The following is a 106255-nucleotide window of genomic DNA, read 5'->3' on the forward strand; positions in this document are numbered from 1 at the left end:
TGCGCCAATCCAGACCGGGGTGCCGGGGTTGATGATGATGCGGGCCGGGCAGGCCACCGAACTGGAGCCGGTAGTTTACGAGCCGGTGCTGTGTGTTGTGCTGGAGGGGGCCAAGGAAGTGTGGTCGCACGATATGCCCTATACCTTCCGGGCGGGCGAAAGCTCTGTTGTGACCTTCGATCTGCCGACGCGGGCGCGAGTGCTTGAGGCCCCCTATCTTTCGATGGCGATGCAGATCGACGTGGCCTTGCTGTCCGAGCTGAGCGCCGAGATGGACATGCCCCGCGACGAGAGGGAGGAAGCCGTGAGCCAGTGCGCGGCGGATGCGGCGCTGATGGACGGGCTGACGCGGCTCTACCGGCTGAAGGACACGCCCGCCGCGATTGGCCAGCTTGCCCCGCTGATCCGGCGGGAGCTGCATTTCTGGCTGCTGAATTCATCGCATGGGCCGGCGCTGGCGGCGCTTGCGCGGCGGGGCAGCCACGCCTCCCGAATTGCCCGTGCCACCGCCGAGATTCGCCGCAGCTACAACAGACCGCTGCGCGTGGCCGAGCTGGCGCGGCTTGCGGGGATGTCGGCCTCGACCTTCCATGACCACTTCAAGGCGCTGACCGGCACCACACCGCTGCAATTTCAGAAGCGTCTGAAGCTGATAGAGGCGCGGCGGCTGATGGAGGCGGACGGGAAGGGCGTGAGCGAGGCGGCCTTTGCGGTGGGCTACGAGAGCCCGACGCAATTCAGCCGCGAGTTCAGCCGGATGTTTGGCGCGCCGCCCAGCCGGATGCAGCGTGAAGCTGTTCGCGCCTGAGCCAGCGCAGGTTGCGCCGGGGCTTGACCGAGGGGAAAGGGGCTGCCAGCGTAGATTCCGTTAAAGCAAGTCATTGAAACGGAGTTATTCTCATGAAGCGTATTGCTGCGGCTATTGCCCTGTCTGCATCCCTCGCGCTGCCCGCTGCCGGCAATCTGCCCAGCGGCGGCCTTGGCGGCTTTTCCCTCAGCCCTGACGGCACCACCCTGCTGGCCGGGGGCGACAACCGGGTGATCTATGTGATCGACACCGCGACGATGGAGGTGAAAGACCGGATCTGGAGCCCGACGATGCCGGTGTGGATCGACCATTCTGCCGATGGCAGCCTTGTCTACGTGCTCGACAGCGATGACCTGCTCACTGCCTATGCCGCGGCGGACATGAGCAAGAAATGGGAGATCCAGCGGGTGCGCGACATGACCTTTCGGCCCGAGGCGCAGCGGATCGTGATCTGGAAGGGCGTTTCGGGCGGCAGCGAGATTGCAGTGATCGACGCGGCCACCGGCGGGCAGGTGAAGACGGTGACCACGCCCGAGCCGCTGGCAATCGAGAGCGCCGGGTTGAGCGACGATGGCACCACCCTTCTGGCGATCACCCGGCAGCAGAAGACCGAGGATGAGACCAAGGAAAAGCCCGGCGATGATGTGAAGGGGCTGGAAAAGGAGATCTTTCGCAAGAAGCACGATGGCTATGTGTCGTCGCTGCTGAAGATCGACCTTGAGGCCGGCACCACCGAGGCGCTGCCAAGCTGGTACAGCGCTTCGAACTTCGACGATATCCGGGCGGTGGGCGAGCAGGTTTTCTACCTCAAGCCGGGCAGCGACCCGATGGTGCTGGGGGCCGACGGCGAGGTGACGATGCTCGATTTGCAGCGCACCAATGGCGATTATGTCGAAATCAGCCCGGACGGCTCGGAGATGGTGGCGGGCGATGGCGGCAAGGTGAGCTTCATCCCGGTGGCGGGCGGCGCGCCGCTGACGCTGGGGGTGGAAGACCTGCCCGGCTGGTTCGAGAAGACCCAGGGCTTTGAATACCTTCCCGATGGCAAGGTGCTGGCGGTGACGGATGGCTGGCGGATTGTAGTGATCGACCGGGCGGCGGGCACGGCCACGGCCTATCCGGTGTATTGAGGCTGGCCGGATCGGGCGGTGGGCAGATTGCCCACCCTGCGGCACGCTTTGGGGCTGGCGGCACCGCCGGCCTTGAAATCGCCGCAGGAAGCCCGTAAGTGCCCTCGGAACGAACCCGAGAAAAGAGCACCCCCATGGCCAGCGCCAATCCGCTTCAGTTCATCCAGCAGGTCCGCACCGAGGTGGGCAAGGTCGTTTGGCCGACCCGCCGCGAGGTGGTGCTGACCACGGTGATGGTGTTCATCATGGCGATGCTCACCGGCGCGTTCTTCTTCCTCGTCGACTGGCTGATCCGCACCGGGCTGACCCAGATCCTGGGCATGTTCGGCTGACGCCTCTGGTGGGTTTTACCCACCGCACGGCGCGTGATGGTGGGCAGATTGCCCACCCTACTTGAAATCACCCGCCCATCGGTTTATCCCGCTTTCAATCCCCGAAAACATGGCGCGCCCGAATCGACGGCGCGCCCGTTTTTTATCGGGGAGCAGGATTTAGGCGCCCCGGTCTGGGGCCACAGCAAGCAGGTTTGACATGGCGAAACGGTGGTATTCGGTGGCGGTGCTCTCCAACTTCGAGAAGAAGGTGGCCGAGCAGATCCGGACGGATGCGGAGGCCAATGGGCTGACCGAGGAGATCGAAGAGGTTCTGGTGCCGACCGAAGAGGTCATCGAGGTGCGCCGGGGCAAGAAGGTGACCGCAGAACGGCGGTTCATGCCCGGCTATGTGCTGGTGCGGATGGACATGAGCGATGCGGGCTATCACCTGATCACCTCGATCAACCGGGTCACCGGCTTTCTGGGGCCGCAGGGCCGCCCGATGCCGATGCGCGACTCCGAGGTTGAGGCGATCCTTGGCCGCGTTGAAGAGGGCGAGGCCGCGCCGCGCAGCCTGATCACCTTCGAGGTAGGCGAGAACGTGAACGTGACCGACGGGCCGTTTGAGGGCTTCAGCGGCAACGTGGAGGAGGTCGACGACGAGGGCCAACGCCTGAAGGTGACGGTTTCGATCTTTGGCCGCGCCACGCCGGTGGAGCTGGAGTTTACGCAGGTGACCAAGCAGGTTTGAGTGGATTGGCGGGCCGGGTGCCCGCCAGACGCAGTGAGAGGCCGCTCCGGTTGGGGCGGCCTTTTGCGTTCATGTCAGGTGCGGTGCGGTGCTAGGCGGCCTGATCGTAGGACGGGTGCGACCGCGAGATCGCGGCAAAGCCGCTGTAGCTGGTGTTGGCGAGGGCCTCGCGGATCACGGCTTCGGCGACATCGGCATTGGCCACGGAAAAGCCGATCCAGAGAGCGCCGCTGCTTTCGCCCGCGGGCATTTCGCGCGTGCCGGTTGAGCAGCCAAGCTCGGCCATCGCCAGCGAGGCCTCGATCAGTACCGCGGCCTCTTCGCAGAACTCGCGCGGCGTGGTGCGGCCGGGTGTGGCGTGGCGAATGTCATCGAGCCGGTAGCTGACCGCCAGCCACTGTTCTGGCGCGGCCGCGAAGCTCTGTTGATCCTGCATCATCATCGTGGTTTCTCCACATGCTTCTATCCCCTATTAATCTTTTTCAATGCCACGGGTGGCGAGATCGGGGCGCGATTGCGGCGATTGGCGGGCTGGCGTGGGTGACGTGGCGGAAAAGACAGGCGGGTGGAGGCCTGCGGGCCAGCGACGGGCCAGTGCAGGGCCTGCGACGGCTCTGGCGCGCGCCTGGGCGCTTTGCTCGTTGCGATAAAGGGCGCAAAGGCGACAGCAGGGGTTTGACGCAGGGCGCAAATGCTCCTATGACGCGGCTTCCTTCGTCCCCCGTCCGCATGGCGGGGCCGAATCGCGTGGGAGGGGCGGCGCTCGCGGGTGCCAAGCCAGACCACGTCAACATGAAGGCGGCCCATCGCGTTGTGCCGCCGTTGAGCAAAGGAGGCCCTTATGGCCAAGAAGATTGCCGGCACCATGAAACTTCAGGTGCCCGCCGGACAAGCGAACCCCTCTCCGCCGGTTGGTCCGGCGCTGGGTCAGCGCGGCATCAACATCATGGAATTCTGCAAGGCGTTCAACGCCAAGACGCAGGAGATGGAGCCGGGTGCGCCCTGCCCGACCGTGATCACCTACTACCAGGACAAGTCGTTCTCGATGGATATCAAGACGCCCCCCGCGTCTTACTATCTGAAGAAGGCGGCCAAGGTGAAATCCGGGGCCAACACCCCGTCGCGCCAGACGGTTGGCTCTGTCACCGTGAAGCAGGTGCGCGAGATTGCCGAAGCCAAGATGAAAGATCTGAACGCGACCGATATCGAGGCCGCGATGAAGATCATCGTCGGGTCCGCGAACTCCATGGGCATCGAGGTGAAGTAAGATGGCAAAAATCGGAAAACGTACCCGCGCCGCTCGCGAAGCCTTTGAAGGCAAGCTGAACGTCACCGTGGAAGAGGCCGTGGCCCTCGTGAAGAACAACGCCAATGCGAAGTTCGACGAGACTGTCGAAATCGCGATGAACCTCGGCGTCGATCCGCGCCACGCCGACCAGATGGTGCGCGGCAAGGTTGCCCTGCCCAACGGCACCGGCAAAGAGGTTCGCGTGGCCGTGTTCGCCCGTGGCGAGAAGGCTGATGAGGCCAAGGCCGCTGGCGCCGACGTGGTTGGCGCGGAAGACCTGATGGAAACCGTGCAGGGCGGCAAGATCGACTTCGATCGCTGCATCGCCACGCCCGACATGATGCCGATTGTCGGCCGTCTCGGCAAAGTGCTCGGCCCGCGTAACCTGATGCCGAACCCCAAGGTCGGCACGGTGACGATGGACGTCAAGGAAGCCGTGGAAGCTGCCAAGGGCGGTGAAGTGCAGTTCAAGGCCGAGAAGGCCGGTGTTGTGCATGCCGGGATCGGCAAGGCCTCTTTCGACGAAGCCAAGCTGGTGGAAAACGTGCGCGCTTTTGTGGACGCCGTCTCGAAAGCCAAGCCGACCGGCGCGAAGGGCACCTACATGACGAAGATCGCGATCTCGTCGACCATGGGCCCGGGCGTGACCATCGAAGTGGACAACGCGCTGGGCAACTGAGCCCGGACAGCGACAGAGATTTGAGAGGGGCGGGCCGGGTGGCTCGCCCTTTTTCGTCGGGGCGATGGGTGACGCTCGCCGCAAGCGGCATCGCCCCACCCGCCGTCCCGCAAGCCTGCGGCATTCTTGGCGCTTTTCATCGGCGTCGACTTGCGGCATTCAGCCCGCATGGTTTGTGAGTTGCGCCAGACGCTGATTGCCTTTGCCGCCGCGCTTATTCTGGCGGTGATGGGGGCCGTTTCGGCGCATCACATGGGGCCGCCCTCGGAAGAGGCCGTGGAGGCCGCTGAGCTGCGGGCGCTGGGCTTTTCGGTGGAAGACCTGTGCGGCACGCCCGGCGCGGCCTCTGCCTATCACTGCCCGTTCTGCCACAAGCTGCCCGAGGCGCCGCGCCTTGCCGCGCCCGATGCTGCGGAGCGCCTTGTTCGGGTGATCCCCGAGCAGCGCGGGGCCGATTTGCTGCGCGGGCCGCAGCATATTTCTGACCACGTTTCCACCCGCGGGCCGCCGCTGGCCTGAGATTCCAAACAGATCGGTGGGCCATCAGGGCCTGCCAGCATGTGCGGTGCGGGATGGTCCTGCGCCCGGATTCTCATGGAGACAGATATGTTCAATCACACGATCGGGGCTGCAATTGCCCTGTGCCTTGCGGCGGGTGCCGCTGATGCTCATGCCACGCTGGAGCAGAAGGACGCGGCCATTGGCGCGACCACAAAGATCACTCTGCGGGTGCCGCATGGTTGCGATGGGGAGGCGACCCACACTTTGCGTGTCGAGATCCCCGAGGGGTTTTATGCCGTGAAGCCGATGCCCAAGGCGGGCTGGGAGCTGAGAACCGAAACCGGGGCCTATGAAACGCCCTACAACAACCACGGCAGAGAGATGACCGAGGGCGTTCGGGCGGTGACATGGAGCGGCGGCGCTTTGGCGGATGACCATTATGACGAGTTCACCCTGCGCGGCGCGGTGGGGCCGCAGATGGAGGCCGGCGAGCTGATGTTCTTTCCGGCGGTGCAGACCTGCGCCAATGGCACCGCCGAGTGGACCGATACCAGCGGCTCGCATGATGTAAGCGGGCCTGCGCCCAAGCTGACGCTTGTGGCCGGGGATGGCGGGCATGGCCACGCGCATGGCGCTGCCGAGAAGGTGACCTTGGGCGCGCTGGAGATCACCGCGCCTGCCGCTGCCGCGACCCTGCCGAACCAGCCGGTGGCCGGGGGGTTCATGACCATCACCAACACCGGGGATGTGGACGATGTGCTGACTGGCGCACGTTCCGAGGCTGCCGGGCGCATGGAGGTGCACGAGATGGCCATGGAGGGCGACGTGATGAAGATGCGCCAGCTGGCCGATGGTTTGCCGATTCCGGCAGGGGAGACGGTGGCGCTGAAGCCGGGTGGCTACCACATCATGTTCATGGAGCTTTCCGGGCCGATGGCGGCCGGGGAAGAGGCCGAGGTGGTGTTGGTCTTCGAAAAGGCGGGCGAGGTTGCTGTGACCTTCCCGGTCAAGCCGCGTGACGAGATCGGCGGCGGCGGTGGCCATGGCGGGCACGGTGACCATTCCGGGCATGGTGGTAACTGATGGCACCAGCGCAAAAAGTAGCGCTGACCGTCGCGGGGGGGCTGGCTTTGCTGGCCCTCCTTGCGGTTGGTTGGTTTGCCGTTCTGGCCCCGAGGATGACCGAGGAGGCTGCGATTGATCTTGGGCATGGCGACTATGTGCTGGAGGGCACCAATGGCGCGGCCTTCACCGAAGAGACGCTTCGCGGTGCGCCGACGGCGGTGTTCTTTGGCTTTGCCCATTGCCCCGAGGTTTGCCCGACGACGCTGGGCGATATCGACCTTTGGCAGGCGGAGCTGGCGGAGGAGGGGCGCGATCCGTTGCGCACCTACTTCGTGACGGTCGACCCGGAGCGGGACACGGTGGAGGTGATCGGGGATTACGTGTCGTGGGTGCCCGGAGTTGTGGGTGTTTCGGGCGCGCGTGAGGAGATCGACAAGGCGATTGCGGCTTTCAGGGTTTATGCCTCGAAGATCCCGCTGGAGGGCGGGGGCTATACGATGGATCACTCGGCCTTCGTGCTGCTGTTTGACGACCGGGGAAACTTCTTTGAGCCGATCCGCTACCGGGAGGAGTTGGAGAGCGCGATGGGCAAGATCCGGCGGGTGCAGGACATGTGAGCGCCGCGAGAAGCAGGATATTTTAGGGCTGAGGCGGCCCGGGTGGCGGTGTTTGCCGCCACCTTTCGCCTTAGCTGCACACGTTGCCGGGCATGATGTTGCCTTGGCTGAGGGTCGTTCCGCCGAGCATATCCACGAAGACGGCGCGGGTGTCATTGATCTGGACAAACTGACAGTCCGGCGCTTCGCCGGTGTAGGTGTAGCAGATCGAATCCCCGTTCATCCGCCAGTTTCCGGCGTAAACCTCGGTGTTGCGCCCCACCACCAGCCCGCCGGGATCGTGGAACTCGCAATAAGATGTGCCGTCCGACAGGGCACCGACGATACTGGCACCCGAGAGCGCCTGCTGCACCACGGCACCGGGGGTGTGTGGCACGGTCGGCAGGCTGAGGCAGGCGGACAGGGCGGCGAGTGCGATAATGGGTGTGTAGCGTGAAATGGGCATGGTGCGGGTCTCCTTGAATTCTGCAAGCCTGCACCATGACCTTTGGTAAAGTGCGGGTTTTCTGCTGTAGCGCAGGGCTGGCGGATTGGGATTTGGCGAGCGCCGAGCCGGAGGGGGCGGCGGTGGGCGAGTTGGGCAGGGCTGCCTTTGTGCGCGGCGCGGGGCCGTGGAACTGCGAATATCTGCGGGCTGGTTTCTGTTGGCGGCGGCGGGCGGCGTGGCATCGCCGCCTTGCCAATAAAGCAAAAACTACCGCCCTAAAGACTCGCCTCGGAGCGGCGCGGTGGGCCTTGGGAACATTCCAGTTGACATATCAAGTGAACCCCGTAGATTAACGTGAGTTGAATCATCAACTCCGTGTCCAGGGAGGGATGCGGGACTCTAGGGAGGACATCCATGAAACGCGCCACTCACGCGGCCCTCGCGGCCGTGATCGCTACCGCTTTGCCTGTTGCCGCCTCTGCGGACACCATCAAGGTAGGGGTGATCGCCCCCTTCTCCGGGCCCTTCGCCATTTACGGCAAGCAGTATCAGGAAGCGGTTGAAACCTATGTCGCCCAGCATGGCACCAGCGCTGGCGAGCATGAGATCGAGTTTATCTATAAGGATGTTGGCGGGCCGAACCCGGATCAGTCGCGCAGCCTTGCGCAAGAGCTGCTGATCCGTGATCAGGTGGATTATCTCGCCGGGTTCACCTTTACCCCCAACGCGCTGGCCGTTGCGCCGCTGATCGAGCAGAGCGAGACGCCGACGGTGATCTTCAACGCCGCGACCTCCTCGATCAACCGCGAGAGCGCGTTCTACCTGCGCACCAGCTACACGCTTTGGCAGGTGTCTGCGCCGCTGGCGGAATGGGCCTATGACCAAGGGATGCGCACGGCGGCGACGACCGTGACGGATTATGGCCCCGGGATCGACGCCGAGAACGCCTTCAAGGCGGCCTTCGAGGCCAAGGGAGGCGAGGTTGTGGATGCGATCCGCATGCCGCTTTCCACCACCGATTTCACCCCCTTCATCCAGCGCGTGCGGGACGAGGCACCGGATGCGGTGTTTGCCTTCCTGCCCGGCGGCCCGCCAACCTTTACCTACACCAAGACGTACAACGAGAACGGCCTTGCCGATGCGGGCATCAAGTTTCTCGGGACGGCGGAGACCGAAGAGGTAAACCTGCAGGGGCTGGGTGATGCGGCCATCGGGCTGACCACGGCCTATCACTACTCCGGTGCGCATGACTCGGAGGCCAACCGCGCCTTTCAGGCCAAGCTCAACGAGCTGTTCCCCGATGCCATCGCAAACTGGGCCTCGGTTGGGGCCTATGACGGCACGCATTTGATCTACCAGATGGTGGCCGCCGCTGGCACCGATGGCCCCGCCGCTGTGGAGGCCGCGAAGACCCTTGAATGGGAGAGCCCGCGCGGCCCGGTGAAGATGGACCCGGACGCCCGGACGCTGGTGCAGAACGTCTACATCCGCGAAGTCGCGCGGGACGAGGCAACCGGCAAGCTGGTGAACCGGGAGACCGGCGTGATTGCCACCGTGGGCGACCTCGGCTGGGACAAGTGATCTTCTCCCCGGGCCTGCGTGTGCGGGCCCGGGGGCGATCCTGCGGAAAGATGACATGACCCTGCTTCTCAACATACTCGTAGACGGCGTGGCCTACGGGATGATCCTCTTCATGATCTCGGTTGGCCTGTCGGTCACCATGGGGCTGATGCGGGTGGTCAACCTTGCCCATGGCGGCTTTGCGCTGCTGGGCGGCACCTTTGCCCATTGGTTTGCGGCCGACCTTGGCTTGCCGTTCTGGCCCGCCGCCCTGCTGGGGGTGGCCGCCACGGTGGCGCTTTCGCTGCCGCTTGAGCGGGTGATCTACCGCCGGATCTACGGCTTTACCGATCTGCAACAGGTGCTGGCGACCATCGGGCTGACCTTTTTGATGATCGCGAGCGTCAATCTCTGGCAGGGGTCCAGCCTGCTGTCGATCCCCCTGCCGGAGAGCCTGAAGGCCAGTGTGGACCTCGGCTTTCGCACCTTGCCGGTGCATCGGCTGGTGGTGATCGTTGCCGGGGCTGCGGTTGTGCTGGGGCTGTGGGCGCTGCTGGAGCGCACGCGCTTTGGCATGCGTCTGCGGGCGGCGGTCGACAATCGGGGCACGGCTTCGGCCCATGGCATCAACACCGATCTGATCTTCATGCTGGCCTTTGGCCTTGGCGCGGGGCTTGCGGCGCTGGGCGGTGTGCTGGGGGCCGAGATCCTGCCGATCGACGCCTATTACCCGCTGCGCTATATGGTGCTTTTCCTGATCGTGGTTGCGGTGGGCGGCATGGGCTCGATTGCCGGAAGCTTTGCCGCGGCTATCGGGCTTGGTCTGCTGGAAACTGCGGCGCGCTATCTGGTGCCGGACTTTGCCACCATTGCCTTTTTCGCGCTGGTGATCCTGCTGCTTGCGCTGCGCCCGAACGGGCTGATGGGGAGGGTGGCATGAAAAGCTGGCTCCCCCCTCTGGCGCTGCTGGCGCTCGCCGTCGCGCTCTACTTCGCGCTGCCCTACAACCTCGCCTTCCTCACCCGCATCCTCATCATGGCGGTGCTGGTGCTCTCGCTCGATCTGGTCCTTGGCTTCGCAGGCATCGCCACCCTCGGGCAGGCGGCGTTTTACGGCGCCGGGGCCTATGCCGCCGGGCTGTTTGCCATCCACGCCTGGGCCGATCCGTTGGCCGGGCTGGTGGTGGCCGGGGCTGCGGGTGCGGCGCTGGCCTTTATCTCGGGCCTTGTGGTGCTGCGCACGCATGGGCTGACGCTGATCATGCTGACCATCGCCGTTGCCTCGATTTGCCATGAGATCGCCAACAAGGCCCGTGACGTGACCGGCGGGGCCGATGGGCTGCGCGGCATTCGGATGGAGCCGGTGCTGGGGCTGTTCGAGTTCGACTTCGTGGGGCAGACCGGCTTTTGGTATGCGCTGGCAGTGCTCGCTGCGGTGTTCACCTTCCTGACGTTGCTCACCCGCGCGCCCTTTGGCCTGTCGCTGCGCGGCATCCACGAAAGCCCCGAGCGGATGGCGGCGATTGGCACCTCGGTGTATTGGCGGCGGGTTGCGGCCTATACCATCGGCGGGGCGATTGCGGGGATTGCGGGCGCGCTCTCGGCGCAGGTGACGCAGCTTGTGAGCCTCGAGTCCTTTTCCTTCACCCTCTCCGCCGAGGCGCTGATCATGCTGATCCTCGGTGGCACCGGGCGGCTCTATGGCGCGGTGCTGGGCACGCTCATTTTCATGTGGGTGCATCACTGGGCGGCGGCGAACGACCCGTTCAACTGGCTCTTTGTCATCGGCGCACTGGTGCTGGCGGTCGTCTTCTTCCTGCCGCGCGGAATTATTGCCGTGCCAACGGCGCTGAAGCGTCTGGGAGGTCGAAATGCAGGGTCTTGAGGTGCGCGGGCTGTCGAAACGCTTTGGCGGGCTGACGGTTTCGGAAAACATCGACTTTGATCTCAAGCCGGGCGACCGCAAGGCGCTGATCGGGCCCAACGGGGCGGGCAAGAGCACGTTTTCCAACCTCGTGACCGGCATCCTGCCGCCATCCTCGGGCACGATCCGGTTTGACGGGGTGGATATCGGCAAGCTGAACGAGGCCCAGCGGGTGAAGCGCGGGATCGCCAAGACCTTTCAGATCACCACCTTGTTCCGCGATCTGACCGTGCGCGAAAACCTGCGGCTGCCCATCCTTGAGCGGCAGGGCCGGGGCTATCGGCTGTTTCGCCGGGCGGATGGGGATGGCGACACCGAGGCCGAGGTGGCGGGGCTGATCGACCAGTTTGCGCTGGAGGCCTTGGCCGACCGGCGCGTGGGTGACTTGGCCTATGGGCAGCAACGGCTGGTGGAGCTGGCGCTGACGCTGGCTCTCAAGCCCCGGGTGCTGATCCTCGACGAGCCTGCGGCGGGGGTGCCCTCTTCGGAGAGCCACCTGATCGTGCAGGCCATCGAGGCGCTGCCTGCTGATCTGGCGGTGCTGATCATCGAGCATGACATGGACCTCGTGTTTCGGGTGGCGCGGCAGATCGTGGTGCTGGTGCAGGGGCGCATCCTGACCGAAGGCACGCCGCAAGAGATCGCCGCCAACGCGCAGGTCCGCGAGCTTTATCTGGGAGGCCACGGCCATGACTGATGCGCTGACCCTCAGCGATGTGACCGCCGGCTACGGGCCGACCCATGTGCTCAACAGCATCAGCCTTGCCCTGCCGCGCGGCGAGCGGCTGGCGGTGATCGGGCGCAACGGGGCGGGCAAAACCACGCTGCTGGCCACCATCATGGGCCTCACCCGGATGCATGGCGGCAGGGTGGCGGTGAACGGGCAGGACGTAACCGCGCTCGCGCCCTACCGCCGCAACGCGTTGGGCGTGGGGCTGGTGCCGCAGACGCGGGATATCTTCAAATCGCTCTCGGTGGAGGAAAACCTGCTGGCCGCGCAAAGCGGGGAGGCGACGCTGGACGAGGCCTATACGCTGTTTCCGCGGCTCAAGGAACGGCGGCGCAACGGCGGGGCACAGCTTTCGGGCGGTGAGCAGCAGATGCTGGCGATTGCCCGCACGCTGATGACCGGCCCCGAGATCCTGCTCTTGGATGAGCCGCTGGAGGGCCTTGCCCCGGTGATTTGCGAACAGCTCATGCAGGTGTTCGAGGATATCGCCGCAGATGGCCGCCGCACCGTGGTGCTGGTGGAGCAGCACGCGGAGGCGGCGCTGGGCTTTGCCTCCCGCGCCCTGCTGATGGCGGGCGGCGGCATCGTGCATGACGGCCCCGCCGAGAGCCTCAAGAACTCTGACCTCCTCGAACGCCATATCGGCGTTGCGATGAGCCACTGAAAGGACAGCGCATGACACTGATTGAAGGTCATAAGCCGCTCACCCCGAATGCTGCGATTCCGGTGCTGGATATCGACCCCTATGCCGAGGAAGTGCTGGCCGATCCGTTCCCGTGGTACGAGGCGCTGCGCGAGGCCGGGCCGGTGGCCTATATCCCGCGCTATCAGGTGCTGGCGGTGGGCCGCTACGAGGAGACCAAGGCCACCTTTTCGGACCATGAAAACTTTGTTTCGTCGCGCGGGATCGGGCTGAACGACTTCAAGCTCGAAAAGCCGTGGCGCCCGCCCTCGATCATCCTTGAGGTGGACCCGCCCGATCACACCAAGACCCGGCGGGTGATGTCCAAGGCGCTTTCGCCCAAGGTGGTGCGCGGGCTGATGGACGATTTCAGCGCGCAGGCGGAACGCATCGTCGATGCGATGTTGGAGCGCAGCGAGATCGAAGGGGTGGCGGACCTTGCCGAGGCCTTCCCCACCGCCGTGTTCCCGCGTGCCGTGGGGATGCGCGATGTGAACCCGCGCCATCTGGTGGATTACGGGGCGATCGTTTTCAACGCGGTGGGGCCGGACAATGCGCTGCGCCGCGCCGCCATGGCCCGCGCGCCGGAGGTGGCGGCTTGGATCAACGCCGCCTGCGCGCGCGACCGGCTGACGGAGGACGGGCTGGGCGCGCTGGTGTATGGCGCGGCGGATGCCGGAGAGATCACGCCGGAGGAGGCGGGGATGCTGGTGCGCTCGTTCCTGTCGGCCGGGGTCGACACCACCGTGACCGGTATTGGCAACGCGCTCTGGTGCTTCTCGCAGAACCCGGACCAATGGGAAGCGCTCAGGGCCGACCCGTCGCTCGCACGCCCGGCGTTTGAGGAGGTGCTGCGGATCACCTCGCCGGTGCATACCTTCCTGCGCACCGCCAATCTGGATACCCAGATTGCCGGCCATCCGGTGCCCGAGGGGGCCAAGGTGCTTTGTGTGCTGGGCGCGGCCAATATGGACCCGGAAAAGTGGGGCGACCCAGAGGCCTTTCGGATCGACCGGCGCCCGGTGGGCCATATGGCCTTTGGTGCCGGGATTCACGGCTGCGTCGGGCAGAACATTGCGCGGGGCGAGCTGGAAGCGCTGCTTTCGGTGATGGCCGAAAAGGTGGCCCGGATCGAACCGGCGGGCGAGGCCGTGTGGCGGCCCAACAACGCGATCCGCGCGCTCGACCGGCTGCCGCTGAAACTCATTGCGAACTGACGGAGACAGGAATGGTGAAGGTAACTTACGTGCAGCACGACGGCAGCGAAACCGTGGTGGAGGGCAAGGCGGGCGACTCCGTGATGCAGCTTGCCGTGGGCGCAAATGTGCCCGGGATCGTTGCCGAATGCGGCGGCTCGATGGCTTGCGCGACCTGCCATGTTTACCTCGACGAGGCCTGGGCCGAAAAGGCCGAGCCGCGCTCGGAGAGTGAGGAAGATATGCTGGATTGCGCCATGGCCGAGATGAAGGACACCTCGCGGCTTTCGTGTCAGGTCAAGCTGACCGAGGAGATGGACGGGTTGGTGGTGCATATCCCTGAAGAGCAGTTTTGACGGGCAGGGACGGGCGCGGGTGGCGCGGGGTGTTTGCAAGCCCGCGCGCCCGCCCGTCCGCCGCCGGTCGCCCCCGTGACAAGGCCCGGGATTCTGGCTATCCGTGAGCGATTGAAAGGGCCAGCTGCATGACACGCGCCGACAAGCTCAAGGTTCCGGAGCAACGCCTCCATGATCCGACCCGTCAACGCGACGGGACGGAGATTTTGGATATTGACCACTATGCGCCGTTCTTGCTCAACGCGGTGAGCAGCGCATGGGGCCGCAAGACCTCTGCGATCTACCGGCGCGACTTTGGGCTTGGGCTGACGGACTGGCGGGTTTTGTCGATGCTCAACATCGAGCCGGGGATCACGGCCAGCCGGATTTGCGACGTGATCCGCATGGACAAGGCGGCGGTGAGCCGGTCGCTCAAGACGCTGCTTGAGATGGAGCATCTGCGGTATGAGCAGCCCTCAAGCGATCCGCGAAAGCGGGTGTGGTGGCTGTCTGATCTGGGCCTGAAGGTGCATGCGCAGATCCTTGACGTGGCCCTTGGATGCGAAAACGAGCTGGTGGGCGGGATCGACCCGGATGACTTGGATGTTTTCCTGCGGGTCATGCGCCAGATGCTGACGAACATCGACCCGAAGTGAGGGCAGGGGCCGCTGGCCCGGGCCGGATGAACCGAGGGCATGTGCCAACGGCGGCAAGGGAGCGCTGGGCCGGATGATGTTCTGCCGGTTTGGCGGGTGGGGCCACCCCCGTTCACAGCAAAAATCGCGGCCTCGTGAGGCTTCTGGCCTTGCCCTTCGCGGGCGCAACTACTAAACCGCCCCCTGCAAGCCAGCGTGCGATTCGTCGTGCGCTGTTTTGCGTTTCGTCCAAGACGGTGGGTGGAGTTCGTCCGAACCCCTTAATTTCCTGCCTGAGACGGGTCAGAACATGTTTTCCCGCGGGGTTTCTCTCGGGCGAACTTGGTTTCAGCCCCGTAGCACGGACCTGAGTGTTGGCCCCGGCCAGCAAAAAAGAGCCGGGCGGGAATGATCCTGCCCAAATTGGAGTGAAACTGTGGATAGAGCCCAGAAAGAGAAAGTGGTCGAGGAACTCGGCCAGATTTTCGAAAGCTCTGGCGTCGTTGTGGTCTCCCACTACGAGGGTCTCACGGTTGCCGAGATGCAGGACCTGCGCGCGCAGATGCGCGAAGCTGGTGGGTCCGTACGTGTCGCCAAGAACAGGCTCGCCAAGATCGCCCTGGAAGGGAAGCCTTGCGCCAGCATCGCCGATCTTCTGACGGGTATGACCGTTCTTGCTTACTCTGAAGATCCTGTGGCTGCGGCCAAGGTTGTTCAGGCCTACTCGAAGGATAACGACAAGCTCGAAATCCTCGGTGGTGCCATGGGTGAGAACGCTCTGGACGTCGCTGGTGTGAAAGCCGTCGCCGCCATGCCGTCTCGCGAGGAGCTTATTGCTTCCATCGTGGGCTGCATCGGTGCGCCTGCTTCCAACATCGCCGGCGCCATTGGCGCACCTGCCTCGAATATCGCGTCCATCCTTTCGACCATCGAAGAGAAGGCCGCGTAAGGCAACGAATGAGAGCCGCGTAGGGGTTGATTACCTCGCGTTGGAACACATCTAGACAGACGGAAAGCAAAAAATGGCTGATCTGAAAAAACTTGCTGAAGAGATCGTGGGTCTGACCCTTCTCGAAGCCCAAGAACTGAAAACCATCCTGAAAGACGAGTACGGCATCGAGCCCGCAGCTGGCGGCGCAGTGATGATGGCTGGTCCTGCTGGCGGCGACGCTGGCGGTGCTGCCGAAGAAAAGTCCGAGTTCGACGTGATCCTGAAGGCCGCTGGTGCCCAGAAGATCAACGTGATCAAGGAAGTCCGCGCCATCACCGGCCTGGGCCTGAAAGAGGCCAAAGAGCTGGTCGAAGCTGGCGGCAAAGCCGTCAAAGAAGGCGTCGACAAAGCCGAAGCCGAAGACATCAAGGGCAAGCTGGAAGCAGCTGGCGCCGAGGTGGAGCTCAAGTAATCGGCCGCCGCCCCGCGCGGGTGGCCCGATAGAGAATTGGCTGGATCCGGGCAAAATCCGGGTCCAGCCGAATGCGTCTCGGCAAGCGCCTCTGCGAGAGGTTCTTTCCAAGGCGCGTTCGATTGGATCGGGTGCCTGCCGGTGGGACGGTGGGCTGGTATTGATCCCGGACGCCCTTCATTCGTGAGCCGCACGCTTCCGGTGCCCCGACGGAAGCTCGCGCGGCGACAGACGAAAGGTACTAGACCAGATGGCGACGACCCTCCTCGGCCACAAACGTTTCCGCCGTTACTACGGCAAAATCCGCGAAGTTCTGGAGATGCCGAACCTTATCGAGGTTCAGAAAAGCTCCTACGACCTGTTTCTGAAATCCGGCGACCAGCCCGAGCCCACGGATGGTGATGGCATCATGGGCGTGTTTCAGGGTGTTTTCCCGATCAAGGATTTCAACGAAACCGCCGTGCTTGAATTCGTCAAGTACGAGCTGGAAAAGCCCAAGTACGACACCGAAGAGTGCCAGCAGCGCGACATGACCTACAGCGCCCCGCTGAAGGTGACGCTGCGCCTCATCGTGTTTGATGTGGACGAAGACACTGGCGCCAAGTCGGTGAAGGACATCAAGGAACAAGACGTGTTCATGGGCGACATGCCCCTGATGACGCCCAACGGCACCTTCGTGGTGAACGGCACCGAGCGTGTGATCGTCTCCCAGATGCACCGTTCGCCCGGCGTGTTCTTTGACCACGACAAAGGCAAGACCCACGCCAGCGGCAAGCTGCTCTTCGCCTGCCGGATCATCCCCTATCGCGGCTCCTGGCTGGACTTCGAGTTTGACGCCAAGGACATCGTCTTTGCGCGTATCGACCGTCGCCGCAAACTGCCCGTGACCACCCTGCTCTATGCCCTCGGGCTGGATCAGGAGGCGATCATGGACGCCTACTACGACACGGTCAGCTACAAGCTGAAGAAGAACAAGGGCTGGGTCACCAAGTTCTTCCCTGAGCGCGTGCGCGGCACCCGCCCGGCCTATGACCTTGTTGACGCCAAGACCGGCGAAGTGATTGCCGAAGCTGGCAAGAAGGTGACGCCCCGCGCGGTGAAGAAGATCATCGACGAGGGTGAGATCACCGATCTGCTGATCCCCTTCGAGCACATTGTTGGCAAGTTTGTCGCCAAGGACATCATCAACGAAGAAACCGGCGCGATCTACGTCGAGGCCGGCGATGAGCTGACTTGGGAAACCGACAAGGACGGTGAAGTGACCGGCGGTTCCCTGAAAGAGCTGGTGGACGCGGGCATCACCGATATTCCGGTGCTCGACATCGACGGCGTGAACGTGGGTGCCTACATCCGCAACACCATGGCGAACGACAAGAACATGAACCGCGACACCGCGCTCATGGACATCTACCGCGTCATGCGCCCCGGCGAGCCGCCCACCGTGGAAGCCGCCAGCACCCTGTTTGACAGCCTGTTCTTTGACAGCGAGCGCTACGACCTCAGCGCCGTGGGCCGCGTGAAGATGAACATGCGCCTCGATCTCGATGCCGAAGACACCCAGCGCACGCTGCGCAAGGAAGACATCGTGGCCTGCATCAAGGCCCTTGTCGAGCTGCGTGACGGCAAGGGCGAGGTGGATGACATCGACCACCTCGGCAACCGCCGCGTCCGCTCGGTTGGCGAGCTGATGGAAAACCAGTATCGCGTGGGTCTGCTCCGCATGGAGCGGGCGATCAAGGAGCGCATGAGCTCTGTCGAGATCGACACGGTGATGCCGCAGGATTTGATCAACGCCAAGCCTGCCGCTGCTGCGGTGCGCGAGTTCTTCGGCTCCAGCCAGCTGTCGCAGTTCATGGACCAGACCAACCCGCTTTCGGAAGTCTCCCACAAGCGTCGCCTTTCGGCGCTTGGCCCGGGCGGCCTGACCCGTGAGCGTGCCGGCTTCGAGGTGCGCGACGTGCACCCCACCCACTACGGCCGGATGTGCCCGATTGAAACGCCGGAAGGCCCGAACATCGGCCTGATCAACAACCTCGCCAGCTTTGCGCGGGTCAACAAGTATGGCTTCATCGAAACGCCCTATCGCCGCGTCGAAAACGGCAAGGTGACCGATGAAGTGCATTACATGTCGGCCACCGAAGAGATGCGCCACACGGTGGCTCAGGCCAACGCCTCGCTCGACGAGGACGGCAAGTTTACCAACGACATGGTCAACACCCGCCAGTCGGGCGAATACACGCTGGCGCCCAACGAGAACGTGGACCTGATCGACGTGTCGCCGAAACAGCTGGTTTCGGTTGCCGCCTCGCTCATCCCCTTCCTCGAAAACGACGACGCCAACCGCGCCCTCATGGGCTCGAACATGCAGAAGCAGGCGGTGCCGCTGCTGCAGGCCGAGGCTCCGCTTGTGGGCACCGGGATCGAGCGCAAGGTGGCCATCGACTCCGGCGCCGCCATTCAGGCGTTCCGCAGCGGGATCATCGACCAGGTCGATGCCCAGCGGATCGTTGTGCGCGCCACCGAAGACCTTGAGCCGGGCGATCCGGGCGTGGACATCTACCGCCTGCGCAAGTTCCAGCGCTCCAACCAGAACACCTGCATCAACCAGCGTCCGCTGGTGAAGGTGGGTGACACGGTGGTGAAGGGCGAAGTCATCGCCGACGGTCCCTCGACCGACATGGGCGAACTGGCCCTCGGCAAGAACGTCGTCGTCGCCTTCATGCCGTGGAACGGCTACAACTACGAGGACTCCATCCTCATCTCCGAGCGCATCGCCAAGGATGACGTGTTTACCTCGGTCCACATCGAAGAATTCGAAGTGGCCGCGCGCGACACCAAGCTTGGCCCGGAAGAGATCACCCGCGACATCCCGAACGTCGGCGAGGAAGCCCTGCGCAACCTCGACGAAGCCGGGATCGTGTATATCGGTGCCGAAGTTGGCCCCGGTGACATTCTCGTCGGCAAGATCACCCCGAAGGGCGAAAGCCCGATGACCCCGGAAGAGAAGCTGCTTCGCGCGATCTTCGGCGAAAAGGCCTCTGACGTGCGCGACACCTCGCTGCGTCTGCCCCCGGGCGATTTCGGCACGGTCGTGGAAGTGCGCGTCTTCAACCGCCACGGCGTTGAGAAGGACGAGCGGGCGCTTCAGATTGAGCGTGAAGAGGTGGAACGCCTTGCACGTGACCGGGACGACGAGCTCGCGATCCTCGACCGCAACATCTATGCCCGTCTGAAGGACATGATCCTGGGCAAGATGGCGATCAAGGGGCCGAAAGGCGTGAAGCCCAAGTCCGAGGTCACCGAAGAGCTGCTCGACAGCCTGTCGCGCGGCCAGTGGTGGCAGCTTGCCGTGGGCGAAGAGCATGAGGCGCAGGCCATCGAGGCCCTGAACGCGCAATACGAGGCGCAAAAGCGCGTGCTCGATGCCCGTTTCGAGGACAAGGTGGAGAAGGTGCGCCGCGGCGACGATCTGCCCCCGGGCGTGATGAAGATGGTCAAAGTCTTCATCGCGGTGAAGCGCAAGCTTCAGCCCGGCGACAAGATGGCCGGCCGTCACGGCAACAAGGGTGTTATCTCCCGCGTTGTGCCCGTGGAAGACATGCCCTTCCTCGGTGACGGCACCCCCGTCGACTTCGTGCTCAACCCGCTCGGCGTGCCGTCGCGGATGAACGTTGGTCAGATTCTCGAAACGCACATGGGCTGGGCCTCTCGCGGGCTTGGCATTCAGGTGGACGAGGCGCTTGGCGAATACCGCCGCTCCGGCGACCTGACCCCGGTGCGCGACGCCATGAAAATTGCCTATGGCGAAGAGGCCTATGAGGAGCACATCCAGTCGCTCGACGAGGGTATGATCCTTGAGACCGCTGGCAATGTGACCCGCGGTGTGCCGATTGCCACGCCGGTCTTTGACGGGGCCAAGGAAGCTGACGTGAACGATGCGCTCACCCGCGCGGGCTTTAGCGAAAGCGGCCAGTCGATCCTGTTTGATGGCCGCACCGGCGAGCAGTTTGCCCGCCCGGTGACCGTGGGCATCAAGTATCTGCTGAAGCTGCACCACCTTGTGGACGACAAGATCCACGCACGTTCGACCGGCCCCTACAGCCTCGTCACCCAGCAGCCGCTCGGTGGTAAGGCCCAGTTCGGTGGCCAGCGTTTCGGGGAAATGGAAGTCTGGGCTCTGGAAGCCTATGGCGCCGCCTACACCCTGCAGGAGATGCTGACCGTGAAGTCGGACGACGTGGCTGGCCGGACCAAGGTGTATGAGTCGATCGTCAAGGGCGAGGACAACTTCGAGGCGGGCATTCCCGAGAGCTTCAACGTGCTCGTCAAGGAAGTCCGCGGCCTCGGCCTGAACATGGAACTCCTGGATGCGGAGGGCGAGGAATAAGGGCCTCGGCCCGCGACGGGCGCGCTCTCAAGGCGCGTCCGCCTCTCCCATCTGCACAACTTTGAGGAATTCAAGATGAACCAGGAACTGACGAACAACCCGTTCAACCCGCTCACCCCGCCGAAGGTGTTTGACGAGATCAAGGTCTCGCTCGCTTCGCCGGAGCGGATCCTCTCTTGGTCTTTCGGTGAGATCAAGAAACCCGAGACGATCAACTACCGGACCTTCAAGCCCGAGCGCGACGGCCTGTTCTGCGCCCGTATCTTTGGCCCGATCAAGGACTACGAGTGCCTTTGCGGCAAGTATAAGCGGATGAAGTATCGCGGCGTTGTCTGCGAGAAATGCGGCGTGGAAGTCACGCTGCAAAAGGTCCGCCGTGAGCGCATGGGCCACATCGAGCTGGCCGCGCCGGTTGCGCACATCTGGTTTCTGAAGTCGCTCCCCAGCCGGATCGGCCTCATGCTGGACATGACCCTGCGTGACCTCGAGCGTATTCTCTACTTCGAAAACTACGTGGTGATCGAGCCGGGCCTGACGGACCTCACCTACGGTCAGCTGATGACCGAAGAGGAGTACATGGATGCGCAGGACGCCTACGGGATGGACGCCTTCTCGGCGAACATCGGTGCCGAGGCGATCCGCGAGATGCTCAGCCAGATCGACCTTGAGGGCGAAGCCGAGCAGCTGCGCGCCGACCTGAAAGAGGCCACCGGCGAGCTGAAGCCCAAGAAGATCATCAAGCGTCTGAAGATCGTTGAGAGCTTCCTCGAATCCGGCAACCGCCCCGAGTGGATGGTGCTGACCGTGATCCCGGTGATCCCGCCCGAGCTGCGCCCGCTGGTGCCGCTGGACGGTGGCCGCTTTGCGACCTCCGACCTGAACGATCTGTATCGCCGGGTCATCAACCGGAACAACCGTCTGAAGCGCCTGATCGAGCTGCGCGCGCCCGACATCATCATCCGCAACGAAAAGCGGATGCTGCAGGAGTCGGTTGACGCGCTCTTCGACAACGGCCGCCGTGGCCGCACCATCACCGGTGCGAACAAGCGTCCGCTGAAGTCTCTCTCTGACATGCTCAAGGGCAAACAGGGCCGCTTCCGCCAGAACCTTCTGGGTAAGCGCGTCGACTTCTCGGGTCGTTCGGTGATTGTGACCGGCCCCGAGCTGAAGCTGCACCAGTGTGGCCTGCCCAAGAAGATGGCGCTCGAACTCTTCAAGCCCTTCATCTACTCGCGGCTGGAGGCCAAGGGCCTTTCCAGCACTGTGAAGCAGGCGAAGAAGCTGGTGGAAAAAGAGCGCCCCGAGGTGTGGGATATCCTCGACGAGGTGATCCGCGAGCACCCGGTTCTGCTGAACCGTGCGCCCACGCTCCACCGTCTTGGCATTCAGGCGTTTGAACCCCAGCTGATCGAAGGCAAGGCCATTCAGCTGCACCCGCTCGTCTGCTCGGCCTTCAACGCCGACTTCGACGGTGACCAGATGGCCGTGCACGTGCCGCTCTCGCTGGAAGCCCAGCTTGAAGCCCGCGTCCTGATGATGTCGACCAACAACGTCCTCTCCCCTGCCAACGGCGCACCGATCATCGTGCCCTCGCAGGATATGATCCTTGGCCTCTATTACATCACGATGGAGCGCGAAGGCATGAAGGGCGAAGGCATGGTCTTCGGTTCGGTCGAAGAGGTGGAGCACGCGCTGAACGCTGGCGAGGTGCACATGCACTCCAAGATCCAGGCCCGTGTGAAGCAGATCGACCATGAAGGCCAGGAGGTTTGGCAGCGGTTTGAAACCACGCCGGGCCGCGTGCGCCTCGGCGCGCTGCTGCCGCTCAACGCCAAGGCTCCGTTTGAGCTGGTCAACCGCCTCCTTCGGAAGAAAGAGGTGCAGCAGGTCATCGACACCGTCTACCGCTATTGCGGGCAGAAAGAGTCGGTTATCTTCTGTGACCAGATCATGAGCATGGGCTTCAAGGAGGCCTTCCGCGCCGGTATCTCGTTCGGCAAGGACGACATGGTGATCCCCGACAACAAGTGGACCATCGTGGACGACACCCGCGAGCAGGTGAAGGACTTCGAGCAGCAGTACATGGACGGCCTGATCACTCAGGGCGAAAAGTACAACAAGGTTGTCGATGCATGGTCCAAGTGTAACGACCGCGTCACGGACGCCATGATGGACACGATCTCGGCCAACAAGCGCGATGAGAATGGCGCTGAGGCGGAGCCCAACAGTGTGTACATGATGGCCCACTCCGGTGCCCGTGGCTCGGTTACGCAGATGAAGCAGCTGGGCGGGATGCGCGGCCTGATGGCCAAGCCTTCGGGCGAGATCATCGAGACGCCGATCATCTCGAACTTTAAGGAAGGTCTGACCGTGTTGGAGTACTTCAACTCCACCCACGGCGCCCGGAAGGGTCTGTCGGATACCGCTCTGAAAACGGCGAACTCGGGCTACCTGACCCGCCGTCTGGTGGACGTGGCGCAGGACTGCATCATCCGTCAGCACGACTGCGGCACCGAGCGGGCGATCACCGCAGCTGCCGCCGTCAATGACGGTGAAGTGGTGAGCAGCCTGGCTGAACGCATCCTGGGCCGGGTTGCGGCTGAGGACATCGTGGACCCCGGCACAGACGAAGTGATCGTGGCCCGCAACGAGCTGATCGACGAGCGCAAGGCCGATATGGTCGAGCAGGCCAATGTCGCCACCGTGCGGATGCGCTCGCCGCTGACCTGTGAGGCCGAAGAGGGCGTGTGCGCCATGTGCTACGGGCGCGACCTTGCCCGCGGCACCATGGTCAACACCGGCGAGGCTGTCGGCATCATCGCCGCGCAGTCGATCGGTGAGCCCGGCACCCAGCTGACGATGCGGACCTTCCACATCGGCGGCGTTGCTCAGGGTGGTCAGCAATCGTTCCAGGAGGCCTCGCAAGAGGGCACCGTGGAGCTGCGCAATGCGACCCTCCTCAAGAACGAGGCAGGCGAGCAGATCGTGATGGGCCGCAACATGGTCCTTGCGATCATCGACGCCAACGGCACCGAGCGCGCCAGCCACAAGGTGACTTATGGTTCCAAGGTCTTTGTGACCGACGGCCAGAAGGTTGCCCGCGGCGACAAGCTCTATGAGTGGGATCCCTACACCCTGCCGATCATTGCCGAGAAGTCCGGTACCGCGAAGTTTGTTGACCTCACGACCGGCATTGCCGTGAAAGACGAGACCGACGACGCCACCGGCATGACCCAGAAGATCGTGATCGACTGGCGCACCGCACCCAAGGGCAACGAGCTCAAGCCCGAGATCCTTGTGGTGGGTGAAGACGGCGAGCCCGTGCGCAACGATGCGGGTAACCCGGTGACCTACCCGATGTCGGTTGATGCGGTTCTGTCGGTTGAAGATGGTGACGAGGTCAAACAGGGTGACGTGGTTGCACGTATCCCGCGGGAAGGCGCGAAGACGAAGGACATCACCGGTGGTCTGCCGCGTGTGGCCGAACTCTTCGAAGCCCGCCGTCCCAAGGACCACGCGATCATCGCCGAGGCCGACGGCTACGTGAAGTTCGGGCGCGACTACAAGAACAAGCGCCGGATCTCCATTGTGCCGGGCGACGAGAGCCAAGAGCCGATTGAATACATGGTGCCCAAGGGCAAGCACATCCCGGTGCAGGAAGGCGACTTCGTGCAGAAGGGTGACTACATCATGGACGGCAACCCGGCGCCGCATGACATCCTGTCCATCATGGGTGTCGAAGCGCTGGCCGAATACATGATCGACGAGGTGCAGGACGTTTATCGCCTTCAGGGCGTGAAGATTAACGACAAGCACATCGAGGTTATCGTTCGGCAGATGCTCCAGAAGTGGGAGATCCTCGACAGCGGCGACACCACGCTGCTGAAGGGCGAGCATGTGGACAAGGCCGAGTTTGACGCTGCCAACGAGAAGGCCGTGTCGAAGGGTGGGCGCCAAGCTCAGGGCGAGCCGATCCTGCTCGGGATCACCAAGGCGTCGCTGCAGACCCGCAGCTTCGTTTCGGCGGCCTCGTTCCAGGAAACGACCCGCGTGCTCACCGAGGCTTCGGTGCAGGGCAAGCGCGACAAGCTCGTGGGCCTGAAGGAAAACATCATCGTGGGCCGCCTGATCCCGGCGGGCACCGGTGGTGCGACCCAGAAGGTGCGCCGCATCGCCACCGAGCGCGACCAGAAGGTGATCGACGCGCGTCAGGCCGAGGCGGAAGCCGCGGCGGCGCTGGCAGCCCCGATGGACGACGACATCGTGGGTGGCGACGAGTTCGACACGCTGGTGGAAACGCCCGAGAGCCGGTAAGCGCCGGTTTTCGCAACCAAAACAAAAGGGCCCCGCAGAAATGCGGGGCCCTTTTTGCTATTTGGTATCAGAAGCGGAGATCAGAAGCCGAAGAGGTGGAAGGTGCTGGAATAGGCGGCAAAGAGCGCCGCGTTCATCAGCAGCGTGGCCACCAGCATCAGCGCCCCGGCCCGAAACTGCCGCCCGCGATGCAACATGCCAGCCAGCGCCGAAAGCAGCACCGAAACAAGCAGCGACACCGTCAGCGCCGTGATGGCCTGCTTCTCATGCACCGCCACGTCCCGGCTGCCCGGCTCCATCAGGTAGAGAACCACGCCGGCAAGTGCCGCGATGAAAAAGATCGCCTTCCACTGAAGCGGCATCCGGTAGACTTGCCACCATGGCCGCTTACGTGTTGATCCATCGAGATTGTAATATGCTTCGCTCAAGTGCTTTGTCCCTTAGTTGAAAATGAACCAAGTCACTCGTTATCTTCGTCAGGCTTGCTGCTTTACGTCGGGAAATCCAGAGAAATCCGGCGACGCCGCCGTGAAAAGTGGCAAAAAGTTTACGTTGCGACAAGTTGTGCATAGAAGGTTAGCAAATCGGAGGTTTAGACGTGGCTGGTGGATGGGCCAAAGACGGGGCGGTGAGCGAGCAGATCGAAGCCTCGATCAGCGATGAGTTGCAGCGCATGCGCGCCCGGAGCGGGCCGCAGGGCGAAAGCCTGACCCATTGCGCCGAATGCGAAGAGCCGATTCCCGAAAAGCGCCGCGCGGCCATTCCGGGGGTAAAGCTCTGCATCGACTGCCAGCAGGAGCGCGACGGGCAGTTCAAGGCGCGGGGCGGCATCAACCGGCGCGGCTCCAAGGACAGCCAGCTGAAGTAGGGGGCTTGCAGGCGGGCGACAATACTTGCGCCAGTCACATAATCGGCCTACCGCTTGCGCCATGGCCGAGCTTTCCGAAAACCTGCGTGGCGCGGTGTTGATGACCGCTTCGATGGCGGCTTTCACCATCAACGACACCTTCGTCAAATCGCTGTCTGATGACTTGCCGCTGATGCAGACGGTGTTTTTGCGCGGGCTTGCGGTGACGCCGCTTTTGGCGTTGCTCGCGTGGTGGCGGGGGGCGTTGCGGTTTCGGCTCAGCCGTGGCGACGGGTGGCTGCTGGTGCTGCGCAGCCTGAGCGAAATTTTCGCCGCGCTGTTCTTCCTCACCGCGCTCTACAACATGCCGCTGGCCAACGCGACGGCGATCCTGCAGGCCGCGCCGCTTATGGTGACGCTGGCGGGCGCGCTGTTCTTTGGCGAGGCCATAGGAATTTGGCGGATGTCGGCGATTCTGGTGGGTTTCGTCGGGGTGCTGCTGATCGTGCAGCCGGGCGGCGAGGGCTTTACCAGCTATTCGATCTGGGCCTTGGCGGCGGTGGTTGCCGTGGTGGCGCGTGACGTGCTGACCCGCAAGATGAGCGGTGCGCTGCCCTCCCTAACCGTCGCCACCGTCACCGGCTTTTCCGTGGGCGCGGCGGCGGGAATTGCGGCGCTGTTCGAGCCTTGGGCGCCGGTCTCTGCCAGCAATGCGCTGGCGCTTGGCGGATCGGTGATTTCGATCCTGTTTGCTTACCTCTTCTCGGTCACGGCCGTGCGGGTGGGCGACATGGGCTTCGTTGCGCCTTTCCGCTACACTGGCCTGCTCTGGGCGCTGGTGCTGGGCCTGCTGGCCTTTGGCGACTTCCCCGGCCCGCTCACGCTCGCAGGCTCGGCCATCGTCATCGCCGCCGGGCTCTTTACCTACCTGCGCGAGCGGAGGCTTGCGATTCGGCGGCGTGAAATTTCGCGAGCGCCTCTTCGGTGATCCCGAAGTTCTTCGACAGCGCCCGGGCCACCGCGCCCTCGATGGGCACCATCTCTTCGAAGTCCTTCTTCTTGAAGGGGGTGCCGTTGGTGGAGTTCAGCCCGCGCACGAACATGTCTTCGCCGGTGTAGGTGAGCGTGGTCATCTGCCGCCAGATCGTATCGTGCCGGAAGTGGACAACCGTCTTGTCGATATGCGGGCGAATGTAGACGCCGAGCGCGGGGGTCCAGTATTGCCGCTGCTGGGCGCAGGCACGGATGCCCTCTTTGTCGATGCAGACGGTGTAACCCTGGTTGAAATCCACGGCGAACTTGTGCTCGCGCTTCATCACCTCGTGGCCGTCGTCGAAGGCCTCGCGGAAGCGTTCGACAAAGCGGTAGCTCACCCCGTCATCGTCATCGAGCCGGAACTGCCCGCAAACGCCGCCTTTCGGGTCGATATGCTCCTGCATCGCCTTGAGACAGGCCGCGCGGTGGTTGAGCGGCTCGTATTGCACCAGCCGGGCCTGCGGCAGCGTGGCGAGCATATCCTTGAGGCGCTCGTCATAGGCCTTGGGCAGCTGGTTGCCCGCGAGAACGACGAATTTGAAGTCCTCGTCGGTTTGCAGCCGAAGGCCGGGCAGGGTGAAGGTTTCGAAGTAGCGAAACCGCTCTTCCAGCCGTTCTTCGCCGTAGAGAAAGTCTATCCGGTGCTGGATGGTTTCATGCTCGCGCCGGAACCCCCCGTAACAGGGGTAGGAGAACCGGCAGAGTCCGAGAATCTGTACGATGTTACTGGTCCTTGATCTTATGAGCGCTGCCCCGGCGGCAGGCTAGGGGGCGGGCAGCGGTGTGGCAAGGGTGCGGGTATGGCGCCGCGTATATCCCCAGAGCCGCTCATGCAAGGCGGGCAGGTGTTGACAGGCACCGCGACTCCCCCTATACGCCGCGCACACGGGACACCCGGGGCCTGCCCCAGTTGTGTCTGCGTATCAAAATCGAAGTGGCCACGATCCAGGCAGGAAGTGCCTCGATCCTCTGAGATTCCACCGCGTCGTTTCCGAGTTTGGAAACGGGAGCGGTATTTGCGTTTGGCATTCCGCCACTCGCGCAAGACCTGAACCGGCGCCGGGCGGTGCACAGCCCGCGCCTTAGATGAACGAACGAGCGAGACGGGGAAAACCGGAATGCCGACGATCCAACAGCTGATCCGCAAGCCGCGGCAGCCCAAAGTCAAACGATCCAAGTCGATGCACCTTGAAGGGTGCCCGCAGAAGCGTGGTGTCTGCACCCGCGTCTACACCACCACGCCGAAGAAGCCGAACTCGGCCATGCGGAAGGTTGCCAAGGTGCGCCTGACCAATGGTTTCGAGGTCATCAGCTACATCCCCGGTGAAAGCCACAACCTTCAGGAGCACTCCGTGGTTCTGATCCGTGGCGGCCGTGTGAAAGACCTTCCCGGCGTTCGCTATCACATCCTGCGCGGGGTGCTCGACACCCAGGGCGTCAAAGACCGCAAGCAGCGCCGTTCGAAGTACGGCGCCAAGCGTCCGAAGTAAGAGGAATTTGCAATGTCCCGTCGTCACGCTGCCGAGAAGCGCGAAGTCCTGCCCGACGCCAAATACGGCGATAAGGTTCTGACGAAATTCATGAACAACCTGATGGTTGACGGCAAGAAATCCGTCGCCGAGCGCATCGTCTACAACGCGCTGGACCGGGTTGAGACCAAGCTGAAGCGCGCGCCCATCGAGGTGTTCGAAGAGGCCCTCGACAACATCAAGCCGTCGGTTGAGGTTCGTTCCCGCCGGGTTGGTGGTGCCACCTATCAGGTGCCCGTCGAAGTGCGCCCCGAGCGCCGCGAAGCTCTCGCGATCCGCTGGCTCATCACCGCTTCGCGCGCCCGCAACGAGAACACCATGGAAGAGCGTCTGGCCGGTGAGCTGATCGACGCTGTTCAATCTCGTGGCACCGCCGTGAAGAAGCGTGAAGACACCCACAAGATGGCCGATGCCAACAAGGCATTCAGCCACTACCGCTGGTAACCCAAGACTCACACCTGAGGACACACTCCAATGGCCCGCGACTACCCCCTCGACCGATACCGCAACTTCGGCATCATGGCGCACATCGACGCCGGCAAGACCACTTGCTCCGAGCGGATCCTGTTCTACACCGGCAAAAGCCACAACATCGGTGAGGTGCACGATGGTGCAGCCACGATGGACTGGATGGAGCAGGAGCAGGAACGCGGGATCACCATCACCTCGGCTGCGACCACCACCTTCTGGGAGCGCACCGAGAATGGCACCGAGCCCGACTCCGAAAAGCACCGCCTGAACATCATCGACACCCCCGGCCACGTTGACTTCACCATCGAAGTCGAGCGTTCGCTGGCCGTGCTCGACGGTGCCGTTTGTGTGCTCGACGCCAACGCCGGCGTGGAGCCCCAGACCGAAACCGTGTGGCGTCAGGCTGACCGCTACAAGGTTCCGCGGATGGTGTTCGTCAACAAGATGGACAAGATCGGCGCTGACTTCTTCAACTGCGTGCGCATGATCGAAGACCGCACCGGTGCCCGCGCCGTGCCGGTTGGCATTCCGATCGGGGCCGAGAACGAGCTCGAAGGTCTGGTCGACCTCGTGACCATGGAAGAGTGGCTCTGGCAGGGCGAAGATCTGGGTGCATCCTGGATCAAGGCCCCGATCCGCGACAGCCTCAAGGACATGGCCGACGAGTGGCGCGGCAAGATGATCGAGGCCGCCGTCGAAGAAGACGACGACGCCATGATGGAATACCTCGAAGGCAACGAGCCCGACATCGCAACCCTGCGCGCCCTGCTGCGCAAGGGCACCCTCGCGCTGCACTTCGTGCCGGTTTTGGGCGGCTCCGCCTTCAAGAACAAGGGTGTTCAGCCCCTGCTCAACGCCGTGATCGACTACCTGCCGAGCCCGCTCGACGTGGTCGACTACATGGGTTTTGCGCCGGACGATGAGACCGAAACCCGCGACATCGCGCGCCGCGCGGATGACGACATGCCCTTCGCCGGCCTCGCGTTCAAAATCATGAACGACCCCTTCGTCGGCTCGCTCACCTTTACCCGGATCTACTCGGGCAAGATGAACAAGGGTGACAGCATCCTGAACTCGACCAAGGGCAAGAAAGAGCGCATCGGTCGGATGATGATGATGCACTCGAACAACCGCGAAGAGATCGAAGAGGCATTTGCCGGCGACATCATCGCGCTGGCCGGTCTGAAAGACACCACCACGGGTGACACGCTCTGTGCCGCCAACGCACCGGTGGTTCTGGAAACCATGACCTTCCCCGATCCGGTCATCGAGATCGCCGTTGAGCCCAAGACGAAGGCCGACCAAGAGAAGATGTCTCAGGGTCTTGCCCGTCTGGCCGCTGAAGACCCGTCCTTCCGCGTGGAAACTGACCTCGAGAGCGGTCAGACCATCATGAAGGGCATGGGCGAACTTCACCTCGACATCCTCGTTGACCGCCTCAAGCGCGAATTCAAGGTTGAGGCCAACATCGGTGCCCCCCAGGTGGCCTACCGCGAGACCATCGGTCACGAGGTCGAGCACACCTACACCCACAAGAAACAGTCGGGTGGTTCGGGTCAGTTCGCCGAAGTCAAAATGGTCATCTCGCCAACCGAGCCGGGCGAAGGTTACTCCTTCGAGTCCAAAATCGTTGGCGGTGCGGTGCCGAAGGAATACATCCCCGGCGTCGAAAAGGGCATCAAGTCGGTCATGGACTCCGGTCCGCTGGCAGGCTTCCCGGTGATCGACTTCAAGGTTGCGCTGATCGACGGTAAGTTCCACGACGTTGACTCCAGCGTTCTGGCCTTCGAAATCGCCGCCCGCATGGGCATGCGCGAAGGCATGAAGAAAGCCGGCGCCAAGCTGCTTGAACCGATCATGAAGGTCGAAGTGATCACGCCGGAAGAATACACCGGCAACATCATCGGTGACCTCACCTCCCGTCGCGGTCAGGTGCAGGGTCAGGAAAACCGTGGCAACGCGATCGCCATCGACGCCTTCGTGCCGCTGGCCAACATGTTCGGCTACATCAACAACCTGCGCTCCATGTCCTCGGGCCGGGCGAACTTCACCATGTTGTTCGACCACTACGAGCCGGTGCCGCAGAACATCAGCGAAGAAATCCAGGCGAAATTCGCGTAAGCGACCGCCCCCAGAGACAAGGAGGCCATCATGGCTAAGGAAAAGTTTGAACGTAACAAGCCGCACGTGAACATCGGCACGATTGGTCACGTTGACCACGGCAAGACGACGCTGACGGCTGCGATCACCAAGTATTTCGGTGACTTCCGCGCCTACGACCAGATCGACGGCGCGCCGGAAGAGAAGGCCCGCGGGATCACCATCTCGACGGCGCACGTGGAGTACGAGACCGACGCGCGTCACTACGCCCACGTCGACTGCCCCGGCCACGCCGACTACGTGAAGAACATGATCACCGGTGCCGCCCAGATGGACGGCGCGATCCTGGTGGTGAACGCCGCTGACGGCCCGATGCCCCAGACCCGCGAGCACATCCTGCTCGGCCGTCAGGTTGGCATCCCGGCCATGGTCGTGTTCATGAACAAGGTCGACCAGGTGGACGACGAGGAGCTTCTGGAGCTCGTCGAGATGGAAGTGCGTGAGCTTCTGTCGTCCTACGACTTCCCCGGCGACGATATCCCGATCATCGCGGGTTCGGCTCTGGCGGCGATGGAGGGCAACAAGCCCGAGATCGGTGAAGAGAAGATCAAGGAGCTGATGGCTGCCGTTGACGAGTACATCCCGACGCCCGAGCGCGCCGTGGACCAGCCGTTCCTGATGCCGGTCGAGGACGTGTTCTCGATCTCCGGTCGCGGTACGGTTGTGACCGGTCGTGTCGAGCGCGGCGTGATCAACGTGGGCGACGAAATCGAGATCGTCGGCATCAAGGACACCCAGAAGACGACCTGCACGGGCGTGGAAATGTTCCGCAAGCTGCTGGATCGTGGTGAAGCTGGCGACAACATCGGTGCGCTGCTGCGCGGTATCGACCGTGAAGCCGTTGAGCGGGGCCAGGTGCTCTGCAAGCCGGGTTCGGTGACGCCGCACACGAAGTTCGAAGCCGAGGCCTACATCCTGACCAAGGAAGAGGGCGGCCGTCACACCCCGTTCTTCGCCAACTACCGCCCGCAGTTCTACTTCCGCACGACGGACGTGACCGGGACGGTGACCCTGAAAGAGGGCACCGAGATGGTGATGCCGGGCGACAACGTGTCGTTCACGGTTGAGCTGATCGCCCCGATCGCCATGGAAGACGGCCTGCGCTTCGCCATCCGCGAAGGCGGCCGCACCGTCGGCGCCGGCGTGGTCTCCAAGATCATCGAGTAAGGCGCGCTTGCACGCAAACGCGCCTGGTGGCGGCAGTCGGTTTTCGGTGAAAACCGATGAGAGCCACTCAGTCGAGAAAGAGCGCCGGCGGGTACAACCGCCGGCAACATTGAAACCGGTTCGAAGAGGGGCGGCCTCAATCGCCCCTCCTCTCAATCGTAAAGGAACGCAAAAATGGCCATTCAAAGCCAAAATATCCGGATCCGCCTGAAGGCGTTCGATTACCGCGTGCTGGACGCCAGCACTCAGGAAATCGTTGCGACCGCCAAGCGGACCGGCGCGCAGGTGCGCGGGCCCATCCCGCTGCCGAACAAGATCGAGAAGTTCACCGTTCTGCGCGGCCCGCACATCGACAAGAAGAGCCGTGACCAGTGGGAGATCCGTACCCACAAGCGCCTGCTCGACATCATTGACCCCACCCCCCAGACCGTGGACGCGCTCATGAAGCTCGACCTCGCTGCGGGCGTGGACGTTCAGATCTCGGTCTAAGGGAGGGCATTGGTATGTTGCGCTCTGGAGTGATCGCAAAGAAGGTCGGCATGACCCGGCTTTTCATGGAAGACGGCAAGCAGATTCCGGTGACGGTACTGCAGCTTGACGCATTGCAGGTGGTGGCCAAGCGCACCGCCGAGACCGACGGCTACTCTGCCGTTCAGCTCGGCGCTGGCTCGGCCAAGGCCAAGCGGACCTCCGCGCCGATGCGCGGTGTGTTCACGGCGGCCAAGGTTGCGCCCAAGCGCAAGCTCGCCGAGTTCCGTGTGGACCCCGAGAACCTGATCGAAGTGGGCGAGGAAATCACCGCCGACCACTACTTTGAGGGTCAGTTCGTGGACGTCTCCGGCACCTCGATCGGTAAAGGCTTTGCCGGTGCGATGAAGCGGCACAACTTCGGGGGCCTGCGCGCCACCCACGGTGTGTCGATCTCTCACCGTTCGCACGGCTCCACCGGCCAGTGTCAGGATCCGGGCCGCGTGTTCAAAGGCAAGAAGATGGCCGGTCACATGGGTGCTGCCCGCGTGACCACGCAGAACCTGCAGGTTGTCCGCACCGACAGCGACCGTGGCCTTATCATGGTCAAGGGCGCGGTGCCGGGCTCCAAGGGTGGCTGGGTGACGATCAAGGATGCGGTGAAGAAACCGTTCCCTGAGAACGCCATTCTGCCTGCTGCTCTGAAGTCTGCCGCCGAGGAAGCCGCGAAGGCCGCTGAAGAAGCCGCTGCCGCCGCTGCTGCCGAAGCCGAGGCCGAAGAGAAGCGCCTAGCCGAAGAGGCCGCCGCCGCTGAAGCCGCCGCGCTGCAAGAGGCAGAGGCTTCGATTGACGCCGACAAGGCCGAAGAGGGCGACGCCCCCGCGGCCGAAGAGAAGAAGGATGGCGACGAATGAAACTCGACGTGATCAAACTCGACGGCGGCAAAGCCGGGTCGGTCGATCTGGGCGAAGAGGTCTTTGGCCTCGAGCCCCGCGCCGACATCCTGCACCGCGTCGTCCGTTGGCAGCGCAACAAGGCGCAGGCCGGCACGCACAAGGTGAAGACCCGTTCGGAAACGAGCTACTCCACCAAGAAGATCTACCGCCAGAAGGGCACCGGCGGCGCACGCCACGGTGACCGCAACGCGCCGATCTTCCGCAAGGGTGGTATCTACAAGGGTCCGACCCCGCGCAGCCACGGCCACGATCTTCCCAAGAAGATCCGCGCCCTCGGCCTGAAGCACGCCCTGAGCGCCAAGGCGCAAGAGGGCAAGCTGGTTATCCTGGAAGACGCCAACATGGCCGAAGCCAAGACCGGCCAGCTGGCCAAGCAGTTCAAAGAGCTGGGCTGGAAGAAGGCGCTGGTGATCGACGGAGCCGAGGTGAACGAGAACTTCCTCCGCGCCTCCGCCAACATCGACGGTCTGGACGTGCTGCCCTCCATGGGTGCCAACGTCTATGACATCTTGAAGCGTGATACCCTCGTTCTGACGAAGGCGGGTGTCGAAGCTCTGGAGGCTCGACTGAAATGAGTGCCAAGGCAGAACATTACGACGTGATCGTGAAGCCCGTCATCACCGAGAAGGCCACCATGGCCTCCGAGGCGAACGGCGTGGTTTTCGAGGTCGCCATTGACGCCAACAAGCCGCAGATCAAGGAGGCCGTCGAAAGCCTCTTCGGTGTGAAGGTGAAGGCCGTGAACACGACCATCACCAAGGGCAAGACCAAGCGCTTCCGCGGCCAGCCCGGCAAGCGCAAGGACGTCAAGAAGGCCTATGTGACCCTCGAAGAGGGCAACACGATCGACGTGTCCACCGGGCTCTGATCCGGCTGGTGGGTTAGCCCCCGCCGTATGAATTTGAAAAGGCCCTGCCACGCGCGGGGCCTTTTTTTGTTGCGCGGCGCCCGGCCTGTATTTTCACAAAGTTTACGTAAGGTCGCCCAATTCTGGTGGCAGGTTGAGGCCTGTTACGTAGAGAATTTTGTCTGTGCTGGAGGTTTGAACCATGGAATATTTGCGCAGGGAGCCGATCAAGGGCAAGCCAAGCAAGGTAGCCACGGCGGTGACCAACCAGACGATTGAAGAGTTGCTTGCCGAAGAGGCGGCAGCGCGGGCTGCAGCAGAGGCGGCAGCAGCAGCGGAGCCGGAGGAGGCGCCCGCCGCCCCGATCACGCCAAAGCGCCCGCCGATGCAAGGCCCCAGTGCCAGCCAGCGACCGCCGGCTGAGGAGGCGAACCCCGCGCCTGTCGAGGCCACACCAGCGCCACGCCGGTCGCTTCTCAAGCGGTTGCTCGGCGACTGACCTTGCCGGGCTGCGGCGAGGGTGAGACCGGCGCAGCCCAAGCTATCACGCATCAATGCCTAGCCGTCAGCAGTGCGCTTGCGCTCCTGCGTCGGCCAGAGTCTCCATTGCGGTTTTCAACCTCGCGGGTCGCTCTCTACCGCATATGAAATCATCGGTGGTCGCAGCGCGGAGGTTACCCGCGCACGGCCCCCCGCCTTGCCGCACCCTCAGGCGGCGGAGGGCAGGGGGGCTTCCGCAGATTCCGGCGGGTTGAGCGCGTCGAAGATCCGGTGGTAGAGCGGCGAGGTCATGAAGTCGCCGTAGGCGCGATTGAGCACATCCATCAAACCTTCCACCTGAGCCTCGCCGGTTTTGCCGGGGGCCTGGACGACGCGGATGAAGAGCAGATCTTCGGTTTCCGGGGTGACCCCGTGGCGGCGCACGATCTGGTCGATGGTGTCGCGCTGGCGTTGCTCGCGCGACATCTCCCAGTGGCGCATGAAACGCGCGTAATGGGGCACGAAGCGCGGGTTGGATAGCGCGAGGGTGGAAATGAGCGGCTCGCAGAAATGGCAGGTTTCGCTCTCATACATCCCGTCGAAGAGCGAGAAGGCCATCATCCGTTCCACCTCCAGCAGCCAGGCCTCAAGCCGCGCGTGCAGATCACGCGTGCGGGCGAGGCGCTTCCAGATGGCGAGGCTGTGGGGGCTGGCCCAAGGATCGAAGGCGCTATGCTCTTCGCGCCAGGCCCCGTCTGTGGGATCAAGGGCAAAGTAATAGTGGTTGGCGGCGTCCAATGCGCGATGCAGAACCGGAAGCGCGGCTTCGAGGTCGTCCATCAGGCGGAAGGCCTGCGTGCGCGGCCAAAAGCCGGATTGGCGGATACTCACGACGAACTGATGTTTACCCGCGTCCTCAATGGTCCGGATCGTCATAAAAGCGGCCCCTCTGCCTATGGTTGTTCCCTTCGACCGGAAGATTAGGCGACAGAGACGGGCCAGAATAAGGCGGGTTGCCGGAAAATGATTGGCAAAGCCCCCGCATGGCAGGCGAATATGCCCTTGCGGGCCTTGACCGGCTGAGGCCCCGCCCTTAAAGGGAGGCATCCGCAAGAGCCCCGGATTCGTCCGGGGCTTCGCTTTTGGTCGGTTGCGACCAGTGCGGAGCACATCCCGGGCACCTACGGGGGCCTTAAACATCAGGGCAGCGCAAGCCGCCCGCACAGAAAACGGAAGACAGTTAACATGGCACTCAAGTCGTATAAGCCGACGACGCCGGGCCAGCGTGGGCTGGTGCTGATCGACCGTTCGGAGCTGTGGAAAGGACGTCCGGTCAAATCCCTCACCGAGGGTCTGACCAAGAAGGGCGGCCGGAACAACACCGGACGGATTACCGCGCGTCGTCGTGGTGGTGGCGCGAAGCGTCTCTACCGCATCGTTGATTTCAAGCGTAAGAAAATGGACGTTCCGGCGACCGTTGAGCGCATTGAATACGACCCCAACCGCACCGCCTTCATCGCCCTGATCCGCTATCAGGATGGTGAGCAGGCCTACATCCTCGCCCCCCAGCGCCTCGCCGTTGGTGACACGGTTGTCTCTTCGGCCAAGGCCGACGTGAAGCCGGGCAACGCGATGCAGTTCATCGGCATGCCGATCGGTACGATTATTCACAACATCGAGCTGAAGCCCGGCAAGGGCGGCCAGATCGCACGCGCAGCGGGCACCTATGCCCAGTTTGTTGGCCGTGACGGTGGCTACGCGCAGGTGCGCCTCAGCTCCGGCGAGCTTCGTCTGGTGCGTCAGGAGTGCATGGCCACGGTTGGCGCAGTGAGCAACCCCGACAACAGCAACCAGAACCTCGGCAAGGCTGGCCGCGTCCGTCACATGGGCAAGCGCCCCTCTGTTCGCGGCGTTGCGATGAACCCGATCGACCACCCGCATGGTGGTGGTGAAGGCCGCACCTCCGGTGGCCGGACCCCGGTTACTCCGTGGGGCAAGGACACCAAGGGTCGCCGCACCCGTGACAAGAACAAGGCGTCGCAGAAGCTGATCATCCGCTCGCGTCACGCCAGGAAGAAGGGTCGCTAACACATGTCGCGTTCTGTTTGGAAAGGCCCGTTTGTTGACAGCTATGTCCTCAAGAAGGCCGAAAAATCCCGCGAGTCGGGTCGCAACGAGGTCATCAAGATCTGGTCGCGCCGCTCCACCATCCTGCCCCAGTTCGTGGGGCTCACCTTTGGCGTCTACAACGGCAAGAAGCATATCCCGGTGAACGTTTCCGAGGACATGATTGGCCAGAAGTTCGGTGAATATTCGCCGACTCGCACCTACTACGGCCACGCCGCAGACAAGAAAGCGAAGAGGAAGTAACCATGGGCAAGGACAAGAATCCCCGCCGCGTGGAAGACAACGAGGCACTGGCCAAGGCCCGCATGCTTCGCACCTCGCCGCAAAAGCTGAACCTCGTCGCTGCGATGATCCGTGGCAAGAAGGTCGAGAAGGCTCTGGCCGATCTCACCTTCTCCAAGAAGCGGATCGCCGTGGACGTGAAGAAATGCCTTCAGTCCGCCATCGCCAACGCCGAGAACAACCACAACCTGGACGTCGACGAGCTGATCGTCGCTGAGGCCTGGGTCGGCAAGAACCTGACGATGAAGCGCGGTCGCCCGCGTGCCCGTGGCCGCTTTGGCCGCATCGTCAAGCCGTTTGCCGAGCTGACCATCAAGGTCCGCCAGATCGAGGAGCAAGCCTGATGGGTAACAAGGTCAATCCGATCGGTATGCGGCTTCAGGTGAACCGCACCTGGGACAGCCGCTGGTATGCCGATACCAAGGACTACGGCAACCTTCTGCTCGAAGACATCGCGATCCGCGAGTTCATCGAGGAAGAGTGCAAGCAGGCCGGCGTCAGCCGTGTGATCATCGAGCGCCCGCACCGCAAGTGCCGGGTGACGGTCCACACCGCGCGCCCCGGCGTGATCATCGGCAAGAAAGGCGCTGACATTGAAGGTCTGCGCCGCAAGCTGGCGAACATGACCGACAGCGAGCTGCACCTCAACATCGTTGAAGTGCGCAAGCCCGAGCTGGACGCCGCCCTGGTGGCTGAAAGCATCGCGCAGCAGCTCGAGCGCCGGGTGTCGTTCCGCCGCGCCATGAAGCGCTCGGTGCAGAACGCCATGCGTATGGGTGCCCTTGGCATCCGGGTCAACGTCGCGGGCCGCCTTGGCGGTGCCGAGATCGCCCGGACCGAGTGGTATCGCGAGGGCCGCGTGCCCCTGCACACCCTGCGGGCCGACATCGACTATGCACACGCCGAAGGCTCCACGCCCTACGGCATCATCGGCATCAAGGTTTGGATCTTCAAAGGCGAGATCATGGAGCACGACCCGTCGGCTCGCGATCGTAAAGCCCAAGAGCTCCAGGAAGGCGGAGGCCCGCGCCCCCGCCGTGACCGGTAAGGAGTTGGAATAATGCTGCAACCAAAACGCACTAAATTCCGCAAGATGCACAAGGGCCGCATCAAGGGCCAGGCGAAGGGCGGGTCTGACCTGAACTTCGGCACCTTCGGCCTGAAAGCGGTGGAGCCCGAGCGCATCACCGCCCGTCAGATCGAGGCTGCCCGCCGTGCCATGACGCGCCACATGAAGCGTCAGGGCCGCGTCTGGATCCGGATCTTCCCCGATCTGCCCGTCACCTCCAAGCCGGTCGAAGTCCGGATGGGTAAAGGTAAGGGCTCGGTGGACTTCTGGGCCGCCAAGGTGAAGCCCGGCCGCGTGATGTTCGAGATCGACGGCGTGTCCGAGGAGATCGCCCGCGAGGCGCTCCGCCTGGCCGCGATGAAGCTGCCGATCAAGACCCGCACCGTGGTTCGCGAAGACTGGTGATCGGGTGGTGGGCAGATTGCCCACCCTACGAGATTGAAACCCCCGTTGGAGCGATCCGGCGGGGGTTTTCGTTTTTTGGGAGGGTGAGCGATGAAGACTGTCGATACGGTCAAATGGGTGGCGACGGCCATTCAACTCGTCGGCTACGGCCTGACGGGGCTAAATGTGGTGCCGTGGAACGTTTTTGCCTTCTTCTTCGGAATCCTGCTGTGGTTTGCCGTGGGGGTCATGTGGAAAGACCGGGCGATCATGGTCGTCCACGTCGGCGCGTTCATCTCGCTTCTCGTGGGCTATCTCAACTCGGGGGCGCCGGCTTGATGCCTGGCTCATCGACTCTGGGGCTCGCCGCGACCAGCGGTTGAGACCTACCTATTGGCGGTCCGTATAGATCGGGCGTATTGGCATTCCATGGCCCGAGGATTGCACCGGCCTCGTGCCGATTGTCACAACGTCCGCATCCCGCGCTCCATCAACTCCCGCATGAAACGCTGATACTTCACCCCGCGCTTCTCGGCCTCGGCGCGGATGGCGGCGAGTTGGCTTTCCGGCATCCGCATGGTGACGCGGGCGGATTTGTCTTCGAACTCGTAAGCGGCTGGCTCGGCAACTCCCCAGTCGAACTCCGACAGGTCGGCCTCTTCCACAAAGGCTTCCGCCGCCTCATCACTCGGGAGGCTTGGCCATGGCTTCTTTTGCGTCTTCATAGCGTCGTATCTCCTTGGCGTGCATATAGCGTGCGCTGATCGGGCGCAGCCATAGTGCGCCGTCTTTCTCCCGGTGCATGTAGACCAAGAACACGTAACGGCCCTCCGGCGTTTGCCCGGCGGTGCGAAAGCGTGGCTCCCCGGGAAACGGATCGGGGATGCGGAGGGTCATGGTGCGGAGCACATGCTCGATCTCCGCCTGAGACACACCGTGCTTTCCGCACTTCGGCCAATTCCCGGCATCCCAATCAACCCCGCCGATCTTCATGGGTTAAATATGCACGTTTGTATGTACAAAATCAAGGCCGGCGACCTCCGCCACGTTCGTGGCTCACTCCCTCAACGGGAGCGATTTCCGTGCGGGGGGGCTGGCCCTCACTCCCACCGATAATTGAAGCTCACCGAGACCCGCTCTTCCTCGGCCATGTTCATCGGCACCTCGTGGCGTAGCCAGCTTTCCCAGAGCAGTACGTCGCCTACAGCCGGGGCGACCGAGACGAAGCGTTTCAGCTCCTCGCGGCAGTGCTTGCGGCGCATGGGGGCGGCCATCATGCGGGCCGAGCGGGGGTCTTCCAGCTTCAGGGCCGAGGTGCCTTCGGGCATCGACACGTAGGTGGTGCCCGAGATTACCGCGTGTGGGTGGATGTGGGAGCCGTGGGAGCCGCCTTCGGGCAGGATATTGATCCAGAGGTCCTCGAGCACCAGCGCCCGCCCGTCGAGGTCGAACTGGAGGTCTTCGGTGAAGGCGGCGACGTGGGCGTCGAGGTTCTTGGCCAGCGCCTTGAAGATCGGGAAGCGCCAGGGGAGGTCGGAGAGGGAGGCGTAGGAGGTGTAGCCGGGGTAGCCGTTTTCCTCGCACCATTCCTGCCCGGCTTCATCATCCTCGGCGATGGTGAAGCAGCTGGCTTCCAGCTCCTGCGGGTCGACGGCGGGCTTTTGCTCCGACAGGGCGGCGCGGTAGAGGCGGGTCACGAAGAGAGATGAGATCTGGGCCATGATTTGGACGTAGCGCATGGGCGCCGCCAAGGCCAGAACGCGCGTTGCAGCGGATTGGCGTGCGCGGACAGGATTTCTTCAGACAAGCGGCGCTCTGGGCTTATAATCCGGGCAAACATGCATATGTACGAATATATAAGTTCTATGACCGAGAAGGCGTAAGATCATGTCGAACGACACTACACTGAAGAACCTGAATACCGCGCTCCAGATGGAAATGACGGCTGCGCACCAGTATCAGTTGCACGCCCATCTGCTCGACGACTGGGGGCTCGATCTGCTGGCGGCCCAGATGCGCGAGGAATTTGCGGAAGAGCTTGGCCATTCCGACCGTTTCCTTGCCCGGATCTTCGAACTCGGCGGCGCACCTGAGATGGGCTTTGCCGAAACCCCGAAGGTTGCAAGCTCCCTGCAGGACATGTTCAGCTCCGATCTGAAGGACGAGCGCGATGCCATCGCGTTTTATACAGAGGCCGCCCGCGCCGCATGGGACGCCGGCGATCTGGCCAGCAAGGCGCTCTTCGAAGAGATCGCGATTGACGAGGTGGGTCACCAGAACTGGCTCGATCTGCAACTTGGCCTGATGGAACGACTCGGGCTGCAGGCCTATACCACCAAGTTCGTTTCCGGTGGCCTCGACTCCGGGGCCGAGTGAGCCTATCCGGTGCGCGTGCCCCTGCTGCGGCGCGCGCACCGGGAAAAACCCCTTGCCACACTTCCGATTCCCCCCTATAGGGCGGCCTTCACCATGTGAACTCCATCGGAAACGGGGTCACCCACAAGGGGCCCGCCGGTGACTGTTGAAAAAGGAAGATGGCGATGAACGCCCAAGAACTGCGTGACAAGACGCCGGATCAGCTCCGCGATGCTCTTGTCGACCTCAAGAAAGAAGCCTTCAACCTGCGTTTCCAGCAGGCCGGTGGCTCCATCGAGAACACCGCCCGCATGCGCACCGTCCGTCGTGACGTGGCCCGTGTGAAGACGATCCTCAACGAAAAAGCCAAGGCGGAGGCGTAAGACGATGCCCAAACGTATCCTCACCGGCGTCGTGACCAGCGACCAGAACGAACAGACCGTGACCGTCCTCGTCGAGCGCCGCTTCAAGCACCCGCTGCTGCACAAGACTGTGCGGAAATCCAAAAAGTATCGCGCTCACGATGAAGCCAACAGCTTCAAGGTGGGCGATCAGGTTCGCATTCAGGAATGTGCGCCGAAATCGAAGACGAAACGCTGGGAGGTTCTGACGGCCTGAGGCCAACAGACCTTTCGGTTTGAGCGAAACCCTGGGGGAGCTAACGAGAACAGCCCCCATAGGTCGGGAGAAACCTAAATGATCCAGATGCAGACCAATCTGGATGTAGCTGACAACTCCGGCGCGCGCCGGGTTCAGTGCATCAAGGTCCTGGGTGGTTCCAAGCGTAAATACGCTTCGGTGGGCGACATCATTGTCGTCTCCGTCAAGGAAGCCATCCCGCGCGGTCGCGTGAAGAAGGGTGACGTGCGTAAAGCCGTTGTCGTTCGCACCGCCAAGGAAGTTCGCCGCGAAGACGGCACCGCGATCCGCTTTGATCGCAACGCCGCCGTCATCCTCAACAACAACAACGAGCCTGTCGGGACCCGTATCTTCGGCCCAGTCGTTCGCGAGCTCCGCTCGAAGAACTTCATGAAGATCATCTCGCTCGCCCCGGAGGTGCTGTAAGATGGCTGCGAAACTGAAGAAGGGTGACACGGTTATCGTGCTCACCGGCAAGGACAAGGGCAAGACCGGCGATATCGTCTCGGTTGACCCGAAGGCCGGCAAGGCCGTGGTGGAAGGGCTGAACATGGCCATTCGTCACCAGCGCCAGAGCCAGAATGCCCAGGGCGGCCGCGTGCCGCAGGCGATGCCCATCGACCTCTCCAACCTCGCCTACGTGGATGCCAACGGCAAGCCCACCCGCGTTGGCTTCAAGGTTGAAGACGGCAAGAAGGTGCGCGTTGCCAAGACCACGGGAGACGTGATCGATGCTTGATGCTGCCAACTACACCCCCCGTCTCAAGACGCATTTTGACGAGACCGTTCGCGCCGCTCTGAAAGAAGAGTTCGGCTACAAGAACGACATGCAGATCCCGCGTCTGGACAAGATCGTGCTCAACATCGGCTGTGGTGCCGAAGCCGTGCGCGACAGCAAGAAGGCCAAGTCGGCCCAGGAAGACCTGACCAAGATCGCCGGCCAGCAGGCCATGGTGACCACGGCCAAGAAATCCATCGCCGGCTTCCGGGTGCGTGAAGAGATGCCGCTGGGTGCCAAGGTGACCCTGCGCGGCGAGCGGATGTATGAATTCCTCGACCGTCTCATCACCATCGCCATGCCCCGCATCCGCGACTTCCGCGGCATCTCGGGCAAGAGCTTCGATGGCCGTGGCAACTACGCCATGGGCCTGAAGGAGCACATCGTCTTCCCCGAGATCGAGTTCGACAAGGTCGACGAAGTCTGGGGCATGGACATCATCATTTGCACCACCGCGGCAACCGACGCGGAAGCAAAGGCACTGTTGACCCAGTTCAACATGCCCTTCACCAGCTGAGGACACCGACCATGGCAAAGAAAGCAATGATCGAACGCGAGAAAAAGCGTCAGAAGCTGGTGGAGCAATATGCCGCCAAGCGTGCTGCGCTGAAAGAAATCGCCAATGACGAGAGCAAGCCGATGGAAGAGCGCTTCAAGGCGCGCCTGAAGCTGGCCAAGCTGCCGCGCAACTCGTCGCCCACCCGCCTTCACAACCGCTGCCAGCTCACTGGCCGTCCGAAGGCGTATTACCGCAAACTCAAGATGTCTCGTATCATGCTGCGCGAGCTGGCCTCCAACGGTCAGATCCCCGGCATGGTCAAGTCGTCCTGGTAAGGGAGGTTATTTGAGATGAACGATCCTCTCGGCGATATGCTCACCCGTATCCGCAACGCGCAGATGCGTGGCAAGTCCACCGTCCGCACGCCCGCCTCCAAGCTCCGCGCATGGGTTCTCGATGTGCTGGCCGACGAAGGCTATATCCGCGGCTACGAGCCCGTGGAAGGCACCGCACATCCGGAAATCGAGATCAGCCTGAAGTACTACGAAGGCACCCCGGTGATCCGTGACCTCAAGCGCGTGTCGAAGCCCGGCCGTCGCGTCTACATGGGCGTGAACGACATTCCGCAGGTCCGTCAGGGCCTTGGCGTGTCGATCGTGTCCACTTCGCGCGGCGTCATGTCCGATGCAGCAGCCCGCTCCGCCAATGTTGGCGGTGAGGTGCTCTGCACTGTCTTCTAAGGAGATTTCGCAATGTCTCGTATTGGTAAACGACCGGTCGAGCTGCCCAGCGGTGTCTCCGCTGCCATCTCCGGCCAAACCATCGAAGTGAAGGGCCCCAAGGGTGCCCGCAGCTTCACCGCCACCGACGACGTCACGCTCGCCGTTGAAGAGAATGCCGTTTCGGTCACCCCGCGCGGCACCTCCAAGCGGGCCCGCCAGCAGTGGGGCATGAGCCGCACCATGGTGGCCAACCTTGTTGAGGGCGTCACCGACGGCTTCAAGAAGGAGCTGGAGATCAACGGCGTGGGTTACCGGGCACAGATGCAGGGCAACACCCTGAAGCTGTCACTGGGCTACTCGCACGAAGTGAACTTCGACGTGCCCGAAGGCGTGACCGTCACCTGCCCCAAGCAGACCGAGATCATCGTCGAAGGCGCAGATCAGCAACTCGTCGGCCAGGTCGCGGCCAACATCCGCGAATGGCGCAAGCCGGAGCCCTACAAGGGCAAGGGCATCAAATACAAAGACGAGTACATCTTCCGCAAGGAAGGCAAGAGGTAAGGACCGGACACATGGCAAACACCAAACGCCAACTGTTCCAGAAGCGCCGCATGCGCGTTCGGAGCAAGCTTCGCAAGGTGAACGCGGGCCGCGTGCGGCTCTCCGTCCACCGCAGCAACAAGAACATCAGCGTGCAGCTGATCGACGACCTGCAGGGCGTCACCCTCGCCTCCGCCTCCTCGCTGGAGAAGGATCTGGGCGTGGTCGGCAAGAACAACGTGGAGGCCGCCACCAAGGTGGGCGCCGCGATTGCCGAGCGGGCCAAGAAGGCCGGCGTGGAAGAGGCCTATTTCGACCGGGGCGGCTTTCTGTTCCACGGTCGGGTGAAGGCGCTCGCCGATGCTGCCCGCGAAGGTGGTCTGAAGATCTGACGATTGAAGGGGGCTGCTCGCGCGGCCCCCTCGATGATCCGGGGCGCAGCTGTTGTGCCACTTGGATTGAAACAACCGGCGCATCGCGCGCCACCTGAGAAAAGGACGCCATGAATGGCTGAACGTGACAACAACCGCCGGGGTGGCAACCGCCGCGACCGCGACGAGACCCCCGAATTCGCCGATCGCCTTGTGGCGATCAACCGCGTCTCCAAGACCGTTAAAGGCGGTAAGCGCTTCGGCTTCGCCGCGCTCGTCGTCGTTGGCGACCAGAAGGGCCGCGTGGGCTTTGGCAAGGGTAAGGCCAAAGAGGTGCCTGAGGCGATCCGCAAGGCCACCGAGCAAGCCAAGCGCCAGATGATCCGCGTGCCGCTGCGCGAAGGCCGCACCCTGCACCACGACCAGGAAGGTCGCCACGGTGCCGGCAAGGTCGTGATGCGCACCGCCCCGACCGGTACCGGGATCATCGCAGGTGGTCCGATGCGTGCTGTCTTCGAGATGCTCGGCATTCAGGACGTGGTCGCCAAGTCGATCGGTTCGCAAAACCCCTACAACATGATCCGCGCCACGCTGGACGGTCTCACCAAGGAAAGCAGCCCCCGGATGGTCGCGCAGCGTCGCGGCAAGAAGGTGGCCGACATCCTCAAGAAGCCTGAAGATGCCGCCGCGCCCGCCGCTGACGAAGCTGCGGAAGCCTGAGGAGACTGAGAATGGCCAAAACCATCGTCGTCAAGCAGATCGGCTCCCCGATCCGCCGCCCCGCCAAGCAGCGCGAAACGCTGATCGGCCTCGGGCTGAACAAGATGCACAAAACCCGCGAGCTTGAGGATTCCCCGAGCATCCGCGGCATGGTCGCCAAGATCCCGCACCTCGTCGAGATCATCGAAGAGCGCGGCTAAGCGATCCGGCGGATCATCCGCCGAAAGAGTTGAGGCACCCCGGCTCGAAAGAGCCGGGGTGTTTTCGTTTGCGGGCCGCTGTAGGGTGGGTGAAAACCCAACAACAAAACGAGCAGTCCCATGATCCGCGCAGCCCTTCCGCTTCTCCTTCTCGTCACCGCCTGCAAATACCGTGATGCTGAGGCGGTGATGAATTACCCCGACCAGTATCTGTGCAAGCTGGAGGGCGGGTATGAGCGCACCGAGAATGCCTCTGAGCGGCGGGCGGTGGAGGACGAAATCGCGCGGCGCGGGCTGGAGTGCTATCAGGGCGTGGTGAAGACGGATTCGCCGCTGTTTCGCTAGGCCGGGTGGCGGGCAGATTGCCCACCCTACGGGGCAGGTGAGCAGCCCTGCGTTTTCTGCATCGCGGCAATGCGATTTCAACTGTGGTTATTCCTTGGGCATCAGGCGTATCTGGCCGCCTGAAACGTGACCACTGTGGAGACTCACATGACCCGCCTTTTCGCCTTCGTCTCGCTGCTCTCGCGCGGCATCAAGGCCGAACCCTGCCCCCATTGGGCTGACTACCTGCGCCAAACGCGCCGCTGATTTCTGCCGGGGCGGCCAGAATTGTCTGCGCCTTACGGAATTGTCATTTGCCGCAGGGTAATCCGCCCTATCTCCTTTCCTATCAATAGGAGAGGACAGCCATGACACAGACCAGACGCACCTTTCTGGCCACCGCCGCAGCAAGCGCCGGGGCCATCACCATCCTGCCCTATGCCGCCCGCGCCGAGGCCCACGGTGGCGACATGTTCGAAACCGATGGCGGCAGCATCACCATCCATCCGGTCGATCACGCCAGCTTTGTGATGGAGACGCCTGCGGGCACCATCTACGTCGATCCGGTGGGCGATGCGGCGGGTTATGCCGACTTCCCCAAGCCCGACCTGATCCTTGTCACCCATGAGCACGGCGACCACTTCAATGCCGAGACCCTCGCAGCGCTGAAGGGCGAGGCGCATCTCATCGCCAATCCTGCGGTGGCCGAGAAGCTCGCTGATATGGCACCGGAAGAGGTGCTGGCCAATGGTGACAGCACCGAGTGGAACGGCGTCGCGATTGATGCGATCCCGGCCTACAACACCACCGAGGAGCGGCTGAACTTTCACCCGCAGGGGCGCGACAACGGCTATGTGCTGACCATCGACGGCTTCCGCACCTATATTTCGGGCGACACCGAAGACATCCCCGAGATGCGCGCGCTGGAAGACATCGACCTTGCCTTTGTCTGCATGAACCTGCCCTTCACCATGACGGCAGAGGCGGCGGCGAGTGCAGTGAAAGAGTTCGCCCCGAGCTACGTCTATCCCTACCACTACCGGGGCAGGGATGGCGGCACGCAGGATCCGGAGGCCTTTGCCGCGATGGTGGCTGATACCGCCGAGGTGAAATTCGGCAATTGGTACGACGAGATGGAAACCTGACTCGCAGCCAAACCCAAAAGTAAAAAGGCCCCGGAGCGATCTCCGGGGCCTTCGCTATTCTCAGGAGGCTGCGCGGTTGCCGCCACCCCCCTTGGAGCGGCGCGGCCTGCGGCGCTTCTGCCCGCCGGGCTTGGGCGCTGCCGCTGCGGGGCGGGCGGCCTTCTGGCCACCGCCGCCGCCACCGCCACCGCGACGCCTGCCACCACCGCCACCGGGCTTGCCACGGCCACCGCCGCCGCCACGGCTTGGGCGCTTGACCGGTTCCCATGCCTCGCCGGAGGCCACGGGGATGCTCTTGCCCATCACCTTCTGCACGTCCTTCAGCTCGCCCATCTCTTCGGCGGAGACATAGGCGATGGCGGTGCCGTCACGGCCCGCGCGGGCGGTGCGCCCGATGCGGTGGACGTAATTGTCGGGCACGTTTGGCATGTCGTAGTTGTAAACATAGCGCACCTCGGGGATGTCGATGCCACGCGCAGCCACATCGGTGGCCACCAGCACCATCAGCTCACCTTCACGGAAGCCTGAAAGCGCCCTGTCACGTTGGCCCTGACTCTTGTTGCCGTGGATCGAGCCTGCGGCAAAGCCAGCCTTCTCAAGGTTCTTCTTGATCCGCTCGGCGCCATGCTTGGTGCGGGAGAAAACGAGCGCCGCGTCGGTGGGGTGCTTGGCGAGGTGCTCGATCAGGAGAGACTGCTTGTCGCCCTGATCGACGAAGTGCAGGCACTGGTCGATCTTGTCGGCCGGTTTGCCGGCGGGGGCCGTTTCAATCTTCACCGGGTCGGTGAGGTAAGCGGTGGAGAGCTCTTCCATCAATTTCGGCATGGTGGCCGAGAATAGCATGGTCTGCCGGTCTTTCGGCAGCAGCGGCGCGATCTGGCGCAGGGCGTGGATGAAGCCCATGTCGAGCATCTGGTCGGCCTCGTCGAGCACCAGGAAACGGGCCTTGTCGAGCCGCACGGCCTTGCGCTCCAGCAAGTCGATCAACCGGCCCGGGGTGGCGACCAGCAGGTCGGTGCCTCGGCCCAGCTTCTGCATCTGCGGGTTGATGGAGACACCGCCAACCACAAGGTTGGTGCGCAGCTGCGTGCCCTTGGCGTAGCCCTGCAGGTTCTCCACGATCTGCTTGGCGAGTTCGCGGGTGGGAGCAAGGATGAGGCCGCGCACGGCCTTCGGGTCGGGCTTGCCCTCGATCCGCAGCAGGGCGGAAACGATGGGCAGGCCGAAGGCGGCGGTTTTGCCGGTGCCGGTTTGCGCAAGGCCCATCACGTCACGCCCGTTCATGGCGTGGGGGATGGCCTTTGTCTGGATCGGCGTCGGCTTGGTGATGTTCATTTCGGCCAGATTGGCCATGATCTTGGGCGGAAGGCCCAGCATGTCGAAATCCAAAGGATCGTCCTTTTCGGGCGAGCGGCAGAGGCCACCCGCAAATAGCGGGCGCGGCCCATCGCGGGCAGCGCGTCACAGTTGGGTTGCGCGCAAAGCACCACATCCGGGCCGGATTGCCCTCATGCTTGCCTTGGCGTCTGACCCCCCGCGTGATCTGGGAACCAATTTTTTGAAGAAAGTGCCGTGCGGGCCGTTTTGTTCATCGTATCGCCACGCTGCCCCGCTCACGCGGCGGGTGCGGCATGAGAGGCATATGAGGGGTAATGTGTTGAAAGTCAATGAATGGCGTCGGCCCCGGCGCCGAAACACCGGGGCGTTGCCGTTCTGCCCGCCTCAGGAGGCGTGGTCGTAGGCGCTTTCGCCGTGCACTGCGAGGTCGAGCCCGTTGAACTCGGTTTCCTCGTCCACCCGCAGCGGGGTGATGAGGCGGCAGAGGTAGATCAGCGCGAAGGTGACGACGATGGTGAACACCCCGACAATGGCGAGCGAGCCAAGCTGTGCTGCCCAGCTGCCCGCGCCAAAGGCCGCGATCATGATGGTGCCGAAGATGCCGCCCACGCCATGCACCGCCATCACGTCGAGCGCGTCGTCGATGCGCACCTTGTTGCGGATCAGGCCCACCGCCTCTTGGCAGAGGATGCCGGCCACAGCGCCGATCACCAGCGCCTCGATCGGGCCGACAAAGCCCGAGGCCGGGGTGATGGAGGCGAGGCCTGCGATGGTGCCGGTGACGGCGCCGACAACGCTCGCCTTGCCGTATTTGATCTTCTCCCAGAGCGCCCAAGTAAGGGTGGCCGTTGCGGCGGAGATATGGGTGACAGTCAGCGCCATGGCCGCGCCGCCATCTGCCGCCAGCTGCGAGCCGCCGTTGAAACCGAACCAGCCGACCCAGAGCAGCGAAGCCCCGATAACCACATAGCCCGGGTTGTGTGGCGGCTTGTTGTCATCCTTCCGGCGGCCGAGCACGGCGGCAAGGATCAGCGCGGCGATCCCGGCGGTTTCATGCACCACGATGCCACCGGCAAAATCCTTCACCCCGGTTTCGCCGAAGATCCCGCCATCGGCCAAAAAGCCGCCGCCCCAGATCCAATGCACCACCGGCGCGTAGCAGAGCAGCATCCAGAGGCCGGAGAAGAGCAGGACGAAGCCAAAGCCGATCCGCTCCACGTAGGCACCCACGATGAGCGCCGGTGTGATGATGGCGAAGGTCATCTGGAAGGCGAAGAAGAGGATTTCGGGCAGGGTGCCTGAGAGGCTGTCGGCGGTGACGCCCATCAGGAACAGCTTTTCATAGCCGCCCCACCAACTCGTCGCCTCGCCAAAGGCAATGGAGTATCCGGCGGCGAGCCAGAGAACGCTCATCAAGCAAGCGATGGCATAGCATTGCATAAAGACGCTGAGCACGTTGCGCGCCCTTACAAGCCCGCCGTAAAAAAGCGCCAGCCCCGGCAGCGTCATCATCAGCACCAACGCTGTGGCCACGATGATCCATGCGGTATCGGCTCCAACCATCTCGTCCCCTCCTCGGTTTGAACGCCGGTGAAAGAGCCCTCGCGCAGTGCAAAGAAAAGTGGCGAGTGCCTCGGGTTGTGCCTTTTTTCGCGCCGCTTCGGGAAATGCACGCCATATGGGCGAAATGGCGGGGGCATGCACAAAAAATAACAGAAAAGAAAATGCCGCTCGCGGCGAATAAACCGGGCACCCGGGGCGTAAGGGAGGTGTCTGCATGGTGCAGGCCACGATTTGTCATTCATTCGGAGCTATCAAAGTGACCAAGCTTTCCCTCCTCGCCCTTCTTCTCCTCCCCGGCGCGGCGTTTGCCGATGCCCATGGTGGTGCCCCTGTCGGCAGCGCCGAGATCGACGGCCAGCCCGTGTTGGTCGATGCCGCACAGATGACGCTGTACACTTTCGACAAGGACAACGGCTCCACCTCCAACTGCTATGACGGATGCGCCGGAAGCTGGCCTCCGGTGCTGGCCGAGGCCGGAACCGCGCTGCCCGAGGGGTTTGCCCTGACCGAGCGCCGCGATGGCAGCAAGCAGATCACTTACAAGGGTCAGCCGCTCTACCTCTGGGCCGGTGACAGCGCGCCCGGCGAGATGACCGGCGATGGCGTGGGCGGCGTTTGGCACGTGGCCAAGCCATAAGCGCTCCGGTGGCGGGCGAGGCCTTGGGCCGGAACCCCAGCGAGGAAAGGCTTGAACGCCCCGCCCGCCGCCGCTATACGCCCCCGGTGGCCGAACGGCCCGATTCATACAACACGAAACGCCGTGGCCGCCCATCTCGCTTCGGGGGCGCGTCCGGCTCAGGAGAAGCGACATGAAACTGAACGAACTCGCCCCCGCAGAGGGCTCCTCCCCGAAGAAAAAGCGCATCGCTCGTGGCCCCGGCTCCGGCAAGGGTAAAACCGCCGGTCGCGGTATCAAGGGCCAGAAGTCGCGCTCGGGTGTGGCCATCAACGGCTACGAGGGCGGCCAGATGCCGATCTACCAGCGTCTGCCCAAGCGCGGCTTCAACAAGCCGAACCGCAAGCAGTTCGCCGTGGTCAACCTCGGCCTGATCCAGAAATTCATCGACGCCAAGAAGCTCGACGCGAAGGGCACCATCGACGAAGACGCGCTGGTCGCTTCGGGCCTCGTGCGCCGCAAGCTCGATGGCGTTCGCATCCTCGCCAAGGGTGAGCTGACTGCGAAAGTCGCGCTCAGCGTCACCGGTGCCTCCAAGTCGGCCATCGAGGCCGTCGAGAAGGCTGGCGGCTCGCTTTCGGTCGCAGCCGCGGCGCAGGCTTCCGAGTAAACGGTTGTCGCTGGCGGCGCAGGCCCCTACATGGCTAATGACATACATGCGCCGCCGGTCCTGACAGGGCCCGGCGGCGCATCGGCATAACGAAAAGAGCACACTCCATGGCATCAGCAGCAGAGCAAATGGCCGCCAACATGAGCTGGGGGGCCATCGGCAAGGCCCCGGAGCTACGGCAGCGTATCTTCTTCACTCTCGGGCTGCTGATTATCTATCGCCTCGGCACCTACATCCCGGTGCCCGGTATCGACGGCACCGCCTTGCGGGCCTTCGTGGAGCAGGCGAGCCAAGGCTTGGGCGGTGTGCTCAACATGTTCACCGGCGGCGCCATCGGCCGGATGGGCATCTTTGCCCTTGGCATCATGCCCTACATCTCTGCCTCGATTATCGTGCAGCTCCTCACGGCCATGGTGCCGGCGCTGGAGCAGCTGAAGAAAGAGGGCGAGCAGGGCCGCAAGAAGATCAATCAATACACGCGCTACGGCACCGTGGCGCTGGCGACTTTCCAGGCTTATGGCCTTGCGGTTTCGCTGCAGAACGGCTCTGCCGATGGTGTGCCCTTCGTCAACGATCCGGGCCTCTTCTTCATCGCCTCCTGCGTTGTCACGCTGGTGGGCGGCACCATGTTCCTGATGTGGCTGGGCGAGCAGATCACTGCCCGCGGCATCGGCAACGGCATTTCGCTCATCATCTTCGTCGGCATCGTTGCCGAGCTGCCCGGCGCGCTGGCACAGTTCTTCGTGCAGGGCCAAACCGGGGCCATCTCGGGCGGGGTGGTGATTGGCGTGATCTTCATGGTCTTCGCCGTGCTCACCTTCGTGGTGTTCATGGAGCGCAGCCTGCGCAAGATCCACATCCAGTACCCGCGCCGTCAGGTTGGCATGAAGGTCTATGACGGTGGCTCCTCGCACCTGCCGATCAAGGTGAACCCGGCGGGCGTGATCCCGGCGATCTTCGCCAGCTCGCTGCTGCTGCTGCCGACCACCATCAGCACCTTCTCCGGCAACCAGACCGGCCCGGTGATGAGCACAATCCTCGCCTACTTCGGCCCCGGCCAGCCGCTCTACCTGCTGTTCTTCGCCGGGATGATCGTGTTCTTCACTTACTTCTACACCCACAACGTTTCGTTCAAAACGGACGACGTGGCCGACAACCTCAAGAGCCAGAACGGCTTTGTGCCCGGCATCCGCCCCGGCAAGCGCACCGCCGAATACTTCGAGTATGTCGTCAACCGCATCCTCGTGCTCGGCTCGGCCTATCTTGCTCTGGTCTGCCTGTTGCCCGAAATGGTGCGCGGCGGCCTTGGCATCACGGCCTACTTCGGTGGCACCTCGATCCTGATCATCGTGTCGGTTGGCATGGACACCATTCAGCAGGTCCAGTCGCACCTTCTGGCACATCAGTACGAAAATCTAATTGAGCGTTCGCAGCTACGCGGTAAAAAGCGTGGAGGTCGTGGCCGGAGGGGGGCAGCTCGCAGATGAACATTATACTTCTCGGACCGCCGGGCGCGGGCAAGGGCACACAAGCCAAGATCCTCGTCGAGAGCGAAGGCATGGTGCAGCTTTCCACCGGTGACATGCTGCGCGCCGCGCGCACATCGGGCACCGAAATGGGCAAGCGCGTCGCCGAGGTGATGGACCGCGGAGACCTGGTGACCGACGAGATCGTCATCGGCCTGATCCGTGAAAAGCTCGAAGAGGCCCCCGAGAAGAGCTACATCTTCGACGGCTTCCCCCGCACCCTCAAGCAGGCTGATGCGCTTGGCGAATTGCTGGCCGAGTTTGGCCGATCGCTCGACGTGGCGCTCGAGCTGCGGGTAAACGACGAGGCGCTGGTGGAGCGCATCCTCAACCGCGCCCGCGAGGCCGTGGCCGCCGGCGGCGAGGCCCGCGCCGACGACAACGAGGAAAGCCTCAAGACCCGCCTGCTCGCCTACTACAAGATGACCTCGCCGCTTGTTGGCTACTATTACGCCAAGGGCCTCTACGCCCGCACCGATGGCCTCGCGCCGATCGACGAGGTGTCAAAGGGCGTGCGCGAGAAGCTGGGGCTGGCTTGAACGACTGGAGCCAGCTCGCCCTTAGCGCCGCCGAAAAGGCCGGTTGCTTTGCCCGCTGCCCTGATCACCCCGAAAAACTGCTGGCGCTGGATCTGCGCGATGATCTTCTCGCAGAGCGCCAGGCTTCTGCGTGGCACGGGTTCGAGAGCGCCCTCAGAGCCGCGGGCTACGAAGGTAGCCCGGACGCACTGCAAGGCGATCTGATCGTCATACTGCAATCAGTTGACCAAGCCTGCCCGATTTGCGGTGCCACGGCCGCGCTCCCGGAAAACCCTGACCACCGGCGCCCGGCGCACCCTTGGGCCAAATAGGGCGCGGTCCGCCGCATAGACATGGCGCGCTTGCTGGCCGCGTTTATCACAATCCCCGGCACTGGCTTCCCTTGCCATGGGATTTGCGGCATCCTGCCTTCATGAAAGGTGAGCCGAGCGTCAGGATTGACAAATCCTGAACGTGCCCTTGACGCGCCGCCCAAATCCCCTTACTTGGGCGCTTCTCAACCGGGAATCGCCTGTCGCGACTCGGGTGAGCCACCCATCGGCCCGGGGGCGCAAACCCTTCGGGCCTCTGTTGTGAAAAAAGGTTCTGGCAGCACGGAACCGCAACCGAAGGAAGACCATTTTGGCCCGTATCGCTGGGGTTAACATCCCGACTGCTAAGCGCGTTCCGATCGCGCTCACCTACATCCACGGCATTGGCAACGATTCCGCCCGCAAAATCTGCGAGGCCGTTGGCATCGACCTGACCCGCCGTGTGAACGAACTGTCTGACGCCGAAGTGCTCGCCGTGCGCGAACACATCGACGCCAACTACACCGTCGAAGGCGACCTTCGCCGCGACGTGCAGATGAACGTCAAGCGCCTGATGGACCTCGGCTGCTACCGCGGCCTGCGCCATCGTCGCAACCTCCCGGTGCGCGGTCAGCGGACCCACACCAACGCTCGCACCCGCAAAGGCCCCGCAAAGGCCATTGCCGGCAAGAAGAAATAAGGGAGGGCTGCACAGATGGCACGTGATACCCGCCGCACGAAGAAGAAGGTTTCCAAGAACATCGCCGCTGGCGTTGCGCATGTGAACTCTTCGTTCAACAACACCAAGATCCTCATCTCCGACGTTCAGGGCAATGCAATCGCATGGTCCTCCGCCGGTACGATGGGCTTCAAGGGCTCCCGGAAGTCGACCCCCTACGCCGCCCAGATGGCTGCTGAGGATGCCGGCAAAAAAGCACAGGACCACGGCGTGAAAACGCTTGAGGTTGAGGTGCAGGGCCCCGGCTCGGGCCGCGAAAGCGCGCTGCGTGCGCTGGCGGCTGTCGGGTTCAACATCACCTCGATCCGTGATGTCACCCCGATCGCCCACAACGGCTGCCGCCCGCCGAAGCGTCGCCGGGTCTGAATTGAGCACATTCTGCCGGGGGGCCGAGGCCGCCCGGCATGTCATTTTATCCTCGGGCGTTCGCAGGCAGGGACATGGGCTGCGAACTGGTATGGAGGCGACATACACATGATCCACAAAAACTGGCAGGAACTCATCAAACCCACGCAGCTTGACGTGAAGCCGGGCAATGACCCCGCGCGTCAGGCAACCGTCGTGGCTGAACCGCTGGAGCGGGGCTTTGGCCTGACACTCGGCAACGCGCTGCGCCGCGTGCTGCTCTCGTCGCTGCAAGGCGCGGCGATCACCAGCGTTCAGATCGACAACGTGCTGCATGAGTTTTCCTCCATTGCAGGCGTCCGCGAGGACGTTACCGACGTGGTGCTCAACCTCAAGGGCGTCGCCATCCGTATGGAAGTTGACGGGCCTAAGCGCGTTTCGATCTCGGCCAAGGGCCCGGGCGTCGTGACCGCCGCCGACATCTCGGAAAGCGCAGGCATCGAGGTTCTGAACAAGGAACACGTGATCTGCCACCTCGATGACGGTGCCGATCTTTACGTCGAGCTGACCGTGAACACCGGCAAAGGCTACGTGGCGGCTGACAAGAACCGCCCCGAAGACGCGCCCATCGGCCTGATCCCGATCGACGCGATCTACTCGCCGGTCAAGAAGGTGTCTTACGATGTGCAGCCCACCCGTGAGGGCCAGGTGCTGGACTATGACAAGCTGACGCTGAAGCTCGAAACCGACGGTTCGGTGACGCCGGATGACGCCGTGGCCTACGCCGCCCGCATCCTGCAAGACCAGCTCTCGATCTTCGTCAACTTCGACGAGCCCGAAGCCGCTGGCCGTCAGGACGAGGACGATGGCCTCGAGTTCAACCCGCTTCTGCTGAAGAAGGTGGACGAGCTGGAGCTTTCGGTGCGGTCTGCGAACTGCCTGAAGAACGACAACATCGTTTACATCGGCGACCTGATCCAGAAGACCGAAGCCGAGATGCTCCGCACCCCGAACTTTGGCCGCAAGTCGCTGAACGAGATCAAAGAGGTTCTCTCGGGCATGGGCCTGCACCTCGGCATGGATGTCGAAGAGTGGCCGCCGGAGAACATCGAAGATCTGGCCAAGAAGTTCGAAGACCAGTTCTGAGAATTCGTGGGGTGCGCTCCGGCGCGCCCCACATACGACCCGGGCATTCTGCCCCAAGGAGAGCCGTCGCTACGCACGCCGGCCAGACAAAGCAAAACAGCCCGTAGAGGGCACCTTTTAGGAGAAGAAACATGCGTCACGCCCGCGGATACCGCCGCCTGAATCGCACCCACGAGCACCGCAAGGCGCTCTTTGCCAACATGGCCGGCTCGCTCATCGAGCATGAACAGATCAAAACCACTCTGCCGAAAGCCAAAGAGCTGAAGCGGATCATGGACAAGCTCATCACCCTCGGCAAACGTGGCGATCTGCACGCCCGCCGTCAGGCCGCCTCACGCCTCAAGCAGGACGCCTACGTTGCCAAGCTCTTCGAAGTGCTCGGCCCGCGCTACGCCGAGCGCACCGGCGGCTACACCCGCGTGCTGAAGGCTGGCTTCCGCTACGGTGACATGGCCCCGATGGCCATCATCGAGCTGGTCGACCGCGACGTGGACGCCAAGGGCGCCGCCGACAAGGCCCGCCTTGAGGCTGAAGAAGCCGCCGAGTAAGGCCGCGCGACCACACCGAACAAGAAAAGGCCCGCATGGTTCTCATGCGGGCCTTTTTCTGTGTTCCGCCTTGGTCGCGGCGAAGCGGGATTTTCCTCGCTTCGAAAGTGCGTCAGGCTGCGTGGCCTACCCCGGGTGATTCTTCGGTGGCCAGTTTTTCAATGAGGGATAGGATTTGCCCATCTGCCACAGGCGTCGATCCGATAAATTCCAACAGATCGGCGCGCAGCAGGGCGGGCAGCCTCATGAGCTGTGCAAAGGTTTCCGGCTTAATTTGTTGCATTCAACAACACTCCACTCGGTGTGTTCACTGGGGCTCAATTTAAGGTTGACTGGATTTGTGGCAACTTGTCTAAAAAGACATGTCTGACAAAAAGAGGATTGATAGGGAACTCGCGGCCCTCAGCAAACTGGCCCCTGCGGGGTATCACGCCGGGTTGCACATCCGTTTTGCTTCGCCGCTCGTTACCTTTCAAACCTACAATCAGGCATGGACCGATCATTACACCGCGCAGGCTTACGTCATGCGTGACCCGATGATCGCCTGGGGGTTTTCCACAGAAGGGGAAACGCGGTGGAGTGAACTGGAATTGCCGGACCCATTCGGCATTCTGGAAGAAGCCGCGGAGTTTGGCCTGAAGTACGGGGTGCAGGTTTCTTGTGGCCCGATCTCTTCACGCACCATTGCAGGAGCAGCGCGAGCAGACCGCGAATTTGAAGCGGATGAGATGGCCGAGATCGGCAAGATCATTCGCAGGCTGCACGACCTGACAGAGCCTCCGGAAAGTTTGACCCAGGCACAGATAGATGCTCTGCGCCTGATTGCAGCAGGGGATCGTCACACTGCTGCAGCTGCCAAACTCAACATCTCCGAAAGCGCGCTCAAGGCCCGCCTCACTTCCGCACGGGAAAGGCTTCGCGCCCGCACCACGGCCGAGGCGCTCCAGCGGGCCAAGGAATACAGACTGCTCTAGCGTGCCGACCTCTCCTGCTAGGCGCAGGGCTTGCTTTACCACCCACCCAAGCAAGCAGGAGAAATGCGATGCAAACCACCACCCTCTCTTTCGCCAACCTTCACAACCACGGCGAACTCTTTGCCAACCTTTTTCGCGCCCGAAAACAGAGCTTTATCGTGCAGAACAACTGGGATCTGCCCGAGGCGATGGGCATGGAATTCGACCAGTACGACACCCCCGCGTCGCGCTGGGTTGCTGTGCATGACGGCACCGAGATTCTCGCCGGTATTCGCCTCACGCCCACCACAGCGCGCTGCGGCATCTACAGCTACATGATCCGCGATGCGCAACGGCAGTTGCTCGATACCATCCCCGCCGATCTGCTCGACTACGAGGCCCCGGTTTCTGACACGGTCTGGGAATCGAGCCGGGTCTTCGTCAGCCACACCACGCCGATGAACATCCGCCGCCGGGTGCACGCGCATCTGATCATGGAGATGACAAATGCGGCCCGTGAGCTGGGGGCATCCGAGGTGCTTGGCCTGATCCCCGCAAACTGGCCGCGTTGGGCCGGGCGCTGCGGGCTCAAGGCCAAGGCCGCTGGCCGGGTGATGGATTTCGACGGCCATGACAACCAGGTTGTGTCGATCGACCTGCGCGACAACATGCACTAACCCGCGACACCCTTGCCGCGTGCCCGGGGCGGCCCTGCGCTGCCCCGGGCGAAACGCTTCCCCTTGCCTGCGCAACGCCCTACATCTGGCCCATGGCCGATCTCTTCGACACCTCCGCCTCAGAGCCCGCCGCAGGCAGCGCCCCGCGCCCGCTGGCCGACAGGCTGCGCCCTGCGCGGTTGGAGGAGGTGATCGGGCAGGAGCATCTGCTCGCCCCCGATGCGCCCTTGGGCGCCATGCTCACCTCGGGCAGCCTCTCGTCGCTCATCCTCTGGGGCCCGCCGGGCGTGGGCAAAACCACCATCGCCCGCTTGCTCGCCCATGAAACCGACCTCGCGTTCGTGCAGATCAGCGCCATCTTCACCGGCGTGCCCGAACTGCGAAAGGTCTTTGAAGCGGCAAAGCACCGCCGCAGCAACGGGCAGGGCACGCTGCTCTTCGTCGACGAGATCCACCGCTTCAACAAGGCGCAGCAGGATGGCTTTTTGCCCCACATGGAAGACGGCACCATCGTGCTCGTCGGGGCAACCACCGAGAACCCGTCCTTCGAGTTGAACGCCGCTATCCTGAGCCGCGCGCAGGTGCTGGTGCTAAACCGGCTGGACGGCAAGGCGCTCGAAAAGCTGCTGCTGCGCGCCGAGCAGGAGGTGGGCCACGCGCTGCCGCTTACCGGCGAGGCCCGCGAAAGCCTGCTTGGCATGGCCGATAGCGACGGGCGCGCGCTGCTGAACCTCGTGGAGCAGGTGGCGGGCTGGAAGGCCGATACCAAGCTCGACCCGAAGGCGCTTGCCGCCCGCCTGCAACGCCGCGCCGCGCAATACGACAAGTCGGGTGACGGGCACTACAACCTGATCTCCGCCCTGCACAAATCCGTCCGCGGGTCAGACCCTGACGCCGCGCTCTACTGGTTCGCCCGGATGCTGGAGGGGGGAGAAGATCCGCGCTTTCTGGCCCGCCGTATCACCCGCATGGCGGTGGAAGACATCGGCCTTGCTGACCCGGCCGCGCAAACCCACTGCCTGCACGCGTGGGAAGTGTATGAGCGGCTCGGCTCCCCCGAGGGCGAACTGGCGCTGGCACAGGCGCTCACCTACATCGCCCTCGCGCCCAAATCCAACGCGGTCTACGTCGCCTACAAGGCCGCCCGCGCCGCTGCCAAGAAAACCGGCTCCGAGCCGCCGCCCAAACACATCCTCAACGCGCCCACCAAGCTGATGAGCGAGCAAGGCTATGGCGATGGCTACCAATATGACCATGACGCCGAAGACGGCTTTTCGGGGCAAAACTACTTCCCCGACACCATGAAGCGCCCGGTCTGGTATCAGCCCGTCGAGCGCGGCTTTGAGCGTGAGCTGAAAAAGCGGGTGGAGTGGTTTGCGGGGCTCAGGGCCAAGCGAAACAAGGGCTAACACCAATCGCCTGTTTCAGAGCCTCTTTTGGGGCACGACATTTCTGTGCCGGAGTGCACAGTCAGGCCAGTTTCATGCCGAGACATTACCTTTTGCGCTTCCAATTCACGACACATTTTCCGGATCATTTTGCCACAGTGGAGGGCACCAGGAAGAAGCCTCAAGACAGTAAGAAGGGAAGAGCAAGATGAGTGACGCAACCGGAGTTTACCGCACCACGCATTCGAGCGGTATGGAGGTCGCATTTGTGGACAAGGGTGTAGGGAACCCCATCGGTATTCCGCGTGAACGCTACGAAAGCAGCGGCTACAAGCCGGCTTTCGATGAGCTGCCGCAAAAATAACCTGCGAGTTTAAGCCTGAAATCGAACCGGGCCATGGGATTGCTCCAGGAAAGCTCGCCCATGGTCCTGTTTGAAAGCCTGCCAACCGGCAGGATGCCAGCCGGGTCGTATCTGGCAAGAGACCGACCCGGCTGGAGCTTCAATTACACCTTGATGGTGCCTTCGGTCGTTTTCACCTGAAGGCGCGCCATGCCGAGGTTTGCCTTGGCGCGGTCCAGGGCGACATAGATAAAGATGTCGGGGTTGGAGGCCAGCGGGCGGATCAGGTGGATCTGGGTGCCCAACGAGATCAGGATATCTTCGATAGCGTCTTCAAGGCCCAGCGCCTTCATCGCGGCGTTCTTTGCGCGCACGACTTCCATATTGGCGGCAGCTGCAACCTCAAGATCAAGGCCGCCATTTCCTTCTTCAGCCGTCAGCATCATGCCGGAGTCGCTATCGACGAGGCAAGCGCCGATAAAGCCGTCAAGATTGGTCAGGGATTTAAGGTTGGTACTCATGTTGGGTAACTCCAGGAAGTGTTTCAATGCCCAAGATTTGCTCCCCGTTCGTGGCCATAATCGGGCTGGATCATCCGGATAGTTGGGTTTTTGCGCTTGGCGGCGAAAACTTGCAAGGCTCTGAAAATTTTAGATAAAGTATAACATGCGCCGTGCCCGACGTCTCATTCCCGCCTTCTTTCGGTGTCATTTTCGGTATGTTTCACCGGATGAAGAAACAATCTTTCGCGCCCCGCCCGAGTCTCCTCGGCGGGCGTTTCAGCGCCCGCGCCGCCGCGTCAGAGCGGCCCTCGCCGCTTGACTCTCCCCCGCCCCCGCGCAAAACCGCGCCCATGTTACTTACAGTCGCAAACGTTGCCTTGGGCGGGGCCATCGGGGCCTCTCTGCGCTACCTCACCGGGGTGGCCACGCTTCGGCTGTTCGGCCCCGGCTTTCCTTGGGGCACGCTCACCGTCAACGTGATCGGCTCGCTGATCATGGGGCTCTTCGCTGCTGTCGTCGCCCATCGCGGCGGGCAGGCCTGGGCCCCCTTCGTGATGACGGGCATGCTCGGTGGCTTCACTACCTTCTCGGCCTTCTCGCTCGATGCCGTCACGCTCTTCGAGCGCGGCCAGCTCGGCACGGCGGGCATATACGTGCTGGCCTCGGTTGTTCTTTCCATCCTCTGCCTCTTCGCGGGGCTGCTCATCGGCCGTGGCCTCTTCGCATGAGCCGCGTCCAGACCCTCCCCGTTTCCGCCGATGATGCCGGGCAGCGGCTTGATCGCTGGTTCCGCCGCATCTTTCCGCATGTGCCGCAGGGCCGGATCGAGAAGATGTGCCGCAAAGGCGAGATCCGGGTGGATGGTGGCCGGGTAAAGGCCGCGACCCGTTTGGAAGAGGGGCAGGAGGTGCGCATTCCGCCGCTGCCAGAGGGCGCCGCGCCAACGCCGACGAAGCGCAGCACCATCTCCGAGGCAGACGCGATGATGATCCGCGATGCGGTGATCTGGAAGGATGACCACATCATCGCCCTCAACAAGCCCCCCGGCCTGCCAACGCAGGGCGGGTCGGGCCAAACCAAACATGTTGACGGGCTGGCCGAGGCGCTGCAATTCGATGCCGAGGACAAGCCCCGCCTTGTCCACCGGCTCGACAAGGACACCTCCGGCGTTCTCCTCCTCGCCCGCTCCCGGCGTATCGCCGCAGAGCTGACCGCAGCGATCCGCCACAAGGAGACCCGCAAGATCTATTGGGCCGTGGTCGCGGGCGTGCCCCACCCCTACAACGGCGAAATCAAGTTTGGCCTCGTGAAGGCACCGGGCGGCAGGGGCGCGGGCGAGAAGATGCTCTGCGTCCTCCCGCGCGAAGTGGAAGCCACCGAGGGCGCGAAGCGGGCTCATACGCTCTATTCCGCGCTCTACCGAGTGGCGGGCCGGGCCACATGGGTTGCGCTGGAGCCGATCACAGGCCGCACCCACCAGCTGCGCGCCCATATGGCCGAGATCGGCCACCCGATTGCCGGAGATGGCAAATACGGCGGCTCGCGGCAGGAGAACATGGGCGACGGCTGGGGCGCCAAGATGGGCGGCATCATCTCGGGCAAGCTGCACCTGCACGCCCGCTCGATGACCTTCCTCCATCCGGTCACAAAGAAGCCCGTCACCGTCACCGCGCCGCTGCCCGAGCATATGAAAGACACCTTCAACACCTTCGGCTGGACAGAAGACCTTGCCGCCGACGATCCCTTTGAGGATTACGGATGACCGCGCTGCGCTGCATCATCTTCGATGTCGACGGCACGCTGGTGGACAGCCAGAACGAGATTGTCGCCGCGATGACAGAGGGCTTTGCCGCCGTTGGCCGGGTGGCCCCGCCGCGCGCGCAGATCCTCTCCATCGTCGGCCTCTCGCTCGATGTGGGCATCGCTCGCCTGTGCCCCGAGGCCAGCCCGCAGGATGTGCAGACCATGGTGGCGGGCTACAAGGATGCCTTTGTGGAAATTCGCCGCACATCCGAGCCTGCGGTGTTCTATCCGGGCATGCGCGAGCTGCTGGATGATCTTGCCCGCACGCCCGAAAACCTGCTCTGCGTTGCCACTGGCAAATCCCGCCGCGGGCTTGATGCGCTGTTCAAGTCGTCGGGGCTTGCGGGTGTGTTTACCTCCGAGCAGGTGTCAGACCACCACCCCTCCAAGCCCCATCCGGCGATGCTGGAGGCGGCGCTGCGCGAAACCGGCTGCGAGGCGGGGCAGGCGGTGATGATCGGGGATACCAGTTTTGACATGGAGATGGCCCGCAACGCCGGGATCGCGGGGCTTGGCGTGAGCTGGGGCTACCACCCGCCGGGCGCGCTGATCGAGGCGGGGGCGGGCGAGGTTGTGGACGAAGCTGGGGCGCTGCCGGAGGCGATCCTGCGGGCGACGGGAGGCTGAGACATGGCGGAGTGGGCAGCAAAACGATTCTGGAAAGCGGCCAACGTGGTGCCCGAGGGCGAGAGTTTTGCCGTGCATCTCGACGGTCGCCCGTTGAAAACCCCGGCCAAGGCTGCGCTGCTCTTGCCGAGTGAGCCGCTGGCCCATGCCGTGGCCGCCGAATGGGAGGCACAGGGCGATAAGATCAACCCGGCGACCATGCCCTTCACCCGCTCCGCGAACTCCGCAATCGACAGGGTTGCCCCACAACACGCCGAAGTGACCGAGATCGTCGCCGCCTATGGCGAGAGTGACCTGATCTGCTATCGCGCCGAGAGCCCCGCCGCCCTCGTCGCTCGCCAGGCCGAAGCCTGGGATCCGCTGGTGGACTGGGCGCGCGATGTGCTGAATGCGCCACTCATCATGACAACAGGGGTGATGCATGTGCGCCAACCAGCCACCAGCGTCGAGGTTCTGCGGGCGCTGGTCAAACGGCAGGATGCCTTTGCGCTGACGGCGCTGCATGATCTAACAGCCCTGTCTGGCTCGCTTATTATCGGGTTTGCCGCGCTGGAGGGGCAGGCCTCACCCGAGGAGCTCTGGGCGCTGAGCCGGGTGGATGAAGACTGGCAGATCGCCCAATGGGGCGAGGATGAAGAGGCCACCGAAGTCGCCGCCCGCAAGCGCGGTGATTTTTTGCATGCGGCGGCCCTGCACAGCATCTCCCGCCCGGCTGCCTGATTCTCAACGTTTCGCTTATTAGGCGAGTGCCGTAGGGGAATTGCCCAAGATTAGGGCAATTTTCTCTTTTCTACCAACGAACACCCCAGCGGCGCACTTGACGTTTCGCAACGAATTCGGCCAACTTGACCCACTTCTGTGGTGTCACAACGCTTTGGGCACTCTACTCACGCATATCGGCGCATTCGTCGGTACCCATCACGGAAAGCCGTATCAAAACGGCACCGGAAGATCAGGAAGAGGTAAAAATGAAAAAATCGCTATTTCTTGGCGCAGTAACCGCCGCTGGCCTTGCCGCCACCGCTGGCGCTGCGGCGACGCTTGACGACGTGAAGGCACGCGGCAAGCTGAACTGCGGCGTGGCGACTGGCGTGCCCGGCTTTGCCGCGCCCAACGCCTCGGGCGAATGGGAGGGCTTCGACGTGGCCGTCTGCCGCGCCGTTGCCGCCGCCGTGCTGAGCGACCCGACCGCTGTCGAGTTTGTGCCCACCACCGGCAAAACCCGCTTCACCGCTCTTGCCTCCGGCGAGATCGACATGCTGGCCCGCAACACCACCTGGACCTTCTCGCGCGACGTGGACCTCAAGTTCACCTTCGTCGGCGTGAACTACTACGACGGTCAGGGCTTCATGGTGCCCAAGGAGCTGGGCGTGAGCTCGGCCAAAGAACTCGACGGCGCCACCGTCTGCATCCAGACCGGCACCACCACCGAGCTCAACCTCGCGGACTTCTTCCGTGTGAACAACATGAGCTACGAGCCGGTGCCGATCGAAACCAACGCCGAGGCCCAGCAGCAGTACCTCGCTGGCGCCTGTGACGTGTACACCACCGACGCTTCCGGCCTCGCCGCGACGCGCTCCACCTTCGAGAACGCAGGCGACCACGTGATCCTGCCCGAGATCATCTCCAAGGAGCCGCTCGGCCCGCTCGTGCGCCACGGCGACAGCGAATGGGGTGACATCGTGCGCTGGTCGCTCAACGCGATGATCGCCGCCGAAGAGTATGGCGTGACCTCCGCCAACGTTGGCGAGATGTCGATGGAAGCCGGTGACAACCCGGAAGTGAACCGCCTTCTGGGCACCGAGGGCAACCTCGGCGAGATGCTCGGCCTCGAGGCTGACTGGGCCAAGAAGATCATCGAGAACGTGGGCAACTACGGCGAAGTCTTCGGCGGCACCATCGGTGAGAGCACTCCGATCGGTCTGTCGCGCGGGCTCAACGCCCAGTGGACCGACGGCGGCCTGCTCTACGCACCGCCGTTCCGGTAAGAAAACAGCAGGGGGCGCGGACCGAAAGGCCGCGCCCCTTCGCGATCGGGGACAAGACCAATTCAATAACAGCTGCACCCAATGGCTCGCGGGCCCGCGCCCGCAGACGGGGAAGGTGTAGCCACACATAGCTCGGGGGAGCGCCAACATGGCAACTGTCACGGATCCGCCGAAGGCTGGCTTCAGGCCTTCCATGCTCATCTACGACACCCGCTACCGGTCGATGACGATTCAGGTGGTGGCATTGATCGGGTTCCTGCTGCTGGTGGGATTCCTCATCAGCAACACGGCGCAAAACCTCGCAACCAGCGGCAAGACGGTGAGCTTCGGCTTTCTCGGTGAGCCCGCGGGCTATGACATCAATCAGACACTGATCGAATACGACAACCAGAACTCGCACCTGCGCGCGGCCTTCATCGGCCTGCTCAACACGCTTTTGGTGGCCGTTCTGGGCTGCATCACCGCCACCGTTATCGGGGTGATCGTCGGGGTTCTGCGCCTTTCGCCCAACTGGCTCATCGGCCGGTTGATGACCGTTTACGTCGAGATGTTCCGGAATGTGCCGGTCCTGCTCTGGATCGTCTTCGCCATGGCGATCCTGATCGAAACCCTCCCTGCGCCACGCGCTTTCCGAGGGGAAGACCCGGAAGCGACGATGAAGGTGTTCGATACCGTCGCCGTCACCAACCGTGGGGTCTATATCCCCGAGCCGCTGTTCTCGCGCTCGCTGGGAGATATTCACCTCTTCGGCAACAGCTCGCTGAACTTCGACATCAGCATCGACCTGCTGCTGATCATCGCTGTGGTCGTCGGCAGCATCATTGGCGCGGGCTTCATCAAGCGCCGGGCCGACCGCATTCAAGAAGCCACGGGCGTGCGGCCAACCACCTGGTATCTGCGCCTTGCCTGCTTTGTCCTGCCGCTGCTGATCGTGCTCGTCGCACTGGGCTTTCACCTCGGCTACCCGGCGCTGAAGGGCTTCAACTTTCAGGGCGGCACCTACATGAGGAACTCCCTCATCGCGCTTTGGCTGGCCTTGTCGCTCTACACCGCGGCCTTCATTGCCGAGAACGTGCGGGCCGGTATTCTCGCCATCTCTGGCGGGCAAACCGAGGCCGCCGCCGCGCTGGGCTTGCGCCCCAAGCGGATCATGAGCCTTGTCGTTCTGCCCCAAGCGCTGCGGGTGATCATCCCGCCGCTGATTTCGCAGTATCTGAACCTGACCAAAAACAGCTCGCTCGCCATTGCGGTGGGCTACATGGACCTGACCGGCACGCTGATGGGCATCACGCTCAACCAGACCGGCAAGGAACTGGAGACGCTGCTTCTGGGCATGCTGATCTACCTCATCATTTCGCTGAGCATCTCGGCGTTCATGAACTGGTACAACAACCGCGTAAAACTGGTGGAGAGGTAAGATGAGCAACACGCACGCCGATACCGTTGCCTATGTCCGCGATACCATGCTGGAGCAGCGCGAGCCGCCTGCCTCGACCATCGGTATCCTAGGCTGGGGCAAGGAAAACCTCTTCACCGGCCCGTTCAACACCATCGTCACCATCCTCTGCACCGCCTTCGTGGTTTGGATCCTGTGGATGCTGGTGCCTTGGTTCTTTGCGCCCACGTGGAACGCCACCTCGCTGGGCGAATGCCGCGAGATGCTCACCGCCGCCGGGATGGTGGGAGAGCACGGCACCTCTGGTGCCTGCTGGGGGGTGATCCGTGAACGCTGGATTCAGCTCCTGTTTGGCTTCTACCCCGCCGAGCTCTATTGGCGCCCGATCCTTGCCTTTGTGCTGCTCTTCGTGGCGCTGGCCCCGGTGCTGTTTTCCGACAGGGTGCCATCGCAACTGCTCTGGTTCAGCGCCATTTACCCCTTCCTGTTTCCGTGGCTGCTTTGGGGCGGCACCATCTGGGCACCGATCTGTGCGGCGCTGGGCTTCGTGATCCTCTGGGCCATGGTCAAGTTCACCAGTGAGGTGATCAGCCAGCTCGGTGCGATCATTCTCGCCGTTGTCGCGGCGTTGCTCTGGTGGCTGATCATCTCGGGCTACGTGCAGCAAGGGCTGGCCTCGGTCATCCCGCTGGCCATCGAGCCGGTCGCCTCGCGTGACTTTGGCGGCATGATGCTGTCGATCACCATCGGCGTTGTCGCCATCGCCTGCTCGCTGCCGCTGGGCATCGTGCTGGCGCTGGGCCGCCAGTCCGACTTGCTGATCGTCAAATCGCTCTGCGTGGGCTTCATCGAGTTCATCCGGGGCGTGCCGCTGATCACACTGCTCTTCGTCGCCTCGACGCTGCTCAACATCTTCCTGCCGCCGGGCACCAGCTTTGATATCATCCTGCGGGTGATCATCATGGCCACGCTCTTCTCGGCCGCCTATATGGCCGAGGTGATCCGGGGCGGCCTCGCGGCTCTGCCGAAGGGCCAGTATGAGGGGGCAGATTCGCTCGGCCTCGACTACTGGCAGGCGCAGCGCCTCATCATCATGCCGCAAGCGCTGAAGATCTCGATCCCGGGCATCGTCTCCACCTTCATCGGGCTGTTCAAGGACACCACGCTCGTGTCGGTCATCGGCCTGCTCGATCCGCTGGGCCTGTCCAACTCGATCCGCGCCGACCAGGCCTGGAACGGGGTGGTCTGGGAGCTTTACGGCTTCATCGCCCTGCTGTTCTTCATCTTCTGCTTCGGCATGTCCCGCTATTCCATGTATCTGGAGCGCAAGCTTCAGACTGGCCACCGTTAAGGAGCCCCACCTATGTCTGACCTTGCAACAGACCGCGAAATCGACCGTTCCAAGATGCAGGTGAGCGACGAGGTCGCCATCGAAATCAGCAACATGAACAAGTGGTATGGCACCTTCCACGTGCTGCGCGACATCGACCTGACGGTCAATCGCGGCGAGCGGATCGTCATCGCCGGGCCTTCGGGCTCGGGCAAATCCACGCTGATCCGCTGCATCAACCGGCTTGAAGAGCATCAGGAGGGCAAGATCATTGTCGACGGCACCGAGCTGACATCGGACCTAAAGAACATCGACAAGATCCGCTCCGAGGTGGGTATGTGCTTCCAGCACTTCAACCTCTTCCCGCACCTCACCATCCTCGAAAACTGCACCCTCGCGCCGATCTGGGTCCGCAAGGTGCCCAAGAAGGAAGCCGAAGCCACGGCGATGCACTTCCTCGAAAAGGTGAAGATCCCCGAGCAGGCCGACAAGTACCCCGGCCAGCTTTCGGGCGGTCAGCAACAGCGCGTGGCCATCGCCCGCTCGCTCTGTATGAAGCCCCGGATCATGCTCTTCGACGAGCCCACCTCGGCGCTCGACCCGGAGATGATCAAGGAGGTGCTCGATACCATGATCGAGCTGGCCGAAGAGGGCATGACCATGCTCTGCGTGACCCACGAGATGGGCTTTGCCCGGCAGGTCGCAAACCGGGTGATCTTCATGGACGCGGGTCAGATCGTGGAGCAGAACGAGCCCGAGGAGTTCTTCAACAACCCCAAGAGCGAGCGGACCAAGCTGTTCCTCAGCCAGATCCTCGGCCACTGAAAACGGGGGCATCGGCCCACCACCCAACAGAAAGCCCCGGGCACAGCCCGGGGCTTTTTTTTGTGCCTGCAGCCTTCTGCCGCAAACTAGGTGGATATCAACTTTTCTTTCGCGCTGAGGCCCGTCGGTGTTAACCTCCCTGAAGGGAGGGCGAATCTGATGGTGAAACTTCTGATCGGCACGACCAAGGGCGCCTTCATCCTAGATGGGGCGCAGGACCGCTCCGGTTGGGCCGTTTCTGGCCCGCATTGTGACGGCTGGTGCATCAACCACGCTATCGGAGACCCGGACACAGGCACCATCTGGGCGGGCGGTGGCAGCAGTTTTACCGGCGCAGGCATATGGCGCTCGCAGGATGGCGGCGCTACTTGGCAGAACACCCGGCTCACCAAGGGCGAAATGGATGATTGGGCGGCGGATGACCCCGACACGGCCAAGTTCTTCGGCATCACCGGCGCGCCGCTGCCCTTTGAGAGCGCGTTTAGCCAAATCTGGTCTCTCAACTATGCGCACGGCACGCTCCACGCAGGCACCAAGCCCGCCAGCCTGCTGGCCAGCACCGATGGGGGCGCAACCTTTGAGGCGGTCGAGGGCCTCACCAACCACCCCTCCGCCGAAAGCTGGAGCCCCGGTGCGGCGGGGCTGACCCTGCACACCATCGTCGCCCACCCGACCGACCCGGCCAAAACGTGGGTGGCCCTCTCTGCTGCCGGGGTGTTTGCCACGGAAGACAGCGGCAAGAGCTGGGAGCGGCGCAATCGCCTTTCAAATGCTGAGGCCTGCGAGGGCCACAGCCACCCGGCGGCCCCGCAAGGCGGCGAAACCGGCCATTGCGTTCACAACATGATGCGCGCGCCGGGGCAGGGCGATCTGCTCTATCAGCAAAATCACCACGGTGTCTGGCGCTCGCCTGACGGTGGGCGCAGTTGGGAGGATATCACTCCCGGCCTGCCCTCCACCTTCGGCTTTCCGATCCGCGTTCACCCGTCAGACCCGCACACCCTGTGGTGCATCCCGCTCAACGGAGACAGCCAAGGCCGCTTTCCGCCCGAGGCGGCCTGCGCCGTCTGGCGCTCGCGGGATGGCGGCGAAAGCTGGCAGGCGATGCGCAAGGGGCTGCCGCAAGAGGCCTGCTACTTCACCGTGCTGCGGCAGGCCATGGCAGGCGACAGCCGCACGCCTGCGGGCGTTTACTTCGGCACCAACAGCGGCTCGGTCTTTGCCAGCACAGATGAGGGCGACACGTGGGATGAGATCGCACGCCACCTCCCCACCATCCTCGCGGTTGAAGTGCTGGATGCGGCCTGAGCCCGCCGGGCCTTACGCGTGCGGGCTGGCGTTTTCGATGTCATGCGGGGTGAGAAAGTGCAGCACTCGGCCCTGACGCGGGGCAAGGTCGGCCCAATCCTTGATATCGAACTCGGCCACCGTGAGGGCGCAGGTCGGATAGTCGCCAAAGCGGCCATGAACCGGCGCATTGCGCACCATCATCGCCGCCAGCGCACCCATACCGGGATTGTGGCCTACCATCATCACCCGCTCGCCTTCTGCCTTCTGAAGCGCGGCGAGCATCCTGTCGGGGCCTGCGTGATAGAGCCCGGGTGAATACTTCACCTCGGCCTCGAACTTCAGCAGCTCCCATGTTTCCACCGTGCGGGCCGCGGCGGAGCAAAGCACCAGATCGGGCGCAAGGCCGTTGGAGCGCATCCAGTCGCCCATCGCTGCCGCCCCGCGCCGCCCGCGCTCGTTCAGCGCCCTGTCAAAATCATCTGCCAGCGGATCGTCCCAGCTGGATTTGGCGTGGCGGAGAAGCATAAGCTGACGCATCAATTCGTCCCGGGCTTGTGGAAATGTGACATGTGAAAAGCCGATTGCGCCTCTACCCTAGGGAAGGCGGCAGAGACAGGGCAAGCCCTTCTGACCTTGCAGCCCCGGCTCAGGCAATCGGCACCCGGCGGGGTGTTCAGATAGGCGTGGCAGGCGGCGGTATCGTAACCATCCGGGCCAAGCGCGCCCACCGGGCAGGCAGTGAGGCAGGGCGCGGCGCAAGCCTCGCATGGGCGGGGTGCCGTAGCCTCGGGCAGGGCCAGCCGCTCGCTGAAGCGCAACGCCCCGCGAAAACTGGCCCAAAGCCCGGCGCGATCATGCACCAGCAGGCGCACGGGGCTCTCCCAGCAGCGCCCCGTGGCCTGCGCCCAGCTCTGAAACGGGTGCCAAGGCGGCCCATCGAAGGGAAACAGCGCCTCCGCCCCAAGCGCCTCGGCCATCCCGCCGATCACCCGGCGCGACCAACGGTCTAGCGGGTCTTTGGCGTGCTCAAACTCGGGCGCGGCGCTCACATGCTCCCACACCCCGCCCCCGGGGCCGAGAAGCAGCAGCGTGCCGCCCTCATCCGGGTGGAAGCCGCCGTAGATTTCAAGGCGATGCTCCGCCGCAAGCCGGGCCGTTTCGTGATAGCTCACTTCACCTCGCGGCGGATCAGCGAGCCTGCGCCATGGTCGGTGAACAGCTCCAACAGCGCAGCATTGGGCGCGCGACCATCGAGGATCACCACGGCCCGCACCCCGCCCGCGATCGCATCCAGCGCGGTCTGTGTCTTGGGGATCATCCCGCCGGCGATAACGCCCTTGTCGGTCAGCTCTTTCACGTTCTCCGGGCTCAGCTGGGTCATCACCTCGCCCTCGGCGTTCTTCACGCCGCTGACATCGGTGAGCAGCAGCAGCCGGTCGGCCTTGAGGGCGGCGGCTATGGCCCCGGCGGCGGTGTCGCCGTTGACGTTGAAGGTTTCGCCATCGCGGCCCGCACCGAGCGGGGCGACCACGGGAATATAGCCATCGTCATGCAACTGGCGGATCACATCGGGCACCACCTCCACCGGAGTGCCAACAAGCCCAAGCTCCGGGTCTGTCGGGTCACAGACCATCATGTTGGCATCCTTACCCGAGAGCCCCACAGCGCGGCCGCCCTGCGCGTTGATCGCTTGCACGATCCGCTTGTTCACAGTGCCCGAAAGCACCATCTCGACCACCTCAATGGTGGCTTCGTCGGTGACGCGCTTACCCTTGATGAACTCGCTCTCAACGCCAAGCCGCTTGAGCATGTCGTTGATCATCGGCCCGCCGCCATGCACCACCACCGGATGCACGCCGACGAGGTTCATCAGCACCACGTCACGGGCAAAGCTGGCCATCCCCTCGTCAGAGCCCATGGCGTGGCCGCCGAGCTTGATAACAACAGTCGCGCCAACGTAGCGCTTGAGGTAGGGCAGGGCCTCGGAGAGGGTGCGGGCGGTGGCGATCCAGTCGCGGTTCATGCTTTGGGTCTTCATCTCTTGAGGCCTCGGAAGGATTTACCCTTCCTATGCCGCCCCGGCGGGCGTGCCAAGCCTCACCATTGGGGTGGGGGCGCTGCCCCGTCGCCATTGGGCTGGATCCAATGGCGCCCCAAAGGCGGCCCCCGGGGATATTTACAGCAAGAAAATGGTCAGGCGCGGGGCCTAACCTTCCAGCGTAATTCGGCGCACGATAGCACGCAGGGTGGCAATGCCATCGCCCTTTTCGCTGGAGGTCAGCACAATCTCGGGAAAGGCCGCGGGGTGCTTTTGCAGCGCGGCGCGGGTTTGCTCCAGCACCTTGGCGCGGTCCTTTTCCTTCACCTTGTCGGATTTGGTCATAACAACCTGAAAGGTGACGGCGGCGCTGTCGAGCAGGCTCATGATCTCGTCGTCCACCGCCTTCACGCCGTGCCGCGAGTCGATCAGCACGAAGGCGCGGCGCAGGGTGACGCGCCCCTGAAGGTAGGCCTTGAGCAGCCGCTGCCATTTTTCGACCACCGGGATCGGCGCCTTGGCAAAGCCGTAGCCGGGCAGGTCGACCAGAAAGGCCTGCTCGGCAAGGTCGAAATAGTTGATCTCCTGCGTTCGGCCCGGGGTGTTAGAGGCCCGCGCCAGCGCCCTGCGCCCGGTGAGCGCGTTGATGAGGCTGGATTTGCCCACGTTGGAGCGCCCGGCAAAGCACACCTCGGGGCGGTCGGCGGGGGGCAGGCCGTCCATCGCGACCACGCCTTTGACAAAGGTGATCTCGCCAGCAAACAGCTTGCGGGCGGCCTCTTCGGAGGGGGCATCAGGCGCTTCGGCCAGCGGGAAGGGGAGGGGGGCGCTCATGCCTGCACCTCCGCGCCCTCGGCAATGCGCCCGCCTTTGAGCACTTCGCAGCGGATCGAAAAATCCTTGTGGCCGAAATGGGATGCGAGGGTTTTGACCGTCGGCACATCGCGCTCGCCGGTCTCGGGATTGGTCATCGTCATTGGGCAGCGTTGGGTGCGCTCGATGCCGCGCAGCACCGCCTCACCCACTTTGAACTCACGCCCGATCCACTCGAACTCTTCCCAAGCATCCAGCCCCTCAACCCAAAGGTTGCCGCGCCAGCGCAGTGGCGTGATTTCTTGGCCCAGAGCAGCCTCGACGGCGCGGTGGCTCGCCATGGAAAACAGGGTGACAGAGGCAAACGCGCTGTCGGTAAAGCCCCGCTCGGGCAGGGAAACCAGTCGCGCCGGTTTGGGCAGGCCTTCGGGGGCCAATGGCATGGTCCACTCCACGAAGCGGGCTGCATCTGCCGCGTCATCTGGGTTGAAGCGCAGCTCGCTCAGTTCGGGGTGGGTGGCCGTAATTTCCGGGCCCGCCTCATTGAGCACCACGTTGAAGGGGCACAGTCGCGGGCGGTGGGTGGTGATGGCAAAGTTGCTGCACCGCTCCCACTCGCCGTCAAAGGCGCTGTCTTCATGGGCCACCGCCCAGCGACGATCGAAGGGCATCGACTCGCCCGCCTTCAGCTCCACCTCGCCCACACGCTCGCGCCCGTGGCTCTTGATCGGGTGGCGCCAGATCTGGGCGAGCGTTGCGCTCACTTCTTGCTGCCCGGCTTGCTGTCAGCGTTGGCAGCGTCCCCCTTGGGCTTTCGCTTGAAGCTCTTCTTGATGTTGCCAAACACGTCAGGCTTGTGCCCGTGGGTGCGCATGATCGTGTACTGCTGGATGAAGGTGATCGTGTTGTTCGCGATCCAGTAGACCACGAGGCCGGAGGCAAAGCCGCCGAGCATGAACATGAACACCCAGGGCATCCAGGCGAAGATCATCTGCTGCGTCGGGTCGGTGGGGGCGGGGTTCAGCTTTTGCTGCAGCCACATGGAGATACCGAGCAGCAGCGGCAGGATGCCGATGAAGACCAGCGCCAGGATCGAGCCGGGCTCGGGGTTGGCCCAGGGCAGCAGGCCGTAGAGGTTGAACAGCGAGGTCGGGTCGGGCTGCGAAAGGTCGCGGAACGGGCCGAAGAAGGAAGCCTGACGCAGTTCGAGCGTGACGAAGATCACCTTGTAGAGCGAAAAGAAGATCGGGATCTGCAACAAGATCGGCAGGCAGCCCGAAGCCGGGTTCACCTTTTCTTTCTTGTAGAGCGCCATCATCTCCTTTTGCAGCTTCTGGCGGTCGTCACCGGCCCTTTCCTTGAGCTTCTCCATCTCAGGCTGCAGCTCTTTCATCTTGGCCATCGAGACGTAGCTCTTGTAGGCCAGCGGGAAGAGGATGGCCTTGATCAGGAAGGTCAGCGCGATGATCGCGAGGCCCATGTTGCCGATCAGGCCGTTGAGCCAGTGCAGGCCCCGGAAGATCGGCTTGGTCAGCATCCAGAACCAGCCCCAATCCACCGTGTTGACGAAATCGACGAAGCCGAGGTCGTCCTGGTAGTGCTTGATGACTTCCCATTCCTTCGCGCCGGCAAAGAGGTGGCTGCGCGAGGTGACGGTGGCCCCCGGTGCAACGTCCATCGTGGGCTGCTTGCTGAGGGTCTGGTAGATGTCGCCGCGGGGCTTGTAGCTGACCGAGAGCGTGGCGGGCTGGCCCGGCTCGGGGATGAGGTTGGTCATCCAGTAGTGGTCGGTGAAGCCGATCCAGCCATCGGTGACGTTCTCAAACACCTCGCCGGTGCCGGTGAAGTCGGTGACGTTGTCGTAATCCTCGATCACCAGCTCGCCCTCATGCTGGCCGATGACGCCTTCGTGGATGACGAAGAAGTTGGTCAGCTCGGGCAGGCCGTGGCGATTGATGATGGCATAGGGCTGGGCGCGGACGGCGGCGCTGGTGGGGTTTTCAACCGATTGCTCGACGGTGATCAAAAACTCGTCGTCCACCTCCATCAGGCGGCGGAAGATCAGGCCCGAGGGGCTGTCCCAGCGCAGGGTGACGGGGGTTTGGGCGGTGAGGGTTTCGCCCTCTTCCACGGTCCATTCCGTGTCGTCGCCCGGAACGTCCTCAAGGGTGAGGCCCGCGCCGGGGGCCCAGCCATAGAGCGCGTAATAGGGGTTGGTCTCGCCCACGGGCGAAAGCAAGCGCACGATCTCTTCGCTGTCGACATCCACCGTGTAGCGCTTGAGGCTCACGTCATCCACGCGGCCGCCGATCAGGCTGATCGAGCCGGAGAGGTTGCGGGTGTCGATGGTCAGGCGCGGAGCGTCGGCCACGGCATCGGGGCCGGCACCATTGCCAGAGGCCGCCGGGGCCGAGCCATCGGCGCTGCCCGGCACGGTCGTGTTGCCGTCTGCCACCGTCGGCGTGCCGTCGGCTGTTTGCTCGGCACCGGGGGGGGCGTTCGGGTCCAGCGGAGGCTCTTCCGGCGGGAAGATGATGAACCAGGCCAAGATCACCAAGAAGCTGAGCGCCGTGGCGAGAATGAGGTTCTTGTTCTGGTCGTCCATGCAGAAGTACCGCGCGCTGAATTCAAGTTGCGCCGGTTCAATCGCCCAAGGGCCGAAAGGTCAAGCCGAAAGGGCGGAAATGTTACTGCGCAGGGGCTGCGTCACTCCCGCGCAAGGCCCTTGAGAATCGGGGTTTCGACGATCTTGGCGTTGTGTTTTTCCGCCCAGGCGATGGTGTCTTCAAAGGGCATGGGGCGGGCGAGGCCAAAGCCCTGGATATGGCCGCAGCCCAGTTGCGCCAGCATCGCATGCTCGCCAATGCTCTCCACGCCTTCCGCCAGCGTATCAAGGTCGAGCTGCTCGGCCATGAGCAGGATCGCCGAAACCAGCTTCTGTTGCTCCCGGTCCTCGTGAACGCGCATCACAAAGCTGCGGTCAATCTTCAGGCGGCTCACGGCAAAGCGGCGGATCGAGCTGATGGAGGCGTGGCCGGTGCCAAAATCGTCAAGATCCACAGGGCAACCCATGGTGGCGAGGTTGGCGATGTTGCGGGTGATGGTGTCGTCATCGTTATCGGCCACCACCGATTCCAGCACTTCGATGGTGATCCGCTCGGGGGCGAGGTCAAAACGATCGAGCTCCCATTTCACCCGGTCGCCCAGCTTGGGGTTGCGCAGCTCAGCGGCAGAAAAGTTTACCCCAACCGTCGGAATCTTCACCCCCGCCCTGTCCCATGCGCGCAGCGCGGTGCAGCTGTGGTGCAGCATCACCTCGCCCAGCCGTTCCATCAGCCCGGCTTGCTCGATGGCGGGCAAAAAATCTGCCGGGGCGATCATCCCGCGATCAGGGTGCAGCCAGCGGGCCAAGGCCTCCATCCCGGTGATCTTGCCGGTGTCGGTCGAGATCTGCGGTTGAAACCATGGCTTGATCTGGCCTTCAGAAAAGGCTGTCAGCAAATCGTCCACCAGCGCGTGGCGGGCGCTGATCTGGGCCTGCATCTCGCGGGAATAGGCGCGGGTGCCGCCCGACCCGTTTGCGCGGGCCTCCTCGGCGGCAATCTCGGCGGCCCCGAGCAGGGAGGGGGCGGTTTGCTGGGGTGCGCGCGTGTTGAGGCAAAAGCCGATGGATACGCTCACATGCACCGAGGTCGCATCAATGCTCACGGCCTGCCCGGCGGTGCCCTGCAATCGCTCTGCAATGTTCAGTGCAACATCAAGGTCGATCCGGCGCACCGGGTCGAGCGCCACGGCAAAGCGGGGGCCGTCCAGCCGCGCGGCAAAATCCGCGCCGCGCATCGCGCTTTCAATCCGCTCGCCGGTGCGGCGCAGCACAGTCTCCGCGCCGGTCTTGCCAACCCGGTCCACCAGCTCTGCCCAGTCGTCGATTTCCAGCACAAAACAGGCGGTCGACCAGTTTTGTGCCTCGGCGCGGGGAATCGCTTCGCCCAACAGGTCAAGAAAGTCCTCGCGCAACAGCAGATCGGTCGCACCATCGCGCCGCCCGGCCCCGCCCTTTTCAAACAGCCCGCCCATCATCGCCAGCACGGGAAACAGCAGCGCGGCGATCAGAATCACCCCTTCGCCGCCAAACCAGTAGCCCGCGAGCATCAGCGCCGGCAGAAAGGTGATGATCTGTGGCCGGAAAAATCCCTGACGCAGCACCCGCCGCAATTTCAGAACGCTGGCCTTCAGCCCTTGCATCATGACGCCCTCATGCCTTTGCGGCCCGGTCGGAGCCGCCACGCGGGCAAGCTAGGCAATCGGCGTGATCAGTTTCTTAAGACGGGTGGGGCGATTTCATTCGAATTTTCATTATCATCTTGAACCCGCCGCTCCAGCCCCATGAAATCAAAGATCGCCGGGTCGAGCAGATGCGAGGGGCGGGTGTTCATCAGGGCGCGAAACATCTTTTGCCGCCGGCCCGGATGATTGGCTTCCCATTGGTCGAGCAGGGCTTTTACCTGTTGGCGCTGCAACCCGTCCTGCGAGCCGCAAAGGTCACAGGGAATGATCGGGTAGTTCATCGCCGCCGCGAACTTCTCGCAATCCGCTTCGGCCACATGGGCAAGCGGGCGATAGACAAACAGATCGCCCTCCTCGTTCACCAGCTTGGGCGGCATGGTGGCCAGCCGCGAGCCGTGGAAGAGGTTCATGAAAAAGGTTTCGAGGATGTCATCGCGGTGGTGGCCCAGCACCACCGCCGAGCAGCCCTCTTCCCGCGCAATCCGATACAGGTTGCCCCGCCGCAGCCGCGAGCAAAGTGCGCACATCGTCCGCCCGGCAGGCACCTTGTCTACCACGATGGAATATGTGTCTTGATACTCCACCCGGTGCGGCACGCCCATTTTTTCAAGAAACGCGGGCAACACCGTTGAGGGAAAGCCCGGCTGGCCCTGATCGAGGTTGCAGGCCAGCAGATCCACCGGCAGCAGCCCACGCCATTGCAACTCGTGGAGGACGGCCAGCAGTGTGTAGCTGTCTTTGCCACCGCTCAGGCAGACCAGCCAGCGTGGCTTGTCCTGTGCGCCTCCGGGGCGACGCTCGACCATCCCGTATTGCTCGATCGCCTCCCGCGTATCGCGCACAAGCCGCTTGCGGAGCTTCTTGAACTCCGTGGTCGAGGGGGCACCGTGAAACAGTGGGTGAATATCGTCGGATTCGTCGAGCATGGGCAGCCTATGCCAGAAACCGGAGCCTTGGGGAAGCGGGCCCACACGTTCAAACCAAGCCTCCGTGAACCCGCAAAAACCTGCGGAGCCGAGCGCCCGGTTTGAGCGACATCCTGCGCGTTCGCGCCCTCAGGCCGCAGCGGAGCCACAAGCCGGAACAGCCGGGCCGCCCCGCCGTTGTCGCCCTACACCAGCGGCACACTTCGCCGCGGAAACTGAAATGGAGGAAACCATGACCAACCTTGCCAAAAGCACAATCGCCGCCGTTCTGGCCGGTTCGCTCGGCACTGCCGCCGTTGCCGGCTCGGTCGGCGCAGACGTTGAGGCAGATGCAAAGGGTGCTGCCTCCGGAGCCGCGCAAACCGCTCAAAGCGGCGCGTCTCAAGTGAACAACGCCGTGACCAGCACCGCGCAGGACGTGCAAGGCGGGGCCAGCGCCGATGCGCAGGTCAACTACGGCACGGTGATCTCGGGGCTGAACAGCGGCACCACAGCCGGAGCCGCCGCAGAGATCGAGGCGCTTGGTGCTGACGTTACCGTCGATACCGTTCTGCTGAGCGAGATCGAAGGCGACGAACGGGCCAACGCCCTCGACACCGCGCTGAACGCCCAAGCCAACGTGATGGCGGGCTTCCATGACGCGATCGAAGCCAACAGCGAGCTGACCGCCGCCCTCGAAGAAGAAGGCTACACCGCAGACGATGTGGTGGGCTTTGAAAGCGAAGGCGAGGGCGAAGTCACCCTCGTGATCGACGACCGCGCCTGAACCTCGCGGCGTAAGGCCTTTTTTCCCTCGAAGGTCGAACGGCCCTCGCCCCTGTGGCGGGGGCCTTTTTTTGCGCGCTCAGGCCCGGCCCGTTGCGCGAAGCTGCTGCGCGTAGTCCTCGGCTTCAGGAAGCCCGGCCTCCAGCGCAAACACCCAGGCCTGCGTCAGGAAAAACCCTGCACCCGGCTCGCCAGCCTCTGCCGCCTCGGCATAAAGGCCAGCCAGCGCAGCACGGTCCCCCGCCGCATGCGCTGCCAGCAGCCGCGCTTCAAGGCTCATCCCATCAGCCTTGCCGCCACCCATTGATGAAACCGATGCGTCGGCCCGTCCATCGCCGGAGAGAACCGCCCGCCGTCAAACCCCGGCCCCACGCGCCCGCGCTGCATCCCCTCCACCACAAAGACATCCTCCTCAAAGACCTCGCGCCATTGCGCGGTGTTCTGTGCCCGCAGCGCGGCTGCTGTTTCGGGCGTGGCGTAGTAGAGGTGCACATGCTCCCGCGTTGTCGCCAGCCCTGTCGGCTCCAGCACAATTGCAAAGGCATGGTCGCGCTGGGCACCCATCAGCACGTTGGGATAAACGGCGATATACTCGGCCCCCTCCTCCCAGCTCTCCGGCCAGCCGGGAAAGTCGGGGAAAACCTCACCCGCCGCGCCCCTGATCTGCCGATAGAGCGTGCTGCCTTGGCCGGAAAATCCCTCGGCCTCGATGTGATAATGGTCTTCCAGCCGGGAGTAGCTGTTGAGCCCGGGGTGGACCCACGGCAGGTGATAGCTCTCGCAGTAGTTTTCCACCGCCAGCTTCCAGTTGCAGGCCACATCGAGGGTAAAGCGGCTGTCTGCCCCGCCGTGATGCAGAGGCGCATCCACCTCCGCCCAGCGGGTGAGGAGCGTGGCGTGAACCTTCTCGAAGGGCTCGGCCTGCCCGCTGACATCCACAAACACCACATCGCGCCAGACATGGCTGGCCACCTCCACCAGCCCGAGCGCGTCGTTCACGATGCCCTCGGCGCGGTTCATCCCCGGCCCGCCCACATGCGGCGTGGCCACCAGCCGCCCGTCATGGGTATAGCACCATGAATGATAGGGGCAGCGAATGGCCCCCTCGATCTTGCGGGGCCTGTCCACAAGGATCATCCCGCGGTGACGGCAGGTGTTGCGGAAGACGCGAAGCACCCCGTCACGCCCGCGCAGCATCAGCAGCGGCAGGCCGAGAAACTCCAGTGGCTTCGCATCGCCCGGTTCCGGCACATCCGCCCCCACACCAATCCCGGCCCAGCCACCCCAAAGCAGCGCATCGCGCTCGGCGGCATGGGTGGCCTCGCAGGTGTAATGCGCGTTCGGCAGGCCCCGGGCCGCCCCGATCGGGCGGAGGACGGCGGAGAGATCATCGGGCATGGGCACCTCCCTTGGCTGTCCTCAGGGTGAGGGGCCAAAGCGGGCCGGGCTTGCCTCAAGGCGACACGCGGCGGCGTTTTCGGGCGCTCAGTTCACCGCCGTGAGATACTTCACGCTGGCCCACCCGGTGGTGCCATCGGGCAGTTGCACCTGTGTCCAGTTGCCGTCTCGCACGCCGTTCCAGAGCAGCATCTGCCCAGCGTGGAGCCGACGGATGATGCCAAAGCGCGTGCCCGGCCCGCGCCGCATGTTGAGGTAGCCATCGCTCGTGCGGCGCACCACGAAGGAATAGGGCCGCTGGGCAAAATACTGCTGCGCAATGTAGCGGCCATGCACCCAGCCGCGCATGCCGTCAGGCAAGATAACCTGCCGCCAGTTGCCCTGCGCTCCAGTTACTTGCAGGGCGGTGCCAGCGGTGAGGCGCATCAGGATGCCCTGCTTGCTGCTGGGGCCGCGGCGCAGGTTGAGATAGCCGTCATCCGTGTCTTGCACATAGACGGTCTGCGCCGAGGCCGTGCCGGGCACCAGCGTTGTGGCAAGCGCGGCTGCGGCGAGGAGGAGGGCGAGGAAAAGGCGGCGGGTCATGAGAAATCTCCGATTTGCAATGGCCCAGCATCGCCCGCCACCTGCCCCTACGTCAATCGAGACGCGTCCCGCAGCTTCCACAATCTAACTGCGGCCCGCTGAGGCGCGCGGAGTTCAGCGCAATGGCCCGCCCGTGGAAGCACAGGGCGTATAGCGCAGCGGTGGGCTCACTTCGGCACCTCATCCACGCCCGAGCCGCCCCATGGGTGGCAGCGCAGGATGCGGCGAAAGGCGAGCCAGCCGCCTTTGAGCCCGCCATGTCGCTCCAGCGCCTCTAGGGCATAGGCCGAGCAGGTGGGATGATAGCGGCAGTTGTGCCCAACCCAGGGCGAGAAGATCAGCCGATAGGCGCGGACGGGCAGGGCGAAGAGGCGGGCAAGAAGGGTCATCGCGCCAGTCCGGGGCAGCTCATCGGCCCAAGCGGGCCTCTTCGCAGCTGCGATGAATGGCCGATAGGCCTTGAAGAGCGGCCCCCGGTGGCCCGCTCGGCCGCCCTTCGAGGCGTGCTCGCGGGGGCGATGAGCGGCCAAGGGCCCGCGAAGAGCCCGCCCGGCCTAGCCATGCAGCTTTTCCAAAGCGGCGCGCAGCTCGTCTTGCATCAGGGCAAAGTCTCGCGCCGCCGTCTCTCCGGCCCGCCCGATCAGCACATAATCCCATCCCGCGCGCGCCGCGCTCGGCAGCACCGCCCGTGCAATCTCGCGCAGCCGTCGCTTGGCGCGGTTGCGTGCCACCGCATTGCCCACCTTCTTGGAACAGGTGAAGCCCACGCGCACGCCGCCAGCCCCGTCACCCTCGCCGCGCCGCCGCCCCTGCACCACGAACCCCGGGCAATGCACCCGCCGTCCCTTGGCGCAGGCCAGAAACTCGGCCCGTTGCTTCATGATCTCAAGACAAGCGAAAACCGCCGCAGGGCTTTCGCCCCCGGCGGTCTTGTCAACCTCAGCCATTACGCCGGGCATCTCTGCCCCGCGGCGCCTCAGGCGCTCAGGCTCTTCCGGCCGCGTGCACGGCGGGCGTTGAGGATCTTGCGGCCGGCCTTGGTGGCCATACGTGCGCGAAACCCGTGACGCCGCTTGCGGACGAGGTTGGAAGGCTGGAAAGTGCGTTTCATGGCGCTTGCTCCGGTTCGGATCGGTTCAGGCCGCCGCGATCGGATTCGGGCTGCCGGTTGTGTTAGAAGCCGCTCAATAGGGTCCACGTGGGAGCCTGTCAATTGATCCGCGCCGGAATCTTGCAACATTTCCGGGAGTCCGCGCCTCCCGCTGTAACAAAACCCCGCCTTCCGGGGCCTAACCCCCTCCATGTGCTCACCCCGCATCAACCGGGCGTGATCTGCCGCGCGCCGCATAGGGCAAACCCCCATCTTCTGCCATGACTGACGGGCAAGCAAAGGGATGACACAATGGCCGATATGACAGAAACGGGGGCAAAGAGCCCGTGGCTCAAACGCCTGCCGCTGCTGGCTATTCTCGCCGTTGCGCTCACCGGCGCATTCTTCCTGCGCGACCATCTGAGCTTTGAAACGCTGGCCGAAAACCGCGAAGCCCTGATCGCCTTCCGCGATGCCAACTACCTGCTCACCGTGCTCGCCTTCATCGCCATTTACGTCATCATCGTCGCCTTCTCGCTGCCCGGGGCCACGGTGGCCACACTCACCGGCGGCTTTCTCTTTGCCACCTTCCCCGGCGCGCTCTTCAACGTCACCGCGGCCACGCTGGGCGCGATCTGCATCTTTCAGGCGGCCCGCTGGGGGCTGGGCGACAAGCTCTCCGAAAAGCTCGAAGGCTCGGGCGGCGTGGTGGCCAAGATCAAGGCCGGGATCGACGCGAACCAGTGGGAAATGCTCTTTCTCATCCGCCTCGTGCCTGCCGTGCCCTTCTTCGTCGCCAACCTCGTGCCCGCCTTCGTTGGCGTGCCGCTCTCGCGCTTCGCCATCACCACCTTCCTCGGCATCATTCCCGGCGCAGTGGTCTACACCTCGGTCGGGGCCGGGCTGGGCGAGGTCTTTGCCCGCGGCGAAACCCCCAACCTCGGCATCATCTTCGAGCCGCACATCCTGCTGCCCATCCTCGGCCTCTGCGCGCTGGCCGCCCTCCCCATCGTCCTCAAAGCCCTGCGCGGCAAGAAAGGCCTCTGAATGTCCACGATCAAAGCTGACATCTGCATCATCGGCGCTGGCTCCGGCGGGCTTTCCGTGGCCTCCGGCGCGGCCCAGATGGGGGCAAAAACCGTGCTCGTCGAGGGCCACAAGATGGGCGGCGATTGCCTCAACTACGGCTGCGTGCCCTCCAAGGCGCTGCTCTCCGCCGCGCATCACGCCCACGCCATGACGAGCGGCGCGCCCTTCGGCATTGCCCCCGCCGAGCCGCAGGTGGATTACGCCAAGGCCAAGGACCACGTGGCCGAGGTCATCGCCGGGATCGAGCCGCATGATTCTCAAGAGCGCTTCGAGGGCCTCGGTGTGCAGGTGATCCGCGAGTGGGGCAGCTTCATCTCCCCCACCGAACTGCGGGCAGGCGACCACACCATCACCGCCCGCCGCTTCGTCATCGCCACCGGCTCTCGCCCCTTCGTGCCACCGATCGACGGGCTGGACGGCGTGGATTACCACACCAACGAAACCATCTTCGAGCTGCGCGAAAAGCCCGCGCATCTCATCGTCATCGGCGGCGGCCCGATCGGGCTGGAGATGGCACAGGCCCACGCCCGGCTCGGCTGCAAGGTCACCGTGATCGAGGCGCAAAAGGCGCTGGGCAAGGATGACCCGGAGATGGCCGCTTTCGTGCTGGAGAAGCTCCGCGCCGAGGGCGTCGAGATCATGGAAGAAACCGCCGCCGAGAAGGTCACGGCAGAGGGCGGCGTGACGGTCCACACGCCTTCCGGCCCTGTCACCGGCTCGCACCTTCTGGTTGCCGTCGGCAGGCAGGTGAATATCGACAAGCTCAACCTCAACGTCGCCAATGTCGATCACGACCGCGCGGTAAAGGTCGATGCCCGCCTGCGCTCCACCTCCAACAAACGCGTCTATGCCATCGGCGACGCGGCGGGCGGCCTGCAATTCACCCATGTCGCGGGCTACCACGCGGGCATCGTCATCCGTTCCGCCATGTTCGGCCTGCCCGCCAAGGCCAAGACCAATCACATCCCATGGGTCACCTATACCGACCCCGAGCTTGCCCAGGTCGGCCTCACCGAAGCACAGGCACGCGAAAAATTCGGCGGCAACCTCGACGTGATCCAGCTCACCTACAACGACAGCGACCGTGCCCGCGCCATGCGGCTCGACGGGCGGCTCAAGCTGATGGTCTCCGGCGGCAAGCCGGTGGGGGCCACCATTGCCGGGCCGCAGGCGGGCGAACTCATCGCCGCATGGGCCACCGCCATCGCCAATGGCCATAAGCTCACTGCGCTGGCAAACGCCGTTCTGCCCTATCCGACCTTGCAGGAACTTAACAAACGCGCCGCGGGTGCCTATTTCTCTCCCAAGCTCTTCGAGAGCCCCCTGGTCAAGCGCGTGGTCGGGCTGGTGCAGCGCTTTTTGCCCTAGTCGCAGCCCCCGCGCGAAAATGGTATAACGCGCGAGAAATGTTTCTGAATACGCTCTCCGGCCGCTTCCTGATGCTGACGATTGCCTTCGTCATGCTGGCCGAAGTGCTGATTTTCGTGCCCTCCATCGCGCGCTACCGCGAAGATTTCCTGCTCTCCCGGCTTGAACGGGCGCAAATCGCCTCGCTGGCCCTGCTCGCCACCGACGAGGTGATTGACGCCAACCTTGAGGCCGAACTGCTGCAAAACGCCGGCGTCAAAAACGTGGTGCTCCGCCGCGACGAGATGCGCGAGCTGATCCTCTCCTCCCCCATCATCGCCCCCGTCACCCAAACCTATGACCTGCGCGACCCCGGTCCATGGGCGCTGATGAAGGATGCGATCCGCAGGCTCTGGAAGAGTGATCCGGAGCTGATCCGCGTTATCGGTGATCCGGTCGAGCAGGCCGGGCTGCTGATCGAGGTGACGATGGACACCGCCGAGCTGCGCATGGCGATGACGGATTATGGGCTTCGTATCCTCTGGCTCTCGGCGGTCATCTCCGGCCTGACGGCGCTGCTGCTCTTCATTGCCGTCCGGGTGTTTATCGTCGGGCCGATTCACCGGGTGGTGGACGCGATGGCCAGCTATGCCCGCGCACCCGAGGATGCCCGCCGCATCATCGCCCCCTCTGCCGGGGCGGTGGAACTGCGTGAGGCCGAGGAGGGGCTGGCTGAGATGCAGACCCAGCTGACCACCGCGCTGAAGCAAAAGGAGCGGCTGGCCCAGCTTGGTGGCGCGGTGGCCCGCATCAGCCACGATCTGCGCAACATCCTCACCACCGCCCAGCTCTTTGCCGACCGGATGGAAATTTCAAAAGACCCGGCCGTGGCCCGCGCCGCGCCCAAACTGGTCAACTCGATCTCCCGCGCCGTGAACCTCTGCGAAAGCACGCTCGCCTTTGGCCGCGCCGAGGAGGCGCCGCCCAAGCTGTCACGCTTTGCGCTGGCCCCGGTCGTGAACGATGTGATCGACAGCGAGCGGCTGGCGGCGGGCGAGCACGACATTTCCTATGCCGAAGATATCCCCAGCGGCCTGACGCTGCGCGCGGATGCCGAGCAGCTTTTCCGCGTTCTCACAAACCTCATCCGCAACGCCCGGCAGGCAATCGTCGCCACCGGAAAGCCGGGCGAAATCTGCATATCCTCCCGCGAGGATGACGAGGGCTGGACGATCACCGTCACCGATACCGGCCCCGGCCTGCCGCCCAAGGCGCAAGAGCACCTGTTCCAGCCGTTTCAGGGCGGCTTCCGCAAGGGCGGCTCCGGCCTTGGCCTCGCAATCTCCGCCGAGCTGATCCGCGGCCACGGTGGCCGGCTGGACCTGCTGCGCACCGGCCCCGAAGGCACCGAATTTGCCGTGGTCCTGCCGCGCGAGTTTGCCGAGGTCGATGTGCCCGAGCCACAAAAGGCCGCCGAGTAGGGCGAGCGGGAACGCAAAGGGAGACTGCGATGAGAGCCAAAACCTGCGTCATCACTATCGCCCTCGTCTCTGCATCGCCCCTCGCCGCAGAGGATTTTCCCCAAATCGATGTGGCCCCCCAATGTCAACGCGGCGCCGAGGGGCTGGAGGATGCCGACGTGGCCTTCGAAATGTGCATGCAGGGTCAGGCGCTTTCCTTCGGCGTCCTGCGCAGCCTTTGGTCGGGCCTGCCACTCGAACTGCGCCGGGAGTGCACCGCCTATGGACTCGCTGAGGGCTCCTATGTTGCCCTGCGCGTCTGCATCGAGCAGGCGATCGGCCCGTTGAAGGCACCAACCCTGTAAGCAAGCCCCGCCCCCGCCCGTGTGCTCAGAAAGGCCCGACCGGCCTCAAATCCTGCCCCCGGTCGATCTCGCGCCCGAATACGAAGACGCGGTAACGCAGGTTGCCCGACCCGCCGTAGGGGATGCCGCCTCGAGAGTGTGGCGCGGTCGATGTCCCTGAGCGGCAAAAGGCCGCCGAGTAGGGGCAAGTTGATGTGCAGATCAATGTCGGCGCGTTAACCTCTCGTCAGTTGATTTTTGGGCATAGAACGCGTATATAAGAGCCATGACACGCGAAACCGTCGGCATCATATAAGCCCCTAAGTTCGGGAAAACGCCAGAATGCCACCATTCAGGCGCTATTGGCTTGTCTATTTTCTGATAATCACCTTGGTCTTAGGCATGGCCTTGATAGGGGTATGGCTGGCCAGTCAACCTTATGTGCTTCCCAATGCTTGGGTTCTGCTTGGCGGTGTGGCGGTTGCCGCAATGGCGATTTTCGCCAATGCTTGGATCGGTTGGCGCAGCGCCTCTGTCGCCCATGCGCTCGACACGCTCCAGACCCTCCGCACTGACCGCGAATACCTCATCAACGCCTATGTGGTCCGAAACCGGGCCATGCCCCTCGGCAAGCCGCTCTCAAGCGACCAGTTGGCAGCATTCTGGGACGACTCCGAAGAGTCCTCCATCGACGCTCCAAGCTTCTTTGATGCGTCGCGCTTCCTGCTCAACCAGTACGAATTTCTCGCGGCCGGAGTCCGTTCCGGCGCGATAGATTATCTGATTGTCCGGCAAACCCTGCGGGGCACGATCATTGCAATCGTCAATACATACGCCGCGCCGATCCGAAAGATGCGCGGTGATAACCCGCGCGTCTTTGAGCATCTGCTCTGGCTTTACCGTCGGATGCGCGACATGCCACCTTATGATCGGGGGCCGTTCGGTTAGGGGCACACCGCCGAAAGCTTGACGCGAAACTGTCCGTCCGGTCTGATGACGGAGCCCATACTTAAGGTTCTGGCCATGTTAAGGCTCTTCTTTCTGTCTGCCCTTGCGGCCGCACCCGCCAACGCGCAGTCCATCCCGCGCTACGATGTTGAAGGCTATTGAAGTCAGGTCTCAGAGTTCAGTGGCGGCTCTGCGATGATCTTCAACGGCTGCATGGACATGGAACAGGATGCCTATGATCTTCTGAAGCCAAGCTGGGGTTCCGTCCCGGCCAAGTCACGCAGCTATTGCCATGAGGTGGCGGAGTTTTGGGTGGCTCTTATTCCATTCTTAAAGGCTGCCTCGACATGGAAGATGAGGCACGCGGTTCGACGCGCGGTTTCCAGTACTGAATGCGCAGCCCTTCCGGTGACCAGCCGGGTTGCGCGCCAGCCTCACCCGCCGGCCACCTCCAGCACAATCTTCCCGATATGCTCCGAGCTTTCCATCCGGGCATGGGCCTTGGCGGCCTCGGCCAGCGGAAAGGTCGAATCCATCACCGGCGCCACCCGGCACGAGGCCAGCAGGGGCCAGACCTTGGCCTCAAGCTCCGCCGCAATCCCGGCCTTTGCCGCCACCGACTGCGGGCGCAGGGTGCTGCCCGTAATCGTCAGCCGCCGCGCCATGACCTGCGCAAAGTTCAGCTCCGCCTTCGGCCCGCCGAGGAAGGCGATGTGCACCATCCGCCCCTCCATCGCCAGTGCCTGCACGTTGCGCGGAATGTACTCACCGCCCACCATGTCGAGCACAAGGTTGGCCCCGCCCTCGGCCTTCAGCACCTCCACGAAATCCTCTTCGCGGTAGTTGATGGCGCGCTCGGCGCCCAGAGTGAGACAGGCATCGCATTTTTCCTTTGACCCGGCGGTGGTGAACACCCGCGCGCCGAAGGCGGTGGCCAGTTGAATCGCGGTGGTGCCGATGCCCGACGAGCCGCCGTGAACGAGAAACACCTCTCCGGCCTTCAGCCCACCGCGCATGAAGACGTTGGAATAGACGGTAAAGAAGGTCTCCGGCAGGCAGGCGGCTTCCTTCATCCCCATGCCCTCAGGCACCGGCAGCGCATGATCGGCGGGGCATTTGACGTATTCGGCATAACCCCCTCCCGGCAACAGGGCGCACACCTTGTCGCCCACCTTCCAGCGCGCGCCCTCGCCAGCCGCAAAGACCTCGCCCGAGCATTCCAGCCCGGGCAGGGGGGAGGCATCGGGCGGCGGGTCATAGGCCCCGGCGCGTTGCAGCGCATCAGGGCGGTTCACCCCGGCGTAGGCCACCTTGATAACGATCTCGCCCGCACCCGGCGCAGGCACCGTCGCATCCGTTGGCTGCAACACCTCCGGCCCGCCCGGCTCCGAGATTTCCATCGCCCGCATCATCATCGCAAACACCATCCTTCTGTCAGCCTCTCGTGCTCATATGCCCCGGCATGTCGGCAGGCGGGGTGCTGCGCGGCGCGCGTACTTTGGAGGCCAGCCATTCCGGCCCGGCCATCAGCCCCTTGGTCAGCGGGTTTTTCCTGAGCTGCGCCTTCACCTTCTCCACTCGCATCACATCGGCGATCCGGCGCTCCAGAAACGCCCATGTCCCCTCATGGCCCGCGCTCTCGTCGCCCAGCCAGTAGAGCAGGGTGGCCGAGTAAACGGCAGACAGCGTGGCCCGCTTCGAATACCAGTTGAGATCCTCCGAGGTGTCCCCCAGCGCCCGCCAGATCGCATCGGCGGTGCCCCAAACCGCACCAGCCCCGGCAGCGGCATTCTGCGGCAGGGCAAAGAGCGAGGCCGCGCGGCGCACAGCCTCCTTCTCGCCCTCGATGGCCTCCAGCCGCAGCCGCACCGCATGGGCAATCCGGTCAGAAAACCGCATCTCGCCCAAATCCGCCTCATCCAGCGCCGCCAGCATCTTCGCGTCGCCCCGCGCATGGAAGGCCAGCGCAAGGTCCACCGCGCCCTTCGGGAAGTGCGCACGCGCCTCCGACTCGCTCACGCCCGCCTCCTCGGCAGCGCGTTTCAGGGCCTCGTCAGACCATCCGTCGAAGGCCACATGGGGCAGGGCGGCATCGATAATGGCAGCTTTTGCGGGGGATTCTGGGCTGTGATCGGTCATGTCACCGCAACATAGGGCAAATTTCGCCGGAGTGTAGACAGATGCCCAACCCTTTGCTATACGGCGCGCTCCTGCAAATTCTTGCAACTCTAATCAGAAAGGTGGTGACAACCACATGCAGGTAAGCGTTCGTGACAACAACGTCGATCAGGCGCTTCGTGCTCTGAAGAAGAAACTTCAGCGCGAGGGTGTGTTTCGTGAGATGAAACTCAAGCAACACTTCGAGAAGCCGTCCGAGAAAAAAGCCCGTGAAAAGGCCGAAGCGATCCGCCGCGCGCGGAAGCTGGCTCGGAAGAAGGCCCAGCGCGAAGGGATGATGTAACTCATCCCGTCGACACCACGAACGGCGAGGGTTTCGGCCCCCGCCTACGACGACCCCCGAGGCTGACGCCCGGGGGTTTGTTGTTTTCTGGGCGGGACTTGTTCGGCCAGGCATGCGAAGAGAGGGCACCGTCCTCCAACAGCCGCCGCGATCCACGCCCATGACAAGCCATTCGCTCGATACCCCGGCCCACGCCGCCCTCACCGGACCCCATGCCCACCTTGCCCAGCAGCATGGCACTGCCCTGCGCTACGATCCCGGACTCATCCCCTTCGCCTGCATCGACCCCTCCGCGCCCGAGGATCTTACAGCCCTCGCCGCGCCCGGTGATCTGGCGGTGTTTCTGCAGAAGGCTCCCGTTGCCACGCCCCCCGGCTTTGAGGAAACCCTCCGTGCCATGGGTGTGCAGCTTACCTGCCGCACCCTGCCGACCGCGCCAGACGATCCGCGCATCACGCCCCTTGGCCCCGAGGACGCCGCCGAGATGCTGGCTCTCGCCGAGGCCACCAAGCCCGGCCCCTTCACTCTCCGCGCGCTGGAGCTAGGGCCGTTCTGGGGCGTCCGGCAGGATGGCAAGCTGATCGCCATGGCCGGCACCCGCATGTCGGCGCCGGGCTTTACCGAAATCTCCGGCGTCTGCACCGCGCCAGAGGCCCGGGGGCAGGGCCTCGCCCGCAGCCTCTCGGCCCATGTCGCCCACCAGATCGCCATGTCAGGTGACATGCCGTTTCTCCACGCCTTCGCCTCCAACCCGGCGGCGATCAAGCTCTATGAGAGCCTCGGCTTTGCAATTCGCGCCGAACTGCCCTGCGCGATCTTCACCCGGCGCTAAAAAACCCTGCGACCTCGCGCCTCATCTGCTTGACCCGGTGGACCCAAAGCCACATTTCAAGACATAAGGAAAAACGCGCAAAAACAGGGATAGGGAATGCTCCGCAGAAAAATTGATGAATTCTTTGGCTCGGACGCTGCCGGAGGCATCGTGCTGATGCTGTCTGCGGTGGCCGCCATGATGATCGCGAACTCCTCGCTCAACCCGGAGTATCAGGAGTTTCTGGGGGCCTATATCGGCGTCACCGTCAACGGTGAAGGCATCGAAAAACCCGCCCTGCTGTGGATCAATGACGGCCTCATGGCCATCTTCTTCTTTCTTATCGGTCTTGAGCTGAAGCGCGAGCTGATGGAAGGCAAGTTGAAGAACCCCGCCGATGTGGTGCTGCCCGGCATGGCGGCGGTGGGGGGCATGGTTGTGCCCGCGCTCGTCTACCTCGTGTTCAACTGGGGCAACGCGGCCACCATTCACGGCTGGGCCATCCCGGCGGCGACGGACATCGCCTTTGCCCTCGGCGTTCTTGCCCTGCTCGGATCCCGCGTGCCGGCCTCGCTCAAGATCTTCCTGCTGACTCTGGCGATCCTCGATGACATGGGGGCCATCCTCATCATCGCGCTGTTCTATACCGCCGAACTGAAGATTGATTACCTCTTCCTTGCCTGCATCCCGCTGGCGCTGATGATCTGGCGCAACATGCGCGGGGCGCACCGGGTTGCACCGATCCTGCTGCTCGGCGTTGCGCTCTGGGTGCTGGTGCTCAAATCGGGCGTGCACGCCACGCTCGCCGGGGTGGTAACGGCCTTCTGCATTCCGCTGAAAGACAAGTGGAACAAGTCGCCCCTGCACTCGCTGGAGCACGGCCTTTCGCCCTATGTGCTCTACGTGATCGTCCCAATCTTCGCCTTCGCCAACGCCGGCGTGGTGCTGAAGGGCATGTCCTTCGGGGCGCTGCTCGATCCGGTGCCGCTTGGCGTGGCGCTCGGCCTGATCGTGGGCAAGCAAGTGGGCGTCTTTGGCACCACTTGGCTGATGGTCAAGATGGGGCTCGCCAAGCTGCCCTTCGGGGTCACATGGGCCCATATCTACGGGCTCGCCTGCCTCGCCGGGATCGGCTTCACCATGTCGCTCTTTATCGGCTCGCTCTCCTTCGACGATGCCGCGCTGATGAACGAGGTGCGCCTTGGCGTGCTGCTCGGGTCCGGCGTGTCGGCGCTCATCGGCTACTTCGTTCTGCGGGCGGTAACGCGCCCCGGTGAAGCCGAGGTGGCCGAGGCGCTCAACCAGCCGGGCGCAGCCGAGCGGGCGGAAGCCGCGGCGGAGTAGTCAGCCACCACCAACCCCATCGGCAGCGCGCCCTTTTTGGGCCTGCGCTGCCGACCCCGGGGGCAAAAGCGCCCGACATGGCGTCAAAGCCCACCCCCCCGGCGGTGCTGCCCAAGGGTTAACGAATCCCTTGCGCCTGCCGTCCCTCCTGCGCTACCCCCCAAATTGCTTCGGTTCGGGCGCAAGCCCGGAGCAAAAGGGAACGTGGTGCGGGAAGAACTCCCAATGCCACGACTGCCCCCGCAACTGTGAGCGGAGAGCGAGGCCGACGGGCCACTGGGGGAGAACCCCCGGGAAGGCCGGCCATCTCGCAATGACCCGCAAGTCAGGAGACCTGCCGAGGCGATCACCCTGAACCCGTGCGAGGGGCGCGGCGTCAACGGTCTGTTCCGTAGCGGTGACGAAAGCACCGTCCGCGGAAGGCCCCGCCATTCCAAAGACACCTCACCACACCGGCCTCTGTCATGGGGGCCGCATGACAAGGACTTTGGGCGCCATGAAGAGCCTCCTCGCCACCACAGCCACCCTCGCGCTTGCCGCCTCCGCGCTCACCGCGCAGGAGGCTTATGAACTCGACACGATCACCGTCACCGCCGACCTGTCGGGCGAGACAGAGACTGAGCGCACCGGCGCGACCGTCGAAGTCACCACCCGCGACGAGTTGGAAACGGCAGGCGATGATGACCTTGCCACCTACCTCTCCCGCCAGCCCGGCCTTTCGCTTGCCGCTGCCGGCGGCCCCGGCGGGCTGGCCGACATCCGGATGCGCGGGCTGCACCAGAAATACGTGAAAGTGCAGATCGACGGCATCGACGTGCTGGACCCATCCTCCCCCTCGCCCTCCTATGACTTCGGCTTGATGGGCACCTCCGGCCTTGGCCGCATCGAGGTCCTGAAAGGCTCGCAATCGGCGCAATACGGCTCCTCCGCCGTCGCCGGGGTGATCTCGCTGCAAAGCCGCCGCGCAACCGAGGAGGGCACCCACGTCTACCTTGAAGGCGAGGTTGGCAGCTTCGATAGCTTCGGCACCTCCGCAACGATCACCAGCAAGGGCACCCGGCACAACTTTGCCGTCACCCTCGCGCGGCTCGAGTTTGGCGGGTTTTCCTCTGCCGATGAGAATGACGGCAACACCGAGGCCGATGGCTTCTCGTCGCTGCGCCTGTCGTTCAATGGCGAATATGCCCTGTCCGATGCACTCACCATCGGCCTTGTGGGCTTTGCCGAAAAGAGCACAGTGGCGATCGATGGCGGCTTCCCCTTCGGCGACACCGACGAAGAAACCGATGGCACCTCCAACGGGCTGCGCGCCTTTGCCCGCTACGAGGCTGGCGCGGTGACCCACCAGTTCGAGGCCACCTATTACGACATCGAGCGGGACTACGCGGTCTCGAGCAACCGCTACGAGGGCGAGCGCCAAGGGCTGCGCTATCTTGGCCAAGCCACGCTGTCGCCCGCCGTGGAGCTCAACTTCGGCGCCGATTACACCGAAGAGGAGTTTGTCTCCGCCACCTTCATCACCGCTGAGGGCAAGCAAAACACCACCGGCGTCTTTGCCGAGGTGAACTGGGCCGCCTCCAGCCAGCTCGACCTCTCCGCCGCCCTGCGGCACGACGCGCAAAACCGCTTTGGCGGCCACACCACCGGCCGTCTGGCGCTGGCATGGCGCCCGCAGGAAGACCTCATCCTGCGTGCCTCGCTCGCCACCGGCTTCCGCGCCCCCTCGCTCTACGAGCTCTACGCGCCGTTCTACGGCAATGACACGCTGACGCCCGAAACCTCGCGCAGCGCCGAGCTGGGCATCGAAAAGCGGCTGGGCGGCGATGACTTTGTGAAGGCCACCCTGTTCTACACCGAGGTCGAAGACCTGATCGGATCCGACGCAGCCTTCGTCTACACCCAGATCCCCGGCACCTCCGTGGCCAAGGGGCTGGAGCTTTCGGGCCGCGTGGCGCTTTCCGATAGGGCGGCGCTCTTCGGGGCCTATACCTACACCGAAAGCGAGGATCCGGATGGCGAGCGCCAACTCCGCGTGCCCCGCCATGATCTGGTGCTCGGCGTCGAGGCCGATTTCGCCCCGCGCTGGAGCTTCAGCGGTGAAGTGCAGCACGTTGCCGATGTGCTCGACGTTGACGCGCAAACCTTCGTTCGCCCGATCGAGGGAGACGATTACACCCTCGTCAACGCCATGGTCACCTATGAGATCAACGATGGGGCCGAGGCCTACTTCCGCATCGAGAACCTGACCGATGCCGAGTATCAAACCGTCAATGGTTACGGTCAGGCCGATCGGGCCTTCTACGTGGGCCTCCGTGCCAAGTTCTAACCTCATCGGAGCGCTCGCGCTCTGGTTCGCGGGGGCCGTGATGGCCCTCGCTGCACCGCCCGAACGGGTGGTGTCGATCAACCTCTGCACCGACCAGTTGGCACTGGCCATCGCCGCGCCGGGCCAACTCGTTTCCGTCACCCGGATGCTTCAAGGCGACGACTCCGCCTTCGCCGAGCAGGCCCGTGCCCTACCGGGCAACTCCGCCCGCGCCGAAGAGGTCTACCTGTTTGCGCCCGATCTGGTGATCGCAGGCAGCTTCACCGCGCCCGACACACTGCGCATGCTGGAGCGGCTGGGGCTGAAGGTGGAGGTCTTTGCCCCGGCTGAAACGCTGGAAGATATCCGCACCAACATCACCCGTATGGGCAGCCTGCTGGGCCGCGAAGAGGCGGCCGCCCGGGAGGTTGCCGCCTTCGATGCCCGCCTCGTCGCCATCCCCATGCCGCCCGGCCCGGCCCCGCTCGCCGCGCTCTATGCCGCCAATGGTTACTCCGCCGGGCAATCCACCCTGCCGGGCCAGATCGTCAAATCCGCGGGCTTTGCCCTGCTGGCCGAAAAGCTCGGGCTGCCCTACGGTGGCGTGGTGCCGCTCGAAACCCTTGCCACCGCCAGCCCCGACCTGCTCGTCGCCGCCCGCCCCGGCGCCCCGAAAAGCCGCGCCGAAGAGATCCTCCATCACCCGGTTGTCGAGACCCTGCGCGCGCGGGTGCCCACCGATACCCTGCACGACAGCGACTGGACCTGCGGCACCCCCGTCGTGCTCGAAACCGTCGAACGCCTTGCCGCAATCCGGGAGGGGATGAAATGACGCGCGCGCCCCGCGATGCGCGGGCAAAGCCCGGCAAAGAGCGCCCCCACGTGTCCCTCATCCGCCCTTCGAGGCGTCTTCGCGCCGGGCCCCTCCGATGACCCCGGCGCGCCTCTACGCCCTCCTTGGCGTCCTCACCGCGGCCCTCTTCACCGCCTCCCTCACCATCGGCCCCGCCGCGCTGCCCTTCACCGAGGCGCTCACTGCCCTCGTCAGCCAATCCGACGGTCCGGCCACCATGGTCATGCGCGAAATCCGCCTGCCGCGTGCCTTGCTCGGCCTGCTCGTCGGCGCTTCCCTCGGCCTCTGTGGCGCGGCGATGCAGGGCTACCTGCGCAACCCGCTGGCCGAGCCGGGGCTCATCGGGGTTTCCTCCTCCGCCGCCCTCGGCGCGGTCATCGCCATCCAGACCGGGCTTGCCTATACCGCCGCCCTCGCGCTGCCCTTCACGGCGCTCGTCGGGGCGGGCATCGCCGTGCTGGCGATCTTCGCCCTTGCCGGCCCGCGCGGCACCGCGCTCACCCTCATCCTCGCCGGTGTGGCGCTTTCGGCGCTGGCCGGGGCGCTCACCTCGCTCGTGCTCAACCTCTCGCCCTCCCCCTATGCGGCGGCAGAAATCGTGTTCTGGATGATGGGCTCTCTGGCCGACCGCTCGATGACCCACGTGGCCCTCGCCGCCCCCTTCATCCTCGCAGGCGCGGCGCTGATCCTGCCGCTCGGGCGGGGGCTCGATGCGCTGTCGCTGGGCGAAGACGCCGCCGCCTCCATGGGCATCCGCCTGCCACGCCTGCGCCTCGCGCTGATCCTCGGCGTGGCGGCCTGCGTCGGCGCGGGCACCGCCGTGGCCGGGGCCGTGGGCTTCGTCGGCCTCGTCGTGCCGCATCTGCTGCGCCCGCTCACCGGCCACCGCCCCTCGACCCTGCTGATCGCCTCGGCGCTGGGCGGCGCGGCCATGCTGCTGGCGGCGGATACGGCCACTCGCCTCATCCTCCCCGCGCGTGACCTCAAGCTCGGCGTCGTCACCGCCCTCGTCGGCGCGCCCTTCTTCTTCCACCTCGTCTGGCGCTTGCGGGGGCGGCTATGACGCTTGCCCTGCAAAACCTCTCCGTCACCCGCAAGAACGGGCGCAACACCCTGCGCGACGTCTCCCTCACCGTCACGCCCGGCGAGTTCATCGGCCTCATCGGCCCCAACGGCGCAGGCAAGACCACCCTGCTGCGCGCCGCCCTCGGCCTGCTGCCCGCCACCGGCACCTCCTCCCTCGCGGCGCTCGCGCCCGCCGCCCGTGCGCGCGCATCGGCCTTCCTGCCCCAGTCCCGCGAGATCGCATGGGAACTGACGGTTGAAACTCTCGTCACCCTTGGCCGCACCCCGCATCCGCCCTCCCTGGCCGACCGTGAGGCCGTCACCGAGGCCATCGCCCAGATGAACCTCACCGCGCTCGCCCACCGCCGCGCCACCAACCTCTCGGGCGGCGAGCAGGCCCGCGCCCTGATCGCCCGCACTCTGGCACAGCAAACCCCGCTGCTGCTGGCCGATGAGCCCATCGCCGGGCTCGACCCGGCGGCTCAGATCGCCACCATGCAGCTCTTCGCCCGCCTCGCCGCCGAGGGTCGCGCCGTGGTGGCCGCCCTGCACGATCTCTCCCTCGCCGCCCGCCATTGCACCCGGCTCGTGGTGCTGCACGGGGGGCGCATCGCCGCCGATGGCCCGCCCGAGCAGGTGCTCACCGCCGATCTGCTGGCCGATGTCTTCCAGATCACCGGCAGCTTCATCTTCACCGACCACGGCCCCCTGTTCCAACCCACAGGCCTGACCTAGCCCATGCCCTTCCCGCCAGAACGTATCGTCTGCCTCACCGAGGAAACCGTCGAAACCCTCTACCTCCTCGGCCAGCAAGACCGCATTGTCGGCGTCTCTGGCTATGCCGTCCGCCCGCCCGGCGTGCGCCAGCAAAAGCCCCGCGTGTCGGCCTTCACCTCCGCCGATATCCCCAAGGTCATGGCCCTGCGCCCCGACCTCGTGCTCACCTTCTCCGACCTTCAGGCCGATATCGCCGCCGCCCTCTTGCGCGAGGGCGTGGCTGTCTACGGCTTCAACCAGCGCGGCCTTTCCGGCATCTTCGACATGATCGAAACCCTCGGCGCCCTGACGGCTTGCGAGGAAAAGGCGAAGGCTTTGACGAGCAGCTACCGCGCCCGGCTTTCCACCCTGCGCGCTGACGCCCCCGCCAAGGGCCTCAAGATCTATTTCGAAGAATGGGACGAGCCGATGATCTCCGGCATCGGCTGGGTCTCCGAACTGATCGAGGCCACCGGCGCCACCGACAGCTTCGCCCACCTCGCCCGCGAACAGGCCGCCAAAAACCGCATCATCACCCCCGATCAGGTGATCGAGGCCGCCCCCGATGTGATCCTCGCCTCATGGTGCGGCAAGAAGGTCCGCCCCGAGCGCATAACCTCCCGCCCCGGCTGGCAAAACATCCCCGCCGTTGCCAACCAGCGCATCCACGAGATCAAATCGCCCATCATCCTCCAGCCCGGCCCCGCCGCCCTGACAGACGGGCTCGATGCCATCCTGAAGGCGCTCACCTAGGGCAGGCGTGAGGCGCAGGCGGCGCTATGCAGCGGCCACCGGGAGGTTGTCGATCAGCCGAACGCCATCAATCCATGCAGCGGCAAAAAGCCGTGCCGGGCCATCAAGCGTGCTCACCGGCAAAAGGCCCGGGTCGGCTCGCAATTCGAGGTAGTCAATCTGCTCGTAACCGGCGGCAGTCAAAGCCTGCCGGGCGATGTCGAGCGCGCCCTCGGCTGACGCGCCGCCAACAAGCGCATGGGCCGCCTCTTCCAGCGCCTCGCGCATCGCCGGTGCCGCCGCGCGGCCCTTCGGGCCAAGGCGTTGGTTGCGGGACGACATGGCAAGGCCATCCGCCTCCCGCACGGTCGGGCAGCCAACGATCTCAACCGGAATATCGAGATCAACCGCCAACCGCCGCACCACCTGAAGCTGCTGATAGTCCTTCTCGCCAAAAAAGGCGAAATCCGCATCGCTCTGCAGCAGCAGCTTGGTCACCACCGTTGCCACCCCGTCGAAATGGCCGGGGCGGGACGCGCCGCAAAGGCCCTCGCTGACTCCGGCAACCGAGACGGTCGTGGCAAAGCCCTCCGGGTAAATCTCTTCCGGCTCGGGAACGTAGAGCACATCCACCGCGAAAGGCGCGAGCTTTTCCGCATCGCTCTCCTCGGTGCGGGGATACTTGGCAAGGTCTTCGGGGCTGTTGAACTGGCGCGGGTTCACGAAGAGCGTCACGATCACCCGGTCGGCACGGGCACAGGCCGCCTCCACAAGGCTGAGGTGGCCCGCATGAAGCGCGCCCATCGTCGGCACCACGCCGATTGTCTCCCCAGCGCTCCGCCAGCTGCGGGTCACGGCCCGCAGATCAGCCTTTCGGCGCAGGATCTTCATTTCGCGCTCTCTCCGTCGCCAAACACATGCTCAGGCCCCGGAAATGCCCGGTCTCGCACCTCCTCGGCATAGGCCCGGATCGCCCCGGCAGCATCTTCGGCCAGATGCGCGTATCGCTTCACGAACTTCGGTTTGAAGGCGTCGAACAGGCCCAGCATGTCGTCGATCACCAGGATCTGGCCATCACAGCCCGCAGAGGCACCAATACCCACGGTGGGGATGGGCACCTCGGCGGTGATCTTATCAGCCAGCGCGGCGGGCACCTTTTCCAGCACCACCGAGAACGCTCCGGCCTCGGCAACCGCGCGGGCGTCGGCGCGAATGCGCTCCGCATCAGCCCCTCGCCCCTGCACCCGGTAGCCGCCCAAGGCATTCACCCCCTGCGGCGTCAGCCCGATGTGGGCCATGACCGGCACGCCGCGCTCCACCAGAAAGCGGATCGTCGCGGCCATATGCTGCCCGCCCTCCAGCTTCACCGCCCCGGCCCCGGTCTCGGCCATCAGCCGCGCGGCGTTCCCGAAGGCCTGCTCCGGGCTTTCCTCGTAGCTGCCAAAGGGCAGGTCAACGACCATCAACGCCCGCCGCAACCCGCGTGCCACCGCCTTGCCGTGCAGCACCATCATCTCCATCGTCACCTGCAGCGTCGAGGGCAGGCCGTGCAGCACCATGCCTACGCTGTCCCCCACCAACACAAGGTCGCATTCGGCATCGGCAAGCTGGGCCACAGGGGTGGTATAGGCCGTCAGGCACACCAGCGGCACGCCCCCCTTACGGGCAAGAATGTCGCTGGCGCTGATGGATTTTTGCGGGGCGTTCTGGCTCATGACGTTCCTTCGGTGGCGTGGCGAAAGCCGATAGCCTGTCTGCACCGATGGCGCAACAGCGGCGCAATAATATTGCGCACCCGGGGCGCAATGTTGCCATTTCAGAATCCTCGCCCAAGCGCCAACCTGCAGGCCGAATGGGTGATCGCCCCCGAGGCGCCAGCCTCAGCGTCCCGGTTACAGCCGGTTGACATCCCACACCGCCTGACCCAGTTTGCCCGCACATAACCAGGGGTGCTCCTTTCGGGGCTGAGATGCGCGACCGCGCGAACCCTTTCACAGCTGATCTGGATAATACCAGCGGAGCGAGGTGCTAGCATGTTCATAGGCGCGCAAGTGTCACTTTATCCGATGACGTCCGATTTCGTGGATGTCATCACCACCGGGCTCACCGCCCTTACCCCATACAAATCCGACCTCAGGATCGAGACAGACGACATGTCGACTCTCATGGTCGGCCCGCCCGAGCCGCTGTTCGGCGCGATCCGCGATCTCTTTGCCGCTGCGGCCATGCGCCCGGAGCATGTGACCATGCATGTCACCCTCTCGCGCGGTTGCCCGGGCGAGCCGGATGATGCGACCTGCCGCTGCGAGGTGCTGGAGCGCGCGCAGGGTGAGAGCCTCGCAGACCGCAAGCAGCTTGCCGCGCAGGCCGTCGGCAGCGCGCCCACCGCGGGTGTCGAGATCGACGTTCAGTTCTCGCTCTACGTGATGGGCAGCGATGCGCATATGGATGAGATCTACGGCTGCATCGACTTCCTGAGAGAGAGCGGCACTTTCTTCAAGACAAAGAACTTCTGCACGCGGCTGCGCGGTGATGCCGGCGCGGTGTTCGAGACCTTGCGGCAGGCCTTCCTGCGGTTCGGTCCGGCAGAGGGGCATGTCACCATCGACCTGACCGCCTCGGCCAACAGCCCAAGCCTGCGCTGACACCTTCAAGCCACGGGGCCTCGCCCCCGTGCTCGGTCACGCATGATGTTTCGGCAACATATCTTTCCGGCCGCCCTGCTGGCCGCCGCCTTCCTCGGCGGGTGGGAGGGCTATGTGGCCTTCACCGGCGTCTCGCCTCTGGTGCTGCCCGCGCCAAGCGACGTGCTGCGCGGCCTGCGGGTTGAGCAGGGCGAAATCGCCCGCCATGCCTTCGCAACAATCAAGGTTGCCGCCATCGGCTTCGGCCTCTCGGTCGCCTTCGCGTTCACCATGTCCATAGCGCTGCATTTTGCCGGGTGGCTGAGGCGGGGGATGATGCCGCTGCTCATCGCCAGCCAAACCGTGCCCATCGTCGCCATCGCGCCGCTGATGGTGCTGTGGTTCGGGTTCGGCCTGCTGCCCAAGGTCCTGCTGGTCATCCTCGTAACCTTCTTTCCCATGGTGGTCAGCCTGATGGCCGGTTACGCCACCCTGCCGCGTGCCTTTCATGATCAGCTGGTGTCCATGGGCGCGGGCCGCTGGCAGGTGTTCCGGCGCGCCACGCTCCCCTCCGCCCGTGGGCATTTCTTTTCCGGCCTCAGGATCTCGGCAACCTATGCCATCGTTGCGACGATCTTTGCCGAATACGCGGGCGCGCGGCAGGGGCTGGGCATTTACATCCTGACCGCCAAAAACAACTTCCGCGCAGACCTCGTGCTCTCCGCCGTCACCGTTTCGGCCCTGCTGACCCTTACCCTCCTTGCCCTGATCCAGCTTGTCGACCGGGCCACCAGGCGCCGGTATCGGAGGGCGTCCCATGCTTGAGGTGAAGGGGCTGAAGATCCGGGCCGAAGAGGTGCCTCTGGTCAGCGATCTGTCGCTGCACCTCGCCACAGGGCGGCTCACCTGCCTGATCGGCCCTTCCGGCTGCGGCAAAAGCTCCGTGCTGAAATGGCTCGCCGGGGTGCTGGCCCCCGAGCTGACAGCCGAACTGCCCCCCGGAGGCCGCGTCTTGCTGGACGGCGCCGCGCTGTCACTCCCCCACAGCGCCATCGCCTATCAACCCCAGCAAGACACGCTGTTTCCGTGGCTCACGATCCTCGAAAACGCCAGCCTCGGGCTGGAGATTCGCGGCACCTCCAAGGCAACGGCGCGAGACAGGGTGCGCGCTCTCTTCCCCGCCTTCGGGCTTCAGGGCCATGAGCACAGCTTTCCCGACCAGCTCTCAGGCGGGATGCGCCAGCGCGCGGCCTTTCTGCGCACCATGGTGCAGGACGCCCGCCTGCTGCTGCTGGACGAGCCATTTTCGGCGCTCGATGCGGTCACCCGGCTGCGGATGCAGGGCTGGCTCATGGCGCGCCTCGCCGAAGATCCGCGCACCGTTCTGATGGTCACGCACGACCTGTTCGAAGCCACCCAGATCGCCGATCGCGTGCTCGTCATGGCGGGCGGGCCGGGGCGCATCATCGGCGACATACCCATCACCACCCCCCGCGCCGAGCGGACAGAAGCCGCCTTGGCTGACGTCCGCGCGACGCTCAAATCCATGCTACTTGAGGAAACACCATGAAACTCGCATCACTCAGCTTGGCCGCATGTCTTGCCGCGCAAATGGCAACTGCCGAAGAGGTGAGCATCGCGCTCGACTGGACGCTGAACACCAACCACATCGGCCTGATCGTCGCCCGGGAAAAGGGCTTTTACGAGGAGGCCGGGCTTGAGGTGGATATCCTGCCTTACTCCGACAGCGCCTCAACCGCGCTGCTTGCCGCCGGAGCAGTGGATTTTGCCTATATGACAGCCCTCGGCTTCATGAGCACCAAGGCGGGCGGCGCAGAGATCACCGGGCTTTGGGTCACCATGCAGCGCGAGGCGGGGCGGCTTGTCTATAATTCCGACAACAGCGCAATCACCCGCCCCGCCGACCTCGAAGGCAAAACCTACGCAGGCTTCGGCAGCGCATGGGAAGACGCGCTCATCTCGACCATGATCGAAAATGACGGCGGCACCCCAAACTACGATACCGTGACGCTGGGCACCGGCGCCTATGAGGCGCTGGCCTCGGGCGCGGTGGATTTCACCCTCGAAGTCGCAACATGGGAAGGGGTGAACAGCGAGCTTCTGGGCCGCGACCAATCGCATTTCGTCTACAACGACTACGGCGTGCCCGAGCCGCAGGGCGGCTACATCGGCACCCGCACAGAAACGCTGGCCGCCGCCCCCGAACGGGTCAAAGCCTTCATGACGGCAACCCAAAAGGGCTACGCTTGGGCCGCCGAGCACCCACAGGAGGCCGCCAGTATCCTGATCGACGCCGGTGACTTTCCCAACGAAGACCTCGTGCGCGGTTCCATGCGCGTCATCGACGAGGGCGCCTACCTCACCGACGGCACCACCCCGGTCGGCCAGATCGACCTGACCCGCCTCAACACAATGGCCCAATTCCTCTACGACAGCGGAGTTCTCAAGGATCAGAGCGGCGCCCCGCTGCAATGGCCCGGCGATGTGTCAGACTGGGTCGATCAAAGCTGGAGAACCAACTGAGGCATGCTGCGCACCCTTGGCTCTGCCGAGCGTCCTCAGAGCAAGGGCGCCCCTCTGCCTATGTGGGGTGCGCACCGGGGCCAGGACCTGCCGTTTAGCCAGCCTCCTTTCCGGATCGGAAGGGAGCGCCCGCCCTACATTCTAGGTCAGTGCGGGCTCCGCTAAACGGCAGGCCATCTCTCGCGCCTTAGCCTTCGTAGCCAAAGACCCGTGGCAGCCACAGAACGATCCCGGGGAACAGGATCATGAGCGCGAGCGCCGCGATCAGGGCAAAGAGGAACAGCCAGATCTCGCGGATGATCTCCGCCAGCGGGATGCGCGTGACCGCGTTGATGACAAACAGCAGCACACCATAGGGCGGCGTGATCAGCCCCACCATGCAGTTCACCACGGCAACCACGCCAAAGTGCACAAGGTCGATGCCTAGCTCGCGGCAGGTTGGCAGGAAGAGCGGGATGATCACCAAGATGATCGTGGTCGCATCCAGCACGCAGCCGAGCAGCAGCAGCAGGATGTTGACCCCGAGGAGGAAGACCAGCGGATGCACGTCGAGGCCAACGAGCTTTTGCGCCAGCAGGGTGGGGATGTTCTCGGAGGCAACCACGTAGTTCAGGATCAGCGCGCCGCCGATCACAAGGCCCACGGCAGCAGAAGAGCGGGCGCTTTCCACAAGGATGCTGCTCAGCGCCCGAAAGCTCAGTGCCCGGTAAAACAGCGCGGCCAGCACGAGGGCGTAGAAGGCGGCAATGGCGGCAGCCTCGGTCGGCGTGGTGACGCCACCGTAAATGCCATAAAGCAGGATCGCCGGCATCAGCAGGGCAGGGAAGGCCGTCAGCGTGCGCTTGGGTAGCTCCGACAGCGGCACAGGCTCCTCAAGCGCAAAGCCGCGCCGGTGCGAGATCATGGTGTTCATGCCCATCAGCACGAGACCCATGAAAAGCCCGGGCACGATGCCGCCAAGAAAGAGGTAGCCAATCGAGGTGTTTGAAACCAGCGCGTAGAGCACCATCGGGATCGAGGGCGGAATGATCGGGCCGATGGTGGCCGATGCCGCCGTGATCGCAGCCGCGTAGCCACGGGTGTATTGGCCCGACCGCGTCATCATCGAGATGATGATCTTCCCGATCCCTGCCGCATCCGCCACGGCTGAGCCCGACATGCCCGAGAAGATCAGCGAGGCCACCACGTTGACGTGCCCCAAACCGCCCCGGAACCGCCCCACCATCGCAACGCAGAAGCCCAGCAGACGGTCGCTGATGGTGCCCGCGTTCATGATGTTGGCGGCCACGATGAAGAGCGGCACGGCCAGCAGAATAAAGCTGTTGTAGAGCCCATCCATCAGCACCTTGCCGGCCAGCCCGATGTCTTGCCCGATCGCCACCATGTAGACGATGGAGCCAAGCAGAATGGCCAGCGCAATCGGCCGCCCGATCCCGGCGATCACGAAGATCGTGCCAAGGCACAGAAGGAAAGCGCCGCTCATTCGATCGGCCCCGTCGTGCCCTCGGCGGACGCAGGTGCGCGGCCTCGGATCGCTTGCCAGACTTCCCAGGCGGAGCGCAGCGAGACCACTACCAGAAACAACATGTAAACCGAGTAGACATCACGCATCCGGATCCAGTCGCCGAAGAGGCCCGAGAGCGTGGCCGTCTTCTTCAGCCGCAAGATGTAAAACTTGTCCCACGTCGGCAGGATTGAGGCCGCAAGACCAATCGCAATGGCCAACCCGCCGATGATGATGAACCAGCGGCGAATGCCGGGCCGGACGTGGCCGGAGATCATGTCAAAGGTCACGTGGTCCTCGTCGCGCACCACAAAGGCACCGCCGGCGAAGATGATCCAGATCCACAGCAGAAGGCAAAACTCCAGCGTCCAGCCGTAGTGGCTTGGATCAAGCAGGGGCACGGCCTCCGCAATCCATGAAAGCCGCGCGGTGTAGCGAATGGTGATTTGCAGGATGAATGTCAGAAACATGCAGGCCATGAGCACGCCGACAAAAACCTCGGCGCCGCGCCTGATGACGTGAACGGTCTGCATCATTGTTCAAAAATCCCTGATGGCCGGGCGGCCCGTGAGCCGCCCGGCTGTCGATCAGTTGCCGAGGGCGTTGATCTGGTCCAGCACGCCTTCGGGCCAGGCGGCCGCAAACTCGGTGCCTTGGTACTGCGCCTGAACATGCGAGCGGAAGGCCGCAAGGTCGGGTTCGTAAATCTCAAGCCCGTTCTCGCGGAGGAACGAAACAAGCTCTTCTTCCTTCGCAAGCTGGTTCTGGCGTCCCGATTCAGCGGCTTCATCCGCCGCTTTTTGCACGGCGTCCTGCTGTTCGGCGGTCAGGCCGTCCCAGACTTCCTTGGAGAAGGCCACGTAGTTCAGGTCCACAAGGTGCGACGTCAGCGCGATCTGGCAGGTCACCTCGTAAAACTTGGCGTCCACGACCGTCGGCAGCGGGTTGTCCTGCCCGTCGACAGAGCCGGTCTGAAGCGCGGTGTAGACCTCGGTGAAAGACATCGGCGTCGGGTTTGCACCAAGCGCCTTTCCGAGAAACTGCCACGCATCCGTGCCCGGCATCCGCAGGTTGATCCCGTTCAGGTCTTCCGGCGTTTTCACGTCCACCTCGTCGCGGCATTGCCGCAGGTTCACGTGCCGACGGCCCAGATACATCACGCTCAGCAGCTTCACGCCAAGCTCGTCTTCAACCTTCTGCTTGAACGGGTCCATCAGCGAGTCGTTGAAAACAGCAACCTGATGCGCCGCATCCTGATGCACATAGCCGGTGGCAAAGATCGAGAACTCGGGGAAGAACTGGGCCAGCTCCTGCGCCGACGCGATCGACATTTCCAAGTCGCCCGATGCGATGGCCTCCAGCTCGGAGCCCTGCGCGATGAGCGACGCGTTGTAATGCGGCTCATACGAGGCGAAGTCGGCGACCGCCGGGCCAAAGACTTCGGCCAGCGCAACAGAGCGTTGGTCGGTTTCAGATGCCGGGGTCGACATCCGCAACGTCACCTTGTCCTGCGCCGCGGCTGGTCCGGCCAGCATCGCGGCCGTCATCAGCGCCAGTGCGCCTTTCTTTCCAATGAGTGTCATGTTTCCTCCTCCACTTGTTGGTCGGGCCTTGGCCCTAGGTGTTATTCAAATTCCAGCGCGCGGCTCCTTGCGCTGTTGATATGCGCCTGAATGGCCGCAACCGTCGCCGCCTCGTCCCGGGCAATCAGAGCTTCGACGATGGGCATGTGTTCGTCCATCACCGAAACCACGAGCTCGGGCAGCATCCGTGTATTCTCGTTTCGGATCAGGCGGATCTTGATCGAGTTTACCCGGTAAATGTCCGAAACGATGCGGTTCTGCATATGATCGACCACGTGGTCGTGAAAGGCCCAGTCCATCCGCTGCGCGCGCTCCAGCACGTCCGGCGTCACGCCGCGTGCCGCTTGCTCCCGCATATCCGCATGCGCGCGTGCGATGCGTGCCAGGTCGTCATCCTGCGCGGTCCGGCAGAAGCTCGCAAAAGCCTCTCCCTCGATGATCCGGCGCAGCTGAAATGCGTTGCGGATCAGGTCGAGGTCGATCGACAGGATCTGCAACCCGCGTTTCGGCGAGGTGCGGATCAGGCCATCGGCCTCAAGCCGCGGGATCATTTCGCGAATGGCGCCAAGCGGCATGCCCGTCAACTCGACCAACTCGCGCTGCGACACGAACTGACCCGGCTGGATATCACGCGACAGGAGCTTGTCGGTAAAGCTCGAATAGGCGTGATCGCGCTGCCGGGCCGCCGGTTCGCCCATGTCAGGCCTCGGCTTTCTCTTGCATGGGAAGCTCCGCGCGCTCGGCCGCGCTGAGCGGGGCGAAGGGCGCGCGCATCCGCTCCCATGCGGCGTTCCCACTGCGCGCGGCAATAACCGCCTTCAGCGCAGGGATGACCGGCTTCGCTACAATGCGCGAGACTTCGGCGCTCAGCTCCGGGTCTTCGGTGGCGGTCTCTACAATGCGCGTCATCCGCTCGGGATAGAGGTTGGCCATCCCGCAAATCGAGCCACCGGCCCCAAGCGCCACGGCGCGGTGTAGCAGCCGTTCATCCCCGACAAGAACCGTCACCGTGCCCAGCGCGATCAGCGCCTTGGCATTCTCCCAGTCTCCCGAACTGTCCTTGATCGCCTGCACCCGCTCGGGCGCATGGTCGGCCAGCCGCCGCACAAGATCGACCGAGAGGCCAACGCCAGAAACCTGCGGGATGTGATAGAGGATGAAGCGGGCGCCCGGGTCGGCCCGCGCGAACAGCTCGACATGCCAAGCAAACAACCCGTCGTCACTGCATCCCTTGAAGTAGAAGGGCGGTAGCAGCAGAAACGTCTGAACGCCCCGGCGCG

General features: G+C 63.9%; 127 protein-coding genes and 2 riboswitches (2 of these 129 cut by a window edge). Of the genes, 92 read left to right on the forward strand and 35 right to left on the reverse strand.

Features of this window, described 5'->3' with window-relative positions; genetic code table 11:
• The 4 genes from ACXAG6_RS03525 to nusG all read left to right on the forward strand — a co-directional run.
• Positions 1-808, forward strand: partial view of an AraC family transcriptional regulator gene (locus tag ACXAG6_RS03525; protein ID WP_475335084.1) — the 3' portion only. Its footprint begins 62 nt before the window's first position; 808 of the gene's 870 nt are visible here — the last part of the coding sequence; its start codon lies off the left edge, out of view; it ends in the stop codon at positions 806-808.
• Positions 809-900: 92 nt separating this feature from the next.
• Positions 901-1938 carry a YncE family protein gene (locus ACXAG6_RS03530; protein ID WP_475335087.1) on the forward strand — a complete coding sequence of 346 codons (1038 nt, stop codon included), beginning with the start codon at positions 901-903 and terminating at the stop codon, positions 1936-1938.
• 134 nt (positions 1939-2072) lie between these two features.
• The gene (gene secE / locus ACXAG6_RS03535) at positions 2073-2270 is read left to right on the forward strand and encodes a preprotein translocase subunit SecE (protein ID WP_140012637.1); all 198 of its coding nucleotides are present in this window, start codon (positions 2073-2075) and stop codon (positions 2268-2270) included.
• A 199-nt stretch (positions 2271-2469) separates the two neighbouring features.
• Positions 2470-3003 carry a transcription termination/antitermination protein NusG gene (gene nusG / locus ACXAG6_RS03540; RefSeq protein WP_140012638.1) on the forward strand — a complete coding sequence of 178 codons (534 nt, stop codon included), beginning with the start codon at positions 2470-2472 and terminating at the stop codon, positions 3001-3003.
• Between the two features lie 91 nt (positions 3004-3094).
• Here nusG and ACXAG6_RS03545 read toward each other — a convergent pair whose 3' ends face one another.
• A complete protein-coding gene (locus ACXAG6_RS03545) occupies positions 3095-3445 on the reverse strand; it encodes a hypothetical protein (protein ID WP_475335089.1) in 351 nt (116 codons plus the stop codon).
• 399 nt (positions 3446-3844) lie between these two features.
• On the opposite strand from ACXAG6_RS03545, the gene rplK reads away from it, so the two are divergent.
• The 5 genes from rplK (at position 3845) to ACXAG6_RS03570 (ending at position 7153) form a co-directional block, all read left to right on the forward strand.
• Positions 3845-4270 (forward strand): 50S ribosomal protein L11, encoded by a 426-nt coding sequence (gene rplK, locus ACXAG6_RS03550; RefSeq protein WP_213546650.1) that lies wholly within the window; start codon positions 3845-3847, stop codon positions 4268-4270.
• A gap of 1 nt (position 4271) precedes the next feature.
• A complete protein-coding gene (gene rplA / locus ACXAG6_RS03555; protein WP_140012641.1) occupies positions 4272-4970 on the forward strand; it encodes a 50S ribosomal protein L1 in 699 nt (232 codons plus the stop codon).
• Between the two features lie 126 nt (positions 4971-5096).
• The gene (locus tag ACXAG6_RS03560) at positions 5097-5489 is read left to right on the forward strand and encodes a hypothetical protein (protein WP_475335091.1); all 393 of its coding nucleotides are present in this window, start codon (positions 5097-5099) and stop codon (positions 5487-5489) included.
• A gap of 87 nt (positions 5490-5576) precedes the next feature.
• Entirely contained in the window at positions 5577-6554 is a 978-nt protein-coding gene (locus ACXAG6_RS03565) for a DUF1775 domain-containing protein (RefSeq protein WP_475335093.1), read from the forward strand.
• On the forward strand, positions 6554-7153 hold the full coding sequence (locus ACXAG6_RS03570) for an SCO family protein (protein ID WP_475335095.1): 600 nt from the start codon (positions 6554-6556) through the stop codon (positions 7151-7153). Before ACXAG6_RS03565 ends, ACXAG6_RS03570 begins: the two co-directional genes overlap by 1 nt.
• Positions 7154-7223: 70 nt before the next feature.
• On the opposite strand, the gene ACXAG6_RS03575 is transcribed toward ACXAG6_RS03570, so the two are convergent.
• Positions 7224-7598 (reverse strand): hypothetical protein, encoded by a 375-nt coding sequence (locus tag ACXAG6_RS03575; protein WP_475335098.1) that lies wholly within the window; start codon positions 7596-7598, stop codon positions 7224-7226.
• Positions 7599-7994: 396 nt separating this feature from the next.
• Between ACXAG6_RS03575 and ACXAG6_RS03580 the strand changes: the two genes are divergently transcribed.
• From ACXAG6_RS03580 to rpoC, 12 genes are all read left to right on the forward strand, one after another.
• Positions 7995-9161: an ABC transporter substrate-binding protein gene (locus ACXAG6_RS03580; RefSeq protein WP_475335101.1), complete on the forward strand. Its 1167-nt coding sequence runs from the start codon at positions 7995-7997 to the stop codon at positions 9159-9161.
• A gap of 55 nt (positions 9162-9216) precedes the next feature.
• On the forward strand, positions 9217-10080 hold the full coding sequence (locus ACXAG6_RS03585) for a branched-chain amino acid ABC transporter permease (RefSeq protein WP_475335102.1): 864 nt from the start codon (positions 9217-9219) through the stop codon (positions 10078-10080).
• Positions 10077-11024 (forward strand): branched-chain amino acid ABC transporter permease, encoded by a 948-nt coding sequence (locus ACXAG6_RS03590; RefSeq protein WP_475335105.1) that lies wholly within the window; start codon positions 10077-10079, stop codon positions 11022-11024. Before ACXAG6_RS03585 ends, ACXAG6_RS03590 begins: the two co-directional genes overlap by 4 nt.
• A complete protein-coding gene (locus tag ACXAG6_RS03595; protein WP_140012649.1) occupies positions 11011-11760 on the forward strand; it encodes an ABC transporter ATP-binding protein in 750 nt (249 codons plus the stop codon). Before ACXAG6_RS03590 ends, ACXAG6_RS03595 begins: the two co-directional genes overlap by 14 nt.
• Positions 11753-12457, forward strand: coding sequence for an ABC transporter ATP-binding protein (locus ACXAG6_RS03600; RefSeq protein ID WP_475335107.1), 705 nt, complete (start codon positions 11753-11755; stop codon positions 12455-12457). Before ACXAG6_RS03595 ends, ACXAG6_RS03600 begins: the two co-directional genes overlap by 8 nt.
• 11 nt (positions 12458-12468) lie before the next feature.
• Positions 12469-13692 (forward strand): cytochrome P450, encoded by a 1224-nt coding sequence (locus ACXAG6_RS03605; RefSeq protein WP_475335109.1) that lies wholly within the window; start codon positions 12469-12471, stop codon positions 13690-13692.
• A gap of 11 nt (positions 13693-13703) precedes the next feature.
• A complete protein-coding gene (locus ACXAG6_RS03610) occupies positions 13704-14027 on the forward strand; it encodes a 2Fe-2S iron-sulfur cluster-binding protein (RefSeq protein WP_140012652.1) in 324 nt (107 codons plus the stop codon).
• A 128-nt stretch (positions 14028-14155) separates the two neighbouring features.
• Entirely contained in the window at positions 14156-14662 is a 507-nt protein-coding gene (locus tag ACXAG6_RS03615; protein ID WP_475335112.1) for a MarR family winged helix-turn-helix transcriptional regulator, read from the forward strand.
• Positions 14663-15077: 415 nt separating this feature from the next.
• The gene (rplJ, locus tag ACXAG6_RS03620) at positions 15078-15590 is read left to right on the forward strand and encodes a 50S ribosomal protein L10 (protein ID WP_475335114.1); all 513 of its coding nucleotides are present in this window, start codon (positions 15078-15080) and stop codon (positions 15588-15590) included.
• 73 nt (positions 15591-15663) lie between these two features.
• Positions 15664-16044: a 50S ribosomal protein L7/L12 gene (rplL, locus tag ACXAG6_RS03625; protein ID WP_475335116.1), complete on the forward strand. Its 381-nt coding sequence runs from the start codon at positions 15664-15666 to the stop codon at positions 16042-16044.
• A 250-nt stretch (positions 16045-16294) separates the two neighbouring features.
• On the forward strand, positions 16295-20431 hold the full coding sequence (rpoB, locus tag ACXAG6_RS03630; RefSeq protein ID WP_140012656.1) for a DNA-directed RNA polymerase subunit beta: 4137 nt from the start codon (positions 16295-16297) through the stop codon (positions 20429-20431).
• A gap of 75 nt (positions 20432-20506) precedes the next feature.
• The gene (gene rpoC / locus ACXAG6_RS03635) at positions 20507-24745 is read left to right on the forward strand and encodes a DNA-directed RNA polymerase subunit beta' (RefSeq protein WP_475335119.1); all 4239 of its coding nucleotides are present in this window, start codon (positions 20507-20509) and stop codon (positions 24743-24745) included.
• A gap of 80 nt (positions 24746-24825) precedes the next feature.
• Here rpoC and ACXAG6_RS03640 read toward each other — a convergent pair whose 3' ends face one another.
• Positions 24826-25173: a hypothetical protein gene (locus ACXAG6_RS03640; protein WP_475335121.1), complete on the reverse strand. Its 348-nt coding sequence runs from the start codon at positions 25171-25173 to the stop codon at positions 24826-24828.
• A gap of 170 nt (positions 25174-25343) precedes the next feature.
• Here ACXAG6_RS03640 and ACXAG6_RS03645 point away from each other — a divergent pair, with 170 nt between their 5' ends.
• Together ACXAG6_RS03645 and ACXAG6_RS03650 are read left to right on the forward strand one after the other, a co-directional pair.
• Positions 25344-25613: a DksA/TraR family C4-type zinc finger protein gene (locus ACXAG6_RS03645; RefSeq protein WP_140012659.1), complete on the forward strand. Its 270-nt coding sequence runs from the start codon at positions 25344-25346 to the stop codon at positions 25611-25613.
• Between the two features lie 61 nt (positions 25614-25674).
• Positions 25675-26580: a DMT family transporter gene (locus ACXAG6_RS03650; protein ID WP_475335124.1), complete on the forward strand. Its 906-nt coding sequence runs from the start codon at positions 25675-25677 to the stop codon at positions 26578-26580.
• Here ACXAG6_RS03650 and ACXAG6_RS03655 read toward each other — a convergent pair.
• Positions 26513-27370 (reverse strand): glycosyltransferase, encoded by an 858-nt coding sequence (locus ACXAG6_RS03655; RefSeq protein ID WP_475337911.1) that lies wholly within the window; start codon positions 27368-27370, stop codon positions 26513-26515. The two genes, ACXAG6_RS03650 and ACXAG6_RS03655, sit on opposite strands and share 68 nt — an antisense overlap.
• 375 nt (positions 27371-27745) lie before the next feature.
• On the opposite strand from ACXAG6_RS03655, the gene rpsL reads away from it, so the two are divergent.
• The 9 genes from rpsL (at position 27746) to ACXAG6_RS03700 (ending at position 34724) form a co-directional block, all read left to right on the forward strand.
• The gene (rpsL, locus tag ACXAG6_RS03660) at positions 27746-28117 is read left to right on the forward strand and encodes a 30S ribosomal protein S12 (protein WP_088665025.1); all 372 of its coding nucleotides are present in this window, start codon (positions 27746-27748) and stop codon (positions 28115-28117) included.
• Between the two features lie 12 nt (positions 28118-28129).
• Complete coding sequence (rpsG, locus tag ACXAG6_RS03665) at positions 28130-28600, forward strand: 30S ribosomal protein S7 (RefSeq protein WP_140012662.1); 471 nt, start codon at positions 28130-28132, stop codon at positions 28598-28600.
• A 30-nt stretch (positions 28601-28630) separates the two neighbouring features.
• Positions 28631-30748: an elongation factor G gene (gene fusA, locus ACXAG6_RS03670; RefSeq protein WP_475335126.1), complete on the forward strand. Its 2118-nt coding sequence runs from the start codon at positions 28631-28633 to the stop codon at positions 30746-30748.
• A 30-nt stretch (positions 30749-30778) separates the two neighbouring features.
• Positions 30779-31954 (forward strand): elongation factor Tu, encoded by a 1176-nt coding sequence (tuf, locus tag ACXAG6_RS03675; RefSeq protein WP_475335129.1) that lies wholly within the window; start codon positions 30779-30781, stop codon positions 31952-31954.
• A 180-nt stretch (positions 31955-32134) separates the two neighbouring features.
• Positions 32135-32443, forward strand: a complete 309-nt coding sequence (gene rpsJ / locus ACXAG6_RS03680) for a 30S ribosomal protein S10 (RefSeq protein WP_140015970.1) — start codon at positions 32135-32137, stop codon at positions 32441-32443.
• Between the two features lie 14 nt (positions 32444-32457).
• Positions 32458-33336: a 50S ribosomal protein L3 gene (gene rplC / locus ACXAG6_RS03685; protein ID WP_140012665.1), complete on the forward strand. Its 879-nt coding sequence runs from the start codon at positions 32458-32460 to the stop codon at positions 33334-33336.
• Positions 33333-33953 carry a 50S ribosomal protein L4 gene (rplD, locus tag ACXAG6_RS03690; protein ID WP_140012666.1) on the forward strand — a complete coding sequence of 207 codons (621 nt, stop codon included), beginning with the start codon at positions 33333-33335 and terminating at the stop codon, positions 33951-33953. The genes rplC and rplD overlap by 4 nt, the downstream gene beginning before the upstream one ends.
• The gene (locus ACXAG6_RS03695; RefSeq protein WP_140012667.1) at positions 33950-34246 is read left to right on the forward strand and encodes a 50S ribosomal protein L23; all 297 of its coding nucleotides are present in this window, start codon (positions 33950-33952) and stop codon (positions 34244-34246) included. The genes rplD and ACXAG6_RS03695 overlap by 4 nt, the downstream gene beginning before the upstream one ends.
• A gap of 181 nt (positions 34247-34427) precedes the next feature.
• Positions 34428-34724: a hypothetical protein gene (locus tag ACXAG6_RS03700; RefSeq protein WP_475335131.1), complete on the forward strand. Its 297-nt coding sequence runs from the start codon at positions 34428-34430 to the stop codon at positions 34722-34724.
• Between the two features lie 209 nt (positions 34725-34933).
• Here the strand turns inward: ACXAG6_RS03700 and ACXAG6_RS03705 are convergent, their stop codons facing one another.
• Positions 34934-35641 carry a hypothetical protein gene (locus ACXAG6_RS03705; RefSeq protein WP_475335133.1) on the reverse strand — a complete coding sequence of 236 codons (708 nt, stop codon included), beginning with the start codon at positions 35639-35641 and terminating at the stop codon, positions 34934-34936.
• Between the two features lie 309 nt (positions 35642-35950).
• On the opposite strand from ACXAG6_RS03705, the gene rplB reads away from it, so the two are divergent.
• The 6 genes from rplB (at position 35951) to ACXAG6_RS03735 (ending at position 38906) form a co-directional block, all read left to right on the forward strand.
• On the forward strand, positions 35951-36793 hold the full coding sequence (rplB, locus tag ACXAG6_RS03710; RefSeq protein ID WP_140012670.1) for a 50S ribosomal protein L2: 843 nt from the start codon (positions 35951-35953) through the stop codon (positions 36791-36793).
• A 3-nt stretch (positions 36794-36796) separates the two neighbouring features.
• The gene (rpsS, locus tag ACXAG6_RS03715) at positions 36797-37075 is read left to right on the forward strand and encodes a 30S ribosomal protein S19 (RefSeq protein ID WP_140012671.1); all 279 of its coding nucleotides are present in this window, start codon (positions 36797-36799) and stop codon (positions 37073-37075) included.
• A gap of 2 nt (positions 37076-37077) precedes the next feature.
• The gene (gene rplV, locus ACXAG6_RS03720; protein ID WP_140012672.1) at positions 37078-37458 is read left to right on the forward strand and encodes a 50S ribosomal protein L22; all 381 of its coding nucleotides are present in this window, start codon (positions 37078-37080) and stop codon (positions 37456-37458) included.
• Positions 37458-38162: a 30S ribosomal protein S3 gene (gene rpsC / locus ACXAG6_RS03725; RefSeq protein ID WP_140012673.1), complete on the forward strand. Its 705-nt coding sequence runs from the start codon at positions 37458-37460 to the stop codon at positions 38160-38162. The genes rplV and rpsC overlap by 1 nt, the downstream gene beginning before the upstream one ends.
• A gap of 12 nt (positions 38163-38174) precedes the next feature.
• A complete protein-coding gene (gene rplP, locus ACXAG6_RS03730) occupies positions 38175-38588 on the forward strand; it encodes a 50S ribosomal protein L16 (RefSeq protein WP_475335137.1) in 414 nt (137 codons plus the stop codon).
• A 90-nt stretch (positions 38589-38678) separates the two neighbouring features.
• Positions 38679-38906, forward strand: a complete 228-nt coding sequence (locus ACXAG6_RS03735) for a DUF6552 family protein (protein WP_475335140.1) — start codon at positions 38679-38681, stop codon at positions 38904-38906.
• 125 nt (positions 38907-39031) lie between these two features.
• On the opposite strand, the gene ACXAG6_RS03740 is transcribed toward ACXAG6_RS03735, so the two are convergent.
• The 3 genes from ACXAG6_RS03740 to ACXAG6_RS03750 all read right to left on the reverse strand — a co-directional run bounded on the left by ACXAG6_RS03740 (position 39032) and on the right by ACXAG6_RS03750 (position 40288).
• Complete coding sequence (locus tag ACXAG6_RS03740; RefSeq protein WP_475335142.1) at positions 39032-39292, reverse strand: CopG family antitoxin; 261 nt, start codon at positions 39290-39292, stop codon at positions 39032-39034.
• A complete protein-coding gene (locus ACXAG6_RS03745) occupies positions 39252-39560 on the reverse strand; it encodes a BrnT family toxin (RefSeq protein ID WP_475335145.1) in 309 nt (102 codons plus the stop codon). The genes ACXAG6_RS03740 and ACXAG6_RS03745 overlap by 41 nt, the downstream gene beginning before the upstream one ends.
• Before the next feature lie 107 nt (positions 39561-39667).
• Positions 39668-40288: a 2OG-Fe(II) oxygenase family protein gene (locus tag ACXAG6_RS03750; RefSeq protein WP_475335147.1), complete on the reverse strand. Its 621-nt coding sequence runs from the start codon at positions 40286-40288 to the stop codon at positions 39668-39670.
• Positions 40289-40454: 166 nt separating this feature from the next.
• On the opposite strand from ACXAG6_RS03750, the gene ACXAG6_RS03755 reads away from it, so the two are divergent.
• The 14 genes from ACXAG6_RS03755 (at position 40455) to ACXAG6_RS03820 (ending at position 46860) form a co-directional block, all read left to right on the forward strand.
• Positions 40455-40943, forward strand: a complete 489-nt coding sequence (locus ACXAG6_RS03755) for a ferritin-like domain-containing protein (protein WP_140012678.1) — start codon at positions 40455-40457, stop codon at positions 40941-40943.
• Positions 40944-41107: 164 nt separating this feature from the next.
• Positions 41108-41305, forward strand: coding sequence for a 50S ribosomal protein L29 (gene rpmC, locus ACXAG6_RS03760; RefSeq protein ID WP_140012679.1), 198 nt, complete (start codon positions 41108-41110; stop codon positions 41303-41305).
• Between the two features lie 4 nt (positions 41306-41309).
• On the forward strand, positions 41310-41540 hold the full coding sequence (rpsQ, locus tag ACXAG6_RS03765) for a 30S ribosomal protein S17 (protein WP_140012680.1): 231 nt from the start codon (positions 41310-41312) through the stop codon (positions 41538-41540).
• 78 nt (positions 41541-41618) lie between these two features.
• A complete protein-coding gene (gene rplN, locus ACXAG6_RS03770) occupies positions 41619-41987 on the forward strand; it encodes a 50S ribosomal protein L14 (protein ID WP_074257809.1) in 369 nt (122 codons plus the stop codon).
• A gap of 1 nt (position 41988) precedes the next feature.
• Positions 41989-42300, forward strand: coding sequence for a 50S ribosomal protein L24 (rplX, locus tag ACXAG6_RS03775; RefSeq protein WP_140012681.1), 312 nt, complete (start codon positions 41989-41991; stop codon positions 42298-42300).
• Positions 42293-42856 (forward strand): 50S ribosomal protein L5, encoded by a 564-nt coding sequence (rplE, locus tag ACXAG6_RS03780; RefSeq protein ID WP_140012682.1) that lies wholly within the window; start codon positions 42293-42295, stop codon positions 42854-42856. The genes rplX and rplE overlap by 8 nt, the downstream gene beginning before the upstream one ends.
• 11 nt (positions 42857-42867) lie before the next feature.
• Positions 42868-43173: a 30S ribosomal protein S14 gene (gene rpsN / locus ACXAG6_RS03785; RefSeq protein WP_140012683.1), complete on the forward strand. Its 306-nt coding sequence runs from the start codon at positions 42868-42870 to the stop codon at positions 43171-43173.
• Between the two features lie 15 nt (positions 43174-43188).
• Positions 43189-43578 carry a 30S ribosomal protein S8 gene (rpsH, locus tag ACXAG6_RS03790; RefSeq protein ID WP_140012684.1) on the forward strand — a complete coding sequence of 130 codons (390 nt, stop codon included), beginning with the start codon at positions 43189-43191 and terminating at the stop codon, positions 43576-43578.
• A gap of 12 nt (positions 43579-43590) precedes the next feature.
• Complete coding sequence (gene rplF, locus ACXAG6_RS03795) at positions 43591-44121, forward strand: 50S ribosomal protein L6 (protein ID WP_475335152.1); 531 nt, start codon at positions 43591-43593, stop codon at positions 44119-44121.
• Between the two features lie 11 nt (positions 44122-44132).
• Positions 44133-44492 carry a 50S ribosomal protein L18 gene (rplR, locus tag ACXAG6_RS03800; RefSeq protein WP_475335155.1) on the forward strand — a complete coding sequence of 120 codons (360 nt, stop codon included), beginning with the start codon at positions 44133-44135 and terminating at the stop codon, positions 44490-44492.
• Between the two features lie 114 nt (positions 44493-44606).
• The gene (gene rpsE, locus ACXAG6_RS03805; RefSeq protein WP_140012687.1) at positions 44607-45191 is read left to right on the forward strand and encodes a 30S ribosomal protein S5; all 585 of its coding nucleotides are present in this window, start codon (positions 44607-44609) and stop codon (positions 45189-45191) included.
• An 11-nt stretch (positions 45192-45202) separates the two neighbouring features.
• On the forward strand, positions 45203-45391 hold the full coding sequence (gene rpmD / locus ACXAG6_RS03810) for a 50S ribosomal protein L30 (protein ID WP_140012688.1): 189 nt from the start codon (positions 45203-45205) through the stop codon (positions 45389-45391).
• Between the two features lie 120 nt (positions 45392-45511).
• Positions 45512-45736: a hypothetical protein gene (locus ACXAG6_RS03815; RefSeq protein WP_475335158.1), complete on the forward strand. Its 225-nt coding sequence runs from the start codon at positions 45512-45514 to the stop codon at positions 45734-45736.
• A 347-nt stretch (positions 45737-46083) separates the two neighbouring features.
• A complete protein-coding gene (locus ACXAG6_RS03820) occupies positions 46084-46860 on the forward strand; it encodes an MBL fold metallo-hydrolase (protein ID WP_475335160.1) in 777 nt (258 codons plus the stop codon).
• Positions 46861-46920: 60 nt separating this feature from the next.
• Here the strand turns inward: ACXAG6_RS03820 and ACXAG6_RS03825 are convergent, their stop codons facing one another.
• Both ACXAG6_RS03825 and ACXAG6_RS03830 read right to left on the reverse strand, forming a co-directional pair.
• Positions 46921-48249 (reverse strand): DEAD/DEAH box helicase, encoded by a 1329-nt coding sequence (locus tag ACXAG6_RS03825; protein WP_475335162.1) that lies wholly within the window; start codon positions 48247-48249, stop codon positions 46921-46923.
• Between the two features lie 333 nt (positions 48250-48582).
• Complete coding sequence (locus ACXAG6_RS03830; protein WP_475335164.1) at positions 48583-49761, reverse strand: ammonium transporter; 1179 nt, start codon at positions 49759-49761, stop codon at positions 48583-48585.
• 256 nt (positions 49762-50017) lie between these two features.
• Between ACXAG6_RS03830 and ACXAG6_RS03835 the strand changes: the two genes are divergently transcribed.
• The 9 genes from ACXAG6_RS03835 (at position 50018) to rplQ (ending at position 56180) form a co-directional block, all read left to right on the forward strand.
• Positions 50018-50398, forward strand: coding sequence for a COG4315 family predicted lipoprotein (locus tag ACXAG6_RS03835; protein ID WP_475335167.1), 381 nt, complete (start codon positions 50018-50020; stop codon positions 50396-50398).
• Between the two features lie 172 nt (positions 50399-50570).
• Complete coding sequence (gene rplO / locus ACXAG6_RS03840) at positions 50571-51047, forward strand: 50S ribosomal protein L15 (protein ID WP_475335169.1); 477 nt, start codon at positions 50571-50573, stop codon at positions 51045-51047.
• 107 nt (positions 51048-51154) lie between these two features.
• A complete protein-coding gene (gene secY, locus ACXAG6_RS03845) occupies positions 51155-52534 on the forward strand; it encodes a preprotein translocase subunit SecY (RefSeq protein WP_140012695.1) in 1380 nt (459 codons plus the stop codon).
• Complete coding sequence (locus ACXAG6_RS03850) at positions 52531-53112, forward strand: adenylate kinase (RefSeq protein WP_475335171.1); 582 nt, start codon at positions 52531-52533, stop codon at positions 53110-53112. The genes secY and ACXAG6_RS03850 overlap by 4 nt, the downstream gene beginning before the upstream one ends.
• Positions 53109-53423 carry a hypothetical protein gene (locus ACXAG6_RS03855; protein ID WP_475335174.1) on the forward strand — a complete coding sequence of 105 codons (315 nt, stop codon included), beginning with the start codon at positions 53109-53111 and terminating at the stop codon, positions 53421-53423. Before ACXAG6_RS03850 ends, ACXAG6_RS03855 begins: the two co-directional genes overlap by 4 nt.
• Before the next feature lie 310 nt (positions 53424-53733).
• Complete coding sequence (gene rpsM, locus ACXAG6_RS03860) at positions 53734-54102, forward strand: 30S ribosomal protein S13 (protein ID WP_140012698.1); 369 nt, start codon at positions 53734-53736, stop codon at positions 54100-54102.
• A 15-nt stretch (positions 54103-54117) separates the two neighbouring features.
• Entirely contained in the window at positions 54118-54507 is a 390-nt protein-coding gene (gene rpsK, locus ACXAG6_RS03865) for a 30S ribosomal protein S11 (RefSeq protein ID WP_140012699.1), read from the forward strand.
• 108 nt (positions 54508-54615) lie between these two features.
• On the forward strand, positions 54616-55632 hold the full coding sequence (locus tag ACXAG6_RS03870) for a DNA-directed RNA polymerase subunit alpha (RefSeq protein WP_475335177.1): 1017 nt from the start codon (positions 54616-54618) through the stop codon (positions 55630-55632).
• A 131-nt stretch (positions 55633-55763) separates the two neighbouring features.
• Positions 55764-56180, forward strand: a complete 417-nt coding sequence (gene rplQ / locus ACXAG6_RS03875) for a 50S ribosomal protein L17 (protein WP_475335180.1) — start codon at positions 55764-55766, stop codon at positions 56178-56180.
• A gap of 112 nt (positions 56181-56292) precedes the next feature.
• Here rplQ and ACXAG6_RS03880 read toward each other — a convergent pair whose 3' ends face one another.
• On the reverse strand, positions 56293-56463 hold the full coding sequence (locus tag ACXAG6_RS03880) for a hypothetical protein (RefSeq protein WP_475335182.1): 171 nt from the start codon (positions 56461-56463) through the stop codon (positions 56293-56295).
• A 79-nt stretch (positions 56464-56542) separates the two neighbouring features.
• Between ACXAG6_RS03880 and ACXAG6_RS03885 the strand changes: the two genes are divergently transcribed.
• The 4 genes from ACXAG6_RS03885 (at position 56543) to ACXAG6_RS03900 (ending at position 59562) form a co-directional block, all read left to right on the forward strand.
• Positions 56543-57154 (forward strand): autoinducer binding domain-containing protein, encoded by a 612-nt coding sequence (locus tag ACXAG6_RS03885; RefSeq protein ID WP_475335184.1) that lies wholly within the window; start codon positions 56543-56545, stop codon positions 57152-57154.
• A 68-nt stretch (positions 57155-57222) separates the two neighbouring features.
• Entirely contained in the window at positions 57223-57810 is a 588-nt protein-coding gene (locus tag ACXAG6_RS03890) for an acyl-homoserine-lactone synthase (RefSeq protein ID WP_140012703.1), read from the forward strand.
• Positions 57811-57902: 92 nt separating this feature from the next.
• Positions 57903-59219, forward strand: a complete 1317-nt coding sequence (locus ACXAG6_RS03895) for a replication-associated recombination protein A (protein WP_475335187.1) — start codon at positions 57903-57905, stop codon at positions 59217-59219.
• 187 nt (positions 59220-59406) lie between these two features.
• The gene (locus ACXAG6_RS03900; RefSeq protein WP_475335189.1) at positions 59407-59562 is read left to right on the forward strand and encodes a hypothetical protein; all 156 of its coding nucleotides are present in this window, start codon (positions 59407-59409) and stop codon (positions 59560-59562) included.
• Positions 59563-59705: 143 nt separating this feature from the next.
• Here the strand turns inward: ACXAG6_RS03900 and ACXAG6_RS03905 are convergent, their stop codons facing one another.
• Positions 59706-60062 (reverse strand): roadblock/LC7 domain-containing protein, encoded by a 357-nt coding sequence (locus tag ACXAG6_RS03905; protein WP_475335192.1) that lies wholly within the window; start codon positions 60060-60062, stop codon positions 59706-59708.
• Between the two features lie 332 nt (positions 60063-60394).
• Here ACXAG6_RS03905 and crcB point away from each other — a divergent pair, with 332 nt between their 5' ends.
• The 9 genes from crcB (at position 60395) to ACXAG6_RS03950 (ending at position 69321) form a co-directional block, all read left to right on the forward strand.
• Positions 60395-60772 carry a fluoride efflux transporter CrcB gene (gene crcB, locus ACXAG6_RS03910; RefSeq protein WP_475335193.1) on the forward strand — a complete coding sequence of 126 codons (378 nt, stop codon included), beginning with the start codon at positions 60395-60397 and terminating at the stop codon, positions 60770-60772.
• The gene (locus tag ACXAG6_RS03915; RefSeq protein ID WP_475335196.1) at positions 60769-61806 is read left to right on the forward strand and encodes an RluA family pseudouridine synthase; all 1038 of its coding nucleotides are present in this window, start codon (positions 60769-60771) and stop codon (positions 61804-61806) included. The genes crcB and ACXAG6_RS03915 overlap by 4 nt, the downstream gene beginning before the upstream one ends.
• Complete coding sequence (locus ACXAG6_RS03920) at positions 61803-62474, forward strand: HAD-IA family hydrolase (RefSeq protein WP_475335199.1); 672 nt, start codon at positions 61803-61805, stop codon at positions 62472-62474. Before ACXAG6_RS03915 ends, ACXAG6_RS03920 begins: the two co-directional genes overlap by 4 nt.
• A 3-nt stretch (positions 62475-62477) precedes the next feature.
• Positions 62478-63194 carry an ATP12 family chaperone protein gene (locus tag ACXAG6_RS03925; protein WP_475335201.1) on the forward strand — a complete coding sequence of 239 codons (717 nt, stop codon included), beginning with the start codon at positions 62478-62480 and terminating at the stop codon, positions 63192-63194.
• A 248-nt stretch (positions 63195-63442) separates the two neighbouring features.
• Positions 63443-64462: an amino acid ABC transporter substrate-binding protein gene (locus ACXAG6_RS03930; RefSeq protein WP_475335204.1), complete on the forward strand. Its 1020-nt coding sequence runs from the start codon at positions 63443-63445 to the stop codon at positions 64460-64462.
• A 148-nt stretch (positions 64463-64610) separates the two neighbouring features.
• Entirely contained in the window at positions 64611-65879 is a 1269-nt protein-coding gene (locus ACXAG6_RS03935; RefSeq protein ID WP_475335206.1) for an amino acid ABC transporter permease, read from the forward strand.
• 1 nt (position 65880) lies between these two features.
• Positions 65881-67209 (forward strand): amino acid ABC transporter permease, encoded by a 1329-nt coding sequence (locus ACXAG6_RS03940; protein WP_475335208.1) that lies wholly within the window; start codon positions 65881-65883, stop codon positions 67207-67209.
• A 12-nt stretch (positions 67210-67221) separates the two neighbouring features.
• On the forward strand, positions 67222-68013 hold the full coding sequence (locus tag ACXAG6_RS03945) for an amino acid ABC transporter ATP-binding protein (protein ID WP_475335210.1): 792 nt from the start codon (positions 67222-67224) through the stop codon (positions 68011-68013).
• Between the two features lie 159 nt (positions 68014-68172).
• On the forward strand, positions 68173-69321 hold the full coding sequence (locus tag ACXAG6_RS03950; protein ID WP_475335213.1) for a WD40/YVTN/BNR-like repeat-containing protein: 1149 nt from the start codon (positions 68173-68175) through the stop codon (positions 69319-69321).
• Positions 69322-69333: 12 nt separating this feature from the next.
• Here ACXAG6_RS03950 and ACXAG6_RS03955 read toward each other — a convergent pair whose 3' ends face one another.
• From ACXAG6_RS03955 to ttcA, 8 genes are all read right to left on the reverse strand, one after another.
• Entirely contained in the window at positions 69334-69828 is a 495-nt protein-coding gene (locus ACXAG6_RS03955) for a SixA phosphatase family protein (RefSeq protein WP_475335215.1), read from the reverse strand.
• An 11-nt stretch (positions 69829-69839) separates the two neighbouring features.
• Complete coding sequence (locus tag ACXAG6_RS03960) at positions 69840-70475, reverse strand: ferredoxin (protein WP_475335217.1); 636 nt, start codon at positions 70473-70475, stop codon at positions 69840-69842.
• Positions 70472-71341 carry an acetylglutamate kinase gene (gene argB / locus ACXAG6_RS03965; protein ID WP_210410525.1) on the reverse strand — a complete coding sequence of 290 codons (870 nt, stop codon included), beginning with the start codon at positions 71339-71341 and terminating at the stop codon, positions 70472-70474. Before argB ends, ACXAG6_RS03960 begins: the two co-directional genes overlap by 4 nt.
• A gap of 168 nt (positions 71342-71509) precedes the next feature.
• Positions 71510-72175: a ribosome biogenesis GTP-binding protein YihA/YsxC gene (yihA, locus tag ACXAG6_RS03970; RefSeq protein WP_475335220.1), complete on the reverse strand. Its 666-nt coding sequence runs from the start codon at positions 72173-72175 to the stop codon at positions 71510-71512.
• Positions 72172-72918 (reverse strand): MOSC domain-containing protein, encoded by a 747-nt coding sequence (locus ACXAG6_RS03975; protein ID WP_475335222.1) that lies wholly within the window; start codon positions 72916-72918, stop codon positions 72172-72174. The genes yihA and ACXAG6_RS03975 overlap by 4 nt, the downstream gene beginning before the upstream one ends.
• Positions 72915-74759: a membrane protein insertase YidC gene (gene yidC, locus ACXAG6_RS03980; protein WP_475335224.1), complete on the reverse strand. Its 1845-nt coding sequence runs from the start codon at positions 74757-74759 to the stop codon at positions 72915-72917. The genes ACXAG6_RS03975 and yidC overlap by 4 nt, the downstream gene beginning before the upstream one ends.
• A 101-nt stretch (positions 74760-74860) precedes the next feature.
• Positions 74861-76441, reverse strand: coding sequence for a putative bifunctional diguanylate cyclase/phosphodiesterase (locus ACXAG6_RS03985; RefSeq protein WP_475335227.1), 1581 nt, complete (start codon positions 76439-76441; stop codon positions 74861-74863).
• Positions 76442-76467: 26 nt separating this feature from the next.
• A complete protein-coding gene (ttcA, locus tag ACXAG6_RS03990; protein ID WP_475335229.1) occupies positions 76468-77367 on the reverse strand; it encodes a tRNA 2-thiocytidine(32) synthetase TtcA in 900 nt (299 codons plus the stop codon).
• Positions 77368-77599: 232 nt separating this feature from the next.
• On the opposite strand from ttcA, the gene ACXAG6_RS03995 reads away from it, so the two are divergent.
• Positions 77600-78133: a nicotinate phosphoribosyltransferase gene (locus ACXAG6_RS03995; RefSeq protein WP_475335231.1), complete on the forward strand. Its 534-nt coding sequence runs from the start codon at positions 77600-77602 to the stop codon at positions 78131-78133.
• A 78-nt stretch (positions 78134-78211) separates the two neighbouring features.
• Here ACXAG6_RS03995 and ACXAG6_RS04000 read toward each other — a convergent pair whose 3' ends face one another.
• The 6 genes from ACXAG6_RS04000 to rpmH form a co-directional block, all read right to left on the reverse strand.
• Positions 78212-78412 (reverse strand): hypothetical protein, encoded by a 201-nt coding sequence (locus ACXAG6_RS04000; RefSeq protein WP_475335233.1) that lies wholly within the window; start codon positions 78410-78412, stop codon positions 78212-78214.
• Positions 78409-79530 carry an aromatic ring-hydroxylating oxygenase subunit alpha gene (locus ACXAG6_RS04005; protein WP_475335235.1) on the reverse strand — a complete coding sequence of 374 codons (1122 nt, stop codon included), beginning with the start codon at positions 79528-79530 and terminating at the stop codon, positions 78409-78411. The genes ACXAG6_RS04000 and ACXAG6_RS04005 overlap by 4 nt, the downstream gene beginning before the upstream one ends.
• 87 nt (positions 79531-79617) lie before the next feature.
• Positions 79618-80115 (reverse strand): SH3 domain-containing protein, encoded by a 498-nt coding sequence (locus tag ACXAG6_RS04010; protein ID WP_475335238.1) that lies wholly within the window; start codon positions 80113-80115, stop codon positions 79618-79620.
• Positions 80116-80282: 167 nt separating this feature from the next.
• Entirely contained in the window at positions 80283-80504 is a 222-nt protein-coding gene (yidD, locus tag ACXAG6_RS04015) for a membrane protein insertion efficiency factor YidD (protein ID WP_475335239.1), read from the reverse strand.
• 165 nt (positions 80505-80669) lie between these two features.
• Positions 80670-81062 carry a ribonuclease P protein component gene (gene rnpA / locus ACXAG6_RS04020; protein ID WP_475335242.1) on the reverse strand — a complete coding sequence of 131 codons (393 nt, stop codon included), beginning with the start codon at positions 81060-81062 and terminating at the stop codon, positions 80670-80672.
• Between the two features lie 29 nt (positions 81063-81091).
• Complete coding sequence (gene rpmH, locus ACXAG6_RS04025) at positions 81092-81226, reverse strand: 50S ribosomal protein L34 (RefSeq protein WP_012177012.1); 135 nt, start codon at positions 81224-81226, stop codon at positions 81092-81094.
• A gap of 291 nt (positions 81227-81517) precedes the next feature.
• Here rpmH and ACXAG6_RS04030 point away from each other — a divergent pair, with 291 nt between their 5' ends.
• From ACXAG6_RS04030 to ACXAG6_RS04050, 5 genes are all read left to right on the forward strand, one after another.
• A complete protein-coding gene (locus tag ACXAG6_RS04030) occupies positions 81518-82252 on the forward strand; it encodes a TVP38/TMEM64 family protein (protein ID WP_475335246.1) in 735 nt (244 codons plus the stop codon).
• On the forward strand, positions 82253-83662 hold the full coding sequence (locus ACXAG6_RS04035; RefSeq protein WP_475335249.1) for a dihydrolipoyl dehydrogenase family protein: 1410 nt from the start codon (positions 82253-82255) through the stop codon (positions 83660-83662).
• 38 nt (positions 83663-83700) lie between these two features.
• Entirely contained in the window at positions 83701-85122 is a 1422-nt protein-coding gene (locus ACXAG6_RS04040; RefSeq protein ID WP_475335252.1) for a sensor histidine kinase, read from the forward strand.
• 29 nt (positions 85123-85151) lie between these two features.
• Complete coding sequence (locus tag ACXAG6_RS04045; protein ID WP_475335254.1) at positions 85152-85466, forward strand: hypothetical protein; 315 nt, start codon at positions 85152-85154, stop codon at positions 85464-85466.
• 381 nt (positions 85467-85847) lie between these two features.
• Entirely contained in the window at positions 85848-86393 is a 546-nt protein-coding gene (locus ACXAG6_RS04050) for a DUF4760 domain-containing protein (RefSeq protein WP_475335255.1), read from the forward strand.
• A gap of 434 nt (positions 86394-86827) precedes the next feature.
• On the opposite strand, the gene ACXAG6_RS04055 is transcribed toward ACXAG6_RS04050, so the two are convergent.
• Together ACXAG6_RS04055 and ACXAG6_RS04060 are read right to left on the reverse strand one after the other, a co-directional pair.
• Positions 86828-87820, reverse strand: a complete 993-nt coding sequence (locus ACXAG6_RS04055; RefSeq protein WP_475335257.1) for an NAD(P)H-quinone oxidoreductase — start codon at positions 87818-87820, stop codon at positions 86828-86830.
• A gap of 7 nt (positions 87821-87827) precedes the next feature.
• Entirely contained in the window at positions 87828-88532 is a 705-nt protein-coding gene (locus tag ACXAG6_RS04060) for a COQ9 family protein (RefSeq protein ID WP_475335260.1), read from the reverse strand.
• A gap of 115 nt (positions 88533-88647) precedes the next feature.
• Between ACXAG6_RS04060 and rpsU the strand changes: the two genes are divergently transcribed.
• From rpsU to ACXAG6_RS04100, 8 genes are all read left to right on the forward strand, one after another.
• On the forward strand, positions 88648-88854 hold the full coding sequence (gene rpsU / locus ACXAG6_RS04065; RefSeq protein WP_007118112.1) for a 30S ribosomal protein S21: 207 nt from the start codon (positions 88648-88650) through the stop codon (positions 88852-88854).
• Positions 88855-89014: 160 nt separating this feature from the next.
• Positions 89015-89686: a GNAT family N-acetyltransferase gene (locus ACXAG6_RS04070; protein ID WP_475335265.1), complete on the forward strand. Its 672-nt coding sequence runs from the start codon at positions 89015-89017 to the stop codon at positions 89684-89686.
• Positions 89687-89782: 96 nt separating this feature from the next.
• Positions 89783-91009, forward strand: coding sequence for a Na+/H+ antiporter NhaA (gene nhaA / locus ACXAG6_RS04075; RefSeq protein ID WP_475335267.1), 1227 nt, complete (start codon positions 89783-89785; stop codon positions 91007-91009).
• A 154-nt stretch (positions 91010-91163) separates the two neighbouring features.
• Positions 91164-91365: riboswitch (cobalamin riboswitch) on the forward strand.
• Positions 91366-91505: 140 nt separating this feature from the next.
• On the forward strand, positions 91506-93335 hold the full coding sequence (locus ACXAG6_RS04080) for a TonB-dependent receptor plug domain-containing protein (protein WP_475335270.1): 1830 nt from the start codon (positions 91506-91508) through the stop codon (positions 93333-93335).
• Positions 93336-93375: 40 nt separating this feature from the next.
• Complete coding sequence (locus tag ACXAG6_RS04085; RefSeq protein ID WP_475335273.1) at positions 93376-94146, forward strand: ABC transporter substrate-binding protein; 771 nt, start codon at positions 93376-93378, stop codon at positions 94144-94146.
• A gap of 97 nt (positions 94147-94243) precedes the next feature.
• Positions 94244-95230, forward strand: a complete 987-nt coding sequence (locus tag ACXAG6_RS04090; RefSeq protein WP_475335275.1) for a FecCD family ABC transporter permease — start codon at positions 94244-94246, stop codon at positions 95228-95230.
• Positions 95227-95967, forward strand: a complete 741-nt coding sequence (locus ACXAG6_RS04095; RefSeq protein WP_475335277.1) for an ABC transporter ATP-binding protein — start codon at positions 95227-95229, stop codon at positions 95965-95967. Before ACXAG6_RS04090 ends, ACXAG6_RS04095 begins: the two co-directional genes overlap by 4 nt.
• A 3-nt stretch (positions 95968-95970) precedes the next feature.
• The gene (locus tag ACXAG6_RS04100) at positions 95971-96741 is read left to right on the forward strand and encodes a cobalamin-binding protein (protein WP_475335280.1); all 771 of its coding nucleotides are present in this window, start codon (positions 95971-95973) and stop codon (positions 96739-96741) included.
• 24 nt (positions 96742-96765) lie between these two features.
• Here ACXAG6_RS04100 and panC read toward each other — a convergent pair whose 3' ends face one another.
• Both panC and panB read right to left on the reverse strand, forming a co-directional pair.
• On the reverse strand, positions 96766-97611 hold the full coding sequence (gene panC, locus ACXAG6_RS04105; protein WP_475335282.1) for a pantoate--beta-alanine ligase: 846 nt from the start codon (positions 97609-97611) through the stop codon (positions 96766-96768).
• On the reverse strand, positions 97608-98435 hold the full coding sequence (gene panB / locus ACXAG6_RS04110) for a 3-methyl-2-oxobutanoate hydroxymethyltransferase (RefSeq protein ID WP_475335285.1): 828 nt from the start codon (positions 98433-98435) through the stop codon (positions 97608-97610). Before panB ends, panC begins: the two co-directional genes overlap by 4 nt.
• A gap of 220 nt (positions 98436-98655) precedes the next feature.
• A riboswitch (TPP riboswitch) is annotated at positions 98656-98761 on the forward strand.
• On the opposite strand from panB, the gene ACXAG6_RS04115 reads away from it, so the two are divergent.
• From ACXAG6_RS04115 to ACXAG6_RS04130, 4 genes are all read left to right on the forward strand, one after another.
• Positions 98754-99365 (forward strand): YkoF family thiamine/hydroxymethylpyrimidine-binding protein, encoded by a 612-nt coding sequence (locus ACXAG6_RS04115; RefSeq protein WP_475335287.1) that lies wholly within the window; start codon positions 98754-98756, stop codon positions 99363-99365. Its footprint overlaps the riboswitch before it by 8 nt.
• 42 nt (positions 99366-99407) lie before the next feature.
• Positions 99408-100169, forward strand: coding sequence for an ABC transporter permease (locus ACXAG6_RS04120; RefSeq protein WP_475335289.1), 762 nt, complete (start codon positions 99408-99410; stop codon positions 100167-100169).
• Positions 100162-100914: an ABC transporter ATP-binding protein gene (locus ACXAG6_RS04125; protein ID WP_475335291.1), complete on the forward strand. Its 753-nt coding sequence runs from the start codon at positions 100162-100164 to the stop codon at positions 100912-100914. Before ACXAG6_RS04120 ends, ACXAG6_RS04125 begins: the two co-directional genes overlap by 8 nt.
• The gene (locus ACXAG6_RS04130) at positions 100911-101888 is read left to right on the forward strand and encodes an ABC transporter substrate-binding protein (RefSeq protein WP_475335294.1); all 978 of its coding nucleotides are present in this window, start codon (positions 100911-100913) and stop codon (positions 101886-101888) included. The genes ACXAG6_RS04125 and ACXAG6_RS04130 overlap by 4 nt, the downstream gene beginning before the upstream one ends.
• Positions 101889-102075: 187 nt before the next feature.
• Here ACXAG6_RS04130 and ACXAG6_RS04135 read toward each other — a convergent pair whose 3' ends face one another.
• The 5 genes from ACXAG6_RS04135 to ACXAG6_RS04155 all read right to left on the reverse strand — a co-directional run.
• Complete coding sequence (locus ACXAG6_RS04135) at positions 102076-103371, reverse strand: TRAP transporter large permease (RefSeq protein WP_140012745.1); 1296 nt, start codon at positions 103369-103371, stop codon at positions 102076-102078.
• Positions 103368-103928 (reverse strand): TRAP transporter small permease, encoded by a 561-nt coding sequence (locus ACXAG6_RS04140; protein WP_475335297.1) that lies wholly within the window; start codon positions 103926-103928, stop codon positions 103368-103370. The genes ACXAG6_RS04135 and ACXAG6_RS04140 overlap by 4 nt, the downstream gene beginning before the upstream one ends.
• Before the next feature lie 51 nt (positions 103929-103979).
• A complete protein-coding gene (gene dctP / locus ACXAG6_RS04145) occupies positions 103980-104939 on the reverse strand; it encodes a TRAP transporter substrate-binding protein DctP (protein ID WP_475337913.1) in 960 nt (319 codons plus the stop codon).
• Between the two features lie 77 nt (positions 104940-105016).
• Complete coding sequence (locus ACXAG6_RS04150; RefSeq protein ID WP_475335298.1) at positions 105017-105673, reverse strand: GntR family transcriptional regulator; 657 nt, start codon at positions 105671-105673, stop codon at positions 105017-105019.
• A gap of 1 nt (position 105674) precedes the next feature.
• Positions 105675-106255, reverse strand: partial view of a dihydrodipicolinate synthase family protein gene (locus tag ACXAG6_RS04155; RefSeq protein WP_475337914.1) — the 3' portion only. 316 nt of this gene lie beyond the right edge of the window; the window shows 581 of its 897 coding nt (coding positions 317-897); its start codon lies off the right edge, out of view; it ends in the stop codon at positions 105675-105677.

This window comes from Vannielia sp. ABF1_015 (genome assembly GCF_056160745.1).

What these genes read in the sequence shown, in the direction of transcription:
- ACXAG6_RS03925 (WP_475335201.1), top strand. Translation starts at nt 62,478, where the DNA reads ATGGCGGAGTGGGCAGCAAAACGATTCTGGAAAGCGGCCAACGTGGTG.
- rplX (WP_140012681.1), top strand. Translation starts at nt 41,989, where the DNA reads ATGGCTGCGAAACTGAAGAAGGGTGACACGGTTATCGTGCTCACCGGC.
- rplO (WP_475335169.1), top strand. Translation starts at nt 50,571, where the DNA reads ATGAAACTGAACGAACTCGCCCCCGCAGAGGGCTCCTCCCCGAAGAAA.
- rpsH (WP_140012684.1), top strand. Translation starts at nt 43,189, where the DNA reads ATGAACGATCCTCTCGGCGATATGCTCACCCGTATCCGCAACGCGCAG.
- tuf (WP_475335129.1), top strand. Translation starts at nt 30,779, where the DNA reads ATGGCTAAGGAAAAGTTTGAACGTAACAAGCCGCACGTGAACATCGGC.
- rpsU (WP_007118112.1), top strand. Translation starts at nt 88,648, where the DNA reads ATGCAGGTAAGCGTTCGTGACAACAACGTCGATCAGGCGCTTCGTGCT.
- rplF (WP_475335152.1), top strand. Translation starts at nt 43,591, where the DNA reads ATGTCTCGTATTGGTAAACGACCGGTCGAGCTGCCCAGCGGTGTCTCC.
- ACXAG6_RS04035 (WP_475335249.1), top strand. Translation starts at nt 82,253, where the DNA reads ATGTCCACGATCAAAGCTGACATCTGCATCATCGGCGCTGGCTCCGGC.
- ACXAG6_RS03900 (WP_475335189.1), top strand. Translation starts at nt 59,407, where the DNA reads ATGAGTGACGCAACCGGAGTTTACCGCACCACGCATTCGAGCGGTATG.
- ACXAG6_RS03940 (WP_475335208.1), top strand. Translation starts at nt 65,881, where the DNA reads ATGAGCAACACGCACGCCGATACCGTTGCCTATGTCCGCGATACCATG.
- rplQ (WP_475335180.1), top strand. Translation starts at nt 55,764, where the DNA reads ATGCGTCACGCCCGCGGATACCGCCGCCTGAATCGCACCCACGAGCAC.
- rpsC (WP_140012673.1), top strand. Translation starts at nt 37,458, where the DNA reads ATGGGTAACAAGGTCAATCCGATCGGTATGCGGCTTCAGGTGAACCGC.
- ACXAG6_RS03930 (WP_475335204.1), top strand. Translation starts at nt 63,443, where the DNA reads ATGAAAAAATCGCTATTTCTTGGCGCAGTAACCGCCGCTGGCCTTGCC.
- rpsS (WP_140012671.1), top strand. Translation starts at nt 36,797, where the DNA reads ATGTCGCGTTCTGTTTGGAAAGGCCCGTTTGTTGACAGCTATGTCCTC.
- ACXAG6_RS04080 (WP_475335270.1), top strand. Translation starts at nt 91,506, where the DNA reads ATGAAGAGCCTCCTCGCCACCACAGCCACCCTCGCGCTTGCCGCCTCC.
- ACXAG6_RS03600 (WP_475335107.1), top strand. Translation starts at nt 11,753, where the DNA reads ATGACTGATGCGCTGACCCTCAGCGATGTGACCGCCGGCTACGGGCCG.
- rpsL (WP_088665025.1), top strand. Translation starts at nt 27,746, where the DNA reads ATGCCGACGATCCAACAGCTGATCCGCAAGCCGCGGCAGCCCAAAGTC.
- ACXAG6_RS04050 (WP_475335255.1), top strand. Translation starts at nt 85,848, where the DNA reads ATGGCCTTGATAGGGGTATGGCTGGCCAGTCAACCTTATGTGCTTCCC.
- secY (WP_140012695.1), top strand. Translation starts at nt 51,155, where the DNA reads ATGGCATCAGCAGCAGAGCAAATGGCCGCCAACATGAGCTGGGGGGCC.
- ACXAG6_RS03570 (WP_475335095.1), top strand. Translation starts at nt 6,554, where the DNA reads ATGGCACCAGCGCAAAAAGTAGCGCTGACCGTCGCGGGGGGGCTGGCT.
- ACXAG6_RS03590 (WP_475335105.1), top strand. Translation starts at nt 10,077, where the DNA reads ATGAAAAGCTGGCTCCCCCCTCTGGCGCTGCTGGCGCTCGCCGTCGCG.
- ACXAG6_RS04120 (WP_475335289.1), top strand. Translation starts at nt 99,408, where the DNA reads ATGATGTTTCGGCAACATATCTTTCCGGCCGCCCTGCTGGCCGCCGCC.
- ACXAG6_RS03820 (WP_475335160.1), top strand. Translation starts at nt 46,084, where the DNA reads ATGACACAGACCAGACGCACCTTTCTGGCCACCGCCGCAGCAAGCGCC.
- rpsQ (WP_140012680.1), top strand. Translation starts at nt 41,310, where the DNA reads ATGCCCAAACGTATCCTCACCGGCGTCGTGACCAGCGACCAGAACGAA.
- ACXAG6_RS03880 (WP_475335182.1), bottom strand. Translation starts at nt 56,463, where the DNA reads ATGCAACAAATTAAGCCGGAAACCTTTGCACAGCTCATGAGGCTGCCC.
- ACXAG6_RS03885 (WP_475335184.1), top strand. Translation starts at nt 56,543, where the DNA reads ATGTCTGACAAAAAGAGGATTGATAGGGAACTCGCGGCCCTCAGCAAA.
- rplE (WP_140012682.1), top strand. Translation starts at nt 42,293, where the DNA reads ATGCTTGATGCTGCCAACTACACCCCCCGTCTCAAGACGCATTTTGAC.
- ACXAG6_RS03700 (WP_475335131.1), top strand. Translation starts at nt 34,428, where the DNA reads ATGGAATATTTGCGCAGGGAGCCGATCAAGGGCAAGCCAAGCAAGGTA.
- ACXAG6_RS04140 (WP_475335297.1), bottom strand. Translation starts at nt 103,928, where the DNA reads ATGATGCAGACCGTTCACGTCATCAGGCGCGGCGCCGAGGTTTTTGTC.
- ACXAG6_RS04100 (WP_475335280.1), top strand. Translation starts at nt 95,971, where the DNA reads ATGCCCTTCCCGCCAGAACGTATCGTCTGCCTCACCGAGGAAACCGTC.
- rplB (WP_140012670.1), top strand. Translation starts at nt 35,951, where the DNA reads ATGGCACTCAAGTCGTATAAGCCGACGACGCCGGGCCAGCGTGGGCTG.
- crcB (WP_475335193.1), top strand. Translation starts at nt 60,395, where the DNA reads ATGTTACTTACAGTCGCAAACGTTGCCTTGGGCGGGGCCATCGGGGCC.
- ACXAG6_RS04010 (WP_475335238.1), bottom strand. Translation starts at nt 80,115, where the DNA reads ATGACCCGCCGCCTTTTCCTCGCCCTCCTCCTCGCCGCAGCCGCGCTT.
- yidD (WP_475335239.1), bottom strand. Translation starts at nt 80,504, where the DNA reads ATGACCCTTCTTGCCCGCCTCTTCGCCCTGCCCGTCCGCGCCTATCGG.
- ACXAG6_RS03610 (WP_140012652.1), top strand. Translation starts at nt 13,704, where the DNA reads ATGGTGAAGGTAACTTACGTGCAGCACGACGGCAGCGAAACCGTGGTG.
- rpmD (WP_140012688.1), top strand. Translation starts at nt 45,203, where the DNA reads ATGGCCAAAACCATCGTCGTCAAGCAGATCGGCTCCCCGATCCGCCGC.
- ACXAG6_RS03740 (WP_475335142.1), bottom strand. Translation starts at nt 39,292, where the DNA reads ATGAAGACGCAAAAGAAGCCATGGCCAAGCCTCCCGAGTGATGAGGCG.
- rpsG (WP_140012662.1), top strand. Translation starts at nt 28,130, where the DNA reads ATGTCCCGTCGTCACGCTGCCGAGAAGCGCGAAGTCCTGCCCGACGCC.
- ACXAG6_RS03920 (WP_475335199.1), top strand. Translation starts at nt 61,803, where the DNA reads ATGACCGCGCTGCGCTGCATCATCTTCGATGTCGACGGCACGCTGGTG.
- ttcA (WP_475335229.1), bottom strand. Translation starts at nt 77,367, where the DNA reads ATGCTCGACGAATCCGACGATATTCACCCACTGTTTCACGGTGCCCCC.
- ACXAG6_RS03575 (WP_475335098.1), bottom strand. Translation starts at nt 7,598, where the DNA reads ATGCCCATTTCACGCTACACACCCATTATCGCACTCGCCGCCCTGTCC.
- ACXAG6_RS03530 (WP_475335087.1), top strand. Translation starts at nt 901, where the DNA reads ATGAAGCGTATTGCTGCGGCTATTGCCCTGTCTGCATCCCTCGCGCTG.
- ACXAG6_RS04070 (WP_475335265.1), top strand. Translation starts at nt 89,015, where the DNA reads ATGACAAGCCATTCGCTCGATACCCCGGCCCACGCCGCCCTCACCGGA.
- ACXAG6_RS03545 (WP_475335089.1), bottom strand. Translation starts at nt 3,445, where the DNA reads ATGATGATGCAGGATCAACAGAGCTTCGCGGCCGCGCCAGAACAGTGG.
- ACXAG6_RS04055 (WP_475335257.1), bottom strand. Translation starts at nt 87,820, where the DNA reads ATGGTGTTTGCGATGATGATGCGGGCGATGGAAATCTCGGAGCCGGGC.
- ACXAG6_RS04085 (WP_475335273.1), top strand. Translation starts at nt 93,376, where the DNA reads ATGGCCCTCGCTGCACCGCCCGAACGGGTGGTGTCGATCAACCTCTGC.
- ACXAG6_RS03950 (WP_475335213.1), top strand. Translation starts at nt 68,173, where the DNA reads ATGGTGAAACTTCTGATCGGCACGACCAAGGGCGCCTTCATCCTAGAT.
- rpsK (WP_140012699.1), top strand. Translation starts at nt 54,118, where the DNA reads ATGGCACGTGATACCCGCCGCACGAAGAAGAAGGTTTCCAAGAACATC.
- rnpA (WP_475335242.1), bottom strand. Translation starts at nt 81,062, where the DNA reads ATGGCTGAGGTTGACAAGACCGCCGGGGGCGAAAGCCCTGCGGCGGTT.
- ACXAG6_RS03705 (WP_475335133.1), bottom strand. Translation starts at nt 35,641, where the DNA reads ATGACGATCCGGACCATTGAGGACGCGGGTAAACATCAGTTCGTCGTG.
- dctP (WP_475337913.1), bottom strand. Translation starts at nt 104,939, where the DNA reads ATGACGGCCGCGATGCTGGCCGGACCAGCCGCGGCGCAGGACAAGGTG.
- rplR (WP_475335155.1), top strand. Translation starts at nt 44,133, where the DNA reads ATGGCAAACACCAAACGCCAACTGTTCCAGAAGCGCCGCATGCGCGTT.
- panC (WP_475335282.1), bottom strand. Translation starts at nt 97,611, where the DNA reads ATGAAGATCCTGCGCCGAAAGGCTGATCTGCGGGCCGTGACCCGCAGC.
- rpoC (WP_475335119.1), top strand. Translation starts at nt 20,507, where the DNA reads ATGAACCAGGAACTGACGAACAACCCGTTCAACCCGCTCACCCCGCCG.
- argB (WP_210410525.1), bottom strand. Translation starts at nt 71,341, where the DNA reads ATGAAGACCCAAAGCATGAACCGCGACTGGATCGCCACCGCCCGCACC.
- ACXAG6_RS04150 (WP_475335298.1), bottom strand. Translation starts at nt 105,673, where the DNA reads ATGGGCGAACCGGCGGCCCGGCAGCGCGATCACGCCTATTCGAGCTTT.
- ACXAG6_RS03595 (WP_140012649.1), top strand. Translation starts at nt 11,011, where the DNA reads ATGCAGGGTCTTGAGGTGCGCGGGCTGTCGAAACGCTTTGGCGGGCTG.
- ACXAG6_RS03650 (WP_475335124.1), top strand. Translation starts at nt 25,675, where the DNA reads ATGGCCGAGCTTTCCGAAAACCTGCGTGGCGCGGTGTTGATGACCGCT.
- ACXAG6_RS03580 (WP_475335101.1), top strand. Translation starts at nt 7,995, where the DNA reads ATGAAACGCGCCACTCACGCGGCCCTCGCGGCCGTGATCGCTACCGCT.
- nusG (WP_140012638.1), top strand. Translation starts at nt 2,470, where the DNA reads ATGGCGAAACGGTGGTATTCGGTGGCGGTGCTCTCCAACTTCGAGAAG.
- rpoB (WP_140012656.1), top strand. Translation starts at nt 16,295, where the DNA reads ATGGCGACGACCCTCCTCGGCCACAAACGTTTCCGCCGTTACTACGGC.
- ACXAG6_RS03935 (WP_475335206.1), top strand. Translation starts at nt 64,611, where the DNA reads ATGGCAACTGTCACGGATCCGCCGAAGGCTGGCTTCAGGCCTTCCATG.
- ACXAG6_RS04040 (WP_475335252.1), top strand. Translation starts at nt 83,701, where the DNA reads ATGTTTCTGAATACGCTCTCCGGCCGCTTCCTGATGCTGACGATTGCC.
- ACXAG6_RS04130 (WP_475335294.1), top strand. Translation starts at nt 100,911, where the DNA reads ATGAAACTCGCATCACTCAGCTTGGCCGCATGTCTTGCCGCGCAAATG.
- rplL (WP_475335116.1), top strand. Translation starts at nt 15,664, where the DNA reads ATGGCTGATCTGAAAAAACTTGCTGAAGAGATCGTGGGTCTGACCCTT.
- rplC (WP_140012665.1), top strand. Translation starts at nt 32,458, where the DNA reads ATGTTGCGCTCTGGAGTGATCGCAAAGAAGGTCGGCATGACCCGGCTT.
- rpmC (WP_140012679.1), top strand. Translation starts at nt 41,108, where the DNA reads ATGAACGCCCAAGAACTGCGTGACAAGACGCCGGATCAGCTCCGCGAT.
- ACXAG6_RS04005 (WP_475335235.1), bottom strand. Translation starts at nt 79,530, where the DNA reads ATGCCCGATGATCTCTCCGCCGTCCTCCGCCCGATCGGGGCGGCCCGG.
- nhaA (WP_475335267.1), top strand. Translation starts at nt 89,783, where the DNA reads ATGCTCCGCAGAAAAATTGATGAATTCTTTGGCTCGGACGCTGCCGGA.
- ACXAG6_RS03755 (WP_140012678.1), top strand. Translation starts at nt 40,455, where the DNA reads ATGTCGAACGACACTACACTGAAGAACCTGAATACCGCGCTCCAGATG.
- rplN (WP_074257809.1), top strand. Translation starts at nt 41,619, where the DNA reads ATGATCCAGATGCAGACCAATCTGGATGTAGCTGACAACTCCGGCGCG.
- ACXAG6_RS04000 (WP_475335233.1), bottom strand. Translation starts at nt 78,412, where the DNA reads ATGAGCCTTGAAGCGCGGCTGCTGGCAGCGCATGCGGCGGGGGACCGT.
- yidC (WP_475335224.1), bottom strand. Translation starts at nt 74,759, where the DNA reads ATGGACGACCAGAACAAGAACCTCATTCTCGCCACGGCGCTCAGCTTC.
- ACXAG6_RS03745 (WP_475335145.1), bottom strand. Translation starts at nt 39,560, where the DNA reads ATGAAGATCGGCGGGGTTGATTGGGATGCCGGGAATTGGCCGAAGTGC.
- ACXAG6_RS03695 (WP_140012667.1), top strand. Translation starts at nt 33,950, where the DNA reads ATGAGTGCCAAGGCAGAACATTACGACGTGATCGTGAAGCCCGTCATC.
- ACXAG6_RS03995 (WP_475335231.1), top strand. Translation starts at nt 77,600, where the DNA reads ATGACCAACCTTGCCAAAAGCACAATCGCCGCCGTTCTGGCCGGTTCG.
- ACXAG6_RS03905 (WP_475335192.1), bottom strand. Translation starts at nt 60,062, where the DNA reads ATGAGTACCAACCTTAAATCCCTGACCAATCTTGACGGCTTTATCGGC.
- rplP (WP_475335137.1), top strand. Translation starts at nt 38,175, where the DNA reads ATGCTGCAACCAAAACGCACTAAATTCCGCAAGATGCACAAGGGCCGC.
- ACXAG6_RS03615 (WP_475335112.1), top strand. Translation starts at nt 14,156, where the DNA reads ATGACACGCGCCGACAAGCTCAAGGTTCCGGAGCAACGCCTCCATGAT.
- ACXAG6_RS03830 (WP_475335164.1), bottom strand. Translation starts at nt 49,761, where the DNA reads ATGGTTGGAGCCGATACCGCATGGATCATCGTGGCCACAGCGTTGGTG.
- ACXAG6_RS03750 (WP_475335147.1), bottom strand. Translation starts at nt 40,288, where the DNA reads ATGGCCCAGATCTCATCTCTCTTCGTGACCCGCCTCTACCGCGCCGCC.
- ACXAG6_RS03585 (WP_475335102.1), top strand. Translation starts at nt 9,217, where the DNA reads ATGACCCTGCTTCTCAACATACTCGTAGACGGCGTGGCCTACGGGATG.
- secE (WP_140012637.1), top strand. Translation starts at nt 2,073, where the DNA reads ATGGCCAGCGCCAATCCGCTTCAGTTCATCCAGCAGGTCCGCACCGAG.
- ACXAG6_RS03915 (WP_475335196.1), top strand. Translation starts at nt 60,769, where the DNA reads ATGAGCCGCGTCCAGACCCTCCCCGTTTCCGCCGATGATGCCGGGCAG.
- rplD (WP_140012666.1), top strand. Translation starts at nt 33,333, where the DNA reads ATGAAACTCGACGTGATCAAACTCGACGGCGGCAAAGCCGGGTCGGTC.
- ACXAG6_RS04090 (WP_475335275.1), top strand. Translation starts at nt 94,244, where the DNA reads ATGACCCCGGCGCGCCTCTACGCCCTCCTTGGCGTCCTCACCGCGGCC.
- ACXAG6_RS03565 (WP_475335093.1), top strand. Translation starts at nt 5,577, where the DNA reads ATGTTCAATCACACGATCGGGGCTGCAATTGCCCTGTGCCTTGCGGCG.
- panB (WP_475335285.1), bottom strand. Translation starts at nt 98,435, where the DNA reads ATGAGCCAGAACGCCCCGCAAAAATCCATCAGCGCCAGCGACATTCTT.
- rpmH (WP_012177012.1), bottom strand. Translation starts at nt 81,226, where the DNA reads ATGAAACGCACTTTCCAGCCTTCCAACCTCGTCCGCAAGCGGCGTCAC.
- ACXAG6_RS04045 (WP_475335254.1), top strand. Translation starts at nt 85,152, where the DNA reads ATGAGAGCCAAAACCTGCGTCATCACTATCGCCCTCGTCTCTGCATCG.
- rplK (WP_213546650.1), top strand. Translation starts at nt 3,845, where the DNA reads ATGGCCAAGAAGATTGCCGGCACCATGAAACTTCAGGTGCCCGCCGGA.
- ACXAG6_RS03955 (WP_475335215.1), bottom strand. Translation starts at nt 69,828, where the DNA reads ATGCTTCTCCGCCACGCCAAATCCAGCTGGGACGATCCGCTGGCAGAT.
- ACXAG6_RS04060 (WP_475335260.1), bottom strand. Translation starts at nt 88,532, where the DNA reads ATGACCGATCACAGCCCAGAATCCCCCGCAAAAGCTGCCATTATCGAT.
- ACXAG6_RS03850 (WP_475335171.1), top strand. Translation starts at nt 52,531, where the DNA reads ATGAACATTATACTTCTCGGACCGCCGGGCGCGGGCAAGGGCACACAA.
- ACXAG6_RS04125 (WP_475335291.1), top strand. Translation starts at nt 100,162, where the DNA reads ATGCTTGAGGTGAAGGGGCTGAAGATCCGGGCCGAAGAGGTGCCTCTG.
- fusA (WP_475335126.1), top strand. Translation starts at nt 28,631, where the DNA reads ATGGCCCGCGACTACCCCCTCGACCGATACCGCAACTTCGGCATCATG.
- ACXAG6_RS04095 (WP_475335277.1), top strand. Translation starts at nt 95,227, where the DNA reads ATGACGCTTGCCCTGCAAAACCTCTCCGTCACCCGCAAGAACGGGCGC.
- rpsN (WP_140012683.1), top strand. Translation starts at nt 42,868, where the DNA reads ATGGCAAAGAAAGCAATGATCGAACGCGAGAAAAAGCGTCAGAAGCTG.
- ACXAG6_RS03890 (WP_140012703.1), top strand. Translation starts at nt 57,223, where the DNA reads ATGCAAACCACCACCCTCTCTTTCGCCAACCTTCACAACCACGGCGAA.
- rplV (WP_140012672.1), top strand. Translation starts at nt 37,078, where the DNA reads ATGGGCAAGGACAAGAATCCCCGCCGCGTGGAAGACAACGAGGCACTG.
- rpsE (WP_140012687.1), top strand. Translation starts at nt 44,607, where the DNA reads ATGGCTGAACGTGACAACAACCGCCGGGGTGGCAACCGCCGCGACCGC.
- ACXAG6_RS03735 (WP_475335140.1), top strand. Translation starts at nt 38,679, where the DNA reads ATGAAGACTGTCGATACGGTCAAATGGGTGGCGACGGCCATTCAACTC.
- ACXAG6_RS03945 (WP_475335210.1), top strand. Translation starts at nt 67,222, where the DNA reads ATGTCTGACCTTGCAACAGACCGCGAAATCGACCGTTCCAAGATGCAG.
- rplA (WP_140012641.1), top strand. Translation starts at nt 4,272, where the DNA reads ATGGCAAAAATCGGAAAACGTACCCGCGCCGCTCGCGAAGCCTTTGAA.
- ACXAG6_RS04115 (WP_475335287.1), top strand. Translation starts at nt 98,754, where the DNA reads ATGTTCATAGGCGCGCAAGTGTCACTTTATCCGATGACGTCCGATTTC.
- ACXAG6_RS03605 (WP_475335109.1), top strand. Translation starts at nt 12,469, where the DNA reads ATGACACTGATTGAAGGTCATAAGCCGCTCACCCCGAATGCTGCGATT.
- ACXAG6_RS03895 (WP_475335187.1), top strand. Translation starts at nt 57,903, where the DNA reads ATGGCCGATCTCTTCGACACCTCCGCCTCAGAGCCCGCCGCAGGCAGC.
- ACXAG6_RS03870 (WP_475335177.1), top strand. Translation starts at nt 54,616, where the DNA reads ATGATCCACAAAAACTGGCAGGAACTCATCAAACCCACGCAGCTTGAC.
- yihA (WP_475335220.1), bottom strand. Translation starts at nt 72,175, where the DNA reads ATGAGCGCCCCCCTCCCCTTCCCGCTGGCCGAAGCGCCTGATGCCCCC.
- ACXAG6_RS04135 (WP_140012745.1), bottom strand. Translation starts at nt 103,371, where the DNA reads ATGAGCGGCGCTTTCCTTCTGTGCCTTGGCACGATCTTCGTGATCGCC.
- ACXAG6_RS03815 (WP_475335158.1), top strand. Translation starts at nt 45,512, where the DNA reads ATGATCCGCGCAGCCCTTCCGCTTCTCCTTCTCGTCACCGCCTGCAAA.
- ACXAG6_RS04030 (WP_475335246.1), top strand. Translation starts at nt 81,518, where the DNA reads ATGGCCGATATGACAGAAACGGGGGCAAAGAGCCCGTGGCTCAAACGC.